This window comes from Bacillus sp. CCNWLW194 (assembly GCF_037120585.1).
In the GTDB taxonomy this organism is placed as follows: domain Bacteria; phylum Bacillota; class Bacilli; order Bacillales; family Bacillaceae_G; genus Bacillus_A; species Bacillus_A basilensis.
In genome coordinates this window covers 1-115,343 of record NZ_JBBBBL010000017.1, presented here as the reverse complement: position 1 = coordinate 115,343, position 115,343 = coordinate 1, and the positions used below count along the sequence as shown (strand labels likewise).

Annotated in this window: 105 protein-coding genes, 4 pseudogenes, 3 riboswitches and 1 other annotated feature (1 of these 113 running past the window's edge); of the genes and pseudogenes, 35 read left to right on the top strand and 74 right to left on the bottom strand. The window is 35.5% G+C overall.

What is annotated here, in order from left to right; all coding sequences use genetic code 11:
* Both V7S50_RS28235 and V7S50_RS28230 read left to right on the top strand, forming a co-directional pair.
* Positions 1 to 3,526 carry the 3' portion of a glutamate synthase-related protein gene (locus V7S50_RS28235; RefSeq protein WP_242256163.1) on the top strand. It extends 911 nt beyond the left edge of the window, so the window shows 3,526 of its 4,437 coding nt (coding positions 912-4,437); the start codon falls outside the window, past its left edge; the stop codon is at positions 3,524 to 3,526.
* 259 nt (positions 3,527 to 3,785) lie between these two features.
* Positions 3,786 to 4,874: an aromatic acid exporter family protein gene (locus tag V7S50_RS28230; protein WP_063221693.1), complete on the top strand. Its 1,089-nt coding sequence runs from the start codon at positions 3,786 to 3,788 to the stop codon at positions 4,872 to 4,874.
* A 13-nt stretch (positions 4,875 to 4,887) separates the two neighbouring features.
* Here the strand turns inward: V7S50_RS28230 and V7S50_RS28225 are convergent, their stop codons facing one another.
* From V7S50_RS28225 to V7S50_RS28210, 4 genes are all read right to left on the bottom strand, one after another.
* Entirely contained in the window at positions 4,888 to 6,648 is a 1,761-nt protein-coding gene (locus tag V7S50_RS28225; RefSeq protein ID WP_242256165.1) for an ABC transporter ATP-binding protein, read from the bottom strand.
* A gap of 54 nt (positions 6,649 to 6,702) precedes the next feature.
* Entirely contained in the window at positions 6,703 to 7,233 is a 531-nt protein-coding gene (gene ntdP / locus V7S50_RS28220) for a nucleoside tri-diphosphate phosphatase (protein ID WP_063221691.1), read from the bottom strand.
* A gap of 233 nt (positions 7,234 to 7,466) precedes the next feature.
* A complete protein-coding gene (locus V7S50_RS28215; protein ID WP_000997584.1) occupies positions 7,467 to 7,727 on the bottom strand; it encodes a YgaB family protein in 261 nt (86 codons plus the stop codon).
* Positions 7,728 to 7,915: 188 nt separating this feature from the next.
* Entirely contained in the window at positions 7,916 to 8,197 is a 282-nt protein-coding gene (locus V7S50_RS28210) for a gamma-type small acid-soluble spore protein (RefSeq protein WP_000039039.1), read from the bottom strand.
* A gap of 125 nt (positions 8,198 to 8,322) precedes the next feature.
* Here V7S50_RS28210 and V7S50_RS28205 point away from each other — a divergent pair, with 125 nt between their 5' ends.
* Entirely contained in the window at positions 8,323 to 8,547 is a 225-nt protein-coding gene (locus tag V7S50_RS28205; protein WP_000275444.1) for a hypothetical protein, read from the top strand.
* A 34-nt stretch (positions 8,548 to 8,581) separates the two neighbouring features.
* Here the strand turns inward: V7S50_RS28205 and mutY are convergent, their stop codons facing one another.
* Positions 8,582 to 9,679, bottom strand: a complete 1,098-nt coding sequence (gene mutY / locus V7S50_RS28200; RefSeq protein ID WP_242256167.1) for an A/G-specific adenine glycosylase — start codon at positions 9,677 to 9,679, stop codon at positions 8,582 to 8,584.
* A 149-nt stretch (positions 9,680 to 9,828) separates the two neighbouring features.
* On the opposite strand from mutY, the gene V7S50_RS28195 reads away from it, so the two are divergent.
* Positions 9,829 to 10,809 carry a metal-dependent hydrolase gene (locus V7S50_RS28195; protein ID WP_063221688.1) on the top strand — a complete coding sequence of 327 codons (981 nt, stop codon included), beginning with the start codon at positions 9,829 to 9,831 and terminating at the stop codon, positions 10,807 to 10,809.
* 24 nt (positions 10,810 to 10,833) lie between these two features.
* On the opposite strand, the gene V7S50_RS28190 is transcribed toward V7S50_RS28195, so the two are convergent.
* Entirely contained in the window at positions 10,834 to 11,100 is a 267-nt protein-coding gene (locus V7S50_RS28190; RefSeq protein ID WP_063221687.1) for a YfhJ family protein, read from the bottom strand.
* 122 nt (positions 11,101 to 11,222) lie between these two features.
* Here V7S50_RS28190 and V7S50_RS28185 point away from each other — a divergent pair, with 122 nt between their 5' ends.
* Positions 11,223 to 11,381, top strand: a complete 159-nt coding sequence (locus tag V7S50_RS28185) for a small, acid-soluble spore protein K (RefSeq protein WP_000517891.1) — start codon at positions 11,223 to 11,225, stop codon at positions 11,379 to 11,381.
* A gap of 42 nt (positions 11,382 to 11,423) precedes the next feature.
* Positions 11,424 to 11,576 carry a YpzG family protein gene (locus tag V7S50_RS28180; protein WP_000122093.1) on the top strand — a complete coding sequence of 51 codons (153 nt, stop codon included), beginning with the start codon at positions 11,424 to 11,426 and terminating at the stop codon, positions 11,574 to 11,576.
* Positions 11,577 to 11,640: 64 nt separating this feature from the next.
* Here the strand turns inward: V7S50_RS28180 and V7S50_RS28175 are convergent, their stop codons facing one another.
* Positions 11,641 to 11,958: a YfhH family protein gene (locus V7S50_RS28175; protein WP_242256169.1), complete on the bottom strand. Its 318-nt coding sequence runs from the start codon at positions 11,956 to 11,958 to the stop codon at positions 11,641 to 11,643.
* Positions 11,959 to 11,968: 10 nt separating this feature from the next.
* Positions 11,969 to 12,781 (bottom strand): recombination regulator RecX, encoded by an 813-nt coding sequence (recX, locus tag V7S50_RS28170; protein ID WP_063221686.1) that lies wholly within the window; start codon positions 12,779 to 12,781, stop codon positions 11,969 to 11,971.
* 81 nt (positions 12,782 to 12,862) lie between these two features.
* Here recX and V7S50_RS28165 point away from each other — a divergent pair, with 81 nt between their 5' ends.
* The 4 genes from V7S50_RS28165 to V7S50_RS28150 all read left to right on the top strand — a co-directional run bounded on the left by V7S50_RS28165 (position 12,863) and on the right by V7S50_RS28150 (position 16,068).
* A complete protein-coding gene (locus V7S50_RS28165) occupies positions 12,863 to 13,768 on the top strand; it encodes a TIGR01777 family oxidoreductase (protein WP_242256170.1) in 906 nt (301 codons plus the stop codon).
* A gap of 140 nt (positions 13,769 to 13,908) precedes the next feature.
* A complete protein-coding gene (locus tag V7S50_RS28160; protein ID WP_242256171.1) occupies positions 13,909 to 15,039 on the top strand; it encodes an amidohydrolase in 1,131 nt (376 codons plus the stop codon).
* Positions 15,040 to 15,280: 241 nt separating this feature from the next.
* Entirely contained in the window at positions 15,281 to 15,838 is a 558-nt protein-coding gene (locus tag V7S50_RS28155; protein ID WP_000914737.1) for a GNAT family N-acetyltransferase, read from the top strand.
* Between the two features lie 110 nt (positions 15,839 to 15,948).
* The gene (locus tag V7S50_RS28150) at positions 15,949 to 16,068 is read left to right on the top strand and encodes a YfhE family protein (RefSeq protein ID WP_000358484.1); all 120 of its coding nucleotides are present in this window, start codon (positions 15,949 to 15,951) and stop codon (positions 16,066 to 16,068) included.
* Positions 16,069 to 16,436: 368 nt separating this feature from the next.
* On the opposite strand, the gene V7S50_RS28145 is transcribed toward V7S50_RS28150, so the two are convergent.
* From V7S50_RS28145 to V7S50_RS28080, 14 genes and pseudogenes are all read right to left on the bottom strand, one after another.
* Positions 16,437 to 17,603, bottom strand: coding sequence for a diglucosyl diacylglycerol synthase (locus V7S50_RS28145; protein ID WP_060629433.1), 1,167 nt, complete (start codon positions 17,601 to 17,603; stop codon positions 16,437 to 16,439).
* A 412-nt stretch (positions 17,604 to 18,015) separates the two neighbouring features.
* Positions 18,016 to 18,747, bottom strand: a complete 732-nt coding sequence (gene pflA / locus V7S50_RS28140; RefSeq protein WP_242256173.1) for a pyruvate formate-lyase-activating protein — start codon at positions 18,745 to 18,747, stop codon at positions 18,016 to 18,018.
* Positions 18,748 to 18,815: 68 nt separating this feature from the next.
* A complete protein-coding gene (pflB, locus tag V7S50_RS28135; RefSeq protein WP_063221681.1) occupies positions 18,816 to 21,065 on the bottom strand; it encodes a formate C-acetyltransferase in 2,250 nt (749 codons plus the stop codon).
* A 152-nt stretch (positions 21,066 to 21,217) separates the two neighbouring features.
* Positions 21,218 to 21,437 (bottom strand): annotated as a pseudogene (locus V7S50_RS28130) (hypothetical protein).
* Complete coding sequence (locus V7S50_RS28125; RefSeq protein ID WP_242256220.1) at positions 21,406 to 22,950, bottom strand: glycosyltransferase family 2 protein; 1,545 nt, start codon at positions 22,948 to 22,950, stop codon at positions 21,406 to 21,408. The pseudogene V7S50_RS28130 and the gene V7S50_RS28125 overlap by 32 nt, the downstream one beginning before the upstream one ends.
* Positions 22,943 to 23,908, bottom strand: coding sequence for an NAD-dependent epimerase/dehydratase family protein (locus V7S50_RS28120; protein WP_242256175.1), 966 nt, complete (start codon positions 23,906 to 23,908; stop codon positions 22,943 to 22,945). Before V7S50_RS28120 ends, V7S50_RS28125 begins: the two co-directional genes overlap by 8 nt.
* Positions 23,905 to 25,149 (bottom strand): nucleotide sugar dehydrogenase, encoded by a 1,245-nt coding sequence (locus tag V7S50_RS28115; protein WP_242256176.1) that lies wholly within the window; start codon positions 25,147 to 25,149, stop codon positions 23,905 to 23,907. The genes V7S50_RS28120 and V7S50_RS28115 overlap by 4 nt, the downstream gene beginning before the upstream one ends.
* Complete coding sequence (locus tag V7S50_RS28110) at positions 25,139 to 26,719, bottom strand: glycosyltransferase family 2 protein (RefSeq protein ID WP_242256178.1); 1,581 nt, start codon at positions 26,717 to 26,719, stop codon at positions 25,139 to 25,141. The genes V7S50_RS28115 and V7S50_RS28110 overlap by 11 nt, the downstream gene beginning before the upstream one ends.
* The gene (locus V7S50_RS28105; RefSeq protein WP_000899473.1) at positions 26,700 to 26,894 is read right to left on the bottom strand and encodes a hypothetical protein; all 195 of its coding nucleotides are present in this window, start codon (positions 26,892 to 26,894) and stop codon (positions 26,700 to 26,702) included. Before V7S50_RS28105 ends, V7S50_RS28110 begins: the two co-directional genes overlap by 20 nt.
* A gap of 16 nt (positions 26,895 to 26,910) precedes the next feature.
* Positions 26,911 to 27,312, bottom strand: coding sequence for a hypothetical protein (locus tag V7S50_RS28100; RefSeq protein WP_063221676.1), 402 nt, complete (start codon positions 27,310 to 27,312; stop codon positions 26,911 to 26,913).
* A 166-nt stretch (positions 27,313 to 27,478) separates the two neighbouring features.
* Positions 27,479 to 28,294: a sugar ABC transporter ATP-binding protein gene (locus V7S50_RS28095; RefSeq protein WP_336376673.1), complete on the bottom strand. Its 816-nt coding sequence runs from the start codon at positions 28,292 to 28,294 to the stop codon at positions 27,479 to 27,481.
* 237 nt (positions 28,295 to 28,531) lie between these two features.
* Entirely contained in the window at positions 28,532 to 29,773 is a 1,242-nt protein-coding gene (locus V7S50_RS28090; protein ID WP_242256180.1) for a serine hydrolase domain-containing protein, read from the bottom strand.
* 255 nt (positions 29,774 to 30,028) lie between these two features.
* Positions 30,029 to 31,531, bottom strand: a complete 1,503-nt coding sequence (gene nagE, locus V7S50_RS28085; protein ID WP_242256182.1) for an N-acetylglucosamine-specific PTS transporter subunit IIBC — start codon at positions 31,529 to 31,531, stop codon at positions 30,029 to 30,031.
* 141 nt (positions 31,532 to 31,672) lie between these two features.
* Complete coding sequence (locus V7S50_RS28080) at positions 31,673 to 31,786, bottom strand: transcriptional regulator (RefSeq protein WP_080468325.1); 114 nt, start codon at positions 31,784 to 31,786, stop codon at positions 31,673 to 31,675.
* A gap of 69 nt (positions 31,787 to 31,855) precedes the next feature.
* On the opposite strand from V7S50_RS28080, the gene glsA reads away from it, so the two are divergent.
* Both glsA and V7S50_RS28070 read left to right on the top strand, forming a co-directional pair.
* Positions 31,856 to 32,785 (top strand): glutaminase A, encoded by a 930-nt coding sequence (glsA, locus tag V7S50_RS28075; protein WP_063221674.1) that lies wholly within the window; start codon positions 31,856 to 31,858, stop codon positions 32,783 to 32,785.
* 175 nt (positions 32,786 to 32,960) lie between these two features.
* Positions 32,961 to 33,302, top strand: a complete 342-nt coding sequence (locus tag V7S50_RS28070) for a DUF3969 family protein (RefSeq protein ID WP_000766603.1) — start codon at positions 32,961 to 32,963, stop codon at positions 33,300 to 33,302.
* Positions 33,303 to 33,324: 22 nt separating this feature from the next.
* Here the strand turns inward: V7S50_RS28070 and V7S50_RS28065 are convergent, their stop codons facing one another.
* The gene (locus tag V7S50_RS28065) at positions 33,325 to 33,483 is read right to left on the bottom strand and encodes a hypothetical protein (RefSeq protein WP_000532409.1); all 159 of its coding nucleotides are present in this window, start codon (positions 33,481 to 33,483) and stop codon (positions 33,325 to 33,327) included.
* Between the two features lie 114 nt (positions 33,484 to 33,597).
* The gene (gene ytaF, locus V7S50_RS28060) at positions 33,598 to 34,209 is read right to left on the bottom strand and encodes a sporulation membrane protein YtaF (protein ID WP_242256184.1); all 612 of its coding nucleotides are present in this window, start codon (positions 34,207 to 34,209) and stop codon (positions 33,598 to 33,600) included.
* A 129-nt stretch (positions 34,210 to 34,338) separates the two neighbouring features.
* Here ytaF and V7S50_RS28055 point away from each other — a divergent pair, with 129 nt between their 5' ends.
* Positions 34,339 to 34,992, top strand: coding sequence for a helix-turn-helix domain-containing protein (locus tag V7S50_RS28055; RefSeq protein WP_061685937.1), 654 nt, complete (start codon positions 34,339 to 34,341; stop codon positions 34,990 to 34,992).
* Between the two features lie 99 nt (positions 34,993 to 35,091).
* On the opposite strand, the gene V7S50_RS28050 is transcribed toward V7S50_RS28055, so the two are convergent.
* From V7S50_RS28050 to V7S50_RS28040, 3 genes are all read right to left on the bottom strand, one after another.
* Positions 35,092 to 36,366, bottom strand: a complete 1,275-nt coding sequence (locus V7S50_RS28050; protein ID WP_242256187.1) for an acetylornithine deacetylase — start codon at positions 36,364 to 36,366, stop codon at positions 35,092 to 35,094.
* Between the two features lie 107 nt (positions 36,367 to 36,473).
* The gene (locus V7S50_RS28045; protein WP_242256190.1) at positions 36,474 to 37,895 is read right to left on the bottom strand and encodes an amino acid permease; all 1,422 of its coding nucleotides are present in this window, start codon (positions 37,893 to 37,895) and stop codon (positions 36,474 to 36,476) included.
* Positions 37,896 to 38,000: 105 nt separating this feature from the next.
* Complete coding sequence (locus V7S50_RS28040) at positions 38,001 to 38,255, bottom strand: biotin/lipoyl-containing protein (RefSeq protein ID WP_242256192.1); 255 nt, start codon at positions 38,253 to 38,255, stop codon at positions 38,001 to 38,003.
* 274 nt (positions 38,256 to 38,529) lie between these two features.
* Here V7S50_RS28040 and V7S50_RS28035 point away from each other — a divergent pair, with 274 nt between their 5' ends.
* Together V7S50_RS28035 and V7S50_RS28030 are read left to right on the top strand one after the other, a co-directional pair.
* On the top strand, positions 38,530 to 39,939 hold the full coding sequence (locus V7S50_RS28035; RefSeq protein ID WP_242256193.1) for a sigma-54 interaction domain-containing protein: 1,410 nt from the start codon (positions 38,530 to 38,532) through the stop codon (positions 39,937 to 39,939).
* Positions 39,940 to 40,018: 79 nt separating this feature from the next.
* Positions 40,019 to 40,216, top strand: coding sequence for a hypothetical protein (locus V7S50_RS28030; RefSeq protein ID WP_063221668.1), 198 nt, complete (start codon positions 40,019 to 40,021; stop codon positions 40,214 to 40,216).
* A gap of 52 nt (positions 40,217 to 40,268) precedes the next feature.
* Here the strand turns inward: V7S50_RS28030 and truA are convergent, their stop codons facing one another.
* The 6 genes from truA to V7S50_RS28000 all read right to left on the bottom strand — a co-directional run bounded on the left by truA (position 40,269) and on the right by V7S50_RS28000 (position 46,194).
* Positions 40,269 to 41,006 carry a tRNA pseudouridine(38-40) synthase TruA gene (gene truA, locus V7S50_RS28025; RefSeq protein WP_242256195.1) on the bottom strand — a complete coding sequence of 246 codons (738 nt, stop codon included), beginning with the start codon at positions 41,004 to 41,006 and terminating at the stop codon, positions 40,269 to 40,271.
* A gap of 56 nt (positions 41,007 to 41,062) precedes the next feature.
* The gene (gene rlmD / locus V7S50_RS28020) at positions 41,063 to 42,442 is read right to left on the bottom strand and encodes a 23S rRNA (uracil(1939)-C(5))-methyltransferase RlmD (protein ID WP_046199050.1); all 1,380 of its coding nucleotides are present in this window, start codon (positions 42,440 to 42,442) and stop codon (positions 41,063 to 41,065) included.
* A 10-nt stretch (positions 42,443 to 42,452) separates the two neighbouring features.
* Entirely contained in the window at positions 42,453 to 43,316 is an 864-nt protein-coding gene (locus tag V7S50_RS28015; RefSeq protein WP_242256197.1) for a DNA-3-methyladenine glycosylase family protein, read from the bottom strand.
* A 59-nt stretch (positions 43,317 to 43,375) separates the two neighbouring features.
* Positions 43,376 to 44,158: a delta-lactam-biosynthetic de-N-acetylase gene (gene pdaA, locus V7S50_RS28010; RefSeq protein WP_242256199.1), complete on the bottom strand. Its 783-nt coding sequence runs from the start codon at positions 44,156 to 44,158 to the stop codon at positions 43,376 to 43,378.
* A 126-nt stretch (positions 44,159 to 44,284) separates the two neighbouring features.
* Entirely contained in the window at positions 44,285 to 45,805 is a 1,521-nt protein-coding gene (gene fumA, locus V7S50_RS28005; RefSeq protein WP_242256201.1) for a class I fumarate hydratase, read from the bottom strand.
* 206 nt (positions 45,806 to 46,011) lie between these two features.
* Entirely contained in the window at positions 46,012 to 46,194 is a 183-nt protein-coding gene (locus V7S50_RS28000) for an SE1561 family protein (RefSeq protein WP_000513558.1), read from the bottom strand.
* Positions 46,195 to 46,407: 213 nt separating this feature from the next.
* Between V7S50_RS28000 and yfkAB the strand changes: the two genes are divergently transcribed.
* Positions 46,408 to 47,535: a radical SAM/CxCxxxxC motif protein YfkAB gene (gene yfkAB, locus V7S50_RS27995; RefSeq protein WP_063221662.1), complete on the top strand. Its 1,128-nt coding sequence runs from the start codon at positions 46,408 to 46,410 to the stop codon at positions 47,533 to 47,535.
* Positions 47,536 to 47,571: 36 nt separating this feature from the next.
* Here the strand turns inward: yfkAB and V7S50_RS27990 are convergent, their stop codons facing one another.
* Together V7S50_RS27990 and cax are read right to left on the bottom strand one after the other, a co-directional pair.
* Positions 47,572 to 48,369, bottom strand: a complete 798-nt coding sequence (locus V7S50_RS27990) for a YfkD famly protein (RefSeq protein WP_060629413.1) — start codon at positions 48,367 to 48,369, stop codon at positions 47,572 to 47,574.
* 79 nt (positions 48,370 to 48,448) lie between these two features.
* Positions 48,449 to 49,504, bottom strand: coding sequence for a calcium/proton exchanger (cax, locus tag V7S50_RS27985; protein WP_063221661.1), 1,056 nt, complete (start codon positions 49,502 to 49,504; stop codon positions 48,449 to 48,451).
* A 178-nt stretch (positions 49,505 to 49,682) separates the two neighbouring features.
* Here cax and V7S50_RS27980 point away from each other — a divergent pair, with 178 nt between their 5' ends.
* The 3 genes from V7S50_RS27980 to V7S50_RS27970 all read left to right on the top strand — a co-directional run bounded on the left by V7S50_RS27980 (position 49,683) and on the right by V7S50_RS27970 (position 50,934).
* Entirely contained in the window at positions 49,683 to 50,099 is a 417-nt protein-coding gene (locus V7S50_RS27980) for a pyridoxamine 5'-phosphate oxidase family protein (protein WP_000550210.1), read from the top strand.
* 153 nt (positions 50,100 to 50,252) lie between these two features.
* On the top strand, positions 50,253 to 50,399 hold the full coding sequence (locus tag V7S50_RS27975; protein ID WP_000817786.1) for a BH0509 family protein: 147 nt from the start codon (positions 50,253 to 50,255) through the stop codon (positions 50,397 to 50,399).
* A 106-nt stretch (positions 50,400 to 50,505) separates the two neighbouring features.
* Positions 50,506 to 50,934, top strand: a complete 429-nt coding sequence (locus V7S50_RS27970; RefSeq protein ID WP_000100306.1) for an EamA family transporter — start codon at positions 50,506 to 50,508, stop codon at positions 50,932 to 50,934.
* Positions 50,935 to 50,942: 8 nt separating this feature from the next.
* On the opposite strand, the gene V7S50_RS27965 is transcribed toward V7S50_RS27970, so the two are convergent.
* Positions 50,943 to 51,539 (bottom strand): DedA family protein, encoded by a 597-nt coding sequence (locus tag V7S50_RS27965; protein WP_063221660.1) that lies wholly within the window; start codon positions 51,537 to 51,539, stop codon positions 50,943 to 50,945.
* Between the two features lie 474 nt (positions 51,540 to 52,013).
* On the opposite strand from V7S50_RS27965, the gene V7S50_RS27960 reads away from it, so the two are divergent.
* Positions 52,014 to 54,776, top strand: a complete 2,763-nt coding sequence (locus tag V7S50_RS27960) for a tetratricopeptide repeat protein (RefSeq protein WP_242256203.1) — start codon at positions 52,014 to 52,016, stop codon at positions 54,774 to 54,776.
* 81 nt (positions 54,777 to 54,857) lie between these two features.
* Here the strand turns inward: V7S50_RS27960 and lepB are convergent.
* From lepB to V7S50_RS27945, 3 genes and pseudogenes are all read right to left on the bottom strand, one after another.
* Positions 54,858 to 55,393, bottom strand: a pseudogene (gene lepB / locus V7S50_RS27955) (signal peptidase I).
* 220 nt (positions 55,394 to 55,613) lie between these two features.
* The gene (locus V7S50_RS27950; RefSeq protein WP_242256204.1) at positions 55,614 to 56,294 is read right to left on the bottom strand and encodes a lysoplasmalogenase; all 681 of its coding nucleotides are present in this window, start codon (positions 56,292 to 56,294) and stop codon (positions 55,614 to 55,616) included.
* Between the two features lie 122 nt (positions 56,295 to 56,416).
* A complete protein-coding gene (locus V7S50_RS27945; RefSeq protein WP_242256206.1) occupies positions 56,417 to 57,367 on the bottom strand; it encodes a DMT family transporter in 951 nt (316 codons plus the stop codon).
* Between the two features lie 270 nt (positions 57,368 to 57,637).
* Between V7S50_RS27945 and V7S50_RS27940 the strand changes: the two genes are divergently transcribed.
* Entirely contained in the window at positions 57,638 to 59,563 is a 1,926-nt protein-coding gene (locus V7S50_RS27940) for a heavy metal translocating P-type ATPase (protein WP_242256208.1), read from the top strand.
* 184 nt (positions 59,564 to 59,747) lie between these two features.
* On the opposite strand, the gene V7S50_RS27935 is transcribed toward V7S50_RS27940, so the two are convergent.
* The 3 genes from V7S50_RS27935 to V7S50_RS27925 are packed head-to-tail and all read right to left on the bottom strand — an operon-like array spanning position 59,748 to position 61,648.
* A complete protein-coding gene (locus V7S50_RS27935) occupies positions 59,748 to 60,608 on the bottom strand; it encodes a YihY/virulence factor BrkB family protein (RefSeq protein ID WP_212955407.1) in 861 nt (286 codons plus the stop codon).
* Between the two features lie 6 nt (positions 60,609 to 60,614).
* Positions 60,615 to 61,130, bottom strand: coding sequence for a DUF4075 domain-containing protein (locus tag V7S50_RS27930; RefSeq protein WP_242256210.1), 516 nt, complete (start codon positions 61,128 to 61,130; stop codon positions 60,615 to 60,617).
* 53 nt (positions 61,131 to 61,183) lie between these two features.
* Positions 61,184 to 61,648: a low molecular weight protein-tyrosine-phosphatase gene (locus tag V7S50_RS27925; protein ID WP_060629402.1), complete on the bottom strand. Its 465-nt coding sequence runs from the start codon at positions 61,646 to 61,648 to the stop codon at positions 61,184 to 61,186.
* Between the two features lie 174 nt (positions 61,649 to 61,822).
* Here V7S50_RS27925 and V7S50_RS27920 point away from each other — a divergent pair, with 174 nt between their 5' ends.
* Together V7S50_RS27920 and V7S50_RS27915 are read left to right on the top strand one after the other, a co-directional pair.
* Positions 61,823 to 62,047: a DUF1128 domain-containing protein gene (locus V7S50_RS27920; protein WP_000366197.1), complete on the top strand. Its 225-nt coding sequence runs from the start codon at positions 61,823 to 61,825 to the stop codon at positions 62,045 to 62,047.
* 192 nt (positions 62,048 to 62,239) lie between these two features.
* The gene (locus V7S50_RS27915; RefSeq protein ID WP_242256212.1) at positions 62,240 to 64,906 is read left to right on the top strand and encodes a cation-translocating P-type ATPase; all 2,667 of its coding nucleotides are present in this window, start codon (positions 62,240 to 62,242) and stop codon (positions 64,904 to 64,906) included.
* Positions 64,907 to 64,966: 60 nt separating this feature from the next.
* Here V7S50_RS27915 and V7S50_RS27910 read toward each other — a convergent pair whose 3' ends face one another.
* The 7 genes from V7S50_RS27910 to V7S50_RS27880 form a co-directional block, all read right to left on the bottom strand.
* Positions 64,967 to 66,049, bottom strand: a complete 1,083-nt coding sequence (locus V7S50_RS27910; RefSeq protein WP_060629400.1) for a toxic anion resistance protein — start codon at positions 66,047 to 66,049, stop codon at positions 64,967 to 64,969.
* Between the two features lie 18 nt (positions 66,050 to 66,067).
* A complete protein-coding gene (locus V7S50_RS27905) occupies positions 66,068 to 67,699 on the bottom strand; it encodes a YceG family protein (RefSeq protein WP_242256214.1) in 1,632 nt (543 codons plus the stop codon).
* Between the two features lie 109 nt (positions 67,700 to 67,808).
* Entirely contained in the window at positions 67,809 to 68,600 is a 792-nt protein-coding gene (locus tag V7S50_RS27900) for a TerC family protein (RefSeq protein WP_000025707.1), read from the bottom strand.
* Between the two features lie 73 nt (positions 68,601 to 68,673).
* The gene (locus V7S50_RS27895) at positions 68,674 to 69,252 is read right to left on the bottom strand and encodes a TerD family protein (protein WP_242256216.1); all 579 of its coding nucleotides are present in this window, start codon (positions 69,250 to 69,252) and stop codon (positions 68,674 to 68,676) included.
* 80 nt (positions 69,253 to 69,332) lie between these two features.
* Complete coding sequence (locus tag V7S50_RS27890; RefSeq protein ID WP_000146724.1) at positions 69,333 to 69,917, bottom strand: TerD family protein; 585 nt, start codon at positions 69,915 to 69,917, stop codon at positions 69,333 to 69,335.
* Between the two features lie 23 nt (positions 69,918 to 69,940).
* Positions 69,941 to 70,537, bottom strand: coding sequence for a TerD family protein (locus tag V7S50_RS27885; protein ID WP_001974780.1), 597 nt, complete (start codon positions 70,535 to 70,537; stop codon positions 69,941 to 69,943).
* Between the two features lie 128 nt (positions 70,538 to 70,665).
* On the bottom strand, positions 70,666 to 71,544 hold the full coding sequence (locus tag V7S50_RS27880; protein ID WP_242256218.1) for an ROK family protein: 879 nt from the start codon (positions 71,542 to 71,544) through the stop codon (positions 70,666 to 70,668).
* A gap of 357 nt (positions 71,545 to 71,901) precedes the next feature.
* Here V7S50_RS27880 and V7S50_RS27875 point away from each other — a divergent pair, with 357 nt between their 5' ends.
* Positions 71,902 to 72,774 (top strand): LPXTG cell wall anchor domain-containing protein, encoded by an 873-nt coding sequence (locus V7S50_RS27875; RefSeq protein WP_336376672.1) that lies wholly within the window; start codon positions 71,902 to 71,904, stop codon positions 72,772 to 72,774.
* 115 nt (positions 72,775 to 72,889) lie between these two features.
* Here V7S50_RS27875 and proS read toward each other — a convergent pair whose 3' ends face one another.
* Positions 72,890 to 74,320 carry a proline--tRNA ligase gene (gene proS / locus V7S50_RS27870; RefSeq protein ID WP_242256562.1) on the bottom strand — a complete coding sequence of 477 codons (1,431 nt, stop codon included), beginning with the start codon at positions 74,318 to 74,320 and terminating at the stop codon, positions 72,890 to 72,892.
* Between the two features lie 47 nt (positions 74,321 to 74,367).
* Positions 74,368 to 74,574, bottom strand: a binding site (T-box leader).
* Positions 74,575 to 74,667: 93 nt separating this feature from the next.
* The gene (locus tag V7S50_RS27865; RefSeq protein ID WP_063221644.1) at positions 74,668 to 74,961 is read right to left on the bottom strand and encodes a YesK-like family protein; all 294 of its coding nucleotides are present in this window, start codon (positions 74,959 to 74,961) and stop codon (positions 74,668 to 74,670) included.
* Positions 74,962 to 75,117: 156 nt separating this feature from the next.
* On the opposite strand from V7S50_RS27865, the gene V7S50_RS27860 reads away from it, so the two are divergent.
* The gene (locus V7S50_RS27860; protein WP_242256563.1) at positions 75,118 to 76,431 is read left to right on the top strand and encodes an alkaline phosphatase family protein; all 1,314 of its coding nucleotides are present in this window, start codon (positions 75,118 to 75,120) and stop codon (positions 76,429 to 76,431) included.
* Between the two features lie 108 nt (positions 76,432 to 76,539).
* The gene (locus tag V7S50_RS27855) at positions 76,540 to 77,823 is read left to right on the top strand and encodes an MFS transporter (RefSeq protein WP_242256564.1); all 1,284 of its coding nucleotides are present in this window, start codon (positions 76,540 to 76,542) and stop codon (positions 77,821 to 77,823) included.
* A 36-nt stretch (positions 77,824 to 77,859) separates the two neighbouring features.
* Here V7S50_RS27855 and V7S50_RS27850 read toward each other — a convergent pair whose 3' ends face one another.
* The 8 genes from V7S50_RS27850 to V7S50_RS27815 all read right to left on the bottom strand — a co-directional run bounded on the left by V7S50_RS27850 (position 77,860) and on the right by V7S50_RS27815 (position 81,754).
* Positions 77,860 to 78,252, bottom strand: a complete 393-nt coding sequence (locus V7S50_RS27850; protein ID WP_242256565.1) for a hypothetical protein — start codon at positions 78,250 to 78,252, stop codon at positions 77,860 to 77,862.
* Positions 78,253 to 78,264: 12 nt separating this feature from the next.
* Positions 78,265 to 78,516, bottom strand: coding sequence for a helix-turn-helix transcriptional regulator (locus tag V7S50_RS27845; protein WP_080468319.1), 252 nt, complete (start codon positions 78,514 to 78,516; stop codon positions 78,265 to 78,267).
* Between the two features lie 56 nt (positions 78,517 to 78,572).
* Positions 78,573 to 79,805: an MFS transporter gene (locus V7S50_RS27840; RefSeq protein WP_242256566.1), complete on the bottom strand. Its 1,233-nt coding sequence runs from the start codon at positions 79,803 to 79,805 to the stop codon at positions 78,573 to 78,575.
* A 66-nt stretch (positions 79,806 to 79,871) separates the two neighbouring features.
* Positions 79,872 to 80,453, bottom strand: coding sequence for a TetR/AcrR family transcriptional regulator (locus V7S50_RS27835; RefSeq protein ID WP_063221639.1), 582 nt, complete (start codon positions 80,451 to 80,453; stop codon positions 79,872 to 79,874).
* Positions 80,454 to 80,533: 80 nt separating this feature from the next.
* Complete coding sequence (locus tag V7S50_RS27830; RefSeq protein ID WP_063221638.1) at positions 80,534 to 80,677, bottom strand: hypothetical protein; 144 nt, start codon at positions 80,675 to 80,677, stop codon at positions 80,534 to 80,536.
* A gap of 127 nt (positions 80,678 to 80,804) precedes the next feature.
* Positions 80,805 to 81,044, bottom strand: a complete 240-nt coding sequence (locus V7S50_RS27825) for a hypothetical protein (protein ID WP_098555136.1) — start codon at positions 81,042 to 81,044, stop codon at positions 80,805 to 80,807.
* A 13-nt stretch (positions 81,045 to 81,057) separates the two neighbouring features.
* Complete coding sequence (locus tag V7S50_RS27820; RefSeq protein WP_242256567.1) at positions 81,058 to 81,372, bottom strand: thioredoxin family protein; 315 nt, start codon at positions 81,370 to 81,372, stop codon at positions 81,058 to 81,060.
* A gap of 10 nt (positions 81,373 to 81,382) precedes the next feature.
* Complete coding sequence (locus tag V7S50_RS27815) at positions 81,383 to 81,754, bottom strand: J-domain-containing protein (protein ID WP_242256568.1); 372 nt, start codon at positions 81,752 to 81,754, stop codon at positions 81,383 to 81,385.
* 371 nt (positions 81,755 to 82,125) lie between these two features.
* Between V7S50_RS27815 and V7S50_RS27810 the strand changes: the two genes are divergently transcribed.
* A complete protein-coding gene (locus tag V7S50_RS27810) occupies positions 82,126 to 84,150 on the top strand; it encodes a glycosyl hydrolase family 18 protein (protein WP_242256570.1) in 2,025 nt (674 codons plus the stop codon).
* A gap of 469 nt (positions 84,151 to 84,619) precedes the next feature.
* On the opposite strand, the gene V7S50_RS27805 is transcribed toward V7S50_RS27810, so the two are convergent.
* The 6 genes from V7S50_RS27805 to V7S50_RS27780 all read right to left on the bottom strand — a co-directional run bounded on the left by V7S50_RS27805 (position 84,620) and on the right by V7S50_RS27780 (position 91,350).
* A complete protein-coding gene (locus V7S50_RS27805; protein WP_242256572.1) occupies positions 84,620 to 86,152 on the bottom strand; it encodes an ABC-F family ATP-binding cassette domain-containing protein in 1,533 nt (510 codons plus the stop codon).
* A gap of 388 nt (positions 86,153 to 86,540) precedes the next feature.
* Complete coding sequence (locus V7S50_RS27800; RefSeq protein ID WP_242256574.1) at positions 86,541 to 87,290, bottom strand: ABC transporter ATP-binding protein; 750 nt, start codon at positions 87,288 to 87,290, stop codon at positions 86,541 to 86,543.
* Positions 87,287 to 88,285, bottom strand: coding sequence for an ABC transporter substrate-binding protein (locus V7S50_RS27795; protein ID WP_242256576.1), 999 nt, complete (start codon positions 88,283 to 88,285; stop codon positions 87,287 to 87,289). The genes V7S50_RS27800 and V7S50_RS27795 overlap by 4 nt, the downstream gene beginning before the upstream one ends.
* Complete coding sequence (locus tag V7S50_RS27790; RefSeq protein WP_001057157.1) at positions 88,282 to 89,055, bottom strand: ABC transporter permease; 774 nt, start codon at positions 89,053 to 89,055, stop codon at positions 88,282 to 88,284. The genes V7S50_RS27795 and V7S50_RS27790 overlap by 4 nt, the downstream gene beginning before the upstream one ends.
* Positions 89,027 to 89,347, bottom strand: coding sequence for an MTH1187 family thiamine-binding protein (locus tag V7S50_RS27785; RefSeq protein ID WP_000082906.1), 321 nt, complete (start codon positions 89,345 to 89,347; stop codon positions 89,027 to 89,029). The genes V7S50_RS27790 and V7S50_RS27785 overlap by 29 nt, the downstream gene beginning before the upstream one ends.
* 100 nt (positions 89,348 to 89,447) lie before the next feature.
* A riboswitch (TPP riboswitch) is annotated at positions 89,448 to 89,549 on the bottom strand.
* A gap of 61 nt (positions 89,550 to 89,610) precedes the next feature.
* A complete protein-coding gene (locus V7S50_RS27780) occupies positions 89,611 to 91,350 on the bottom strand; it encodes a methyl-accepting chemotaxis protein (RefSeq protein ID WP_336376671.1) in 1,740 nt (579 codons plus the stop codon).
* A gap of 140 nt (positions 91,351 to 91,490) precedes the next feature.
* Positions 91,491 to 91,575, bottom strand: a riboswitch (cyclic di-GMP riboswitch).
* A 283-nt stretch (positions 91,576 to 91,858) separates the two neighbouring features.
* Between V7S50_RS27780 and V7S50_RS27775 the strand changes: the two genes are divergently transcribed.
* Positions 91,859 to 93,172 (top strand): anaerobic C4-dicarboxylate transporter family protein, encoded by a 1,314-nt coding sequence (locus V7S50_RS27775; protein WP_242256580.1) that lies wholly within the window; start codon positions 91,859 to 91,861, stop codon positions 93,170 to 93,172.
* 114 nt (positions 93,173 to 93,286) lie between these two features.
* Here V7S50_RS27775 and thiE read toward each other — a convergent pair whose 3' ends face one another.
* Both thiE and thiM read right to left on the bottom strand, forming a co-directional pair.
* Entirely contained in the window at positions 93,287 to 93,946 is a 660-nt protein-coding gene (gene thiE / locus V7S50_RS27770) for a thiamine phosphate synthase (protein ID WP_242256581.1), read from the bottom strand.
* A 13-nt stretch (positions 93,947 to 93,959) separates the two neighbouring features.
* Positions 93,960 to 94,769: a hydroxyethylthiazole kinase gene (gene thiM / locus V7S50_RS27765; protein WP_242256582.1), complete on the bottom strand. Its 810-nt coding sequence runs from the start codon at positions 94,767 to 94,769 to the stop codon at positions 93,960 to 93,962.
* A gap of 72 nt (positions 94,770 to 94,841) precedes the next feature.
* Positions 94,842 to 94,951, bottom strand: a riboswitch (TPP riboswitch).
* A gap of 226 nt (positions 94,952 to 95,177) precedes the next feature.
* Here thiM and topB point away from each other — a divergent pair.
* Positions 95,178 to 97,367, top strand: coding sequence for a DNA topoisomerase III (gene topB, locus V7S50_RS27760; protein WP_242256585.1), 2,190 nt, complete (start codon positions 95,178 to 95,180; stop codon positions 97,365 to 97,367).
* A 40-nt stretch (positions 97,368 to 97,407) separates the two neighbouring features.
* Here the strand turns inward: topB and V7S50_RS27755 are convergent, their stop codons facing one another.
* The 4 genes from V7S50_RS27755 to V7S50_RS27740 all read right to left on the bottom strand — a co-directional run bounded on the left by V7S50_RS27755 (position 97,408) and on the right by V7S50_RS27740 (position 104,972).
* The gene (locus tag V7S50_RS27755) at positions 97,408 to 100,353 is read right to left on the bottom strand and encodes a YhgE/Pip domain-containing protein (RefSeq protein ID WP_242256587.1); all 2,946 of its coding nucleotides are present in this window, start codon (positions 100,351 to 100,353) and stop codon (positions 97,408 to 97,410) included.
* A gap of 306 nt (positions 100,354 to 100,659) precedes the next feature.
* Entirely contained in the window at positions 100,660 to 101,460 is an 801-nt protein-coding gene (locus V7S50_RS27750; RefSeq protein WP_242256589.1) for an endonuclease/exonuclease/phosphatase family protein, read from the bottom strand.
* A gap of 4 nt (positions 101,461 to 101,464) precedes the next feature.
* Complete coding sequence (locus tag V7S50_RS27745; RefSeq protein WP_309259648.1) at positions 101,465 to 103,102, bottom strand: PTS transporter subunit IIBC; 1,638 nt, start codon at positions 103,100 to 103,102, stop codon at positions 101,465 to 101,467.
* Between the two features lie 205 nt (positions 103,103 to 103,307).
* On the bottom strand, positions 103,308 to 104,972 hold the full coding sequence (locus V7S50_RS27740; RefSeq protein WP_242256594.1) for a glycoside hydrolase family 13 protein: 1,665 nt from the start codon (positions 104,970 to 104,972) through the stop codon (positions 103,308 to 103,310).
* A gap of 246 nt (positions 104,973 to 105,218) precedes the next feature.
* Here V7S50_RS27740 and V7S50_RS27735 point away from each other — a divergent pair, with 246 nt between their 5' ends.
* Positions 105,219 to 106,553 (top strand): FAD-binding oxidoreductase, encoded by a 1,335-nt coding sequence (locus V7S50_RS27735; RefSeq protein WP_242256596.1) that lies wholly within the window; start codon positions 105,219 to 105,221, stop codon positions 106,551 to 106,553.
* Positions 106,554 to 106,585: 32 nt separating this feature from the next.
* On the opposite strand, the pseudogene V7S50_RS34160 reads toward V7S50_RS27735, so the two are convergent.
* Together V7S50_RS34160 and V7S50_RS34155 are read right to left on the bottom strand one after the other, a co-directional pair.
* A pseudogene (locus V7S50_RS34160) lies at positions 106,586 to 107,158 on the bottom strand (methyl-accepting chemotaxis protein); the annotation flags it as partial.
* A 369-nt stretch (positions 107,159 to 107,527) separates the two neighbouring features.
* Positions 107,528 to 107,713 (bottom strand): annotated as a pseudogene (locus tag V7S50_RS34155) (HAMP domain-containing protein); the annotation flags it as partial.
* Between the two features lie 375 nt (positions 107,714 to 108,088).
* Between V7S50_RS34155 and V7S50_RS27725 the strand changes: the two are divergent.
* The 3 genes from V7S50_RS27725 (at position 108,089) to V7S50_RS27715 (ending at position 110,563) form a co-directional block, all read left to right on the top strand.
* Complete coding sequence (locus V7S50_RS27725; protein ID WP_242256600.1) at positions 108,089 to 108,811, top strand: amino acid ABC transporter ATP-binding protein; 723 nt, start codon at positions 108,089 to 108,091, stop codon at positions 108,809 to 108,811.
* A gap of 121 nt (positions 108,812 to 108,932) precedes the next feature.
* Entirely contained in the window at positions 108,933 to 109,727 is a 795-nt protein-coding gene (locus tag V7S50_RS27720; protein WP_101167856.1) for an ABC transporter substrate-binding protein, read from the top strand.
* A 143-nt stretch (positions 109,728 to 109,870) separates the two neighbouring features.
* On the top strand, positions 109,871 to 110,563 hold the full coding sequence (locus V7S50_RS27715) for an amino acid ABC transporter permease (RefSeq protein ID WP_063221612.1): 693 nt from the start codon (positions 109,871 to 109,873) through the stop codon (positions 110,561 to 110,563).
* Between the two features lie 53 nt (positions 110,564 to 110,616).
* On the opposite strand, the gene V7S50_RS27710 is transcribed toward V7S50_RS27715, so the two are convergent.
* Positions 110,617 to 111,702: a fatty acid desaturase family protein gene (locus V7S50_RS27710; protein ID WP_063221611.1), complete on the bottom strand. Its 1,086-nt coding sequence runs from the start codon at positions 111,700 to 111,702 to the stop codon at positions 110,617 to 110,619.
* 582 nt (positions 111,703 to 112,284) lie between these two features.
* On the opposite strand from V7S50_RS27710, the gene V7S50_RS27705 reads away from it, so the two are divergent.
* Both V7S50_RS27705 and V7S50_RS27700 read left to right on the top strand, forming a co-directional pair.
* Positions 112,285 to 113,811 carry an FAD-dependent oxidoreductase gene (locus V7S50_RS27705; RefSeq protein ID WP_242256601.1) on the top strand — a complete coding sequence of 509 codons (1,527 nt, stop codon included), beginning with the start codon at positions 112,285 to 112,287 and terminating at the stop codon, positions 113,809 to 113,811.
* Between the two features lie 138 nt (positions 113,812 to 113,949).
* Positions 113,950 to 115,251 carry an MFS transporter gene (locus tag V7S50_RS27700; RefSeq protein ID WP_242256603.1) on the top strand — a complete coding sequence of 434 codons (1,302 nt, stop codon included), beginning with the start codon at positions 113,950 to 113,952 and terminating at the stop codon, positions 115,249 to 115,251.
* The last annotated feature ends 92 nt before the right edge of the window (positions 115,252 to 115,343 follow it).

The following is a 115,343-nucleotide window of genomic DNA, read 5'->3' as shown; positions in this document are numbered from 1 at the left end:
AATTAAACTTTATGAACCGCATTTACAAGATTTATATACGTATATACGTGAAGCATGGGGCCATTTTGCACAAGGTCCAGCTGGCATTATTTCACGTTACAAAGATGAAGCTGTTTTCAGCGTTGATTCCCTTGGACTGCGACCAGTATGGAAAGTGGAAACAGAAAGCTCTTATATTTTCTCTTCTGAACCTGGAGTTGTATCACCAACTGAATATGTAGCAGAACCAAAACCACTCGCTCCTGGAGAAAAGGTCGGCCTAAAGTGGAACGAACAAGATGAGCTTGTACTCTACGAATACGATGACTACCAAACTCAAGTATATAACCATTTAAAAAAACGAGTGGATGTTACCGACTATCATTTGAATTTATCTATCCCTGAAACGAAAGAAATCCAAGGTTTATGTGATTCTATGCAAGTTGAAACGAAGCAATATGTTGCTTTTGGATGGGATCGAGAACATATTCAACTTCTTGAACAGATGGCAACAAAAGGAGTTGAGCCAATTCGCTCACTTGGGCATGACTCACCACTTGCCGCACTCGATACTGATAGACGAAATATCGCTGACTTCATTAAAGAAAGTGTAGCCGTTGTTACAAATCCAGCGATTGATCGTGATCGAGAGGTCGAACACTTCTCTACTCGAACAATACTTGGAGAGCGCCCAAGTTTATTAAGCGGTGCTAAACAGCCATTTTTAGTTGAGATGCTTTCCCCAATTATTTTAGAGGGAAGTGTAGCACAGTCTATTACAGAGGAATTACAGACAATTACGTATGAACAACTTATACAGCTATTCAATACTCATAGCTCTATCGCTACAATCTCTGCTACATTCGCTCCTACCGAAACTTTACAATGCGCCTTAAATCGAATTGGTTCTGAAGCGATAACAGCGGTGAACGATGGAGCTTCCCTATTATTAATAGACGATGCCAATGCCCATCTAAATGGACGGTTATGGATTGATCCGCATTTAGTTACCGCTAAAGTACATCAAATATTAAGCGAAAATAAATTACGCCGAAACTGCTCTCTCGTAATACGTTCTGGTGCCCTTCGCTCCCTACACGATATCGTCACACTGTATGGATTAGGAGCAGATAGTATTAATCCATATTTATTATTTGCAACCGTAAATGACGGGACAAAAACACCCATTACGAATTTATATCATGCACTTAATAAAGGACTGGAAAAAGTCATTTCAACAATTGGAATTCATGAATTACGTGGTTACGGTCGCCTCTATTCTTCTATCGGATTACATGAGGAAATCGCAAATATATTACAAATCACGAATTTCTTCGGTTCAAATAATTTAGCTTTCTCGCTTGAGTCACTTGCTGAAGATGCACAAATGAGAGCGAATGATTATAACGATCCTAAAGTTAGAATACGAAAATCTTTTCATATATTCCCGCGAATTTGGAAAGCAATCGGCGATGTTGCAAAAGGAAATTCTTATGATGATTACCGTGACAAGTTAAGTGAATTAGAAGAAAATAACCCAATCGCAATTAGACACCTTATTCAAACGAAACAAACAAAACATATCATTCCAACTGAAGAAGTGTCCGTCGGCATTCAAAATCATGATTTACCATTTATTATTAGTTCCATGTCATTTGGCTCTCAAAATGAAATTGCCTTTCGTGCATATGCAGAAGCGGCCGACCAGCTAAATATGATTAGCTTGAACGGTGAAGGCGGCGAAATTAAAGATATGATTGGAAAATATCCACATACACGTGGACAACAAATTGCATCTGGGCGATTTGGCGTAAACGCCGAACTACTAAATTCATCAAACTTAATTGAAATAAAAATTGGGCAAGGCGCAAAGCCTGGTGAAGGTGGACATTTGCCAGGTTCAAAAGTAACAGCCAAAATTGCTGAAGCACGTAATGCGACAATTGGCTCTGATTTAATTTCACCTTCTAACAACCATGATATTTATTCCATTGAAGATTTAGCTCAAATGATTACAGAAATTAAAACGGCTAATCAACTTGCAAAGGTAGCTGTAAAAGTCCCTGTCGTTCCTAACATCGGAACAATTGCTGTCGGTATTGCAAAAGCTGGTGCTGATTTTATTAACATTAGCGGATTTGATGGTGGTACAGGTGCTGCACGTATTCACGCATTGCAACATGTAGGTCTTCCTGTAGAAATTGGTGTGAAAGCCGCTCACAATGCTTTATTAGAAGCAAATATGAGACATAAAGTAGAAATTTGGGCTGATGGCGGTATCCGAAGCGTTAATGATGCCTTGAAAATCATGCTCCTCGGAGCAAACCGCATTGGATTTGGTACATTATCTATGATTGCAATCGGCTGTACAACTTGCCGCGGGTGTCATCTAGATACTTGTCATGTTGGAATTGCAACACAAATTGAATCTGAAGCTCAGGCGAAAGAACACGGATTACGCCGCTTCGTCCCGCGCCAATTAGAAAGCGCCGTTGCTGGATTATTACATTTATTCACCACTTTTGGAATAGAACTAAAACGATTAACAGGAAATCTTGGTTATACAAATTTACAAGACATTGTCGGACGTTCCGATTTACTAGAACAAGTTCGAGGCGAAAATTTATTAAACTTATGTAATTTACTACAAACGATAGAACACCCAGCTGTTACAAAAACGGAACACATGCCGGAAAAACAATTTGAAACAGTTCATTCACCTCATTCAAAAGAACTAGTAGGCGTTGGTGTAGAGCAACGTGTTATGGGTGGTCTAGAATCTTGCTATCGCGTTCGTAGTAAATTATATGAAGACACGAAGCTTGAACCACTTACATTAAAGTATACGAATGGCTCTATTCCCGGAAATGGATTAGGTGCTTACAATAGTGAAAACTTATTTATACACGTAAATGGTGGTGCACAAGATGGTATTGGTAAAACCTCCTTTGGTGGTGGTATTTATATAACGAAAGCAAAAGGGAAAGACGACATATATTATAACGGCTCTGTCGGAAAAGGTTTTGGATACGGGGCACAAAAAGGAGCGTTATACGTTCAAGGTAACGCTGATGCTCGCGCTGGTATCCGCCTCTCTGGAGCAGACATGATAATTGGAGGGCGAATGACAAAGCCACTCCGCGAAAAAGAGCAAGGGAATATAGGATCATACTCTAATATTAAAGGTTTCGCTTTTGAATATATGACAAATGGGCGAGCGCTTGTTTTAGGGGATCCTGGCCCATGGATTTGTGCTGGTATGACTGGCGGTGTTGTTTATTTACGTCATGATTCAAGCTTAGGTTTAACAGAACAGGCCTTAAAAAGAAGAATCGCAAAAGGAGCAAATGTTACGTTACAACCAATTAGTAAAAATGGTGTGCAAGATGTGACTGAGTTATTGCTAGACTATATTCGTGTATTAAATGAGCATGAGCAATACGAGGAAGTTGCTTTATTAACACCGTTACTCGATGATATGCAGTACCAGTTTTTTGAAATTATCCCGAAAAAAGAGCAGGCTGACCCATCTATCTCAACAGAATGATATAGCTAACTTTCATTTTCAAGAATAAATTGACGAAGTACACTTCTCATAGTAATCTATAGTAACAATTTGAAACCTGCTGGCATTCAGCAGGTTTTTTTACTAAAAATTGATGTTTAAAAAGAATTAGGAAAAAGTATAAAATGAATCTCAATTTCTTATTAACGTCACTAAAATATCACTTGCTAACATATTGTAATGAATGTATAGTATCATGTTGTACATTCATTATGACAAGAGAAAGGATCTTATTAAGGGTATGAAACTTGGTGCTCGCATTTTAAAAACGGGTATTGCCATCACATTAGCTTTATTTGCTTGTATTTTACTTCACTTACCGAGTCCGGTATTTGCAGGAATCTCAGCTATATTCGCTGTTCAACCGTCTGTATACCGCTCGTATTTAACTGCTCTTGAGCAAATTCAAGCAAACGTCATTGGCGCGGTATTCGCTATCGTATTTGCTACTGCTTTTGGACATAATCCTTTTATTATTGGATTAACATGTATATTAGTAATTGCGCTTACGTTACAATTACGATTAGAAAACACAATATCAATTGCTTTAGTAACAGTTATCGCCATTATGGAGTATCAGGGCGAAGATTTCTTTAGTTTTGCCTTACTTCGCTTTGCGACGATTATGATTGGAATTATTGCGGCCTCACTTGTAAATTTAGTGTTTATGCCGCCAAAATACGAAACAAAACTATATCATCGTATCGTTGATAATACAGAAGAAATTGTAAAATGGATTCGAATGAATAGCAGGCAAGCTTCTGATTTTACAACGCTAAAAACTGATATTGATCGTATGAAAGAAAAAATGATCAAACTAAACCATTACTATTTGCTGTATAAAGAAGAAAGAAGCTACACGAAAAAAGTACAGTTCGCAAAAATTCGTAAGCTCGTTTTATTCAGACAAATGTTAGCGACGACAAGCCGTGCTTTAAGTACGTTAAAATCATTACATCGTACTGAAAACGAACTGCGCTATATGCCAGAAGAATTTCAGGAATCTATCCAAAACGAACTTGATTCATTAACGCATTATCATGAACAAGTTTTATTAAAATTTATTGGTAAAGCAAAAAAACAACAATCTGTTGAAATGCTGGATGAAGTTGAAACAGGTAAACAAGAATTAATTGATATCTTTATGGATTATCAAAACAAAGACGATGAAGAAGCGTATAAAACATGGCTACATCTCTTCCCTCTTATTTCTGCCATTATTAACTATAGTGAAGAAGTAGAGCATTTAGATTTACTTGTGGATAGCTTCTACACATACCATAAACCAGAAGCAGAACTCAAAATCGACGATAAAAAAGAAGACGAATAAAAAACAGCTCCTTTTACGCTAAAGGAGCTGTTTCTGTTATATGTTGAAGTTGATATAAATTGTAATAAAACCCTCTTTTTTTCATTAATTCTTCATGAGAACCTGTCTCTTTAATTTCACCATCTTCAATGTAAATAATCGTATCCACATGCGTGATCGTCGCCAATCGGTGCGCGATTATAATCGTCGTCCGATCAGCAGCTAACGTCTGAAGCGCCTGTTGAATATATCGTTCATTTTCTAAATCTAAAGCAGACGTTGCCTCATCTAATATAAGTAACGATGGATTCTTTAGAAACACTCGTGCAATCGCTACACGTTGCCTTTGTCCACCAGATAACTTCACACCACGTTCCCCAACTACAGTATCGTAACCATCAGGTAACTCTATAATAAAATCGTGAATTTGCGCAGCTTTAGCAGCTGAAATCACTTCTTCCTCTGAAGCTTTCGGATTTCCATATAAAATATTTGCCCCGATTGTACCGCTAAATAACAAATTATCTTGCAGCACAATTCCAATATGACTACGTAAATTTCTCATATCATACTTCCTGACATCTATCCCATCTACATAAACTGCACCTGAAGAAACATCATAGAAACGAGGGATTAAACTAGCAAGAGATGACTTTCCTCCTCCACTCGCTCCTACAAGTGCTACCTTCTCTCCTGGCACCATAGTTAACGAAAGGTTATGTAATATCTCCTTTTCATCCGAATTGTAACGAAAAGATACATTATCAAATATCACTTCACCACTTAATTTTTTCGTTTGTACCGCACTTGGCACATTGACAATATCATATTTTTCATCTAACAATTCAAACACTCGATCCATCGATGCGAAAGACTGCGTTAATGTTGTAGATGAATTAACAAGGCGACGAAGTGGACTATATAAACTATCCATATATCCGACAAAGGCAACCATAGTCCCTAATGTTAACTGCCCCTGAATCACTTCATATGCTGCAAAGCCAATTACAAGTAACGGGCCTAAATCTGTTAACGTATTTACTGCCGAAAATGTTCTCGCCGTCCAACTCGTATGAGTTAATGCTTTCGTCAAAAATTCATTATTTCTTTTTTCAAACTGCTTCCCCTCATACTCTTCTAACGCAAAGCTACGTGTCACTTGCATCCCTTGAATACGTTCATGTAAATACCCTTGCATCGTTGCTAATGCTTGTGAACGCTCCTTCGTCAATTTACGAAGACGCCCGAAAAAATATTTCACTGCCAATACATAAATAGGTAAAATTAATAGCGCAACAAATGTCAATTTTACATTCATAGAAAACATAACAATAATAGCGATAGCAATTGTTGCCGTATCTAACCAAACATTCATCAAACCAGTAATTACAAAGTCCTTCGTTTGTTCTACATCATGGATGACACGTGAAATAATCTCCCCCGTTTTTGTATTCGAATAATAGCGTAAACTCAACTTTTGCAAATGACTAAAAATATGCTTCCGCAAATCATACAGTATTGTATTTGCGATACGCTGCGCGAAATATTGACGATAATATTCAATCGGCGGTCTTAATACTGCAAAAATAAAAAAAGCAATCCCAATCGCTGTTACTAGTTGGGACGTTTTATCTTGAAGTGAGCCCGCGCCTTGAATTACATCATCGATAATATATTTTAATAACCACGGCATAATAAGCGGGATACCAAACTTTACTAGGCCAATAATAATTGTAATAGCAATAAGCCATCGATATGGTTTAACAAATTGCAAATATCTTTTTATACCTTGCACATAATCCCCCCTCTAATAGGACAAACCTGCCGGGAAATCCCCTGCAGGTTTGTTTTAATTTCTGTACATTAAATATCTTTCATACCACATATCTACGAAATCAGGCGCGAATGGCCCTTTTCTCTGATGAATCCATTGTGTTAATTGTGCTACATTTCGTTTTAAAATAGTATCAATAACAGGTGGATACTGCATAATTTGGCTATGCTTTTCATACTCATCTTCATCTAAAAGCGTATATGTCATATCTGGATACACTTTAATATCTAAATCATAATCAATGTACTTCAATGCTTCGGAATCATATGCAAAAGGTGAGCTTAAATTACAATAATAATATACTCCCTCTTCCCTTAACATTCCAATCACATTAAACCAATAGTTTGCATGAAAATAACAAATTGCTGGTTCACGAGTAATCCATGTTCGGCCATCTGATTCCGTCACTATTGTACGATCATTTGCTCCGATCACAAGACTCTGTGTCCCTTTTAAAATTGTTGTCTCTTCCCACATTCTATGAATGGAGCCATTATGTTTATAACTATGTATTTGTACTTTTTCTCCTTCTTTGGGAAATCCCATATATGCTCCCTTCTTTCAACTGCAAATGCCCTTTGAACTGCATCCACTTTTTTTCTATTATAACTTTTTTGTCGAAATTTTAAAACTAAAGCGACAAGACTCTATTTTTCACACTGAATACCATATCCTTAACCTTCTTAGGAAATGGAGCCAAACGAGGAAATGAGAATAAAAAAAGCCCTTCCTTATTTCCATGTAAAGAAGGACCTTTCATCTGAAGGCAACGGTATATCTTATCCTAAATTTGAAATCATTTTTTCAGTTTCAAAAGATTGAATCACACTATTTGTTTGCTCTTCAAATTTCTCATGTAATAGCTTAAGTGCTACTTCTGTTCTATATATTTCTTGGCGGATAAAATGTAATTCCTTTTTATCGCACGTATCCTTTTCACTCATTTCAATTTGCTGATACTTCTCTAGATGAGCTTGTAACTTTAACAACTCATCCATCGTTTCCAATTGCTCTCCTACCAACTTATCAAAATCGTTCATTACTTACCCCCTTTTAGACTTATTTATCAGTTATTATTCCTCATTACATATTTCTAATCTTTTACTTCCTTCTCCTTTGACTACATTTGTTGACTTATTAGAAGTTATGTCGTTCACTTTCTATTCATTACAATGACCTAAGCACAAAGAAAACACTTCTCTCGAATTAGAGAAGTGTTTTTCTTTCATTACTGATTTGAACTAGAAGATTGTGATTGTTTTGCAGCTGATTGTGCATTTTGTTTTTTCACGGCATGCACGTCTGTTTCAGTTGCAAATTCTGTACCATAACTAGCGTTTGCACTTTGTGCACCAGAAGCTTGTGCTTTCTTTGCTTCTGATTGTGCGTTTGCTTGTTTTACTGCTTGTACATTTGTTTCAGTCGCAAACTCTGTACCATAACTAGCATTTGTACTTTGAATGCTAGCACCAGAAGTTGCCTTGTTATAACCTTGTTGTTTTTTACTCATCTTTCTCACCTCCACAATCAATAATGTAACCAATTCAACTAGAAGCTATCCGTAATTTTCTTTTAAAAAAATTCCGCATATATCTCTTGTTACTCATTCAAACTATAGAAAATGGAGGTGGAAATATGTATATAGGACGCGATATGACTGAACTAACGATGGTTTCAAAAAACGAATGGAAAGAAGATGAATTAGCTTATTTTCATCATTCATTACAACAGATTTTGCCCTATTTAAATGCGGAAGGGCAAAGTATTTATAAAGAAATTGTAATAGAAATCGAATCAAGGGGTGGCTTACAAGAAGGTGATGCTAGTTGGACTCATGGGACAAAAATTTCTTACGATTAAAAAAGTGTTCCCAATCTAGGGAACACTTTTTTGTTTATTGCATTGTAATTTTCTCAACACAACTCTCATAAATCGTACGATGTGATTTCGAGAAAGGTAACTGCTCAAATGCTTCTTTCGATACAAATTTTAATGTATCTGTTTCAACAATATCACCAGTTACTTTTCCGTAAAATACGAATATATCCCAGGTGCGATGTGTAAACGTATGTTGTACATTCATTGCGTATTCTTCAATAGAAATCGAAAGCTCAAATTTTTCTTTCATATAATCTGTAAGCTGCTCTTTCTGACTTCGAATCCCTTCGCCAAGTTCAATATTCGGAAACTCCCACATATTAGCTAACAAACCGGTACTTGGACGTTTATTAATGACGTAACGACCATCTTCCGTTTGAAGTACTCCTGCAACAATCGGTACCATTGTAGGAGCCTTCGCTTTACTTTTTACTGGCAATTCCTTTTGAACGCCTTCAGCATATCCTCTGCAATGCTCACGTACCGGACAAAGTAAGCATGCTGGATTTTTCGGAATACAAATCAGTGCACCTAATTCCATCAAGCCTTGATTAAAATAAGATGGATTTTCAGCCGAAATAATTTCACGTACAATCTCTTCGAACACTTTTCTGGTTTTCGGTTTTGCAATGTCATCCCATACTGATAAAATGCGAGATAATACACGCATAACATTTCCATCAACTGCCGGCTCTGGTATACCATATGCGATACTTAAAATAGCACCTTTTGTATATGGTCCGACTCCTTTTAATTTTTCAATTTTCTTTACATCACTCGGTACTATCCCGCCATATGCTTCTTTTACTTCTTTTACAGCCGCATGTAAATTTCGCGCTCTAGAATAATACCCTAAACCTTCCCATGCTTTTAATACTTCTTCATCATCAGCATTTGCCAAAGCTTCTAGAGTAGGAAACTTCCCCATAAAATTCGCGTAATATGGTTTTACAGCTTCTACCCTTGTTTGCTGCAACATAATTTCCGAAACCCAAACACGGTATGGATCTTTATTTTTACGCCACGGTAAGTCGCGTTGCTCTTTTTCAAACCAACCAATTAAATCATTTTGAAACTGCTCTATGTTAAAGTTATTTAATATTTCAAGTGTCAAACTTGATCCTCCTCATTTTTTTGCATATAAGTACTATTATAAAGATTTTAGGAAAAAATTTAAGTAAGATGACATAGGAAATAGAAGGCAAAGGACTTGAGGTATCGAATAAAAAGAGTTACATTAATAAAAAACGGAGGTGGATTTCTATGGACACAGCCACTCACCTTGTTATGGGCGTTACTCTAGGCAGTTTGGCCACGTTAGATCCAGCCATAGCTCAAAGTGATATTGGGCCACAAGCAGTTATGCTTGCTACAATTGCCGGTTCCAATATTCCTGACATCGATACAGTTTTAAAATTGCGTAATAACGCTAAATATATAAGAAATCATCGCGGGATTACTCATTCCATTCCTGCAGTAATTCTTTGGTCATTCCTTATAAGTGGTATCTCTTTCGCCTTCTTTTCAGACGCTCCATATTTGCATCTACTACTTTGGTCATTTATTGCCGTCTTTCTTCATGTCTTTGTAGATATTTTCAATGCCTACGGTACACAAGCATTACGGCCCTTCACAAAAAAATGGGTAGCGCTCGGCATCATTAATACATTTGATACCGTCATTTTCTTTATCCATATACTTGCGATTGCTTGTATGCTCGTCGGTTCCCATAAAGGGTATACTGCCTTAGCAGCGTATATATTGATGATTGTTTACTATATCGGGCGGATTATGATGCACAGAAATATACGTAGCGTCGTATATAAACGTTTCAATAACGTTGAGAAGATAATCATTTCTCCTTCTTATCGATTTTATCATTACCATTTAGCAATCGTTACAACTGATTATTACTACGTGGCTAGATGGCATCGTGGTAATATTATGGTATATGATAAGTTCGATCGGGTACCGTTCCCAGATAATGCTATTATGCGCGCTGCTAAACAAGACGAAAACATCTCAGCATTTCTATCTTTCTCCCCTGTGTATCGCTGGGACATTTTCGATTATGATCATTATTACGAAGTTCGATTCATTGATTTGCGATATCGCAGTAAAGATTATTATCCATTCGTTGCAATCGTTCAACTCGATCACAATTTAAATATTATTAGTTCCTATACAGGATGGATTTTTAGTGAAGAAAAACTCCGAAAAAAACTGGAATTACTTCCACATTAAAAAAAGCGACTTAAGTCGCTTTTTTTAATGTTTCAAATGATCTTCTTGATTGATTAAATGGCTATATTTCGGATTATTTGTACGCATTTCATGAAGACGCGCTCCATGATTATTAATCCATGTTCTTACAACTTGTTCAGTCATTTCTTCTCCTTGATAACGACCTGATTTTGCATAAGTTGTTTGAAAATCTTCCCACAGTAATTCAACCCACGCACGAGCTTGTGCGTAAGAAAGCTTGTCATTTTTGTCTAATAGTTCTTTTGTTAATGCTTCATAAATATCATTCATGTTCTAGTCTCCTTTTACCTTTTTATCCCTTCATTTCTAAAGGATAGTTTCTTCAATTTTGCACATTCTATAATTGATACTTCTTAAAGAGGTATCAACTGATGATGAGGAGGGCGTTCGCAATGGGTAAACAAGCCGAATTTTGGTCTGAATCAAAAAACAACAGCAAAATCGACGGTCAACCGAAAGCGAAATCACGCTTCGCTTCGAAACGACCTAACGGCACAATTAACACGCACCCACAAGAACGTATGCGTGCTGCAAATCAGCAGGAAGAATAATACAAATTAAAGTAAATTAACTTCCTACACGAGGTGATAAAGATGAGCTACCGTGATCGCTTAGATAGTCGTTCTGAATTATTTAACCATACGTGGACTCGTCCGAAACATGCAAAAGCGCAAGTTAACGGACAGACGCAACAAACCCAGTCTCTCATTATATTGGCGAATGAATGTAAAAAACGCCAATTTTAGAATCTCCTATCTCCTGTAACGCCTACCAAAGATGAAAACCAGAGAGATATTCGCTCTCTGGTTTTTATTTTTCTTGCAATAAAGAAATTGGTATTCCAATTTCTTCATTATCATTTTGCTTATGTCCCCAAGCAAATACCCCGTTGAAATACGTAATTTCAAATAATATACCAGGTTCTTCTACCAATTCATATGTCTCACCAATATGAAATTTGTTTATATCAGTCATATAAGCACGAGCCATTGCCATCTTTCTCATTAATACATCGAACTCATTTACAATACCAAGCTGCTCTGCCTTTATTGCTTGCTCTTTCAAACCCCCAATTTCTTCTCTTAGCTCATGTGGTGTCATTTCACTGTAGCGCTTTGGCATATTCATCTTATTCCCCTCATCCCTCTTCGCGTTTCATTTGCAAAAATATCTCTATCTCATCGATAGAGAATCCTTTGCGATATAACGCTTGTTTCATCTTATTTTCAAATGTCCAGCCATCATACTTCTTATATTTCTCATAATATTTATTCCCATGATAGTGTAACGCTTCTTGTTGCTGTTCGTCATCTTTTTCGTCTTTCAATTCTTCCAAACAAATTTGAATCACATCTCTAGAATATCCTTTACGAACAAGCATTTCGTCTAACTTTAGCTTCATTTGTAAAAAGGAATGTTTTTGATAAGATCTTTTCTTCTTTTCTATAAGAAGTAAAGCATTCTCAATTTGCTTTTCCTTCGGATACTCTTGTAAACTATGCGTAATAATTAGATCCTGAACACCTTTATTTAACAACTCTCTTTTAATAACAGTGGGACCTTTTCGATTCACATTACTTTGCGTTCTCGTATATAAAACAGCGTACTCTTTATCATTAATATATCGGTCATGTAATAATTTCGAAACGACTTCAGAGATGATGGCCTGTCCCACTTCTTTTTTTCGTAAAAAATCTTCTATTTCTTGTTTCGTTCTCATTTGATAGGATAAATAGGAGATCGCTTGTAAATATGCTTTTTGTACCTCTTCATTGTACAAAATATTTCCTAACGCTATTTCATCAATTTCTAAGCCCTTTTGTAATCCGTGTTTTATTAAGATTACTTCATTCACACTAAACCCGTACTCTTCACCTTGACCTTTATCAATATAAATATTAAACCGTTCTTTCAATCGTTTTTGCACTTCTATTTTTGTAATGACAGCCATACTCTCACCTCTCTATTATTTTAACATAGTCAAGGAACGTTTTTGCTTTTCAAGAATATATATAATGAGGAGGAAATAATTGTGAAAATCGCAATTTCTGGTGGTACCGGCTTTATCGGTACATACCTTTCTACTTTTTTTATTCAAAAAGGATATAATGTTTACATTCTTACTCGAAACAAAACTACTGAAACTTCACATCCTAACCTTCAATACGTACAATGGACACCAGATTTACAAACCTTCCCCCTCTCCTCTATTGATGTAGTTATTAATCTAGCTGGAGAGTCTATTAATAGTAGATGGACAAAGAAACAAAAGGAATCCATTTTAAACAGTAGAATCCAAACAACAAAAGGACTCATTAAACAATTACAAAAACTAAATACAAAACCAAACACATTTATTAACGCAAGTGCTATTGGATACTATGGAACGTCTGAAACTGAGTCTTTTACAGAACAGCATGAGATTCCTGGAGATGACTTCTTAGCAAATACAGTATATTCATGGGAACAAGAAGCATCTAAAGCTCGTTCTCTTGGAATACGAACAATCTACGCAAGACTTGGAGTTGTATTAGGCACAGACGGAGGAGCTCTTCCAAAAATGCTACTCCCCTATCAATTCTATATCGGAGGTACAGTTGGATCTGGAAACCAATGGTTATCATGGATTCATATAGACGATGTCGTTCGCATGATTGATTTCATCATACACAAAGAAGAAATTGATGGACCTCTTAACATTACAGCTCCCCAACCTATAAGAATGAAGGAGTTTGGAGAAACCATTGCAACTATAATGAAAAAACCTCATTGGTTACCCGTCCCTTCATTTTTGCTTCATGCTTTATTAGGTGAGATGAGCATACTTGTACTAGAAGGGCAACATGTATTACCTAGTAAAGCAATTAAACATGGGTATCAATACACATTTCCAGCAATAGACCATGCATTACAAAATATACTTTCGCATACAATGTAGTACTTCTAAAACACTGTGTTACAGAGGGCCCTTTCCAAACTTTCATTTTCTAGAATCCGGAGCATTATTACACAAATAATCTTTCAGTTACTTTCCCTTAAATTCCATTAACATTGTAAAGTAACAGAAATGAGGTATCTATGAAAATATTGCTCAAACAAGCCATTGTCTATCCTATTACATCCCAAAAATTTCAAGGGGATGTACTCGTTATAGGAGAAAGAATTGCTGAGGTCAAGCCTTCCATTCAACCTACTCAAGATATGACAGTTATAGACGCTCGTGCTCTTCATCTCTTACCTGGATTTATTGATGTCCATACTCATCTTGGTCTCTATGATGAAGGTACTGGTTGGGCTGGCAATGATGCAAATGAAACATCTGAAGTTTCAACACCACATATCCGTTCTTTAGACGGAATCCACCCTTTAGATATTGCATTTCAAGATGCTGTACAAAATGGAATTACAACTGTTCACGTTATGCCAGGAAGTCAAAACATTATCGGTGGTACTACTTGTGTAATAAAAACAGCTGGAACTTGTATTGATCATATGATTATTCAAGAACCTGCTGGCTTAAAGATTGCCTTTGGAGAAAATCCTAAAAAGGTCCATAGTAATGGAACAAAAGAGTCTATTACACGTATGGGAATTATGGGATTACTTCGGGAATCATTTTATGAAGCACAGCACTATGGGCATGAAGCTGATTTTCGAATGCTTCCTATTTTAAAAGCATTACGCCGCGAAATACCCGTACGTATCCACGCTCACCGAGCAGATGATATTAGTTCTGCTCTACGCTTTGCAAAAGAGTTCAATCTCGATTTACGTCTTGAACATTGTACAGAAGGACATTTTATTGTTGAAGAGCTTTCGAAACACAATTTGAAGGTTTCAGTTGGCCCCACTCTTACACGTCGTTCTAAAATCGAACTTAAAAACAAAACATGGGATACTTACCATATATTATCGAAAAATGGAGTGGAAGTTTCTATAACAACGGATCACCCTTATACACCAATTCAATATTTAAATGTTTGTGCTGCTGTCGCAGTAAGGGAAGGATTAGACGAAAAAACTGCACTAGAAGGAATCACTATATTTCCAGCACGAAATTTACGTTTAGAGGATAGAATTGGAAGCATTGAGGTTGGAAAAGACGCTGATCTCGTGTTATGGACTCATCATCCTTTCCATTATTTAGCCAAGCCTGTACTAACCATGATTGATGGAAAAATAATTTACAAAAAAAATAAAAAAAACTAGTTTATTTTTTTGACTAGATAAAGTATTATACGATTATAAACTGAATGAAACCATAATCAATTTGTGTCGTGATTATCATTTTCAAATTGATGAATGGGGAAGGCAAATGGTGCGCCACCAGCGTTAGAAACTGGTTCTAGTGGGTTCGATTCCCACCCCGAAATTTTTTAAAGATTGATATAAAAATTTCGAGGGTGGGGTGTTTTTTCGTCATGCTACCCTCGTGTGAGGAGGAGTTAGTGTGTTGAAAAAACGCGACTTACACGACAGCCACGTTCTATACGAGTTAATGGTGGATCCAGCTGTCTTCCCTTTTGTGCGTCAAAAGGCTTATTCTTATGAGGAATATTTATTTCTAACAAAACAAACGATTGAAGCTGAAGAGCGTGGGGAATTAATTTCACGCACAATTTTAGATGAATGGGGTAACCCTATCGGAACAATTACTTTATTTGATGTGCAAGAAAAAGCCGGATTTCTCGGAACATGGCTTGGCAAACCTTATCATGGAAAAGGCTATAATAAGTTGGCGAAAGATTCATTTTTCAGCGAACTTTTCTATGAATTAGATATTGAAACAATCTTTATGCGTATTCGTAAAATAAATATTCGTTCTATTAAAGCTGCCGAAAAACTACAATATGTAAATCTAGCAAACGAAACAAGAAAAGCCGTTTATGATGAAATTAACGCAAATGAAGAAGTATATAACTTATATGAAATTCCAAAAGATCAATATACACTTGCTACAATGCGAGATACAACGTTCCAAGATGCTCACCAATTAAAAGAAGCATAATCTAAATTTTTAGAAAAAATAATTAATCATTAACATTTTGCAATATACGTATATCACTCCATGTCTTTGGAAACGATAGATAGTGACTTTAGGACACGAGGTGATTTGTAATGGATAAAAAGAAACGTGACAAAGCAAAAAACACATTATCTAGTACACAAGAAGTTCTCTACCAACGAGAATTTCGCAAAGCAGATCGCGCAGCGGGTTATCGCTCGAAAAGTATTTAAAGTGAGAATGAATAATTAGAAGTTTCCCCCCTAATTATTCATTCTCATTACATATTTTTTCTACGTGATAGAATAGACAAAAAGGTTCCTTATAAATAAGGAACCTTTTTTATGTGGATAACGTTATCCACATAATTTATAGAATTGTGAATAAATTCTATAAACCCTTCACAAATTTATATGCTGTAACGCATAGTAAATGTTAGAATTGTGGATATTTTTCTAAAAATTGTGGACAATGTGGATATAGTTGTTAATATTTCGACTTTACTGTTTAATGAAAGCGCAATCTTCATGTGGATAAGTTACTAATTTATCTTATAAAACAATAAAGAACCCTCTTTAAACATATAAAAGAGGGTTTCATATTAAGTAAATAATTGTGCAAGAGCAGGTGATTTAATAGGTATATGATTCGGTTCTACATGATTTTCTGCCAAAATTGTATCCACAATATGACCCGCTGGCTCTGGACGATAAATGCTTTTCATCGCTTCTTTCATTTGAAGAAGCTTCATATCATCTTGTAATAACGCCTCTGTTTTTGCAAAAACCTCACTATCATCACGAATGACAACTGCAGCTCCTTTTCTTTCAAAGTACATCGCATTTTCATTTTCTTGTCCTGGAACAGGCTTATATAAAATGACAGGTACTTGCAATGCTGCCGCTTCGCTTAACGTAATACCGCCTGGCTTTGTAATCATACAAGAAGTAACACGGAATAGTTCATCAATATTTTCAACATAACCAAATACTTTTAATGCATCAGAATTTTTTTCCTGTAACCCTAATAAATCCTGTTTTAACGCTTCATTTTTCCCACAAACGACAACTACTTGTAAATCAGGTACTGACATAAATGATTGGCATAGTTCTTTTACACTTCCTAATACCCCATGAGCACCTGCTACAATTAGTAAAATCTTTTTATTCTTACATAACTGATATTTATTATATATAATGTCTGGATTGATCTTTAGCTCAAAACTACTACGAATCGGAATTCCGGTTTCAACAATTTGCTCCGCAGGCACACCAATATCAATCATAACTTTTTTCACGTGATCAGTTGCTACAAAATAACGATCTACTTCCCGATGAATCCATATTTTGTGCACACAAAAATCCGTTAATACGTTATAAACAGGGATTGAAATACCTGTTTGCTTTTTTAACTCTGGTACAGCTATGATTGGAAAGGTATTAATAACAATATCCGGTTTCTCTGCTTGTAAAAGTAATTTCAAACGTTTTCTTCCAAAATTCGCATACCAAGATGCTATTTTTTTATCATAAATTTTTTCTACGCCATAATAAAACAAGCGGTATAATTCTTTTCCTATTGTATAACTTTTTAAATATAAATATTTTGTAATATCGGTTATAACTGGATGTGATTCTCCGAACAGATCGCATACAATTACATCTTTAATTCCTTTTTGGCGAAATGTTTGTTCTAATGTTTTCGCTACTTGCACATGACCATTACCGTAATGTGCAGTTAATATTAAAACCTTGGGGTTTTTTATCAAACAAATCCACTCCTAGCTTATTGTTTCTCCATATTGCATATACGACAATAGGAAAAACATTTTCCTTAAAAATTACATAAACAGATTCTAATACTTCTCTTTCAGCTATGTACCTGTCGTGGATATGCAAAGCATATAAGATTGACCCCTTAATCCTATCTGTGCTCATATCTTTACATTATACTTTCCTATAAGAGCTTTCGCAATAACTTACAAATGTTCTCTATTCCATGATACTCACTCTTTTACTTCTTAATTCTTTTTACTATTTTGATTTCCCTTTACAATTATGTAAATTTCTCCACTTATTCCTTACAAAAATATGGATATTCTATTTTCAGTATACTCTTTTCTATATATATACTCTAGGGTTTATTGTCAAGAAAGCAAAAAGCCTAATCCAATATTTGGATTAGACTGCTTGTAAAATATGTCTTGCTTGTTCTACATTTTTTTCAGTAGGCGGTTCTACATTCGCGAGTGGATACTTATGCCCAAGTGCTTCCCATTTATATACACCAAGCTTATGGTAGGGTAGCACTTCAACTTTCTGAACATTAGACAGGCTTTGAATAAAGCTAGATAATTTTTGTAGATCCTCTTCATTATCAGTAATACCAGGAACTAATACGTGTCGTACCCAAATCGGTTTATTTTTATCTGATAAATAACGAGCAAATTGTAAAATATGTTCATTTGGTTTTCCTGTTAATTTACGATGTTTCTTTGAATCAATATGTTTCAAATCCAATAAAACTAAATCTGTGTAATTCATTAAAATATCTAGCTTATTTTGGAATTCTGGTTCTTCAGAATAACAACCACCCGAAGAATCAATTGTTGTATGAATTCCAACTTCTTTACATTTCTTAAATAACTCAATTAAGAAATCTAGCTGTAATAATGGTTCCCCACCACTAACTGTTATACCGCCTCCGGAAGCTTCAATAAAAGGAAGGTAACATGTCACATCCTGCATTACTTCTTCGACTGTTATTTCTTTTCCTTTACCGATCTCCCACGTATCAGCATTATGACAATATTGACAACGTAATAAACACCCTTGTGTAAATATGACATAACGAATTCCTGGGCCATCAACAGTACCACAAGACTCTACAGAATGAATTCTTCCTTTTACCATTTTACTTCCTCCTTTATTGAAACAGCCTCCCTCTGCTATTTATAAAATGCAGAGGGACACTTTTTCACTTACATGCTTTCATGCATTGTACGGTTAATTACATCAATTTGTTGTTCACGAGTTAATTTAATAAAGTTTACAGCGTAACCAGATACGCGAATTGTTAATTGTGGATATTTCTCAGGGTGTTCCATTGCATCCATTAATGTTTCACGGTTAAATACGTTAATATTTAAGTGATGACCTTCTTTTACTGCATAACCATCAAGCATTGATACTAAGTTACGTACTTGTACATCATCTTCTTTACCAAGTGCTTTTGGAATAATAGAGAATGTATTAGAAATACCATCTTGTGCATCTTCATATGGTAATTTAGCTACAGATAATAATGAAGCTAATGCACCTTTTGTATCACGTCCATGCATAGGATTCGCACCTGGTGCAAATGGTTCTCCAGTACGGCGACCATCTGGAGTGTTACCAGTTTTCTTACCATATACAACGTTAGATGTGATTGTTAAGATTGACATTGTATGAACAGAATTTCTATATGTTTTATGTTTACGAAGTTTATTCATAAATGTTTTCACCAGATTTACAGCGATTTCATCTACACGGTCATCATTGTTACCGTATTTAGGGAAATCTCCTTCGATTTCAAAGTCAACTGCAATTCCATTTTCATCACGAATTGGTTTTACTTTTGCGTGTTTAATTGCACTTAAAGAGTCTGCTACTACAGATAGACCCGCGATACCTGTTGCCATTGTACGCAGAACATTTGTATCATGAAGTGCCATTTCAATACGCTCATAGCTATATTTATCGTGCATGTAGTGAATAACATTTAATGTGTTTAAATATAGACCCGCTAACCATTCCATTGTCATATCAAACTTATGCATAACTTCTTCATAATCTAATACTTCAGAAGTAATCGGTGCGTACTCAGGACCAACTTGTGCTTTAGATTTTTCATCTTTACCGCCGTTAATCGCATATAATAATGCTTTTGCTAAGTTTGCACGTGCGCCGAAGAACTGCATTTGTTTACCGATTCTCATTGCAGATACACAACAAGCAATTCCGTAATCATCGCCGTAGTCAGCACGCATAATATCATCATTTTCATATTGAATTGCTGATGTTTTAATAGACATTTTCGCACAGTAGTTTTTAAAGTTCTGTGGTAATTGTTTAGACCAAAGAACTGTTAAGTTTGGTTCTGGAGCTGGTCCTAAATTATCTAATGTATGCAAGAAACGGAATGAGTTCTTTGTTACTAATGGACGACCATCTAATGCCATACCACCGATAGACTCTGTTACCCAAGTTGGGTCACCAGAGAATAATTCATTATAATCAGGTGTTCTTGCAAATTTCACAAGACGTAATTTCATAATGAAGTGATCCACAATTTCTTGTACGTCTTCTTCTGTTAAAGTACCATTTGCTAAATCTCTTTCAATATAAATATCTAAGAATGTAGAAGTACGTCCAAGACTCATTGCAGCTCCGTTTTGCTCTTTAATTGCTGCAAGATATGCGAAGTATAACCATTGAAATGCTTCTTGTGCAGTTGTTGCTGGCTTAGAAATATCAAAGCCATGAGAAGCAGCCATTTGTTTTAATTCTTGAAGTGCACGCATTTGCTCAGATAACTCTTCACGTAAACGCATTGTATCTTCGCTCATTACACCGCCAGTTAAATCTAAATCAGCTTTTTTCGCTTCAATTAAATGATCAATACCATATAACGCTACGCGGCGGTAGTCACCGATAATACGTCCACGTCCGTATGCATCTGGAAGACCAGTAATAACGCCTGATTTACGTGCATTTCTCATTTCTGGTGTGTATGCATCGAATACACCTTGGTTATGAGTTTTTCTCCAATCTCTAAAAATACGACTAAGTTCTTTATCCATTTCGTATCCATAAGATTCACAAGCTTGTTCCGCCATACGAATACCACCATATGGTTGTAAAGAACGTTTAAATGGTTTTTCAGTTTGGAAACCGACTACTTTTTCAATATCTTTATTTAAATATCCTGGTTCATGTGATGTGATAGAAGAAACAATTTTTGTATCCATATCAAGAACGCCACCGTTTTCACGTTCTTTTGTTGTTAAATCCATTACTTGATCCCAAAGTTGTTTCGTTGCTTCAGTTGCCCCCGCTAAGAAAGATTCATCTCCTTCGAAAACGTTTACATTATTTAAAATGAAATCGCGAACATCAATCTCTGCTTTCCATTTTTCACCTTTAAAGTTTTCCCATGCGTTTTTAACATTTTCTAATACTTGAGTCATCCTAATCTCCTCCATTTTTGATTAGTACAGGACTAAGATTTTTTATATAACAGCTTACACACTTAGAATACTACTTTTTGGTGAAAGTGAACGAAATAGTTGTGACATGTTTGTGAAATATTGAGCAAACTACTATATGTATAGTGTTAACTTCATTTGAAAGTCTTTAAAATTAACCCTTTCCTTAATTGTATTTTTTTGGTATTCTTATATACGAGTCCTATTTTGTAATATAAGAACAATACCCATTGTAGAGCTGTAATACTCTTATCTCCTAATCTGTTATAGTTTTTATAACAGAGCAAAAAAGTGTACATATGTTGTACACTTTTTTTGTTACCTATAAAATATCCCTTTTTCTATTTCCATCATGGAATCCCCCACGACTGCCTGTTAATACAATTAATTGCTCTAACCCTTCTATATGATCACCAATAATTCGGAGTACAGCTGGCGGATGACCTATTTTTGCAAAATGTTCACTGGGACGAATACGGTTCATCTTATCGACCTCAACACGACTTACACATGCAACTTCAAATCCTGAAAGAATAGCTTTCACTTGGGCTACACACGGTGCCAGTAAAGACCGATACCCAATTCCTTTCAAACATTTCTGGCTAAACGCATTAGGCACAGCAATAAGAGAGCCTACGCCTAAATCTTTTCTATCACAAGCTAAATTTAATGCGTATTTAAATGCAGTTACAAGATGAAGCGGTACTCTTAAATCTAAATAATGATTTAGATCATTTAATGCGACATCCATTCCATCTGCAATAGCTTTGGCAAAAGGATATAGCTCATTCGCTGGAATAACAAAATCGCCGTCTATAAATAACACAATTTCTCCTTTTGCAAAATACGTTCCAAGTGAGCGCCCCACATCATTTCCGAGCGCTTCTTTATATACAATTGTCGTTGCTCCCTTGTCTTTTGCAATCGTTGCAGTCTTATCAGACGAACCATTTACAACAACGATGATTTCAAAAGGTTCAATTTTGCGAAGCTCTTCTATAACGTTTCCAATTGTTTTCTCTTCATCTTGTACAGGAATAATGACCGATAATTGCTTTTCTTTATACAACTTAGATGTAACGCCCCACCCTTGATAAAAATCTTCAAAATCTAAAGTATGATAAACACTTTCTCTTTTCCTATTTCCATCATGATATCCTCCGCGCCCATCGCTGTCTACTATTTGCTCTGCTACAGCTTCTATATGATCACCTATCATTCGTTTTTCGGATTGAGAAAGGCTTGTGCCGTATGCAGCATGCTCGGTCGGCCGGAATTTATTCGGCGTAATAACATCAATTGCGCAATGACGACTAATTCTCCATTCGCTTTGTACTAGGCGTAAATGAGCTACAATAGGATTAACAAAACATTCATATCCAATGCTTTGTACAACTTCTTTCGTTAACGCATGCGGTACAGCTAATAAAGAATCAACTTTTAATTCTTCGCGCTCTAATATTGCATTTAATATTTGGCGCCATACTGTAATAGAATTAGGTTTTTGCCTTTTTAAAAATACTGCGTCCAAATTATTTAAAACTACATCTGCCTGATTGTATAAAATCGGATTAAGAAATAACTGTAATTTTGAAGTTTGAATAGCAAAATCACCATCTATAAATAGTAGTACATCACCTATAGCTTCTTTGACACCAGCTGCACGTCCAACATCATTTCCAAGCTTCTCTGTATACCGCAGTACTTTACATCCTAAATGCTCAGCAACTGTTTCTGTACCATCAGTACAACCATTTGCTACTACAATAATCTCTAATGGATTTAATCCTTTTACCGATTGAATAACGTCTGAAATCGTATCGATTTCATTACATGCAGGAATAATAACAGATAATGACTTAGCCATTGTCTTCTTCACGAAACCACTTAATTGTTTCCTTCAATCCGTTTTCCCACGTTACTTTCGCCTGAAATTGAACAAGCTCTTTTAATTTTGTTACGTCTGGTCTTCTATTTGGAATTTCTTCAAAACCATGTGGATATACTTCTTCAAAAGGTACTTGTACAATCTTTGAAGAAGAATCCGTTAATTTTTTAATGACCTCTGCTACTTCTTTTATACTTTTTTCATTCTCAGAACCTATATTAATAATCTCACCATTTACCTTTTCATCCATAGCTCGAATCGTTGCCTCTACCGCATCACTTACATACGTAAAGCAACGTGTCTGCTTTCCATCTCCATATACGAGAATGTCTTCACCTTGCAGGGCCGCACTAATAAATCGCGGGATTACCCCTGCATATGGACCATCTTTCGCTCTTGGACCATAAATATTAAAATAACGAACAATCGTTACAGGTAAACCTTCTAATGCGTATCCTAAACATAATGTTTCTTCTAATGTTTTACACACTGCATAACTCCAACGTATTTTAGAAGTTGCCCCGTATAATCGATCCCCCTCTTCAGAAAAGGGTGGCTTTGCCTTACCATATACTTCTGAAGTAGAAGCAAAGACTACTTTCTTCTTTCCTTTTAGCGCTGCTTGTAAAATGTTTCTCGTTCCATCAAAATTCGTTTCAACGAGCTCTATACTCTTTTCCATTGTCGTTTTCACACCTAAAATTGCTGCTAAATGAAACACGACATCATGTTGGTTTACTAGTTCATAAATAGAATTTTTGTCTAAGACACTTATTGGAATAACCCGAATTTCTTTCATTAACTCATCATGATATTTATTTTTCCCTTTATAGAAGTTATCCACAATCGTGACATTATAACCTCTTCTCACCAACTCTTCACCTAAATGGGATCCAATAAATCCTGCTCCCCCTGTAATTAAACATTTCTTACTCATTTACTCACCTTCTTTACAATCCCACGCGTATCTACTACTCGCTTTATTCCTTTAAAAAGCTTCCAATCGATATTAGAATGATCCGTTAAAATTAAAATACAACCCGCTTGGTTAACGGCTTGTTCATTCAAAGAAACAGATTGGTACACCTTATCTCCAAGTTTTGCCGAAGATATATATGGATCGTGATATTCTATCTCGTATCCTTCTTTTATTAACAATTCAATAATTGGCAACGCTGGTGATTCTCTTAAGTCATTTACATCTTTCTTATATGCAATCCCTACAATTAAAACCGTTGTAGGTGGTTGCACCACATCTTTTACTTTCTTGACCATTCTCTCTGGCATTTCTTCATTAATTACATGCGCTGCTTCAATTAATTGACTCATTGCACCATTCTTTTTTATTCTCCATTGAAAATATAAAGGGTCTACTGGAATACAGTGTCCTCCTATCCCTGGACCTGGCCAATATGGAGTAAATCCAAATGGTTTTGTAGATGCCGCTTCAAGTGCCTCATAAAAATCAATTCCTAAACTTTCACATAATGTGTTTAGTTCATTGACTAATGAAATATTAACTAGGCGCTGAATGTTTTCGAATAGCTTACACATCTCCGCTACTTTCGGTGAACTAACTGGAACAACTACATCAAAAATAGTGCTATACAAAGCCTGTACTTTTTGTTTACACTTTTCTGTTTGTCCACTAATAACTTTTGGAATAGATTGAACTGAATATTGACTATTTGCTGGATCAATTCTCTCAGGGGAATATCCGATATAGAAATCTTCTCCTGCCTTTTTACCTGTTTGAGAAATAATAGGAATGATAACTTCCTCGAGTGTACCTGGATATGTGGAGCTTTCAAAAATGAAGGTTTGTCCTTTTTGAAGGTTTTGTTGTATATAATGTGAAGCTGAAATGAGAGCACTTAAGTCTGGTTCTCTTTGTTCATTAATTGGAGTCGGGACAGTGACAATAACATAATCACTATTTTGAAAATCAGCAATACCTTGATCCGGTGTATTTACTATTAATTTTTTTTTCGTCAATAAACTTTGTAACTCTTTAGAAGAAACATCCGGAATATAACTTTCTCCTTTTATAATTGATTCTATTTTTCTAGTATCTTTATCTAATCCAAGTACAGTATGGCCCCTTTCTGCAAGATGGACCGCTAAAGGAAGACCAACATACCCTAATCCAATGATAGCTACTTTACGACTAGTATTCATTTGTATTCTCTTCTTCCCTTCTCAATTGTTGAATTATTTCTCTATCTCTATCTCCATCTGTAAAACCTCCGCGTTCGTCTGTATATTGTAATAAATACGCAATCGCCTCAAGTTGGTCACCGAAAATACGGTCAAATGCTGAAATGCGCCCATTTACAAATTCATGTTGCTCTGGACGTACTCGATTTGTTTTTATAACATCTACAAACTCAACGGTTGTAATAGAGAATCCTTCTAAAATAGCTTTCATTTGTGCTAATGGCGGAATGATAAGAGAGTCATATCCTATTTTCTCTATTACCTTCTTATGGATGGCATGTGGTACTGCTGTTAGTGAGTTATTCCATAAATCTGGTCGTTTCGCTACCAAATTCACAAAGTATTTTCCCATACTAATTGGATCTGCTGGATGAAATATATCTAATAAACACTGCAAATCATTTAATGCCATATCACTTCCATCTTCAATAGCACGCAAAAATGGAACTAGTTTTTTTGCCGGAATAGCAAAATCTCCATCAACGAATAAACAAATCTCTGCTGTAGCATGCATGGCACCTATCGCTCGTGCTACATTGTGTCCAAGCGCCTTCGTAACTTCAACAACAATAACATTCTCTAGCTCTACTTGTTTAATAGTCTCCATATCTGCTCCATTCGCAACAATAATAATTTCATCTACTCCTGCTTTTTTTACTTCTTGTATAACAGATCTTATAGTCATTTTTTCTTCTGACACTGGTATAATCGCACTATATTTCGCTTTTTCCTTCTTTAATACAGCTGGTTTATATTGCCCTATAAACTCTCTATCTCTATTTCCCTCCGAAAAACCACCGCGTTTACCATATGTTTCGGTTATATATTGCAAAGCACGTAAATGATCCCCCATAATACGACTAGTCGCTTTCGGATAAGGAGAATCAGGTGATGTGCCCGTATGAACAGGACGAACTTTATTTGTGTATATTACATCAACTGAAGCCATATCTGAAATATCTACTCCTCTAGACATCGCCATCGCTTGAAATAATGCTGGATCTGCTAAATTCCACCACCCCAGTTTTTCAATCACTTCACGACTGATTGCATGTGGTATTGCAATTAAAGACCCTACAACAAATTCTTTCTTGTTCAAATAACGATTTAACATATATTTTCCAACCGTCGTATAATGTGGTCGCATTTTTAAATAAACAGACCATGTTAAGTTATTCAAAACAATTTGATGTCCTTGCTGTATTCCTTTAATAAAAGCGTATAATTCTTCACTTTTCATGACGATATCACCGTCTAAAAATAAGACAATTTCACCTTTTGCTTCTCTAGCGCCAATTGCCCGTCCCACATCATTACCAAGAGAATGATTATAATACACCACACGGCAATGATGTTGTAATGCTATTTCTTTTGTCCCATCGGTCGACCCATTATCTACTATGATAATTTCATATGGTTCTAACTTTTTTACTTCTGCTAAAACCTTTGATAAGGTACTTGCTTCATTATGCACTGGAATAACAACTGATACTTTCATACTTTTATCACTCTTACCCTTCCAAGCGAACATAGGCAATAACAGGAATACGTACAATTACATCTTCCGGTGGTCCATAGGAAGGAGAAGTACGAACGCTTACTGCTCCATCTGTCACAGATAAAAGCACCCCTGCAACGATTTCAACAGCAGTCACCACTTGCACCAGCTCGCCAACATGGTTACGCAATTCATCAGTAAATAACATATATAAGTCTCCTTTCTTACGCTTCTTTAATTGATACAATACTTGCAAACGGTAATAAAACTTCTGTCCCTATTCCTTCTTGTAGTATTAAGAAATCATCACCAACTGCTACAATAACACCGGTTAACTGTCCAACTGTCACTGTAATTTCTACGTTTTTACCCAAATACTGCTCTGCAATTTCTTTAAAAGGCGATGTATTACATTCTTTTAATATGTTGCAAATAATAGATTGAAATCTACTTGATTCAATAAATTCTTCCGTAGCTTGCTTAGAGTTTCTTTGAATAAATCTCGCGAAGTTTTGTGAAAATAAAAGTCTTTCCACAGCAGGCAATAACTTATTATCTAAAAAATAATCTAATTGCCTATTAAACAATCTCGATAACCTTTTCCAATACTTACCGAACAGACACATACACTTCTCCTCCTATTATTTTTAAATTATAAAAATACATCCATACATCTTAATGTATACAAAACAAACCTTTTTGTGATAGGTAAGACATACATTTTTCAACAAAACAATATGTTCTAATCACACAAAAAAGATAGATGGTATCCCATCTATCTTTATAAATATTTTAATTTTTAATTGTAATTATGGCAGAGATACTATAATAAACCGCTCGTGGTAATTCTGCTTGTTCACTTATAGAAGCTGTAACAAGTGAACCACCACTTGCCGAGAAATACTTAACAGCTTCTAACGGAATACCATCTTCTTTCACATCAATATGCGTCCCATCTCGCCAATCTATTTTCTGCATTGTTGCTGAAAGGTCCCCAGTCACTTTACCAACTTCTTTACCATCCCCCCCTAAAAAGATCCATTCCCACTTTGTTAAACTTAGTACTTGTTTCAACTCTCCAATTTCCTTTCCATCTACATTAGAAAAAATATAGAAATTACGTACTCCCATCTTCTTTTGAACACGCAACAACCTTTCTCCCGAGTGATTATATAAATAAAATTGTTGCTTATGTAGTCCCTTAAAAAGAAAAGAAAGTACAGCTTGCCATATACGTTGAATAACAAAATCATACTCTTCTTTTAAAAAACCTACTGTATTTCCATCCAATCCAAAGTACGTTATTACTTGAAATACCCCTACCTCTTTGCGAACAACAAATTTTTGCTGATCAAATAATTCAGAAGTCTCCATATTATAATTTTCCTGTTTAAGCATTTTTGCTCTTCGTTTTTCCATAAAGCTATATATTAATAATCCAAATGCTGGTATTACAACACCTATTAATTTTAGATTTTCTTTCTCCGAAGTGAATAGCATCCCTTTTTTATATTCCATCACTAATACAATTGCGACGATAATCCATACAATGACAGATACAAAGAAAATTCGTTTCGCATTACGTGCGTGATGCTTATGTATACTCATATCCCTCCCCCTTTTCCATTTATCCCGCAGTAACGGGCAGTAAGACCCACACTTCAAAATTCGGCGAAAGCAAAGAAGTTAGGTGGGTGATCGACTGCCCGTAAAAGCCCGATTGGTTCAACTAATAATCAGTGGGGGATGAAGAAAACCCCCACTGATTAAAGTTTCACTTTATTTCATTATCCCATTGCACATACACTTCCTCCATAAAAAAAGACTATCCAAAAGGATAGCCTCTTACACTTCAATATTTCGCAACATCGTATAAATGTCGTTATTCACTTTACCAAACGATTTAATGTTGTTTTGAATGTTAGATAATAAAACGACATACACACTTCCGTTTTTACTAAATCCATTTAAGCAATTCCATCCTGGCATTACACCGTGATTTGAATAACTGCCCGGGTCTACATACCAACCAAATCCGTAATCTTTTTTTCCGCCTGTAAACATTTGATCATAGCTCTCTTTTGAAATTAACTTTCCAGAGAAGAGTGCTTCATTAAATAAATATAAATCATGTGCACTTGTATATATATCACCACAACCATATAGTTGTGACATACTTGGAATATTAGGTGTTGTCATATTGTTATTTACTATTTTATAACCTGTTGATGGGAACCTTGTTTGCTCTAACGCTTTACCGAAACCAGAATGTTTCATACCAGCAGTAGCAAAAATATGTTGTTTAATATACTCTTCTAACGGTTGTCCACTTACCTTCTCAGCGATGTAGGCAAGTATCGAATAGTTCGAATCGGAATATTTCCATTTCTCTCCTGGACTCCCAACACGCTTTTGCTTTCCTATTCGTTTTATCAATTCTTCATGAGAAATATCCTCTGTTCCCTGCTCATACTCTGGAATTCCTGATGTATGTGTTAGTAAATGTTTTAACTGAATACCATTACCTTGAGGGAAATCTGGAATATACTTTGCAACCGTATCCTCTACGTTTAATTTATTTTGATCTTTTAATTGCATAATAGCAGTCGCTACAAAAGCCTTTGAAATAGAACCAATATAAAAAGTTGTCTCTGAATTATTCGGTACTTGTTTCTCTTTGTTCGCCATACCATATCCTTTATTCAAAAGAACTTTTCCGTTCTTCACAATAACAGCTGTTCCACTAAATCCTGCGTTTTGTAAATATTGATCTAATTGAGCGTTTTCATTAATTTCTTGAGGTGGTCCCTCAGCAGGCTTTTCCACAGCTTGTGCTTGCTTCACCTGTTCTTCCTGCTCTTTTTGTTTTTGTGCTTCTTGCTTCTTTTTTTCTTCTTTCTTTTTTAGCTCTTCTTGTTTCTTCATTTCTGCTGCTGCTTTTAAAGTTTCTTCTTTCTTATTATGCACAACAATTTTTGTATACATGAAATATACAAGTGAAAATAGTAAGACGAGAATGATTGTTCTTTTTATGTATACAATCGGCCGACGTGATTTCCCATTCGCATTATTTTTTTCGTGATCCATGATTGCTTTTTTCCCCTTATTCACCAATAATTCACTTCCTCTACTAAAGATTTATTTTAGTAGATTTTGGATAATCTATTCTATAACATCACTACTTTATCACGCACTGAACATATTACCAACCTATATGTACAAAAAAAGAAAAAGAAAATTTACAAAAGTAAGATTCCCCTTAAATTTTTAACATAAAAAAAGAGGATACCCTCTAAAAAACTGATATTATCAATCTTTTCGGATATCCTCTTATCTAATTATTTATACGTGTTTTTTCATATCATCGGCAACAGATTCAACATTTGTACCTACGATAACTTGGACACTCGTGTTACTTAATTTCATAACACCTTTTGCACCAGCACGTTTTAATGCTGCTTCGTTTACTTGACCAGCATCTTTCACTTGTAAGCGTAGACGTGTTGCACAGTTATCAATAACTGTTAAGTTTTCTTTTCCACCTAAAGCTGCTACGTAAGTTTCACCAATTGAACCTGCAACTGGCACATCATCCTCTTCAGCTAACTCATCGTCATCTTCACGACCAGGAGTTTTCAAGTCAAACTTCTTAATTAAGAAGTAGAATACTACAAAGTAAATTACTGCGTAAATTAAACCGATTCCCGCTAGCAATACTGGTTTTGTTGCAATACCAAAATTTAAGAAGTAATCAATTGCACCGGCACTAAATGTGAAACCATCGTGAATGCCAAGTGCTGTTGTTACAAATAAAGAAATACCTGTTAACACGGCATGAATACCATATAATACTGGTGATAAGAACATGAATGAGAATTCAATTGGTTCTGTAATACCAGTTAAGAATGAAGTTAATGCTAGACCACCTAACATACCTGTAACCATTTTACGTTTTTCTGGTTTAGCAGCTGCAATCATTGCGAAACATGCTGCTGGTAAACCGAACATCATAACTGGGAAGAAACCAGTCATAAACATACCTGCTGTTTTATCTCCTGCAAGGAAGCGAGCAATATCACCATTTACAACATTACCTGCTGCATTTGTAAAGTCACCAAATACGAACCAGAAGTATGTGTTCATTACATGGTGTAAACCAATTGGAATTAATAGACGGTTTAATAAACCAAATAGACCTGAACCAACTGCACCTAAATTAACAATTCCATGAGCTAATGCATCAATGCCATTTTGAATTGCTGGCCAAATTTGTGCGAATAAAATTCCTAATATTAGCATCACAACCGATGTAACAATCGGAACGAAACGTTTTCCAGCAAAGAAACCCAACCATTCTGGAAGTTTAATCTTATGGAATTTATTATAAAGGAATCCTGCTATAACACCGACAATAATACCACCTAAAACTTTCATATCCACTTTAGTCGATAATTCGGCGGCCTTAGATACTTGTGTCATTGTATCTGCCAGCTTAGATGGATCTACATTTGCGCTATTGCCTATTAAATCTTGAACTTTACCTAATTTATCTTGTAATTCTACAGTAGAATATCCCTTACTAAGTGCATCAATACTGTTTTTCATAACCAGATAACCAATTGCACCTGCAAGACCTGCTGCACCACTACCATCAACTGAAAGACCGATTGCAATACCAATTGCAAAAATAAGTGCTAAATTATCAAAAACCGCTGCGCCGGCCTGTGCCATAACAGGAATATCAAATACATCCGGTTGCCCTAAACGAAGCAATAATCCTGCTGCTGGTAGTACGGCGATTGGAAGCATTAACGCTTTACCAATACGTTGTAAAAACTGCAACATTTTAATTCCCCCTATCAAATTTATGAAATCGTTATCATTATAAGTACGCTTTAGAAAACGCTTTCTATTTACATAACCATAATAACATATAGTTGTATAGATGTGTAGTTTTTATTTTTGAATTTTTTATGGATAAATCTCCTATTTCCAAACTGTTATATAAAAGGAAAATTCTCCTTTTGGAATACAGAATACTTGAAACGAAAGACCCACTATAGAACATGCAACTTTCGTTTTATCATTCCACTTTTTCATGTTATTATTTATTTCCGAGCATATCGGGAAAAGTAAACTTAGTTAATTCGAAATAGGAGCGTTGGTACTATGCAGTGCATTGAAACAAACAACTTACAACAGTTGTTAGAACAAGTAAAACCATATACGAAAAAAGGAAAGCTTGCTACTTATATCCCCGAACTAGGAAATGCAAATCCAGATGATTTAGGGATTGCCATTTTCCATAAAGAAACAGAATACATTCATGCTGGCAACTCACAAACACTATTTACTCTTCAAAGTATTTCAAAAGTAATTACACTTGCGCTTGCCCTTTTAGATCGTGGTGAAGAATATGTATTTTCTAAAGTTGGAATGGAACCAACTGGTGATCCATTTAATTCTATTATTAAGTTAGAAACGACAAGCCCTTCTAAACCACTTAATCCAATGATTAATGCAGGGGCACTAGCTATTACAAGCATGTTAACAGGAAAAGATAATGAAGAAAAGATGGAGCGCATCCTTCATTTTGTACGTGAAATAACAGATAATCCTACTATTAATTATTCTTCTAAAGTTGCCAATTCAGAATTAGAGACAGCTTACTTAAACCGTTCACTTTGTTACTATATGAAACAAAACGGAATTATCGATTGTGACATCGAAGAACTGATGGATTTATACACTCGTCAATGCGCAGTTGAAGTAAACTGTATCGATTTAGCACGTATCGGTTTAATTTTTGCGATGGATGGATATGACCCATACAAGAAAAAACAAATTATCCCTAAGCATATTACAAAGATTTGTAAAACATTTATGGTTACATGCGGTATGTATAACGAGTCTGGTGAATTTGCGATTCGTGTTGGTATCCCCGCAAAAAGCGGTGTAGCTGGTGGCATTTTCGGCTGCGTAAAAGGAGAAATGGGAATTGGTATTTTCGGACCAGCTTTAGATGCAAACGGAAATAGTATCGCTGGTTTTAAAATTCTTGAACTTCTTTCTGCTCAAGAAGGTTGGAGCATTTTTTAATCACGAGTTATCCTGCTATACTAGCAGGATTTTTTCATTTCATAAAAACCTCAACTTTATCAGCTATCAATCTCCTTACAAAAACCATACTGAAAGTTTCTCTATATCATGCATATTTGCTCCCCCCTCCTGAATAATATAGTACAACCTAGCGCTACATGTGGAGGTGTGAAAGATGAAACTAATATTTCAAATGGGAAAACAACCTGTTCTTGAGAAAACAATTCTTCTTTTTATATTGAGTATTGTAGAAAGCTTAAAGCTAAAAGTTGTTTCACTCGATGAAGCTCACCGATACATATTCAATTTAGAAGTACTTGAACTATTAATGGATCGGAATATCGATGATCAAGTACTTGAACTTATTCATTTCGGAATGGGACTTGAAGACATTCATCATGTGCTTCCTGAAGAACTTGAACATACGATCGAAGAATTAAAATGGCTTTGCATCCAAGTATTAAGCGAGTACAGTATGCATGAAGAATCGGAACAATTAATTGAGGATATACGCTAAAAAAGCACCTATATAGGTGCTTTTAATGTTTTTTCAAACTATTTTTATACGCCTCAATATTTACTGGTAACTCTTCCTCTTCCAAAGTATGTTCATTTACATCTTTATGAATGAACGCACCTTTAGGTGGTTGATGATCATGCCCTTTTTTCTTATGATCAAATGCTTTCCCGCGTCCCATACAAATCCCCCTTTCTTAAAAGAAATCCGTATTAGTATGGAGAAAAGTACGTCGATATATGCAATCCCTTGCTGTATTTCCAAGGAAATACTCGAACCTTGTTTTCTAGTCTCCTTACAACAACTGATCGATCCCAATAAGAATTAATAACACACCTGCAATAAACGTCGCCCATTTCCCTAAGTATTCTGCTAAAAATCGTTTCCCTACATATGCAAAGCCACTAATACAAATAAAACTAAACACCCCAGAAATAGTTGCTGTAAGCCACAGATTCAAGTTTGTTACCCCAGCATCAAACCCACCTGCAATATTATTAATAGACAACGCAATTCCTAAAACAATTGCTTCTGAAAAACTAATTGTTTTCGAACCATCAAAATCTGCTTTTTCTGGATCGCGTAAAATTCCCATAAGTACATTACCATCTTTAGAGCCTCCGGTATTTCTTTTCCCCAAAAAAGGCTGACATAAAATAAACACACCGATTATCCCTAAAATGATTGCTCCAATCAAGTTTGCAGTAAACTCTGAAATAAATAACGCAATCCAGTTCCCAAAAAAGCCAGCTAATAAAGTAAATAAAAAACCAAAAAATGCGATGATAAAATTGTTGAACCACGAAATTCGGATTTTACGAATGCCATATGCAATCCCAACACCTGCATTATCTAAATTAGAAGCAATCCCGATTAAAAAAATTGAAAATAGACCTGCCGTACTCATAAACAGCCACCCCTTTTTCTCACTTTTCAATGCATCTTATGAAAATGTTGAGCAACTGTGCCTGTCTGTTTCATATACATGTAATAAATACTCAACATTTTTTCAACAATAAAAAGGAGTGCCTTCACTATGCCTAAAGAAAATCCAAATGAGCGGCTTAGTAAATTAATAAAAAAACTTTTAAAAGAACGTGCCTTATCTATGCGCCAACTAGGAATGCTTACAAATATCGATCCCGCAACAATCTCAAGAATTATGAATGGTAAACAACCGCCAAAGCAAAAACATCTACAAAAATTCGCAGAATGTCTGCAAGTTCCACCCCAATTATTATTTGATGAAATGTATCCGGATTTCCCTCACATTAATAAAGAAAAGACGGATATGTATACATCTCTTGATACAATTCAGCAAACTCTGCAATCCTCTAACTTATTCGATTTCGACTACACAACAACTCGCGTGAAACAAGAACTTGAAAACTATGAACGTTATGCTCAAACAGCAGAAGGTGAAAAACGGATTCATGAAAGTTTTGCAAGCAAATTAGAACAAATTGATAGTGCTGGTCCTTTCATTGAACAATTAACGGATATGTATCAACAATTTTGCAATGCAACTATTCCGAAAGAAGAGCGTGCAGTTCTTGGGGGCGCATTACTGTATTTCATTTTATCGACAGATATTATTCCCGACTATCTCTTTCCAATTGGCTATTTAGATGATGCAATTGCTGTTGAATTAGCAAAAGAGAAATTAATCGAATTAAAACGAAAGACATAGAAAAATAACGAACTATTTCAGTTGTTTCTATTCAACTCTGAAATAGTTCACTAAAAAATCGTACAAGTATACATACCTGTACGATTTCAACATACTAATCTATTTTTTTGTATGACACCATTCATATATAAATGCTGTTGTTACTTTTGTAAATTCAATTAACTGTTCTACTTCAACTTTCTCATTTATTGAATGAGCTTCTTCTAATGTACCTGGTCCGTAAATAACAGCTGGAATACGAAATTCACTAAACCACCCACCATCCGTTACCGTTGCCGACATATCTAAAATTGCATTTTTAAAGAGAATTGATTCGTGTACTGAGCTAAGCGTTTTTACAGCTGCATGTTCACTATCTACTTCTAAAGAAGGGAAAATTTCGCCCCGATCTACAATCATTGATTCTCCACCCCACTTAAATTGTGGTGGATGTTCACTTAACCATGGATCAGCAGCCGCTACTTTCCCAATATACGCTTCAATTTCTTGTGCGATTTGTTCATGCGTTTCATTTGGGTAAAAATGTACGGTTATCCACAAACGGCACTCATCCGCAATAAATGCTGCATGTCTTCCGCCCTCAATAACAGCTGGATTAATTGTTGTTGTTCCATATGGATAGCCTTCATATGTTTTCATAACTGCCCAGTGACGCTCTAATTCTTGTAAACTTTGCACAATTTTCATCATTTTTTCAATCGCACTCGCTCCGAATAAACGCCCTCCAGCATGGATCATTTGCCTGCGTGTTGCATCATGAAATGTTTGGGGGCTTTTCACAGTAATCCATCCAGTAATTACACCGCCCTGCCCTTGCATATGTAAATCACTCGTATCCACTACGACTGCAAAATCAACATCATAACCTCTTTTACAGCATTGAAGTGTTCCTGCCTCTCCAACTTCTTCCCCAATTACGGATTGAAAGATTAAATCTCCAGGTAATTCAATGCCAGCTTCTTGTAAAAGCTGAATGGCAAATAGTGCTCCAGCCAATCCCCCTTTCATATCTGCCGCACCACGTCCAACTAACCAACCATCTTTTATAAATGGCTCAAATGGATTCGTTTCCCACGCCTCATCTGCTGTCACTTCAGCTACATCCATATGCCCATTAATAATAAGACTTTTATGTGTGTCACTTTCTATCCCTTTTTTCACCCCAACAACGTTTGGATCATTCGGATATACATCCCATTTATCAACACTAAAATTTCGTTTTCTTAGAAAATCTGCAACAAATTCTTGCGCCTCCTTTGTGTTTCTCGCCGGCGGTGCTGGTGTTTCAAAACGAATTAAAGTTTTTGTAAGCTCTAGTAACTCATCTTTTCGTAAATCAATCTGTTCTAATAGCTGTGAAACTTCTTGATTCATCGCTAATTCCCCTTTGCATACATAGTATGTTTCCAGCTTTATTTTCACAAAAAAAGAGACTGTTTACAATTTTACAGTCTCTTTTTTTGCATTAGTTTCTAATATATTTATAAACTTTCTACTTCTGTTGTATCTACTTTTTCAACATGTTCCATTTTGCTTCCCTTATTTTTTGTCGCACGGTAAAACAGTAAGCAAACAATCATAAATGGAATTCCACAATATAACGCCATTCTTTGTTCTGGAATAAAGGCCATACCAACAATTACTGTTACATTTAATACTAATGCAAGCAGTGGTACGAATGGATACAGCGGTGTTTTAAATTTCAAATCCTTCACATCCCCGCCCTGCTTTATGTATGACCTTCTAGCTAATAAGTTAGATAGAGCAATAGATGCCCAAACTAATATCGCTCCAAATCCTGCAATTGAAAGCAACCATAAATAAACTGTATCTTCCGCATAAATACCTGATAGTAGTGAGAGACACCCTACAAATGTACTTACAATTAATGCGTAAATAGGAACACCATTTTTAGATAACTTACCAAAAATCGGACTAATCATTCCTTGATTAGACATAGACCATAGCATACGGGAAGTTGCATATAATCCTGAATTCGCAACAGATAGAACCGCTGTAATAATAACAAAATTAATAATATCAGCTGCATAAGGAATACCAATTTTATCAAATACAACTACGAATGGACTCTCTATTACTCCTGCTTGCTGCCAAGGGAATAATCCCGCAAGAATGAAAATAGATAATACAAAGAACACAAGTATACGCCAAACTGTATTATTAATTGCCTTCGGGATTGTTTTCTCTGGATTTTCACTCTCACCTGCTGCAATACCGACTAGTTCTGTTCCTTGGAAGGAAAAATTAACAGCAATCATCGTAATTAAAATAGCTGATAATCCATTTGGGAACAATCCACCATAATCAGTAAAGCTAGAAAACATTGGTGCTGGGTCATTTCCTTTCATATCTAAAAAACCAAACATTGCTGCCCCGCCCAAAATAATAAATGCAATGATTGTAATTACTTTAATACTTGCAAACCAGAATTCAACTTCTGCAAAACTTTTTGAAGATAACGCATTGATAGCAAAGAGGAGTACCGCAAACACTACACACCAAATCCATGACGATACATCAGGAAACCATCGTTTCATTAAAATACTAACTGCAATCAGTTCAATACCTATCGTAGCAGACCAGTTTAGCCACGACATCCATCCCACTACATAACCCGCTGCAGGGGAAATGTGCTTTGTGGCATACGTTTGATAAGAACCTGCGTCAGGCATCGCAACAGCTAACTCTCCGAGACAGAGCATTGTTAAATACATAACAAATCCTCCGACAAGATATGCTACAATCGCTCCTCCAGGTCCAGCTTCATGAATTGTATACCCAGATCCTAAAAAAAGACCGGTACCAATAACTCCTCCAAGTGCAATCATAAATATGTGCCTGCTTTTCAATTCTCTTTTTAATCCTTGGTTTTGATTCATCATATAAATCCCCCCTTTTCACTTTGTAAACCCATTAAATGTAAGCGTTTTTAAAATCATTCATAATGAAAATAATTATTAAAAAGAGCAAAATACATAGCACTTATATTAATCACTACCTGTTATTAAAAGATCATCCCTCACTGTTATTAATAACTTTTGATCAGCGATAGCTTGTCCTTCTACTACTTCTAATGATTCGATATACCCACTGATTCCTACCTTAATTTCTATTTTCTGTTTATCTATTGTTTCAATTAACGCTAATTTCTCCCACTCGTATACGTAAGAACTTTCCGCAACAAATAACTTCTCTACTTTCCCGTAACAAGGACTATACACGCCTTCTATAACCGTCTTCACTTTATAAACTCCTCCTTCTTATTAATTGGTACTGAAACGTTGCATATCCCTCCTTTAAAGATTTCAACTATTATTTATGCAAAAAGCGTACCAATCTCCAATTCCTATTTAAAATGAGAGTTCTTCACAAAAAAATCTTCATAACCGCAAAATTTTTCTAACATTTAAGAAGTTTTAAAAAGAAAATAGCAAAAAAATTTTGCGATTTTATAAGAATTTTAATAAAATTATAAAAAGTCAGTCTTCATAGGGTGAAATGAGGAGAAGATAATCTATGCGTACAGAAGACATTAATTTTAAACAGATCATTGAAATGAATATGCTATATGAAACTTTACTCAATGAACTCGATATCGGGATTCATATTATTAATGAGGAAAGTAAAACGATTATCTATAACCGCAAAATGATGGAAATTGAATCAATGGAGCGCTCAGATGTGCTATATAAAAGTCCTTTAGAAGTATTCGCATTTGAAGAAAATAAAAATAGTACTCTTATAGAAGCATTAAAATTAGGAAAAACAAACAAAAATATAAAACAAACGTATTTTAACAATAAAGGGCAAGAAATTACGACGATTAACGATACTTTCCCTATAATAGAAAATGGAAAAATTAAAGGCGCTATTGAAATTTCAAAAGAGATGAATAACTTAAAGCAAACAATAAAAACGGACTCTTCTCGAAAACAAAACACTAAATTTACCTTTGATCACATAATTGGTGATTCTGAAGCCATTCAATCAACCATTACGGAAGGAAAAAGGGTAATTCGTACATCCTCCTCCATACTTCTCGTAGGAGAAACAGGAACTGGAAAAGAACTATTTGCACAAAGTATCCATAATGAAAGTCAACGTTCAACAAAACCGTTCATTTCACAAAACTGTGCCGCTATTCCTGATACGCTAATGGAAAGCTTATTATTTGGTACGAACCGAGGTGCATTTACAGGAGCTATCGATAAAGCTGGTTTATTTGAAGAAGCAAACGGAGGAACTTTGTTATTAGATGAGATCAATTCGTTAAGTCCAGCACTTCAAGCGAAGTTACTGCGAGCTATACAAGAAAAAACAATACGAAGAATCGGAGGCACACAAGAAAAAGAAATTGATGTTCGTATTATAGCAACTATTAATGAAGACCCTCTTGAAGCTATTACATACAATCGATTACGGGAAGACTTATATTACCGATTAAGCGTCGTTACTTTATGTCTCCCGCCTTTACGTGAACGAAAAGAAGATATTCCCGCTCTTGTTCAACACTTTATCGAAAAGTACAACATTCAATTTGGACTCGCCGTAACGGATGTAGATGTACATGTAAGAGAATTCTTGTATGCATATGAATGGCCTGGAAATGTACGAGAATTGGAACATATCATTGAAGGTTCAATGAATTTAGTTGAAGATGAACATATCATTACAGCATTTCATCTTCCCACCCGCTTTCGCGAACGAATAAAAACAGAATTCAATATGCAACCTCTCCTAACTAATAACGATACTGATACTGATACGCCGAAAACGTTAAAGCACACAATAGCAGAAATGGAAAAGAACTACATCAATCAAATTCTTAAAGAGTATCACGGTAATATTTCACAAGCTGCAAAGTTTTTAGGATTAAGTAGGCAAAACTTACAATATCGAATTAAAAAACTGCATTTACACATATGAAATGAATGTTTCTCCAAGTGCTAAAAATGGAAAAATATGTTACAATAAACATATAACATACTAGAAAGGAACGATATATATGAGTAATGATAACAAATTAAAGTTATTACAATACTTAGCCTTCTTCCCTACCATTGTATGTATGATGTTACTCATTGATATGAATGCCTATCCTTATGCGAAGCTATTCGCAGCAATTAGCGGCTCTTTTGCAGCTATTATGCTTGCTGCTTTTTGGAATTTGAAGATACGTATGAAGAGAGAGAAATCTTCTTAATTGTAAAGTATAAAAAAATCGAGCCTACACAGCTCGATTTTTTTACTGATTATTAAAATTCAACATTCTCCAAATACAAACCACTCGCCTCAGCAAGGCAATTAATTTGATTACGTTGTTTCGCCTCTAGAATTTGCGGAATTGCTTCTGCATCTAATTGTCCTAATCCAACTTCAATTAATGCTCCAACAATTTTTCGTACCATGTTATGAAGGAATCCGTTGCCACTTACTCTAATTTGTACAAATCCTGCCTCTTCCATCACTTCAAGTGAATATACTTCTCGAACCATAGACTTTTTCTTTGATTTCGCATTTGAAAAAGCAGTAAAGTCATGTGAACCAACTAAATGTTTCGCAGCTTCTTTCATGCTTTTCACATTTAATTTTTTATTCACATGCATGCTGTATTTACGCATAAATGGATTCGTATGCTCTTCATTCCAAATTTTATAAAGATATGTTTTTGCTTTAGAATTGTAACGAGCGTGGAATCGATCTTGTACTTCTTCTACATTCGTAATGCTAATATCATTGGGTAAATATTGATTTAAATATTTTTTCACTTTATGTTCCACTAACTTCTCATCACTTTGAAAGTTAGCAACTTGATTTAAAGCATGTACACCAGCGTCTGTTCTACTACAACCGATAATTTCAATTTCTTTTCCGACCATTTCAGATATGACACTTTCGATTTTCCCTTGAATCGTATTATCGTTATTACCAAGGCGTTGCCAGCCTTTAAAACGTGCACCATCGTACTGAATCGTTAATTTATAATTGTTCATCTTATCCTCCTTCACAGAAAATATTCCCTCATATTATGAGGGAATATGAATAAACTTTACTTTCTAACAAGCTTCACTACATTTTCTACATGAGCTGTATGCGGGAACATATCAACTGGTTGCACATACTCCACTTCATAACTCTTCATTAATGCTTGTACATCACGTGCTAATGAAGAAGGATTACAAGATACGTAAACAACTTGTTTCGGCTTCACTTTTAAAATTGTTTCCAATAATTTATCATCGCAACCTGTACGAGGTGGATCGACAACAATTACATCTGGACGCCATCCTTCTTTTACCCATTTCGGTAACCATTGTTCAGCTTTACCGGCTTCATATTTCGTATTTGTAAACCCGTGACGCTTCGCATTTTTTCTTGCGTCTGCAATCGCTTCTGGAATGACATCCATACCGCGAACTTCCGCTGCATCATTTGCAAGCCAAAGACCGATTGTACCAACACCACAATACGCATCTACAATTTTCTCATTGCCTGTTAAAGCAGCTGCTTTTTTCGCTTCATTGTATAAAACAACCGTTTGTTCTGGATTCAACTGGAAGAATGCACGTGCTGATAATTCAAATGATAAATCACCCAGTGTTTCTTGAATTACTTCTTTTCCAGCTAATTTAAATGTTTTATCACCGAAAATAACAGATGTTTTACGCCAATTCACGTTTTGCATAATTGATTTAACAGCTGGCATCTGTTTTTGTACTTCTGCGATAAACTGCTCTTTATTTGGTAATTCTTCTTTTGTTGTAATAAGTGTAACTTGTACTTCCCCTGTTTGAACTGCAGTACGTGTCACAATTGTGCGTACTAAACCTTTTTGTTTTTTCTCATTGTAAATAGAAACATTTAATTTTTCTAAAATACGTCTTACAACTTTTGTCGCTTCATTCGTTGCTTTATGTTGAATCATACAATGAGCAATATCAATTAACTGATGTGAGTTTTGCTTATACAGCCCTGTAATAACCTTTTCGTCTTTACGTCCTACTTGTAATTGACTCTTATTACGATAATGCCATGGATTTTCCATGCCAAGTGTTGGACGAATCTTCTCTTCCAAACTGTTGTTCATATACTTCTCAAACGCTTGTACAACGATATCACGTTTTTGATTTAATTGTTCTTTATAATCTAAATGTTGTAGCTGACAGCCACCACATTCTTCATATACTGGACATGGTGCTTTCACACGATGTGGTGAAGCTTTACGAACTTTTTTCACTTTCGCTTCAGCGAAGCCACGCTGAATTTTCGTTGTTTCAGCAACAACTTCTTCTCCTGGTAATGCCCCTGGAATGAAAACAACTTGTCTCTTAAAATAACCAACGCCTTCTCCATTAATCCCAAGACGTTTAATTGTCACAGGAAATGTTTGACCAACTTCCAACTTACTCTCATGTTGTTTTTGTATCATTATTACACCTCTACTCTATACTTTTCCATAAATATAACGCTGCATAACTGCAGTATGGTTCACACTCTTGTTTCACGTTTTCTAAAAACGCATCACCCGGTTTATCATCTAATTGAAATACACCTTGTACTGCACGCTGAATCCCGATGTCTGCTTTCGGAAACATATTTTTCCGTCCAAGCCCAAACATTAAAAAGTTTTGCACTGTCCATGCACCAATCCCCCTAATTGGTAACAATTGTGCTGCAATCCCTTCTTCTGTTTCGTTTTCTATTCTAGTTAAATCTAACTTACCACCTATAATATACTTTGCTAATCCTACCATATATTCAGCTTTTCGCTGACTAAATTTCTGCTCTCTCAATTCTTCAATTGAAATATTTGCTACTATTTCTGGAGTAGGGAAAAAGAATACACCGTTCTTCTCTGTTCCATATCGTTTTACAAATTGCTCTGTCAGCACAGTAGCAAATTTCAAATTTATTTGTTGATGAATAATACAGCGAAGTAAACATGCAAAATAATCGAATTCTAAAATAATTGGAGTATAAGCATATGTTTCAAATAGTGGACGTAATGATGTGTTTAAAAAATGATTTTGTATATCTTGAAACGGTTCATTCCAATGAAAAATGGCCCTCATTCGTTTCATGACTTTCTCCGGATTTCCTGTCTGACTAGAAATCCAAAACTGTGGATTTTGAACAGTACCAATCCCTTGTAAGCGAACAACAACCTGTTCCTTGTCTATAGAAAGCGGGACATAAATAACTTTCTCATCTAATTGAATGACGTTAAGAGGATCAAAAGATAAACGTTTTAATACTTCTTCAAAATGATACGGATACTCTAACGTAACATGTTCGCTCCACATACGTTTCCCCATCCTTTTTACACATCATTATAGCATGAGAAAACCGCAAGCATACATGCTTACGGTTGATTGCTTTTTACTAACTCATCTAGACTTTTAAAATGATACCCTTTCTCGCGCAAATCATCAATGATTTTCGCAAGTGCTTCTGCATTATCTTTTGATATTGCATGAAGTAATAAAATAGATCCTGGATGAATCATCGTCATAACATTATTATGCGCATATTGCCATCCTCTTTGCTCATCCACTTTCCAATCCAAAAATGCAAGTGACCAAAATACATTATAGTAGCCCATTTCTTTCGTAAGGGCTAACGTTCTTTCACTAAATACACCGCGCGGAGGACGCACATATTTCACTTCTTTTTGCCCGGTCACTTTTTTAATTTCTTCCGTTACACTCGTTAATTCTTCACGAAGTTTTTCATCATTTACTGCTGTAAAATCAGGATGACTCCACGAATGGTTTCCAATAATATGTCCTTCATCCTTCATTCTTAACAATAAATCTTTTTGTGTTTTAATATAATGCCCTGTTACAAAGAAGGTTGCTGGTACTTTTTTCTCTTTTAATACGTCTAAAATCTGGCCTGTATATCCATTTTCATACCCATTATCAAATGTTAAATAAATATCTTTTTTCTTCGTATCCCCTAAATAAAATCCGCCATTTTTTTGTAGCAATTCTGTATACAGTTTCCCTGCATCTGGTACTGTTTCATTTTTAGGACGCGGAATTCCCCAGTTATGTGGAGTATTTGTATAAGCCAATGTTGAAACTGGAACAAGTGCCATCATAATTGAAAAAATGAGACCGATATATAACCATTTATGTTTCATAAATAGTCTCCTTTCCATATATAATCGTACTTGTAGTTTCTGTTGCCGTGCATTCTTTCATGCTGAACATGTTTTTCTATATATACCAAAAAAATGCATCTCGAATCATTCGAGATGCATTTTTGTTTACTTAAATACTGGCTCTTTAAAGCTCGCTAATTTTTCAAGTGATGTTTTATCAACATCTGCATGTAAGCTATTACCATGAGAATCCATCGTTACAACTGCTTTAAATCCTTCAATACGTAAATGCCACATTGCCTCTGGAATACCAAATTGTAAGAAATCAACATCTTTCACTTCTTTAATACATTCAGCATAATATTGCGCTGCACCACCGATTGCGTTTAAATATACACCGCCGTGTTCTTCTAAAGCCGCTAATGTTTTCGCACCCATACCGCCTTTTCCAATGACAGCGCGAATACCAAATTTCTTCATAATATCACCTTGGTATGGTTCTTCACGAATACTTGTCGTTGGACCTGCCGCTTTAATTTGCCAATTGTCATTTTCATCTTTCACGACAACTGGACCACAGTGATAAATAACTTGTCCATTTAAATCTACTGGACAATCGTTATCCATTAAATGCTTATGGATTGCGTCACGACCTGTATACATCATGCCATTAATTGTTACAACATCACCAACGCGAAGTTCACGAATTTGCTCTTCTGTAATTGGTGCTTGTAATACAATCTCACGTTGTTCTGTTTTTTCTTGCGCTTCTTGCTGAAGTGTATCTTCACCTTCTTGATATAGCCAATCCATAATTTCACCTGTTTCAGGATGGATTGTTACTCCAAGACGGCGATATGCCCAGCAATTATACGCAACAGATACGTAGAAACTAGCTGGCAGACGATTATAGACACCAATTTTACAACCAAGTAAAGTTGTTTCTCCGCCAAATCCCATCGTACCAATGCCAAGCTTATTTGCATTTTCTAATACGTACTCTTCAAGTTTTTGTAACTCTGGGATTGGATTGACATCATCTAATGTACGGAATAATTGATTTTTTGCTAATTCGTAACCTGATGTGCGGTCTCCCCCGATACCAACACCAATTACACCTGCACTACACCCTTGACCTTGCGCTTGATATACTGCATGAAGAAGGCATTTACGAATCCCTTCTAAATCACGGCCAGCTCGTCCAAGTCCTTCTAATTCACATGGTAAGCTATACTGAATATTTTTATTCTCACAGCCACCACCCTTTAGGATTAAACGTGCATCAATATAATCTTTTTCCCATTGTTCAAACTTAATAACCGGTGTACCTGGTCCTAAATTATTTCCACTATTGTCTCCGAAAAGAGAATCAACAGAATTGGGACGAAGTTTACCATCTTTTGTCGCCCGCTCAAGCGCATTATAGATAGCTTCCTTCAACTTTAATTGATTCACACCAACTGGTGTATAAATTTTAAACGTTGGCATCCCTGTATCTTGGCAAATTGGCGATATGTTATCATCAGCCATTTTAATATTATTTGTAATTGTGCCAAGTGCCATCGCAGAACGAGTCCCTGCATTTTCTCGCTCTTTCGCTTGTTGAATCGCACGACGAACATCTTTCGGTAAGTTCGTTGACGTTTCAACAATTAGTTGATACATGCTTTCTTGAAGCTTTTCCATTGTTACTTCCCCCTCAATTGTGAACGCTACCAAAACGTTATGAGATGAAAATCTCATTGTTATACTCTTCAGCTTTTTATTTGTTTCACGCTATTAAAGCATAAATGAAATTTTTCACAACTTGATTATACCTCTTTTTCTATCGTCCTTCTATTATCCGCACAGAAAAAGGCTACCAAATTGAAGTTGGCAGCCTTTTTAATATATTATTCGTCTTTTTTAAATTGCTCACATTTTAATTCTAATTCATCTAGCATTGCAAGAAGACGATCTACATCTTCTAACTCTACTTCTTCAGGTTCAATTGTATCAATTACTTCAATGAACATATTTAAACGTTCTTTTAAATATACTAATTGTGTATCTTTATCTTGAATTGCTTTTCCCATGAAGGCACTCTCCTTTTAATTCGAGTTGCTTTTATTATACCGCAAAAATGATTGCTATGGGTATGTAATTTCATGAATTTTGTCACAGTAATTCATTCGAATGTAAGCCCTCTCTCTTTTTCCACAAAAAAGTTTCACTTTATAAAAAGCACATATTCTTCTATTATAGAGAATGGACAAATTGTTATTTCAATAGTCAAAGGAGTATTTCATATGACGATATCACAAAAAATGAAGCCGATTACTCCTTCTTACGATCCATGGGAAGCGTATATGGACCTTGAAGAGTACGGCAAACTACTATTAACAAATGTTGAGTTTACAACGACGACGTTATGCAATATGCGCTGTGAGCATTGCGCTGTTGGTTACACGTTACAGCCGAAAGACCCGAATCCGCTTCCGATGGATCTTTTATTAAAACGATTAGATGAGATTCCTCATTTACGTTCTTTAAGTATTACTGGCGGAGAACCTATGCTTTCAAAAAAATCCGTCGACAACTATGTAACACCACTCTTAAAATATGCCCATGAACGAGGCGTTCGCACTCAAATCAACTCAAACTTAACTATAGATTTAGCACGTTACGAACAAATTATTCCTTATTTAGACGTATTGCATATATCTCATAACTGGGGAACAATTGATGACTTCGTTGAAGGTGGATTTGCAATGATGGAGCGTAAACCTACGTATGAACAACGTGCAAAGTTATTTGAACGAATGATTACAAATAGTAAAGCTCTATCAGATGCAGGTGTACTCGTATCAGCCGAAACGATGCTGAATAAACGAACTCTACCACACATTGAACATATTCATCGTCAAATCGTTGACGAAATGGGCTGTAAACGTCATGAAGTACATCCGATGTATCCGAGTGATTTTGCAAGCAATCTAGAAATTTTAACAAAAGCTGAAATTCGTGATGCAATTGAGCATTTACTAGAAATTCGCGATGAAAATGTTTGGATGTTATTTGGAACTTTACCTTTCTATGCTTGCAGTGATGACGAGCGAGACATCGTCACATTTAAGAAATTACAAGAGAGCAAAAATGTAACTGTTCGTAACGATCCGGATGGTCGTTCACGCTTAAATGTAAACATTTTTGATGGTAATATTATCGTAACTGATTTCGGTGACGTTCCCCTTCTAGGAAACATACAAACAAACACATTACAAGAAGCTTATGATAAATGGAGTGCTTCAAAAACAGCAAAATCATTAAGCTGTCACTGTCCTGCAGTAAAATGCCTTGGACCGAATGTTCTTGTAAAAAACAGCTACTATCCGACAGAAGATTTCTTATCAAAAACAGCAAACATTACATTATAAAAAAACGTCAGCTTATAAGCTGACGTTTTTTTTATATTATTGCGAGTGAGAAGAAGAAATGAATTTAAAGAATAAATGATCATGAATTGGAATTGCCGCTCCAATTCCTTGAGAGGTAATATTTTTCACAACAAGTCTTTTTTGATTTCCCTTTAATACAAGGTATACTTCTCCAAATGTCACTTTTCCTTTTTCATTTACCGCTGGTGTATAAGCGTATAAATATCCGAGTTGACTCGGACTAATATTATATACTCGCTCATGCCCAGTACCATAACCAATGGTCGTTTTAAATGAAAGTGGTAATTGTACTTTTTCAAGTGCTTTGAGAAGCATCATTTTCTTCACATCTGTAGCATCTTTCATATCCGCTGTTAAATCGCCTTCAACTGTCTTCTGCGTTTCTTGTTTATAGCGTAGCGGATATAGGCGATCTCCTCCGCGATTATCGTATACGTTACGATTTACTTGTTTATATTCCCAATTAATCGATGTATCAACCGATTCATAATTCAAAGCCCATTGACCTAAATAAATCTTCGCTCGGTACCCTACCGCAAGCGGCGCATTCGAAATGGTCGTTTCGTTAAACATTCGAATTAAGTCCGGATTTTCAATTTTAATATTTGCTGTTTTCAATAGTTCTTGAGCAAACTTACTCGGCTGTAAACGCGGCAAATCTTGCGCATCATTTGGAAACGTATTGTCTTTAGAAATATTTAAAACAGATGAAGGCATTTTTGTTTCTACCGTTGTCTTTGCAAAACTCATGTTAGGAAATAATAGAATAAACGAGACCATAGTTGAAAGACATATGCTGTATACTCGTTTCACCTGTCTGGCTCCTTCCTACGTAAAGGTATATACTACTTTGTTTATTGTTTTCTCTCAGCACAATTGTTATCCCTATTTTTCATAATAAATAAAAACCAATTCCCATAATGACATACGCCGCTAATAAAGTGCCTCCTTCAAACCAGTTTGTATCACCATCATTTGAAATCGCAATCGTTAAGAAAACAGCTGTAATCATAGAAACAAGTTCTGGTATGGTAAATACTAAAGGCATCCTATTTGCAAAAAACATGGATAACAGTACTAATACAGGAGCAACAAACATGGCAATTTGTAATGTAGAACCTACTGCGATTTCGACTGCAATATTTACTTTATTTTTATAAGCCATAATAATTGCAGATGCATGTTCCGCTGCATTTCCAACAATCGCAACGATAATAACCCCTATAAATAGTTCTGACCAGCCAAATGATTTCGCGACTGTTTCAAATGTATGCACAAGCGCCTCTGACACATAAGCTACCGCAATTGTCGCTATCGCTAAAATGAGTAACGCTTTTCCTTTTGACCACTCTGGCTCTTCTTCATGAGCGACTTCATCACTTTTATGTTGATATACACCGCGGTGCGTAACTAACTTAAATAGCAAGGCAGCAAGGTACATAATGATCATAATAATAGAAACACCTATACTTAATTGATATGTCTTTCCAGCGTCCATCTTCATTGAAAAGATCTCTGGAATAACAAAGGCTACAACAACAGCAAATATTAATAAAGCTGAATTATGCCTTGCATCATACACATTAAAACTTTGTCTTTTGTATTTAAGACCTCCTACAAAGAAAGATAGTCCCCCTACTAATAGTAAATTTCCAAGTACAGATCCTGTTAAAGAGGCTAATACCACTTCAATTAATCCCGCTTGAAGTGCGAAAATCGAAATGATTAGTTCAACAGCATTACCGAAAGTAGCATTTAATAATCCGCCTATTCTAGGTCCAGAGACAATTGCCAAACTTTCTGTCGCTCTCCCCATAAAACCCGCTAACGCGATAATCGTAATACAATACACAGCGAACATAATTGTTTGGGGCCAATGAAATGTTTTTCCAAGTACAGACAGTGGTACACCTATAAGCGCTACTATAAGAAATATTTTATTAAACATGCTTTTCATCCTTCCATCGTATGTATTTCTCCTCAGTATTATTATTATTCTTCTCCTAACTTGTCCGATTTCATCACAATTACGTTTAAAAAATCGGATTGAAGAAAACAGTATGAAAGATATTTAAATTATCTTGTTTAAACAAAGAAAATATAAATTAGGAAAAGAGGTAAAAAATATGCACTTAAAAGAAAAAATCGCAACAATTATTCAAGGACAAAGAACTGGTGTATTATCAACTGTACGTAACGATAAGCCGCACAGTGCCTTTATGATGTTTTTCCACGAAGATTTTGTACTATATGTTGCAACAGATCGACAATCAAAAAAGATAACAGATATCGAAAACAACCCAAATGTCCATGTACTACTTGGACGAGAAGGAAAAAAATTAGATGAAGATTATATTGAAGTTGAAGGCTTAGCTTCAATCGAGGAAGACTCCACATTAAAAAATAAGTTTTGGAATAATAGCTTAAAACGTTGGTTACTCGGTCCTGAAGACCCTAATTACGTATTAATAAAAATCAATCCTGACACAATTTATTACATCGATGGTGCCGGTACGACGGAGCCCGAGTTTTTACGACTATAAAATAAAACAAGCCCCCTTTAGGTGGGCTTGTTTTGTCGAAAAGTTCTTCTAAAAAAACAATAAAATAGGTGGAACTTTCTAAAGATTCTGTTATATAATAGCAGTAACTTAAATAAACTGTATTAAAACAGATTGAGAGGAGAAATAAAATTGATGAAAAGAGAAGAACGCAAAAATATGATTGAGTTTATCGAAAAGAAAAAAGGGATTGAGCGTGACGAATTATTGTTTATGACAGACGATGAAGTAGAACATATTTATAATGTAACGTACTTTTTATATGAGGAAATTGCAGAGTAGTATAATAATCCCCACCTTATTAAAAATATAAGGTGGGGATTATTTCATTATTAATACATGAGAATGGTTTTCATGTATAATAATGTAAGATTGGAGGAATTTTACTATGAGTTCATGGCTCTTATTCGCACTATTATCAGCAATTGCTGCTGCCCTTGTATCTATTTTCGGTAAGATTGGTTTAGATGGAATCGATGCCAATGTTGCTACGACGGTTCGTTCTATTATTATGGCATTATTTATGGTAGGCGTTATTATTATACAAGGTAAATTTCAAAATATTGGCGACGTACTACTAAATAAAAAAGCACTGCTCTTTATCACATTAAGCGGGGTTGCTGGTGCTTCGTCATGGCTATTTTATTTTCTTGCCCTCAAAACAGGGAAAGTTTCACAAGTGGCTCCTGTCGATAAACTAAGCGTCGTATTTTCTATCATTCTCGCTATGATTATACTCGGCGAAAAGTTAAACTTTATGACTGGTATTGGTGTTGTCTTTATTACAGCTGGTGTACTATTTATTGCTTTCAGCTAAAAAAACCGCTACTCGCGGTTTTTCTTTTTCTTTATGTAAAACCATACAATACATGTAACAACTACTGAAATGGATATAATCCATATGCCATAATGATGTAAACTATACTCAACGAAACGCCACTTCTCTCCCAACTTCCAGCCAAGTCCAATAAAAACACTTATCCAAATAAGCGCACCACCGTAAGCGTACAAACAAAAACGCCAAAGCGTTAAATTCGACATCCCAGCAAAATATGCTGTTAAATGACGCACTCCCGGGATAAAGTAACCAATCATTAAAAGAAATGGGCCATATTTTTCAAATAAAATATGTGTTTTTTCAATGTGATGTTCCTTAATTCTAATTTTCGGCCCATATTTTTTTAAAACAGGGAGTCCAAGTTTCAAACCTAATATATAGCTTAATGTAATGCCTAACATTGCACCAGCCATCCCACTTAAAAACGCAGCAGTTCCTGACATAACTCCTTTTGAAACGTTATAACCAACAAAGGTCAATAAAAACTCATCTGGTATCGGTAATCCAACAATCCCACCGGCCAAAGCTATTATAATTCCAAAATACCCATAATGTGCGATTAACTCGCCAATATGTTGTTCCATTCGGAAGACACATCCTATGTACGATCGTTATTCCACATTGTGCCCTTTCTATCTTTCAGACAAACATGGTATACATATTCACTATACATTGTTTTTATAATGAACTCTACTTCTATCCATTTCTTTAGCAGGAAGAATGTGAACCATTAATCGGTGAGGATTTGTTCATCCTCGCTCATTCTTAGTACACATCAATCGTGCGCCAGACTCCCGCCTCCTTCCCTTATATTCACCGCTTTTCGAAGCGCCAGTCTTACTATCCACAAATAACAGGATTAAAAAATAAAAATTCATATGCTTGTTTTTTTGTTACAATAAAGGAAAGTTACTTTTCGCAACGGTTTAACTCTCAGGAAAAATGATATACCTAGCAAATACATAGTTTGGTCGATATAATGCAACTTCTACCTATTAAAAGAACATGCACCCTTTACATACAACATCATTTTTCTAAATTATACAGGGGGAACGAACATGACCATTGAAAATCAATTTATCCAAAAGGTTTACTATAAAACATTTTTAACAGAAGAAACTTCTACTCCAGTATCGGAAGTACTCGGTGAAGCATATATAAATGAATCTACAAATGAATTCTCCAATATTTCTAATATCCGCTTTGCTCAAGGTGAATTTTATTACCAAAATAAAGACTTTGAAGCAGCGATATTTAAATGGGAGAAAGTAAATAACGAACTTTCACTTTGGGCAACCAAAAATATTGCAGATTCTTATTTTGAACTAGGCTTCTTACCAAAAGCAGAAGAAATTTATCAATCTATCCAAACTGAAGATACAACTCTTACAATGGAAGTTTCCTTACAACTTCTTTCTCTTTACATCGAACAAGATCGTTTAGGTCTCGCCTTTAAGACAATTAGTGAGGCTGTTGCATTTCAACCTGACTATCCAAACATTACTACAATTGCTCGCTCATTCTATGAAAAACAAGAAGATTGGAATAACGCTATTGAACTTGCCGTTCAAGAAGGAATTCGAACAAAATCATTACACTGGTTCGATACTCTAATCAATTATGTGAATCAAGGATTTACGAAACAAAGTAAACCAGAATATTTCTATGAATCTTTAAAAGCTTTATATGCAATTGATCAAGTCCAATTTAAAGAACTTGTTATTGCTCTTTGGAACAGCTATCAAAATGAAAAATTACATCTACCTTGGATTCAAACAATAAATCATTTATTCTTGCATATTGAGACAGACAACAATGACGATTGGCATGAAATTGTTGAACGCTATCAAGATACGTACTTTGAATTAATTACTGGTGAGCATTTCATGCATGAAATGCAGGGACTTGTACCCGATCTATTAACAAATTGGTTTAGTTTAACGAAAGCAAAAGATGCCCTATTTGTATCTGCTGCAGTATTAGCGTGGAATGAAGTTTCACCTACAACTTTAGAGTCATTACTCGTAAAAAGTGCGGGAGCCCTACTCTCTAATTCAACAGCTGAAACAAATGTAAATATGGAAACCGTTTCTCATTTATTCGAAACAATTGCTGTATGGGCTGAAAAAAACGATGTGGATTTAAGTCATCAATTTACGTTACTCGTTCATGAACTATGTGATTTAAATGTTACACAATTACTAATAGCGGGAACTAGTGACCATGATAAATCATCATTCATCAATTCAATATTAGGAGAGAACATCTTAACTGAGACTGTAACAACTCCTATTCTATTTAAAGATGATAGCCAAACTGAAATAACAGAATTCACTGCGTTAGATGTACACAAGATACCGAACTTTGATGAATTCCATCAAATAATGGCTACACCTTCGGAGTCAGAACTTGAGAAAAAATGCATAGAAATTAAGTTACCAAGTAGATTTTTAAGAAAAAATAAATTTGCATTTCTTGTTACGCCATCTGTTCAAGGGCAAGTGGATAAAAACAGCCCATATTTTGAATACTTACAAGCAGCAGATAGCCTTATTTACGTATTAAATTCTGCTTCACCATTACATCGGGAAGAGCTTGATACATTACTTTATTTACGTGAACAAGTGCCAAATTTACAAATTCATTTCGTATTACACACAAATAATACGACCAATAATGAAAAGTTAATAAGTAAGATTAAAGTCCATTTCCCAAATGCACAGTTCTTCCCATACTCTCCTTCACAAGAGAGTAGCCAGCAACTTGGGGACGTGACAGAGTCTATTCTTTCTAATCTAGCTGGACGCGATATGGAACAAGAACGTATAGAAAAACTAATATGGTTTACTCAAAAGACAATCGCATACCTTGTAAGTGAACGTGTGGAATTAGAAAATACATTAGTGAAATCAGTACGATGGAATAAACATATCTCAGTGAAACTAAATGGATTTATTAACAATCTAACTGCTCTTGAAAAAGATAAAATTCGTTCTATTACAGAATCTTATCTTTTAACAAAAGAAGAAATTACACGAGATATCCATTCTCAAATTCCCGAATTATTACAGAGCTGTTCTGACCTTGTTCAAGAAGATAGTGATTTCAAATTAGTTCATGAAGAATTAAATACTGCAATGAACGAACGAATTCAAAAACATGTACAGCAAGTGCTTCTTCCTAAATTTACTGGGTTTATTCAAGAGTGGATTGAAACAGCACATAATGAATTTATTCAAGCTCAATCTTATTTAGATGAAATGAGTGAAACGTTTAATAAATTATATAAAGAAGAACGCATGAAACTTCCTTGCGATTTCAAATTATTAGATGATTGGCATCGAGATGTTGTACGCATGACAAATAGAATTACAGTATCGAACATCAATATTTTATTACGCTTTACACCGACACAATTTTTCTTAAAGAGTGCGGGAAAACTATTTGGTAACATGCAAAAAAATCAATCTATGCTCGCAAACAAATATAAACAATATATTGAAACGGAAGATTATACGGAAATTGCTCAAATGATTTCAAAACAATTCTTCCTTCAATTTGAAGTATTTGAAGGCGCATTAGAACGAGATATCATGATGTTCTTTAAAGATCCACTTAGCATATTGAAACAAAATGTAGAAGCAGCTCAACTTGAAATAGAGGAAGACGAACAAACGTTAGCAACGTTAAGAAGCAACCCAGAAACTTATCACGATCCGTTAGCATTCTTTAAACTGCAACTATTGCAGCACAAATTCGTTTTAAGTACGAACAGAAACAATGAAGACGTCTATGAATTTAATGAATCTCCTACGATTTAACATGAAAAACCAAGCAAACTAAAATCTCCTACGATTTAACATGAAAAACCAAGCAAACTAAAATTTGCTTGGTTTTTTAATTTAATTCATTATTTTCATATGTTCAAATGGATAATAAATTGCTGCTAATTCTCCTAATACATCCGCTTTATCAATAAGTCCTAAACCATTTCTACTATCTCTGCTTATTAAGCGATTATCTCCCATAACAAAAATCTTATTTTTAGGAACTGTAATTGGTCCAAAGTCCTCTGTTAAATTCATAAGTTTTTTTCAGCTTGTTTTTTATTACTATACAAATACGCTTCCTCTATCACTTCATGATTCACATATAATTGATCATTTCTCACCTCAATGACATCGCCAGGCAAACCAATAACCCTTTTTACATAAAAATTATCCGTCTTCACAACAATAATGTCTTCTCTCTCATAGCTTTCAAATTGCTTTGCCAACTTATTAACAATCACCTTATCCCCATCTTGTAGCGTTGGCCTCATAGATGCTCCTTTTACAGTCGTAGGAAAAAACACAAAAATTTTCGCCAAAAATACCAATAAACATGCAATTGCAATTGTTCCAAAGAATTCGCGCCAACGTTTTTTCTTTTGCATCATTCCACCATCTCATCATCTTTTTACTTTTATTATAAGTATTTCAACCGATTATTTTCTATAAAATTCTGAATTATATAATCATGATATCACAAACTTGAGAATAAAATTCTCATAAAGTGAAACTTTAATCAACCCGACTCCCATCTCAAACTCTACTAGAGCAAAATAGTAAAAAAGATACTCTCAAAATAGTCTATCCACCATTTTTGAGAGCATCTTTTTATAATCCCACATATACAATACACATTTGAGCCGCTACATATGTAAACCAAATCCAAAGTGGTTCATACTTTAATTTGCGCCCTCCAATATCTGTCACGCCTATAATAAAATCAGAAATCACAAATAGTAAACCACCAAAAGCTGGTATCCACCAAATTCCTGTATTCTCGTAGTATAAGGCGAATGCAAAGCAAGCCATTCCTCCAACCCACAATCCGTAAATTAGAGCTCCTATCGTAAACAATTTATCTTGTTTATCATTTCGGATAAAAAAGAACCACCCTATAATGAGAAAGAGTCCGTATACGAGTAAACCAATCCAAAAACCATTCCATGAAATGCCGGTTTGCAAAAATGCTTTTACATAAAAACAATGCGCAAGAGCGAAAGTAATCATCCCTCCAATTAATCTGTGACCAATTGGAATCAAACCTGCCATAAATAAATCTCCTACAGTTGATAACGTCATACCTAGTGCAACCCACGTACTATACTCTACTGATGGATCTTGTAACCATATCCAAATTGCACTTGCTGTTAAAGAAAAACTAAGAATAAGACGCACCGCTAAAGGTAACGGCATATTATTTGTTGTTTTTTTTGTCTGTCCTATTGCGTATATTGCACCAATTAAAAAAAGAATGATTTGTCCAATTAACACCATATAAAGTAGATTCATAACATGTTCTCCTCAATAAATGCTTTTTGTATCTTTTTTCGTTGCACCTAGTCTATTATCCTTTTTCTATATAAAAAAAGAAGAACAGTACTGTTCTTCCATTGTAATCGTTTTCCTATTATCTATGCTACTTGTTTTTCTTGCTCCACTTTCTGCTTAGCTGGCGTCCGATTCACCACAATAATTCCCGCGGCTACACATGCTAAACCGAATAATACAAACGAATGAATTGCTTCTCCTAAAATCATGCTCGATAATAACACACCAAATACAGGTATAAAGAACATATACATTGATACTTTTCCAACCTTGTTGTATTTCATAATTGTATTCCAAATGCAAAAGCCTGCTGCGGATAAGAAAGATAAGTAGATAAGCATAAGTATTGCATGTACACTAAATGTAAATGGCATGACTCCAACTTGCAGCGCCCCTATACATAATAGCCCGATAGAACCAAATATCATTTGGTATGCCGTCATATAGCCAATATCTAATGTTTTACTACCTTCTTTCGCCAATATGTTTCCATATGAATACAACATTGCTGCACTAAGAAGTAATAAGCTACCGATTCCGAAATGGAATGACAAACTACCATCACTCGGTACATTTACTAAAATGACACCACAGAAGCCGATAGAAACCCCAATTACTTTTCTCATATTAAGAGCATCATCTTTATATAAAAAATGGGCGAGTAAAATTTGAAAGAATGATGATGTTCCTGAAATGATAGCTCCTTCAATACCAGAACTATAGCTCATTCCAATATAAAAACATATATATTGAAGAAATGTTTGAAATAAACCAATCTGTACTAACTGCTTCCCCGTTCCCTTTTTGAAGCTCATATCTTTTCCTAACGCTTTAAAGAAGAATAAGAGCATTACTCCAGATAAAAAAAAACGATAGCCAGCAAATAATATTTGCTCCCCAACTTCTTGTGGCTGAATTCCAAGTTCAGCATAACTTAATTTAATAAAAGGGAATGCGCTCCCCCATAAAAAAGTCGCTACTATTGCAGCAATAAACACGCCAATCGGATGGGTAAAAAATTTCTCTGTCTTCACTCGTTGTCTTCCTTTCCGATCTTTTTATGAACAATATTCATATATACCAAAGGAAATGTGAAAACACAAGTTTTCAGTTTATATGCAAACAAAAACATATCATCTAAAGAAAACATATGCTATACTATAGAATAATTACAACATAATAACTATTAAAATCAGATTCAACAGAAATGCTGCTATCCATTATGGATGGCAGCTTTCGTCGTTTTATAGGGCTTTCGATTTTGATTCTTTTTCTCAATAAGAATTTGGAAGGAGCGAGTAGTAATGAACTCAGAAGTAAGAACATTACAAGTACAAAAGTCTATTTCTCATCCCTCTTTATGGGATACATTAAAGAAACATTATGAACTTATATTTGCAATCGCATCTGGTATTTTCATTTTAGCTGGTTGGTTATTCACAAAGAACGATGCAATGAATGTAGGCATTACTTGCTATATCCTTGCTTATATAGTTGGTGGATATGCAAAAGCGAAAGAAGGTATTGAAGATACAATTGAAGAGAAAGAGCTAAATGTCGAAATGCTCATGCTCTTTGCTGCTATCGGTGCTGCAATCATTGGCTACTGGGCAGAAGGCGCAATTTTAATCTTTATCTTCGCACTAAGCGGTGCAATGGAATCTTATACATTAAGTAAAAGCCAAAAAGAAATTTCGGCGCTTCTTGATTTACAACCTGAAGAAGCATTACGTATTTCAAATGGAACCGAAGAACGTGTTCCTGTTGGCCGATTACAAATTAACGACATTATTTTAATTAAGCCAGGTGAACGCGTTCCTGCTGACGGTACAATTCATAACGGTGAAACAAATATCGATGAGGCAGCGATTACTGGAGAACCTATTCCAAATGAAAAAAAACATGGCGATGAAGTATTTGCCGGCACTGTAAATTTACGCGGTGCTATCGAAGTTAAAATTACGAAGCCGAGCGATCAAACATTATTCCAAAAAATTATCCGTCTCGTCCAAAGTGCACAAAGTGAAAAATCACCATCGCAACTATTCATCGAAAAGTTTGAAGGAACATATGTAAAAGGGGTACTACTCGTTGTTGCGCTTATGATGTTCGTCCCTCATTTCTTACTTGACTGGAGCTGGAATGAAACATTTTATCGTGCAATGATCTTACTTGTAGTCGCATCTCCTTGTGCACTCGTTGCTGCCATTACACCAGCAACGTTATCTGCAATTTCTAACGGAGCAAGAAACGGCATTCTCTTTAAAGGTGGCATACATTTAGAACGCCTCGCTTCAGTAAAAGCCATCGCCTTTGATAAAACAGGGACATTAACACAAGGTAAACCTACCGTAACGGATGTATATGTTCGAGAAAATATAACAGAAAAAGAAGTACTTTCTATTACAGCAGCAATTGAAAGTCACTCTACACATCCTTTAGCTGAATCTATTGTGAAATATGCACAACATACGTATGACATTGCATTAAAAAAACCAGAAAATGTTGAAGATGTAACTGGTTTTGGACTAAAAGGAATATTCGAAAACAAAGCTTATAAAATAGGTAAAGCTGATTTTATTGGTGAAGAAACAAAAGCTTTTCATAATGGTATTTCTGCCTCACTTGAAAAAGAAGGTAAAACTGTCGTTTATATTAGTGATGAAGATGGTATCCTTGGACTTATCGCTTTAAAAGATACGCTTCGCCAAGAAACAATAGCTGCTATTCTCGAATTACAAAGCATTGGTGTCAAAGCAATTATGATTACTGGAGATAATGAAGAAACAGCAAAAGCAATTGCCTCCGAAAGTAATATAAAGGAATATTACGCATCATGCTTACCAGAAACAAAAGTTGAAACAATTAAAAAGCTAAAAGAAAAATACGGGACAGTAGCAATGGTCGGCGATGGTATAAATGATGCTCCTGCACTTGCTACTGCTAGCATTGGTGTCGCAATGGGTGAAGGAACAGACGTTGCTTTAGAAACTGCAGACGTTGTACTTATGAAAAACGAATTATCTCGACTTTCCCAAGCAATCCGTTTATCAAAACGAATGAACCGTATTGTAAAGCAAAACGTAATCTTTTCACTAGCTGTAATTGCAATGCTGATTTGTTCAAACTTCTTGCAATTTTTAGCTCTGCCATTCGGTGTTATTGGACATGAGGGAAGTACGATTCTTGTTATTTTAAACGGGTTACGATTATTAAAAGGAAACAATTAAAACGGGTCCCTCATAAAGGACCCGCTTTTTTTAATGGTAGCTATTATGCCCGTTCGCACTACCACTCGTTTTATGCTTTGGATGCGAACTGCTCTTTTGTTTATTGTTATTTTTATTGTTGTGATTCTTTTTATTATTACTCATGAAATATCCCCCCTGTTCCTTATTATTATGGAACAAGAAGTCATTTTTCATTACGGGAATTATTGTCACCCGTCCTATAATGATGGAGTAAACCATTAATTTCGCCGCCAAGTAAAATTACCCATCCAGTTAAGTAGAACCATAACATTAAAACAATGATACCACCGAGACCACCATATGTATTCGCGTAATTCGCAAACTTATCTACATAATAAGCAAATGAGTACGATACCACAATCCATCCGATAGTAGCAAATAAAGCCCCTGATACAACTTCTCTTCTCTTTAATTTTCGATCAGGCGCAAACGTATATAAAAAGCTAAATAATGCAAACAAAACAAAGAAACTTGACACTAAACGCGTAATACTCCACGCATAAGAATAAGTATCTGATAAGCCAATTATTTCTGCCCCAATTACTTGTCCAAATACTGGGACAAGTAATGCAAACACAATCATAAAAATGATTGCTAATGTAAACAAAATAGATAAAGCTCTAGTTTTAATAAAAGAGCGAGTTTCTGTTACATCATACGCACGGTTAAAAGCGTTCATAACCGCATTCACTCCATTTGAAGCAAACCATAGCATCGATAGTAAACCAAATGATAATAAACCACCATTTTGCTCATTTACAACTTTATCTACGTTTACTTCAATTAAGTTCATTGCATCTTCCGGTACGTACGGTTCTAATAAATCGAGCACACTTTCTGTTTGAAGGTCAATGAATCCAAGAAGCGTAATTAAGAAAACAAGCCCAGGAAAAATCGCAAGCAAGAAGAAATAAGCGAGCTGTGCTGCCAAGCCCGCTACATCATCGCGCATCGTCCGGTCATACAAATCTTTACCAAACGAATAAGTACGATTTCTTCTCACCTTTTCTAAAATTTTTCTCATATATGTTTAAACGCTTTTCTTCTCTTCTTTATCTTGCTTCAACTCAATGTACGCTTCAGTTTTTTTTTCCTCTACATTAGAGTCTTTCATAAATAATTCACGCGCTTCTTTCATACCGCCATCTTCAGCAACTACTGGCTCTTCTTCTACTTTCAGCTCATCTACTTTTGAAGATACAGCTTGAATTTCAATCGTTTCTGGCTTCTCTGCTGTCTCAACTTTTTTCTTACTAAAAATTTCTTTCGTTTCTTTTAACGTTTCTACAACAGACGGCGTCAATTTTTTAATTTCCGCTACTTTCGCTTTCACTACGTTTAAATCAGCAAGTTCGCGTCCTTTATCTGTAACAGTTTGCACTTTTTCTTTGATTTTTGCGTTTTCACCAATTTCAATCATCTTTGTTTTTGCTTTTTCTGCTGTATTTTTTACTTTTTCACGGTTTTCTTTCTTTAACATAGATACAGCTACACCTGCAGCTACACCAATCGCAATGTTTCGAGCAATATTATTTTTCTTTGCCATATTCCTTCACCCTTTCATTTCTTATGTTAGAAAGTATTTCTTTCTAAGCTTCCTCATATTCCTTGTTCATTTCGAATGAAAGCTAATAGCTTTACACACCCTTCTGTTACAAGGTCATATACTTCTTGGAAATTCCCTGTATAGTAAGGGTCGGGAACGTCTGTCCAGCCACCGTCTGGAACAAAATCGGACAGCCTACCAATATAGCCTCCAGTTTTACCTAAACTTTTTAAATCTGCTATATTCTTGTTGTCCATGGCAATAATATAATCAAACTTTGTTAAGTCTTCTTTTTCTACTTGCCTTGCTTTAATTCCTTCAAAAGTGACTGCATTTTCTTTTAAAATTTTTTGTGTTCCTTTATGTGGCGGATGACCAATATGCCAATCTCCAGTTCCCGCAGAATCAATGACAATTTTCTCTTCGAGTCCCTCTTTTACGACAAGATCTCGAAAAATCGCTTCTGCCATTGGAGAACGGCAAATGTTCCCAAGACAAACAAACAATACTTGAACCATATTTTTGTTTCTTCCCTTCTTGGTGCATTTCTTAATATATACTTATAGTATAAACAACCAATTATTAAATATAAAGGAAATCCCTACTAATTTAATAGGATTGAAAAGATTCATTAACGAAAATGATAAAAAATGTTAAGATATCCTTATGTTATTTTAAAGGGGGACACTTCGGTGGATTTATCCGTAAAGTCAGAAGAAAACGTTGAATATATGGTCGAAGCTATTAAAGAAAAATTACGTATGGTTAATGCTGGAGCGATGAGAGCTGCTAGCTTTAATGAAGAAATGTACGAAGACTTACGTGACATTTATGAGCATGTTATGAAACGTGAAACATTCAGTATTAGTGAAATGCAAGCTATTACAGAAGAATTAGGTACATTAATTAAAAAGTAAAAAAAGCCTCGCTTATATGAGGCTTTTTTTATTTCTAACAAATTCATGACAACTCTTCTCTTTCCCTCACCCAACTGTAAAATACTGTACAATGGAAGTAGAACCTCACCTTAGATTTTTTCTCCATACATACTACTCACAAATAATAGCAACACTACCATTGCTAACTGTTTTTACTGGAGGTGCTTACTTATGAGCAATTGGTACAGTAAGACGAAAGATCAAATATTAACAGATTTTAAAACACATGAACAAAATGGCTTAACAACCGAAAGCGTAAATGAACGCTTAAAGCAGTTTGGTCCAAATGAATTAACAGCAAAACAAAAGCGCACTTTATGGCAGCGGATTTTTTCTCAAATTAATGATGTCCTCGTATATGTCCTTATTATTGCTGCCCTTATTTCTGCCTTTGTAGGTGAATGGGCTGATGCCAGTATTATTGCGCTCGTCGTAGTTTTAAATGCTGTTATCGGTGTCGTCCAAGAATCGAAAGCAGAACAAGCTTTAGAAGCACTAAAAAAAATGGCAACACCTAAAGCCATCGTAAAACGAAACGGTGAGCTAAAAGAAATTCCATCCGAACAAGTCGTTCCAGGTGATATTGTCATGCTAGATGCGGGACGTTATATCCCATGTGATTTGCGACTTATCGAGACCGCAAATTTAAAGGTTGAAGAATCTGCTCTAACTGGTGAGTCTGTCCCTGTTGATAAAGATGCAATCTACCACCCTTCCATGCAAAGTGATGAGCAAGTACCATTAGGCGATCAAAAAAATATGGCCTTTATGTCTACTCTTGTTACATACGGACGAGGTGTCGGTGTTGCTGTTGAAACTGGAATGAACTCACAAATTGGTAAGATTGCTACCCTGTTACATGAAGCAGACGATGATATGACACCACTTCAAAAAAGCTTAGCACAAGTCGGAAAATATTTAGGATTTGTCGCTGTAGCTATTTGTATCGTTATGTTTCTCATCGGCTTTTTACAGGGACGGGATACGTTAGAAATGTTTATGACTGCTATTAGTTTAGCCGTTGCAGCTATCCCAGAAGGCTTGCCAGCTATCGTTTCCATCGTTCTTGCAATTGGTGTACAACGTATGATTAAACAAAATGTTATCATTCGGAAACTACCAGCTGTTGAAGCCCTCGGTTCTGTCACAATTATTTGTTCAGATAAAACAGGTACGTTAACGCAAAATAAAATGACCGTTACTCACTTTTATAGTGATAACACATATGATCGCTTAGAAAGTTTAAATGTCAATAATGATGCGCAGCGTCTATTGTTAGAAAATATGGTGCTATGTAATGATGCGTCTTACAATAACGAATCACAAACCGGAGATCCGACTGAAATTGCTCTTCTCGTTGCGGGAAGCTCTTTTAACATTCAAAAAGACGATTTAGAAAATAAACATAAACGTGTTAACGAAGTACCTTTCGATTCAGATCGTAAAATGATGTCAACAGTGCATACATACGATGAAAGCTACTACAGCATGACAAAAGGCGCCATTGATAAACTTTTACCTCACTGTACCCATATTTTTAAAAACGGCAAAATCGAGGTTTTAACTGATTCTGATACAAATCAAATATTAGAAGCTGCCGGGTCAATGTCTCAAGAAGCTTTAAGAGTACTTTCATTCGCATTTAAACAATACAACTCAAGCGATGTGGATACAGAGCATCTTGAAGAAAACCTCATCTTTATTGGTCTTGTCGGTATGATTGATCCACCGCGTATAGAAGTAAAAGATTCAATTACAGAATGTAAAAAAGCCGGTATTCGCACAGTTATGATTACTGGAGACCATAAAGACACCGCCTTTGCCATTGCCAAAGAACTTGGCATTGCTGAAGAAATATCTGAAATTATGATTGGAACTGATTTAGATAACATTTCAGATACAGAATTAGCAAATAAAATTAATCATTTAAATGTCTTTGCTAGAGTCTCTCCAGAACATAAAGTGAAGATTGTAAAAGCTTTACGTGCGAAAGGAAATATCGTTTCTATGACTGGTGATGGTGTTAATGATGCTCCATCTTTAAAGCAAGCAGATGTTGGCGTAGCGATGGGCATTACAGGAACAGATGTTGCAAAAGGAGCAGCCGATGTGGTGTTAACAGATGATAATTTCTCATCTATCGTGAAAGCTGTTGAGGAAGGTAGAAATATTTATCGTAACATAAAAAAATCAATTCTCTTCCTACTCTCTTGTAACTTTGGAGAAATTATCGCTTTATTTTTAGCGATTTTACTTGGCTGGGCAACACCATTACGCCCAATCCATATTTTGTGGGTCAATTTAATTACCGACACACTTCCTGCACTATCACTTGGCGTTGATCCTGAAGATTCAGATGTGATGAAAGAAAAGCCACGCCGTGCGAAAGAAAGCCTATTTAGCGGTAGCGTCCCTTTTCTTATTTTCAATGGCGCTCTAATTGGACTTTTAACGCTAGCAGCCTTTATCGTCGGGGCAAAATTCTATACTGGAGATACAAATTTATTCCCTCTTTTCCCAGAACGAATTGATGAAGATGCTCTATTACATGCTCAAACAATGGCATTTGTTGTTCTTAGTTTTTCTCAGCTCGTTCATTCATTTAACTTGCGCTCAAGAACGAAATCGATTTTTTCAATTGGGATCTTTACAAATAAATATTTAGTCTTCTCCCTTCTTATCGGTGTTCTTATGCAAGTTTGTATCATCTCCATCCCGCCCCTTGCAAATATATTCGGTGTGCATGCATTAACGATGCGAGATTGGGGATTTGTTCTTTTATTAAGTATCATTCCACTTGTTGTGAATGAAATCATTAAATTAGTGAAGAAAAACTAAAAGGCAATGAGGACTATTCCTCATTGCCTTTTCATTTATCCCACTGATTAAAGTTTCACTTTATCCTTGTAATTCTTTTTTGATGTTCTCTGTTAATGTAGCCATACGTTTGCGGCTTTCTTCACGCTCACGTTTATTTTGTTCTTCAATTTGTTGTGTTTCTTGCATGCCTCTTGAAATAATGTTCCAAGTTTCCTCAAGTGTTTCCATTTTAATACTAGAAGAACCTGATAATCTCGCTACTTCCACACTTTGCGTTGCGATGTTCTGTGCATTTTTCTTAAGTAATTCATTTGTACGGCGATCCAGTTCAGCCATAGAATCTGCAACAAGCTTTTGACGCTTTGCATTTACCGCCTGAATGATACCATTTTTAAAGATAGGAATCGTTGTAATAAATGCGGTATTGATTTTACCAATTAATTTATTATTACCACGTTGAATCATACGAATTTGTGGTGCTGTAAGTAGTGCAACCATACGCGCTTTTTCTAAATCATCAATACGCTGTTCTAAAATTTCAACAGAGTTTTTAAGTGATTCTAATTCAATACCTGCTATTTGATCATTATTACGTACGCGCTCTTCATACATCGGAACTAACTCTGTATTTAAACGCTCTAATAACATTTCTCCTGCTACTACGTACTTTTCTAAGTCTAAGTAATATTTTAAGTTTTGCTCATATAAACCATCTAACGTACCAATTGATTTTTTCATTTCATCTTGATACTTCGTAATTTCTACATACACTTTATCAATTTCACGGCCCATCGTTTGATACTTACTAAAGATTTGTTCAATCATTTTATCCGCTTTTTTGAACATACGTGAGAAGAAACCACTTTTCTCTTCCGCAAAGTCTTTGCTATCAAACCTATCCATAATTTTGCCAAGTTGTTTTAATAATTCACCTGAATCTTCTATTTTTGATAATGACATTGTATGTAAAATTTGATCAGCAAAACGTGAAATCTCCATAGAAGGTTCTTTTCCAAGTTCAATTAATTCTAACTGATCTTTAATATCTACCGCATTATAAATACGTTGTACATCCGCATCTTGTCTAAGTTGTAAGCGAACATCTTGTGCTGTTTGCTCATTTAATTCTGTTTTCGAATCTAGTACGACTGGGTTATTCATATGGTATTCTCCCTTTCCTTATAAAAATGGACGAAATAGTCCTTTTATTGTTTGTGATAAATTTTTATAGGCTGATGAACCATGAAACTCAAGATCGAAATTAACTTCTTCAAGCCAATGTGAATCAAATGCCCCTGCTTCAATATACGGTTCAATATCGTTTCTTCCCGTTGGATTGAAATGGAATACATCTACTCCAATTTGATTTAAAAATAGTAATAAAACAGCATCAGAACGAGTTAATTCTCCACTCTTCTCATTATTAAATATAACAATTTTCGGTACATCTTGTGAATAATCAAATTTCTCAAGCTGTTCTAACATATTCGGTGGTATTTGAGAGAGTTGTGCGAAAACATATAGCGCTACATCTTGTTTCGTTTCTTTTGCAATTGGTTTACACATTTCACTTTCACACGTATGGATAATCGCCTCTGCAATCCCATGTTGTAAACCTTCCGGTAAACGCTTATGCGGCCACCAATGGCTATTCATAATTAAATCTGGATGTAATTTCCCCCCGCGGTCTAATGCATCTCGATAATGATATTGGAAATTGGCTTTTTGTTCTTTTGTAAACGGGAATGTATTAATTAATAAACTGTTATCAAATGATGTAACAGCCTTTAATCGCTGAAAATATTCTTTATCATTCTTTGAAACACCTGATATTTTCGCAAATAAAGAAGGGATATAAATGTGTTTATTCTCAACAAAGAATGTCGGGCGCACAAATGCCTTTTCTTTCGTAATTAAAAAGAGTTCATCGTATGTCGTTTTTAATGTACGGGCTACAGGCGTATAGGAACGGAATTGCCACGGCTTGTATAATAGTGAATTATCGTGGTGAAGTACTTGTTCAATTTCCTTTGAAGCTTGATACGCTACTGTTGCAACACGCTCACGACGGCGATCTGGAAATGGTTCAAGAGAAATCCGGCTTGGATGAGACACAACAAAACTTCTTCCTTCCTCATCAACATTCTCAAATCCATCTTTTCCTTCTGGGTGATAATAAAGCACATCACAACCGAGCATAATAAGAAAGTATAAGAAATATATACGGCTTTCCTGTGCATCACCGTACCAAATAATACGTGGCATTTGTTTCTTATAATTAATCGTAGAGAACCACTTTGCGACGTAATTTTCGCTTAATTTAATCATGTCGATTAAGAAACGACGAAAGCCTTCTGTCTTTAAAGATTGATTATGTTGTTTCTCATATAATTTCAATACTGAAATAAACGTCGTATGTATATAATGCTGTAAATCAGGATTGTCTACTTTCGGTAAAAGTTGTTTCCCAGATAAGTGTGCCACTAACCTATTTACTGTCAAACCATTTGGTGCTTCTTGATGTAATCCGAACACTTCTTGAATATGACGAAGTTTTTCCGAATCGATTACTTTGTTTAAATTTTGTTCGTGTAAAACTTCGATTCCTTTCGCTTCACTATAATCAAATAGGTCATTAAAATATTCATCTACATCATTAGGAACGCCGAGGATTCGACATGCTATATAACTAAATTTCATCTCATTCTCTGTCAGCTCATATTGTGGACGTTTTTCTAAAAGTGTTTCAAATTGCTTTAAATCTGATTCATCTTTTAATGCATATGGTTGAAGTGTAAAACGTGAAAACACAACAGTTCACCTCCAAAAACATTTACGTTTTTTCTAAGTCCTTCTTCTATTATAAACTATTTTTGGTTATAAAAAATGGGCGCTCGCAAAACGAGCAAACCCATTTCAATTATTTATGATTATTTTTAGTAGCTGCAACTTCTTCTTTAGCTTGTCCAGAATTCTTCATGTAGTGAAGTATAAATGTTGCTCCAAATGCTACAACTAAAATAATAAAGAACAGTGTATGACTAATATGAATATCAATTAGAGACAATAGCATTTTCGATGCGATAATTAAGATTAAAATATATGCTGTCGTTTCAAGCTCTGGAATACGCTCTAACAATTTTAAGAATACACCAGCGATACCACGCATCATTAAAATACCAAGCATTCCACCTAATAATAGAATCCAAACTTCATTTGATACACCAAACGCAGCAAGTACGCTATCTACAGAGAACGCGATATCCATTAATTCGACCATCGCAACCGTTCCCCAGAAGACACCGAACATTCTAAAGAGAATACTATTTTGATTCATACCATGAGCTTCTTCTTCTTCACTTGCACCTTTACGCTTATCAATAAAGTATTTCACTGATAACCAAGCAAGGTAAAGTGCACCAAGAAGTTTTACCCACCATAATTTAATTAAGAACATTCCGATTCCAATTGCAATAAATCGGAATACATAAGCTCCAATAAGTCCATAGAATAATGCTTTTTTACGTTTTTCTTCCGGAAGGTGTTTTACCATTACTGCTAATACAAGTGCGTTATCAGCAGATAATAATCCTTCAAGTACAACAAGTGTACCAATTAATCCCCAAGATACTGGATCCTGCAACACTTTAATCCACATGTCCAAGTCGAAAAACTGAGCATACGTATCAAGGATTCCTTGCAAAATACTCATCTTACCTTTATCCCCTATTCTTTGCTAGATTTATAGAAAGGTCAAAAAAAGGAAACGAATATCGTTTCCCTTCTTATGCATCCAAGCCATACGCTCTTACAAGCGCACCTAAACCACCTTGGAATCCACTTCCTACTGCATTAAACTTCCACTGTCCATTATGACGGTATAATTCACAAAAGACAACTGCTGTTTCGATGGAGAAATCTTCCCCTAAATCAAAACGAAGAACTTCTTCGTTTGTTTCTTCATTTGCTAAACGAACAAATGCGTTTCCGACTTGTCCAAAGTTTTGATTACGGCCTTCTCCATCATAAATTGTAACTGTAATAGCAATTTTATGAACATCTGCTGGAACCTTTTTCAAATCTACAACAAGTTGCTCATCATCCCCGTCGCCTTCACCTGTACGGTTATCTCCTGTATGTAAAACAGATCCACAAGGAGACTGTAAATTGTTATAGAAGATAAAATCAGTTTCCTTCGTACATTTTCCGTTCGCATATAATAAAAAAGCAGATGCATCTAAATCGAAATCTGATCCACCATCATAAGATTTAATATCCCAACCAAGACCAATTACTGCTTTTGTTAAACCAGGGCTTGTCTTACCTAAATCAATCTTCTGTCCTTTTTGCAATTGAATTACCATTTATATTCACCTCTATATTTTAATCTTAAAAAATATATCCATCAGTAAACATCTGTTTCACCGATGGATATATCAATCTATTACTCTACATCTAAACCGAAATTATTACATAGAGACGCTAATCCACCTTGGAATCCACTTCCGATTGCATTGAACTTCCAGTCACCTGCATGACGGTATAATTCACCTACTACAACAGCTGTTTCAATAGAGAAATCTTCTCCTAAATCGTAACGAATTAATTCTGCATTCTTTTCTTCATCTAAAATACGTACGAAAGAGTTAGAAACTTGTCCGAAGTTTTGGCTACGGCCTTCTCCGTCATAAATTGTAATTGTGAAGCAAATACGTTCGATATGTGCAGGTACATTTTTCAAATCTACTTTAATCGCTTCGTCATCACCTTCACCGTCACCAGTTCGGTTATCTCCCAAATGCTCTACAGCACCATTCGCACCTTTAGGGTTATTATAGAAAACGAAATCCTCTGCACCTGAAACTTTACCGTTAGCACCTACTAAGAAAATACTAACATCTAAATCGAAATCGTTTTGTCCGTCATAACGATTCGTATCCCAACCAAGTCCTACAAGAACTTTTGAAAGACCTGGATTCGTTTTTGTTAAGTCTACCTTTTGTCCTTTTTTCAATGAAATTGATGCCATATTCAATTCCTCCTCGGTTTATTTTATTGATAACGTGATACAATCTCACTTAAGTTTTTATCTTGTGTGCCTTCTCCAACAGCTGAAAACTTCCATTCACTTCCGTGGCGATACATTTCACCTGCGATTAGAGTCGTTTTTCCAGCATAATTATCCGATAAATTATAGCGCGCTAATTCTTCGCCAGTTTGCGGGTTTTGAATACGAATATATGCATTACGAATCATCCCGAAATCTTGACGACGATTTACACAGTCATAAATATTTACAACGAATACTAAACGATTAATACGGCTCGGAACTTTATGTAATTCTACGAAAATTGTTTCGTCATCACCAGCGCCTTCACCTGTTAAATTATCTCCTGAATGAATAATACTACCACAAGTAGAAAGCTTGTTTCCGAAGTAAACTAAATCGTTTTTGTTTACAAAACGATCCCCTTCTAACATAACAACAGATGCATCACAATCTACATTTGGTTTACTTCCAAATAATGAAGACAGAAACCCACCTGATTGCCCAATTGGATCCCAGCCTAAGCCAACCTGTAGTTTTGCTACTTTTGGTTGTCCTTTCGTTAAATCGATCTTTTGACCTTTTTCTAAAATAATAGGCATGAAGTTTCTTCCTTTCTACAAAGCATTTTCCAAGGCGGAAAATATTGTATTCTTCCCTTATATTGTAGCATTATTTACCTAGTGATAAAAAGGATAAATTCTCAGTTATATGAAAACATTCATATAATTTACTTATGATGATGTAAGAAGTGGTAAATAGAACCAATCATTCCTGCGCAATTACCGTTTTGCGCAAGCTCAATCTCACAATTACTATAAATCTCTTTGTGTAAATATTTTTCTACCTCTTCTTTTACTTCTTTTAAGAACTTATTTCCTCTATCAGTAATTCCGCCACCTATAACAATCATTTCTGGATTAAAAATATAAGCAAGATTACTAATCCCAATAGCTAAATGTTTAAAGAAAACTTCAACCGCTTGCGTAACTTCCCTATCCCCTTTATCATACAATTCGAAAATCGTTTTTCCATTCCACTCACTTTCACCTTTATATTTTCGTACAAGATGAATTAACCCTGAAATGGAAGCAACCTCTTCAAACGTTTTCCCTTCTATTAACATATTTCCCCATTCACCAGCACTAAATGAATGTCCTCGGTACAATTCTCCATCTATAAAAATCGCTCCCCCAATCCCAGTTCCAAGGGTAAGCATAATAAAGTTTCTTTTATCTCTTCCAATACCGTTCCACTTTTCTCCAAACGCTGCACAATTCACATCATTGTCAATGGATACAGAAACTTTTAATATCGCTTGCAATCTATCAATAATAGGAATTGTACTATAGCCTGGAATATGATCCGCACCTCCCGTCACAATCCCTTTATTAACGTCAACAATTCCCGCAGTACTAATACCAATTCCCGAAATCGTATGTTCACTCATTAATTTTTTTGATAAAAGAATGAGTTTTTGAATGATTTGTTCCCCACCCAAATGAATTTCTGTTGGAACTGTTTTATGCTTTAGTACTGTTCCTGTTTCTGAAACAATTCCATATTTAATTTGTGTACCACCAATATCAAATGCAATATATGCTTTCATCTGCTGTCACTTCCTCTACTGTAATGCATGTAAAATTCTCACTGCTCTACTATTTATAAAGTGAAACTTTAATCAGTGGGGGTTTTGTTCATCCCCCACTGATTATTAGCCCTCACCAATCGGGCTTTTACGGACAGCCCGCCCCCACCTAACTTCTTTGCTTTCGCTGAATTTTCAGGTGGGCATCTTACTGCCCGGCGAATAGCGGGGTAAAGAGTTTACACTAACTCTTTTCTCTCTTTAGAAATACACCACCTTTTTCTATATATAGTTTTTTTTGCATAAAACCCTTTTTCCTATGAAATATTACAAAGGGATGTATTTTAGATGGAATATTAATTTCTTAGGAGGTAAACAATGACGAAAATCTTCATTTTAGCATCAACACTCTCTTTATCTTTTTTTAGTGGTTTAAATATCGGTAATGCAGCAACAGAAAATTTCTCTCCAGCAACAAACGCAATTGTACAAAATAACGATCATTTCGCAGAAGGTAACTTAAAAGATAATAATAAACCACCAGGAAACGGTGGTTCTCAGGACGATAGTGGCTCTGATGGCAACGGTTCTGGTGGCAATGGCTCTGGTGGCAACGGTTCTGGCGGCAACGGTTCTGGTGGCAGCGGTTCTGGTGGCAACGGTTCTGGCGGCAACGGTTCTGGTGGCAACGGTTCTGATGGCAGCGGTTCTGGTGGCAGTGGTTCTGGCGGCAACGGTTCTGGCGGCAATGGTTCTGGTGGCAGTGGTTCTGGCGGCAACGGTTCTGGTGGCAACGGTTCTGATGGCAGCGGTTCTGGCGGCAATGGTTCTGGTGGCAGTGGTTCTGGTGGCAGCGGTTCTGGCGGCAATGGTTCTGGTGGCAGTGGTTCTAGTGGCAATGGTTCTAGTGGCAATGGTTCTGGCGGCAACGGCTCTGGTGGCAGCGGTTCTGGCAGCAATGGTTCTGGCGGCAATGGTTCTGGCAGCAATGGTTCTCAGGGGGGCGGCCGTGTTAAAAGCGATAGCAGTTCTCAAGGTGGCAATGGCTCTCAAGGCGGTAACCGTGTTAAAAGCGATAGCAGTTCTCAAGGTGGCAACGGTTCCCAAGGTGGTAATGTAAAAGATAATGCGAAAAAACAAGGCGATAAGTTACCTAATACTGCAACACATTATCCTGCATCTATTTTAATGGGACTTTCAACATTCCTAATTGGTATGCTACTATTTATTCGCCGTAAAAACGCAAAATAAAAACACATCCTCCATCTAAAAAATACATGAAACAAATTGTAAAACTAAAAAGGACTTTGGATTGCATTTTATTATGCAGCCCAAAGTCCTTTTCATCATTTCTATCAAAAGATTATTAATACGCTTTTCCCCAATACACCATTTGCTTAGCTTCTTTACCACAACAAATACATTCGTCAGCTACATGCTCTTGCTCAAAAGGCATACAGCGAGAAGATACTCCAACTTCTTCTTTTAGTTTCTCTTCACAAGCTAATTCTCCGCACCACATCGCTTTAATAAACCCTTGCTTTTCATCAGCTACTTTTTTCATCTCTTCGAAATTCGTCACACTATACGTATTCTCATCGCGAAATACTTTTGCTTTATTAAATAAAGAAATATGAATTTCTTCAAGTAGTGCTGGAATACGTTCTTCTAATTGATCCATTGATATAAATTCTTTTTCTTTCGTATCTCTTCTTACAAGTACTACTTGATTCTTTTCAATATCTTTAGGACCAACTTCTAATCGAATTGGAATGCCCTTCATTTCATACTCATTAAATTTCCAGCCTGGCGTTTTATTGCTAGCATCTATTTTTACTCGTGCAACCTTTTGAATATGTCCTTGTAGCTCTGTCGCTTTCGCTATAACTCCTTCTTTATGCTGAGCAATCGGCACAATAACAACTTGCACTGGAGCAACTTTTGGTGGCATTACAAGTCCATTATTATCACTATGAACCATAATCAGTCCACCTATCATTCTTGTTGATACGCCCCAAGATGTTTGGTGTACATATTGCCATTTACCGTTACGATCTAAAAATTTAATATCAAATGCTTCTGAGAAATTCGTTCCAAAGTTATGAGATGTTCCTGTTTGAAGTGCTTTTCCATCATGCATTAAACTTTCAATCGTATAAGTTGCCTTTGCTCCCGCAAACTTTTCTTTGTCTGTTTTTTGTCCTTTAATTACTGGTATCGCTAAGTAGTCTTCACAGAAAGAAGCATATAGATTTAAAATATTTAACGTTTCAGTTTGAGATTCTTCTGCTGTTTCATGAATTGTATGACCCTCTTGCCATAAGAATTCCGTTGTACGAAGGAATGGTCGCGTTGTTTTCTCCCATCGAACTACTGAACACCACTGATTATATAACTTTGGCAAATCATTATAGGATTGCACAATTTTTGAAAAATGTTCACAGAATAAAGTTTCAGATGTAGGGCGTATACAAAGTCTTTCCGCTAATTTTTCATCCCCGCCATGTGTCACCCATGCTACTTCAGGAGCAAATCCTTCTACATGATCCTTCTCTTTTTGCAATAAGCTCTCTGGGATAAACATTGGCATATACACATTTTCATGACCCGTTGCTTTTAACTTCTCATCCATCACTTTTTGCATATTTTCCCACAATGCATAACCATATGGACGTAAAATCATACACCCTTTTACACTTGAATAATCAACAAGTTCTGCTTTTTTTACAATATCTGTGTACCACTGTGCAAAGTCCTCTTCCATCTTCGTAATTGCTTGTACTTGTTCTTTTGCCATAGTTAGTCTTCCTCCTTCTAGAAAATACAAAAAAGCCCGCGTCCCTAAATAGGGACCGAGCTTTGCCGGCGTTACCACCCTGATTCATGCACAAAAATTGCGCATGCTCTCTTTTTGATAACGGGAAATTCCCGCTGCATATGCAGAACTCAAAGGTAGGTTCCATATCGCCCTTTTAAGAATCTTCCAGCCTGACGGATTCTCTCTCTGCTAAAAAGGTTGTACATGTACTAGTCCTTTTTCATCGTTATAACGAAATAAATTTGTTGAATATCATAATATAAATTTCACTTCAAAACAAGAGCGAATTTTCTTATTTTTATATATTCTTTTCATTTTTTACAGTTTTATACGTAGCTTTTTCGCGAGATTTTTAAAAGTTGATGTGCAATCATACCGATAAGTGTGCCCAGTAGGACGAAGAAACCAATAAATCCATATCCCATTCCTTCCCATCCACCAATAACCATCATTGTAATGGGAAAGGATGCTAAGCAAAGAAGTATTAAACTAAGTGCAAATATAATATCAAACTGCTTGTCTGGAAACCGTTTCTTTAGTAAATACGAAATAGCAAATACAAGGATAATCGTAATTCCGCCAATGATGTAAAAGATACCAAATCCATCTAGCCAATCCATAGTATTCCCTCCTTCCATTCATTCCCTTATACTTAATTATATGTTTAATTTTTCTGAAAATAAACATATAAATTTTATTCAAAAAATATATTTTTATTACTAGGTATTAATAGTAATATATAATAATAGGTTTTATATAATTAGGAGGATTACTTTATGGATAAAGCATTAACGAATCGTGTCATTATTTTATCATTCGACTGTTTATCAGCTTTAGATTTTCCTATACTACAAAAATTACCTCATTTCCAATCTCTAATAAAAAATGGCACGGTTGTCGAAAAAGTAGAACCAATTTATCCTTCTGTAACATATCCAAGCCACTCAACAATCGTAACCGGTAATTACCCTAACAAGCACGGTGTTGTTAGCAATACATTACTTCAACCTGGACGCGAATCACCAGATTGGCATTGGTACCGAAAATCCATTAAAGGAACAACGTTATACGATGAAGCACGTAAAGCAAATTTAACGACAGCTGCCCTTCTATGGCCTGTTACTGGCAAAGCAAATATTGATTACAATTTACCAGAAATCTTTCCAAATAGACCGTGGCAAAATCAAGTTTTAGTTTCCTTATTTAGCGGTAGCCCGCTATATCAATTAGATTTAAATCGTCGTTTCGGCCATATACGAAATGGATTATCACAACCTGAACTCGATGATTTCGTACTTGCTTCTGCTGTGCATACAATCCAGACGAAAAAGCCTAATATTATGTTTGTACATTTCACCGATTTAGACACCCAAAGACACTATTATGGATTTGAATCTAACGAAACAGTAGCTGCCATCCATAGGCACGATGAACGTCTAGGAAAAATTATTCAAGCATTAAAAGATAGTGACCTATACGAAGAAAGTACAATTATCGCCCTTGGTGATCATAGCGCTTTAAGTGAAAACAAATCCATCCAATTAAATGTGCTATTCCACCAAAGAGGACTTATATCTCTAAATAAAAAAGGTAAATTAATAGACTGGAAGGTCTATTGCCAAAGTTGTGACGGCTCTGCCTATGTATATGTGAAGGACAAAAATGATACGGATACAATTCGAGAAGTACAACTACTCCTTGAAGAACTACTTAAACATAAACAAAACGGAATTGAATTTATACTTCACGATGAAGATGCAAAGGAATGCGGTGCAGATGGTAACTGTTTATTTATGTTAGAAGCGCGAGAAGGGTATTATTTCACTGAAAACTATACAGGAGATTTTATAAAAGAAATTACTAAAAAAGATGTTACGCCTAGTAAAAAATATACATTTGGTACGCATGGATACTCTCCAACAAAACCTAACTATGAAACAATTTTTATCGCTGCTGGGAAAGGGATAAAAAGCGGTGTTACCGTCCCGTATATAAGACTTATTGATGAAGGTCCAACTATCGCTAGACTACTCGGTTTACACTTAGGTGAAACAGACGGGTCAATTGTAGAGGATTTACTTCAATTGTAAAGAACTGTGTATATATGTAAAAGTTATGTAAAATTCATCACTGTTTCTCTTTTTATAATTTTTATTTTTGTACACTGTTAGTAGAACAAATTTAAGGGGGAACATTATATGAAAAAAATGTCCAGACAAGAAAAAAGCTGGATATTATACGATTGGGCGAACTCGGTATATTCGCTCGTCATTACAACCGCATTATTTCCAATTTACTTTAAAGCAGCTGCAAAAGAAGCTGGATTATCCGGTGCAACTTCAACAGCATATTGGGGATATGCAAACTCATTCGCAACACTTTTAATTTCTATACTTGCTCCTATTCTCGGCACAGTTGCTGATTATAAAGGATTTAAAAAGCGATTTTTCACATTCTTCTTTGGACTCGGCATCGTATTTACAAGTATGCTAGCAGTTGTTCCAACATCTCAGTGGTACTTATTATTAGGATGCTATATGCTCGCATTAGTCGGTTTTGCTGGGGCAAACATTTTTTATGATGCATTTTTAGTAGATGTCACTACTGAAGATAGAATGGACCGAATTTCTACGAGAGGTTTCGCTTTAGGCTATATTGGGAGTACTATTCCTTTTATCGGTTGTATCGCTCTTATTATTCTTGCTCAAAAAGGAACTATCCCTTTATCAGTTGGCATTGCTAGTCAAATTTCATTCGCGATAACTGCTCTTTGGTGGGGACTATTTACAATTCCAATGCTGAAAAACGTAGAACAAACACATTATATTGAACGTCATCCAAGACCAATTACAATGAGCTTCAAACGCCTTACTGAGACTTTTAAAAATATTAAAGAATATAAAACGGTCTTTATGTTTCTAATCGCTTACTTTTTCTATATTGATGGGGTCGATACAATTATTACTATGTCTACCGCTTACGGAACAGATCTTGGTATTAGTGCAACGAATCTATTAATCATCTTATTTGTCACACAAATTGTAGCTTGTCCATTCGCTTTACTATATGGAAAATTATCAGAAACCTTTACAGGTAAAAAAATGCTATATGTCGGTATTATTATTTATATCATTATCTGCACATATGCTTATTTCTTAAAAACAACACTCGATTTCTGGATCTTAGCAATGTTAGTTGCCACTTCTCAAGGTGGTATTCAAGCGCTTAGTCGGTCCTATTTTGCAAAACTAGTACCTAAAGAATCTGCAAATGAATTCTTCGGATTTTATAATATATTTGGCAAGTTTGCCGCGATTATGGGTCCAGTATTAGTCGGTGTTACAACGCAATTAACTGGAAAAACGAACGCTGGTGTTCTTAGTATTATTGTATTGTTTATTATCGGTGGATTCCTATTAACTAGAGTCCCTGAAAATAATACATCCGTTACACCACCTAATCCCAAAACTAAAACGCTATAAGAAAAAGATCCTCTTCTTGCGAGAAGTGGATCTTTTTTATCGATAACGTCTTACAATTAAAAACTCAACAGCTGGCTTTACAACTATCGCAGCACATAACGCAAACAATAGCGGTATGTTATGAAAATCAATCCATTTATTAAAACCTACTGATGCGAAAAACAAACCAAAAATGAATACAACGAGTACATAATACGTAACATTTGCACTCCTTTTTAATACATGTTTTTCTAAATCTTCGTTTTCCTCAGTTTCCCCTTCAACGCTATATGATGCCAAACTTTTAAATAGATAATGTAACGCGATGCTACAAATAAATAGTGCATACCAATTTACTTGAAGTTCAGTTAACCAATAATAAAGTGCAAACACTAACGTACCTATAGCTACTAATACAGTAACGAAAAAGCTTATTTTCTCTTTCCCCAACAACTACTCCCCCTACTGCTTGTACAAAAATAGTTTATCAACAGTTGTTCCTAATACTTCCGCTAAACGGAACGCTAATGCTAAGCTTGGATCATATTTATTATTCTCAATTGCATTTATCGTCTGTCTAGAAACCTTACATTTATCAGCTAATGCGCCTTGTGAAATATTATTTTCAGTGCGTAATTCATGGATTTGATTTTTCACACCATTTCTCCTAACCTGTAAAATCGTTTTTACATCATCAGTATATAATTGGCTCATATAGTTGTCAAAAGTTCCCCAAAGAAAAAGGGAGCAATTCTGCTCCCTTACAATAGTTATTTCGAAGCTAACGAATTTGTTAGTTCCTCTTTATTAACGACATCTTCATTCTTTATTTGCATGCGTAGAACTGGTCCTATTGCCAATAATATAAGTGCCATTGCTATACAAAATACAATAACTAGTGAAGTCATTTCCTTTAATCCTCCAGCTAAAGCAGTACCAATTAGCATAGCTCCCATAAACAGCGGTAAAATTGTTCCATTTACTCTTCCAACCATATTTTCTGGTACAAGTTGAATCATAAGCGTACCGACAACGATATTAACACAAGCTAAACAAATACCTGTTCCAAATCTCATGAAACTAGTAATCCAAAATGATGTAGATAGCCCTTCTACTAAAAATGACATCGCTAATATGCTCATACCGAATACAAACATCTTTTTCGGATTCACTTTTGAAGCGAAAACTGCAGCAATAATACCACCAATTAACATACCTATTCCATCAGCTGCAGCTAAATATTGAACTGCTTCCTTTTCCATTCCAAGGCGTTCTATTACAAGAAACACCTCTAATGGATTCGTTAGTCCAACAGCTAAGCCCATAATAGTAAAAGTAATCGTAATCATACGTAAATTTTTCGTATGAAGAACATATTTCCAACCTTCTTTTATATCATTTTTCAATGAATCTCTCACCACTTGCTCTTGTTCAATCCATTTCGGTAAAAAAGAAAGAGCGATAGCAGATAACAAAAATAAAATGATTAAGCTATATAGTGACGTAAATAAACCAAGTTGTGTATACACAAGCGATCCTACCACTGGTCCAAAAATCATAAATAATGACTGTAATGTTTGGTTAAATGCAATCGCATTCGCTACCTGTTCTTCCTTTACGTAGCGCTTAAATATACGCGAGGATGATGGCTGAGAAAACTGGCCTACAATCGCGGAAATGAGTGTTGCAAAAAATATAGCCTGCCAATAATCTAGCTTTAACAACAAGACAATACCTATGATAGATAGTACACTTAACACATCTCCAGCAACCATCGTTCTTTTCGGATTCCAGCGATCAGCTAGTGCACCACCAATAAACGAGAAAATAAAGATAGGTGCATATTCCATAACCGATAACAACGAAACTGAAACTGGATCATTATTCGTTCTCTCCATTATGAAATACAAAAGAGCCATATTTCTGATCCAAATTGCAAATTGTTGTAAAATATCAGATGCCATAACGAGCATAAATGCTCGATTTTTAAATAAAGCGTTCATTTTCATTCCCCTTTCACAAACCGACCGTTCGGTCTAATATATTTTGTAAGAAAAGCAACTGACTTATTATTCAGCTGCCATTCCTTTTAACAATACATCTATCGCCTTTTTATAAATACGTTTCAGCTCTTTATAATCTAACTCGTAGTAAAGTACTCCAAGCCCTGATAATAATCCATTCACAATATACATAAGATCGCGCGTATTATCTTCACGAAACTCTCCAGACTGTATGCCTGCTTCAATTAATTTCTCAAACATAACGTATGATTCTCTAGTTAAAGCTAACATTTCATCCAAAGTTTCTTTGCTTACAACTTGGCTCATAGAAAATTCTTCTATTGCATTAGAAATAGGTTGCTGTATGTCCTCTACATAATATTCCGCGAGACCATATAGTTTTTCAGTACTCGTACTATACAACTTCTCTTTTTCATTCCATTTCTCAAGCCAATCATACGTATACTGCTTCACTACAAATAAAAATAATTCTTCTTTACTTTTAAAGTGATAATAAATGCTTCCTTTACTCCGCTCTGTAATTTCACAAATATCTTCCATAGATGTAGCTGCATAGCCTTTTTGTGAAAACAGACTTTCTGCTTTATATGCAATTTCTTTTTTGATCTCTTCTGCGCTTCTTCTCATATTTACACCTCTTTAAACCGACCGTTCAGTCTAATAATAACAAATAAAAAACCTCTATCGCAAGAGGCTATATTCTTTATTTAAGAAAACGTACTTTCAAACCAAGTTCGAATCATATGTATTATTCCAAATTTAAATCCTAATTTAACAAGAAATACGCTTCCCGCAGCTATTAAAAATAACGCTACTTTTCCCTTGTTTTTCACTTTCGGCTCCCTCTTCATTTTCATTCCCCTTAGTATATTAAAAATATTTAATCAAACGTTTGTTTAACTGTTTTTATGCATATGTAAGCCATCTAATCAAACGTTTGTTTAAAAAAGAAATACGCCTATATAAGGCGTATTCTCATCAATCGCCACCGCCGCCGCCATCGCAGCTACCTCCACTATCTCCACCAGAAGATCCTCCACAATCATGTGAACCGCCATCATTATCCGATCCAGCAAAGAAAAATAATGGTGATGAGCTATTAGACGAATTATGTATATTATTTTGTTTCGCAAGATTTACCTTCTTTTTGTTTGAACGAACCGCTATTACGATTATTCCAATTACAACAAATAATAGTATGAAAATAATAAATTCCATATAGATCCCTCCCTTAATCTTCGAATAATTGAATGCTTCTCTCTAGATTTTCAAGTGAAATGAAACGCGATTCACGAAGAATCTCTTTTCCATTATGAAATAATAAAATTGTTGGACCTGTAAATACTGCATATCGCCCCGCAACCTCTTGCATGTCTTGCAGTAATATCTCTATTTTCTCCACGTAATCATAATTCTCTAATACGTAATTTACTTTCCTTAACATAACATCACAAACACCACAATTTTCCGTTTTAATAAACAGAAGTACTAATGGTTGTTCTTCAATGTATGTTGCTAATTCTTCTATCGTTTCAAATTTATTCATCTTATCCCTCTTAACGTAGTTTACGAAATACTTTACCTTGATACATACGAAATGCTGAACTGTCTTTAATCTTTCTTTTTTCCATTACCTGCTGAAAGCGTAGTGTTTTTGCTGTTAACTCTTCTTGTAATTTTTTTCTCTCTTCTTCATCATAACAGCAAGCGATTAAATCCTCTATTTTTAATATATCTTTTTGTAGTTCCATTTCTCGGGGAATCATTCCCGCATTTTTTAAAACTTTATAACTCATTCTAAGTTCTGGAGGTACCATCGAAAGATCTTCTAATTGTAGTGGCTTTCCTTTTCCCGGAATATTATCAAGGTCACCATTCCGTATTGCTTGACGAATTTTTTCTTCAGCAATATTCAAAAACACATCCACACTATTCCCTCCTTTACATATTTTTACTATTATTTTACATGATATTTTCTCATCTTGCTACGTCATAAGAAATCGACTTCATACAATTTTTTCTCAATTTTATTTATAAGGCGCTATTTTCTACCTCACAAATATTTCATTTTCATATACAGTTTGTATTCAAGCCTTTTTATATTGAGAAAATCCTTCCGAATCGAATAAAGCGTTTACACTAAATCTTACATTTGTTACGATTTAATCATCCCTAGCTTCTTGTATAGACTTCGTGATGTCTGATCATTTTCATCTAGATGATTTATACATCTAGATTCATTTTGATTTATTGGCGCATGCCTTTAAATATATCTTTTATTTTGAAAGGAGAAATGGCTATGAAATCAAAAAAATTCACACTGCTATTACTATCCCTACTACTCTTCTTACCTCTTTTTCTCACAAACTTTATTACTCCAAACTTCGCATTAGCAGATTCACCAAAGCAAGGTCAAAAAATTGTTGGGTATTTTCCTTCATGGGGCATTTACGGACGTAATTATCAAGTTGCAGAAATTGATGCATCAAAACTCACTCATCTAAACTATGCATTTGCTGATATTTGCTGGAATGGAAAACATGGAAATCCTTCTACACACCCTGATAATCCAAATAAACAAACGTGGAACTGTAAAGAATCTGGTGTACCACTGCAAAATAAAGAAGTTCCTAATGGTACTCTCGTATTAGGTGAACCATGGGCTGACGTCACAAAATCTTATCCAGGATCAGGGGCAACTTGGGAAGATTGTGATAAATACGCCCGCTGCGGAAATTTCGGAGAACTGAAACGATTAAAAGCTAAGTATCCACACTTAAAAACAATTATTTCCGTTGGTGGCTGGACTTGGTCTAACCGCTTTTCTGATATGGCCGCTGATGAAAAAACAAGAAAAGTATTTGCTGAATCTACAGTCGATTTCCTACGCGAATATGGATTTGACGGTGTTGATTTAGATTGGGAATATCCTGGCGTTGAAACGATTCCTGGTGGTAGTTATCGTCCTGAAGATAAGCAAAACTTCACTCTACTTCTTCAAGATGTTCGAAATGCACTAACTAAAGCTGGTGCAGAAGATGGTAAACAATATTTACTAACAATCGCTTCAGGTGCAAGCCAACGTTATGCTGATCATACAGAGCTAAAGAAAATCTCTCAAATACTTGATTGGATTAATATTATGACATATGACTTCCATGGTGGATGGGAACCTACTTCTAACCATAATGCAGCTCTATACAAAGATCCAAATGACCCAGCAGCGGATACGAAATTTTACGTAGATGGTGCTATAGACATTTATACAAATGAAGGTGTTCCAGCGGATAAACTCGTATTAGGTGTACCTTTTTACGGACGTGGATGGAAGAGTTGCGGAAAAGAAAATAACGGACAATACCAACCTTGTAAACCAGGTAGTGATGGAAAGCTAGCCTCTAAAGGTACTTGGGATGATTATTCTACCGGTGACACAGGTGTGTACGATTATGGTGATTTAGCAGCTAATTATGTTAATAAAAATGGGTTTGTTCGCTACTGGAACGATGTAGCGAAAGTACCTTATTTATATAACGCGACTACAGGCTCATTTATTAGCTACGATGACAATGAATCTATGAAATATAAAACAGACTATATAAAAACGAAAGGTTTAAGTGGAGCAATGTTTTGGGAATTAAGTGGGGATTGCCGTACAAGTCCAAAATATAGTTGTAGTGGACCTAAATTACTTGATACGTTAGTAAAAGAATTACTGGGTGGACCTATTACTCAAAAAGATACTGAGCCACCAACAAACGCAAAAAATATTGCTGTTACAAATAAAAATTCAAACTCAGTTCAATTGAACTGGACTGCATCTACTGATAACGTAGGAGTTACTGAATATGAAATTACTGCCGGAGAAGAAAAATGGAGTACAACAATAAATAGCATTACAATTAAAAACTTGAAACCTAATACAGAATACACATTTTCAGTAATTGCCAAAGATGCTGCTGGAAATAAGTCGCAACCTACCGCTATTACAGTTAAAACAGATGATGCTAATACGACACCTCCTGGTGGAAATGGCAATGCTACCTTTTCTGTCACTTCCAATTGGGGAAGTGGTTACAACTTCTCGATTATAATTAAAAATACCGGGACGATCCCTATTAAAAACTGGAAATTAGAATTTGATTATAAAGGCAATTTAACGCAAGTTTGGGATTCTAAAATTAGTAGTAAAATAAATAATCATTACGTAATTACGAATGCAGGATGGAATGGTGAAATTCCTCCTGGTGGATCGGTTACAATCGGAGGGGCAGGAACAGGTAATCCCGCCGAACTTGTAAATGCATCCATTAGCGAAAACTAAAGGTAACATCCCTTAATTATTTCACTAAAGTTTGAATTTAGGTTTGAGTGCTCTATCCTAAATTCAAACTTTTAATTTTATGAAAAATCATAAATTAGTATTACAATAACCTATTATATTTATATTTAGTTTCTAATATGAAGTTCATGTGAAGTTCATCTGAATTTTACATGAATTTCCTTTAAGTTCTATTGTCTTCCTATAGTAATCACATTATCCTTTACATATAGGAATTATTTTCATTCCATTCCAAACTATCTATATATATAAAAGAAGATAGTCGCCTATTAGGGAAAGGCATCTAGTATTATTATAAATATAAACATAACAAAAGAAAAAGCACGCTTATAAGCGCACCATAAGAGTGCTTCTTCATACAATTCTCATGTAAGAGTTCTCGAAAATCATGTTAATCACAAAGAAAAGGCATTAGCTTATATAAGCTAATGCCTTTTCTTTATTCATACTGTTAAACGTTCCATTCTTCTATATTCCATACTTTTGTTATCCATGCTTCATAGAAAGAAGGCTCATGTGAGACAAGTAAAACTGTTCCTTTATATTGTTGTAACGCTTCCTGCAAGGACTTCTTTGTTTCTATATCCAAATGATTAGTTGGTTCATCTAAAATTAAAACATTGCTTTTCGTTACGATAAGTTCACATAAACGTACTTTCGTTTGTTCTCCGCCGCTTAATAAACGAATAGGTTTTAATACGTGTTCTTCTTTCAATCCACACTTTGCTAATGCTTGGCGCACTTCTTTCTTTGTCATATCTGGTCGTTCTGCCCAAACTTTCTCTAATGGTGTTGTTTCTGAAGCAAACTCCTCCTGTGCAAAATAAGCAGGATTTACTCGTTCTCCAACAGAAATTGAACCACTTAGCGGTTTTATTTGACCTAATAACGTTTTTAACATCGTCGTTTTTCCAATTCCATTATGACCAACAATCGCTATCTTTTCTCCCTTTTTCACTTGTAAATTCAACTCTGGACATAACGGATCACTATATCCTATCCTTAGTTTCTCAGCTTGCAATATACGACTCACTGGCTCCTCATAAACATTGAAATCAAAACGAGTTTGAGTTACATGATTAACCTTTTCAACCCTTTGCATTTTCTCTAACACTTTCTCTCGACTTTTAGCCTGTTTCGCTTTTCGAATTTTATTTTTTTGAATAAATGTTTCTAACTGAGCAATTTCTTTTTGTTGTTTCGTATACGCCGATTGTAATTGTTTCGTTTGCACTTGATAACTTTGCACAAACTTTTCATAATTTCCTGCGTATCGCTTCACTTTCCCTCCTTCTAGATGATAAATAACATTCGTAATACTGTTCAAAAATACTTCGTCATGTGAAATGATTACATAAGCTTTTTCATACAGTCTCAAATATGATCGCAACCATTCTATATGAGCTGTATCTAAATAGTTTGTTGGCTCATCTAGCAATAAAACATCAGCTTTTTCTAAAAGGAGCTTCCCAAGTAATAACTTTGTTCGTTGTCCTCCACTTAACTTTGAAACATCCTTTTCCAAACCTACCTCAAACAACCCTAAACCAATTGCTACTTCTTCAATTTCTGTATGAATTTGATAGAAATTAGAACTTTCCAATATAGTTTGTAATTCTCCATACTTTACTAACAGTTTTTCTACTTCTCCTGCTCCATTCATTTCTTCAGCAATTTTTAACATCTCACATTCAATCGCATACAAATCAGAAAATGCACTTTGTAAATATCTTTCAATCGTTATCCCCTCTTGTAAATCCATATGCTGCTGTAAAAAACCTACCTTCACATGCGGAAACCATTCAATGTTCCCATCATCATGTATAAGTTCTCCTGTTAAAATCCTTAACAATGTTGATTTTCCAATTCCATTTTTCCCTACTAACCCAACATGCTCGCCCTTTAATAATCGAAAGCACGTATTATATAAAATGGTTTTCTCACCATACGAATGACTTAAATTTTCTACTGTTAATATACTCATTTTTTTCTCTCCTTTACTTATCATCCATAAGCTAAATAAGAGAGAGCGACAGTATAAAGCCTTATTTAATTGTGCATATAAAAAATGGGTAAGGTGAATACACCTTACCCATTACATATTATCGTAAAAAAGGATTAAGGTTCTTTACCTGCTGTCTTCAATTTAGCTTAATCGTTAAAAATGGGCAGACTTCTCCCACATCAAGCTAAAACCATTTGAAGAACAGTTGATAAAGTCATTTTATCCTTTCACTCCTTTAGCATTTGTTATATTAAGAGTATAAACTACTCTGTTATATTCTATTCTCTATTTTTTCCTTTGTTCCTTCTTCTCCTATAGAAAAAGCCTCTTAACAGTAATTATACAAAAAACTGTTAAAAGACTTTTTCTATTTTTTCATATAAGGAGCTAATACTCTCAAAATTTCTTCCTTATCCTTCTTTAACTCAAGCGATGTTAACATATCCATCGTTCGTGGCCTAGGTAATTTCACTTTTACCTCACCAACTATTGACGCTGGTCTTTGAGATAAAATAAATACGCGATCCGATAGCAAGATTGCCTCATCTAAGTCATGTGTAACCATAACGATTGTTTGCTTCTCTTGGTGCCAAGAGTTTAAAAGCCAGCTGTGTACTTCCATTTTTGTAAAGGCATCTAATTTTCCAAAAGGCTCATCAAGTAGCATAATTGGCTTTTCACATAAATATGTGCGAAGGAAGCTAATTCTTTGACGCATTCCACCTGATAATTCATCTGGATAATGATCTGCATATTCATCTAGTTCAAACTGCTTCAACGCTTCCATTCCTTCTGCCAGCCTTTGTTTTTTCAGCTTCCCTTCGATTTCTAACGGAAGAACGATATTTTGCAAAGCTGATCGCCATGGCAGCAATAAATCTTGTTGCGGCATATAACTTACAGCATCTTGCTCTTGTACTTGCTTATCCTTATACGTTACGTTCCCACTTGTTGGATTTTCAACATTTGCAATCATATTTAATAATGTGCTTTTCCCGCAACCACTGGGTCCTACAAAGGAAACGAATTCTCCCTCTCGTATAGAAGCACTAATATTTGCTAATACATTCTTTCCATCGAAAGATTTCACAATATCTTTTATTTGTAATCCACTCATTTTTCACTTGGAAGGAACTCATTTGTAAAGGCATCTTTCACATCAATTTTCTTCTTAATAACTTTGTTATCATATAAGAAATTCATGTAATTCGTCCAAACTTCTTCCTTCTGTACTCCCCATGCTTTTGCATCATCTTGATACTTCGTACTTAACCACTTTTGACTCTCTTGCACTAACTCTTTATTCACATCCGGAACAGCTTTAATTAAAATATCCGCTGCTTCTTTTGGTTCTTTAATTGCAAAATTATACCCTTCTGTCGTTGCATTCATAAACTTTTTCACAAAGTCTTTATCTTGCTTCGTATGTTTTTCACTTGTAATAATAACAGGGCTATAGAAATCGAGCGCTGGATCTAAGTCTTTCACCATAATTGTATTTAACTCTTTTCCTTGACGCTTCGCTTCAATACCATCCCAACCGTAATAAATCCATTCGAAATCAGCATCACGGCCAATTGATTTAAAGAAGTCTGTTTGTCCTAAAATGATTTTTTCGACTTTATTAAAATCAGCTTGATGTTTCTCCATAATTGTCTTTAACGTTGCTTCTTCTGCTGGTCCTCCCCAGCCTCCGTAACGTTTGCCTTCAAAATTTTTCGGTGAAGTCATGTTATCTTTCTTAAGTGACGCAAAAGCTGAAGTGTTATGCTGAATAATCGCCCCTACAGATACAACAGGAATACCTTCCACCCGAGCCAACGTTACATTTTCTTGTGCGCTTATTGCGAAGTCAGCTTTTCCTGAAGCTATCATTTGCTCTGCTGTTACATTGTCACCAGGCTGAATAATTTCTACATCTAAGCCTTGCTTTTTATAATAATCTTTCGCTTGTGCTACATATAAACCAGTATGATTCGTATTCGGAAACCAATCTAATACTACTTTTACTTTTTGATCTTTACTTGCACTTTCTTCTTTCTTCGCCGGATTACATCCAACCACACCTACTGCTAATAAGGCAGCCAACATAACTTTTAAACCTTTTTTCATTTTCTGCCGTCCTTTCTATATATCCATGGTGCTGTTATTCTTGCCATAAACTCCACGATAAAATACAGACATAATGTCACCATGACAATAATTGCTGCAACACCAAATACCCGGGCAGTTAAAAAGGATTTTGTAGCCCTCGTAAGCATAACTCCTAACCCTTCGCTGGCACCGAGCCATTCTCCAATAATCGCTCCCATGACGCTATATGTAACTGCAATTTTCAAACCAGAGAAAAAGTATGGAAGCACTGCCGGAAACTTTACTTTCTGGTAAACTTGCCATTTCGTTGCCTTCATCGTTTGCAACAACTTCAACATATTTTTATCTACCGTTTGAAAACCTTCTAAAATACTAAGCGCAATCGGGAAGAAACAAACGAGTATTACTACCATTACTTTCGGTAGCATTCCATATCCAAACCAAATAATAAATAACGGTGCAAGTACAACGATTGGAATCGTTTGCGAAATAACAAGCAACGGATTTATTAAAATACGAAATAAAGGGATAACGTCCATAAGAATTGCAATACTTGTCCCAATTAAAATCGCAAAAAATAGTCCAATTATAACCTCTTGTAACGTTTGCATCGTATTCGGTAATAGTAAATCCTTCATTCCAATTAATTCTTGAACAATGGCAGAAGGCTTTGGTAAAATCCAAGGTTCAATTTTAAATAATGAAACAGATCCTTCCCATATTGCAATGAGAAGGATAAGCCAAATTGTTGTAATTATTTTAGATTGCTTCTGGTTTTGCATATTCATCACGGTACTTCCAAACCTTTTCATCTATCGTTACACCAGTGCTTGGACGATAATGGATTTTAATAGAAGTAATCACTTCTTCAGCTCCAGCATCCACGCAAGCTTGTTGCGCACGTTTAACGACATCAAGAAGTACATCTAATTCTCCTTCCAGCGTTGTTTCCATTGCTCCTACTTCATAACGAACTCCCGATTGTTGTACAACTTCAATTGCTTTATCAACAACAGAATATACATCTTTTGTTTTTGCTTGTGGTACTACTGAAAATGACATTGTAACTTGTTGTGACATAATAATATCCCCCTTCTGAAATTAAATTTTAAAACAAGAAAAGGCTTTCCTACTACGTAGGAAAGCCTTGTATGCAAGTTATTATAGAATAACATATGCTACATCACTTTAAGTAACTCCCTACGCTGGCATTATCCAGATCAGGTTGAGGGTCGATGTTTGCTTACATCCTCTCAGCCAATTGGCTCCCCGGTCCTTAATTCGTTTTCATTGTAGCATGATTTATTTTATTGAACAAACAAAAGCATGTATAATCATTTCAGTTAACTTTTAAATTCTCCAATTAACTCTTGTAACTCCTGTGAAAGCCAGCTTAAAGAACTCGCTAATTCAGCAATATCCTGTACAGACATTTCCTGTTCTTTCATACTCGCTTCAATATTACTACTACTATTCGCATACATATTTGCGATATGTGATAGTTCATTTACAACACGAACAATATTTTCGCTATTTTGCAATATATCACTTGAATTGCTAGAAACAACTCTAACTTGATTTGTAACAGATTGTGCTGATTTTGAATTTTTTTCAAAGAAGGCACCACTACTTCGAACAAGTTTAATTCCAAATTCTACTTCTTTTGAAGCCTTTTGCATTGAAACAACAGCTTCTTCCGTTTCAGCTTGTGTTTCCCCTATTAATTTTGCTATATCTTTTGCTGATGCTTCCGTTTGCTCTGCTAATTTACGCACTTCATCAGCAACAACGGCAAATCCCCTTCTAGTTTCCTCAGCACGTGAGGATTCAATAGAAGCATTTAAAGCTAACGAATTAGTTTGGTTTGAAATACCTGTAATTACAGTTACAATATCATTAATTTCTTTTGATCTTGTTTCCAAAGAATAAATGATAGAAGATACATCCTGTACTGTATTTTGTATTATGTTCATTTGATTAATCGCCTGTTCAATAACACCATTTCCTTTTACTGAATGATGCTCCATACCTTCAGACTCTTCCGTCATTTGTTCTGCAGCATTTGTTATCTCTTCTATCCTATCTTCCATTTCATATACAATACCTAAATACTTTGGTACTGAAGTTTCTTGTGACTGATTGCCCGCTCTTACCCCAACCATAGAACTTACGATTTCTTGAACTGCCATACTATTCTCTTTCGTACTCACTGACAATTCTTTTGAAGATGAGGAAACCTGTTCGGCTGTCTGCTTCACTTTATCTACAATTCCTTTAAACTTCTCGATGGTATTATTAAAATACGCATTAATAATACCAATATCATCTGGTCTTTCCTCTAATTTAATACTCAAATCACCTTCACCGACTTTGCGCAACCCTTCACGTAAATCTCGCAATGGAGCAAGTGCGTTACGTACAATTAAGAATTGAATAACAGTTGCAATTAAAACAGAAATACAAATAAACATTAAACCTTGTATAATGAATTTTTCCTTTGTACTAGGAACAATAGACGCATCTACATCGGCTGCAACAATTGCCACAATATTTCCGTCTCCATCTTTAATTGGCTCTAATATCGTTACCCATGATCCTAATAGATCTTCATATACTACTGTCATGTTTGCTTTTTTCGTGCTCATTACCTTATCGTATGCTTTCATCCAAAGATCTGGTTGTTTATAATATTCTCCCGGTCTTACTTCAACAACATTTGCTAAGTCTGTAGACAAGTCGACGATTAGTAACTCACCTTTTTCATTTTTTTTTGCTCCAACAATATACGTTTGTCCAACACTATTCAATTCTTCCGTTGCTTCATCTAATTTCTCTGTTAACTTCTCTCTCTTTTCTCTTTGTGCCACTGGGTCTTTTGTAACATCTCTCACTATTTCTTCGTCTAATTTATGTAATACCGTATCTCCTGTTTCAAAAGAATGCCTTTCAAATATAGACATCATACTATTTTGAAACATGTTAAAACTTAACGCTCCCATAGTACCAACAAGCGTCAAAATAACTAACACAGTTAATAATACATTTTTTTGAAGAAACGACAACTTATGCCAATGCTTTTTCATTAACATCACCCTTCTTAATTAACTTAATAGAAAGTAAAACTATTAAAATATAAACCTCAATAAATGATAAAGGTTCTCATTTGTTTGCAAATAAAAAAAAGACCAATGAAAAGAGCATTGGTCAAGACCAACCCTATCCGTCCGGTAACTGGCTAGCATAGCCTTTCGGCCTTAGCTCCTGTAGTTTTGCGTCCTAATGTTTCCATCAGTTTGCCTTTCTCGCTGAACGAGTTGAACGATATGGGAGTTCTATGAGAATTAAATTATTCTCTACAAAAGATTACAACATTAAAATTAAAATGTCTACCTATTTAGAGATACAAATGTAAAATTTTAACGTATTATTTTTTCGAAATAATTTAACAAAGTACGTGAATGTTACATTTCTTGTGTTATATAATAAAAAATGTATATAACACAAGGATTATTTTGAGTATTTATTTTAATTTTCATTCAAATTAAATTATTCAAATATACCTTAACTAATGAATTTCGGAGGTAGTTTATCATGTTTTGGCTACAATTTCTTACGTTACTACTCTGCATTTTTATTGGCGCACGTCTAGGCGGAGTTGGTCTAGGAGTAATGGGTGGCGTTGGTATGGCAATACTTGTTTTCGTCTTCCACTTACAACCTACAGCTCCTCCTATTGATGTCATGCTTATGATTTTAGCAGTAATTACAGCTGCTGGTGCACTCCAAGCCGCTGGAGGAATGGACTACCTTGTTCATCTGGCCGAGAAAGCATTACGAAAAAATCCAAAACGCATTACATTCTTTGCTCCAATTGTTACTTATTTATTTACACTTTGTGCAGGAACTGGTCACGTTGCTTATTCTGTACTTCCTGTCATCGCAGAAGTCTCTCGCGAATCCGGGATTAGACCGGAACGACCAATGTCAATTGCCGTAATCGCTTCCCAACAAGCAATTACAGCTAGTCCTATATCAGCTGCAACAGTTGCACTTCTAGCAATGTTAGCTGACTATAAAATCACCTTATTAGATATTTTAAAAGTAAGTATCCCTTCTACTTTCATCGCTTGTATGGTAGCTGCATTTGTTGCTAGCAAAATGGGGAAAGAATTAAATGAAGACCCTGAATACTTGAAACGATTAAAAGAAGGAATGATTCCTAAGATTGAAGAGAAAAAAGAATTTGTCGGTGTAAAAGGCGCTAAATTATCAGTTATCCTTTTCCTATTAGGAACTTTCCTTGTCGTACTTCTCGGTTCATTTGAAGCACTTCGTCCAGGATGGATAGTTGATGGGAAGTTAGCCCGTCTTTCCATGCCAAACACAATTGAAATGGTTATGTTAACGATCGCAGCTCTTATTATTATTTTCTGTAAACCAAATGTAGAAAGCATCGTGTCTGGTAACGTCTTTAAAGCGGGTGCAACAGCAGTTGTTGCTATTTTCGGGATTGCTTGGATGGGAGATACTTTCTTTAACGGAAACTTAAATATGATTCAAGGATCAATTCAGCACCTAGTAACAAGTGCACCATGGCTATTTGCCATCGCATTATTCATTCTATCTATTTTACTATATAGCCAAGCAGCAACAGTACGTGCTTTAATGCCTCTTGGATTATCACTCGGTATTCCACCAGCACTACTAATCGCTATGTTCCCTGCAGTAAATGGATACTTCTTCATTCCAAACTATGGAACAATCGTTGCTGCGATTAACTTTGATCGCACTGGTACAACAGGTATTGGTAAATATGTTTTAAATCACAGCTTTATGATTCCCGGCCTAATCGCAACATTCACTTCTATCGGAATTGGAATGCTCTTAATATCAATTATGTCTTAAAGAAAAAGCACAAACCCGCAATTTTAAAGGGTTTGTGCTTTTTTAATCAAACGTTTGTTTAAATATTTTTAACTGTCCATTCTGTTCTTTACTATGTGTGTACAGTTCCCTTTTCTACAAACCCTTACTTACTTCCTCTACTAATTTCTTCGTACTTTCATACGCAGATTCCGCTAAACTAATAGCTGAAATAACTGAAACGCCGTCCGCACCCGCTTCTATAACGGAAGCTGTATTTTCAATTGTAATCCCACCAATACCAACAATCGGTATCCTAATTCCTTGTTCTCTAAAATGAGCTAAACCTTTCGTTCCTTGAACTGCTTTCGTATCTTTTTTTGTACTCGTTGGAAAAATCGGACCGACGCCTAAATAATCAGCTCCGTTTTCAATTGCCCAGCTCGCTTCTTCAATTGTATGTGTAGATACACCGATAATTTTATCCCCCATTTTTTCACGAACAGTAGTAATTCCTTCATCATCTTGTCCAACATGCACGCCATCTGCATCTAATTCAATGGCTAATTCTACATCATCATTTACAATGAAAGGAACACCATATTCCTTACAAAGCGCCTGCAATTCCTTTGCAAAGCGCACTCTATCTTCTCCGATTAAAGCTCCTTCACCCTTCTCACGAAACTGAAAAAGTGTCACTCCACCATCTAACGCTTCTTTCAATACAGCTAACGGATCCTTCGTACAGTTATTACTTCCCATAATAAAATACACTTGTAATAACTTAGACATTCTCTTTGCTTCAATGCGCATCATGTTTTTCATCCCCTTACTTTAACTCCTCAATCTTCCCATACTTCTCAATATCACCCGAAGTGGTATTCGCTAACTGATTTAAAAATTCAATTTGGAAACTACCAGGTCCCTTTTCCACCGTCTTAGCAGCTGCCAGTTCTGCAGCTACACCATAAAATGTTAATGCTGCTACAGCTGCCTTTACATAATCCTTTTCTACCGCTACAAATGCTCCTATTACAGAAGTTAGTAAACACCCTGTTCCTGTAACCTTTGTTAAAATAGGATGGCCATTTCGAATAACAATAGTTCGCTCTCCATCTGTAACAACATCTTCTTCTCCAGTAATTACCGCAACGGTATTCAATTCATCCGCTGCCTGCCTTGCAATACTTACGACATTGCCATTTCCAGTAACAGCGTCTACCCCTTTAATTTCCCATTTCTCATTAATAACGTTCGCTATTTCAGCTGCATTTCCGCGGATAATCGCTAACTCGATTTCAGCCGGAATATGTCTCGCAACTTCTGTTCGATACGATGTTGCTCCTGCACCAACTGGATCAAACAGTACTGGTACATTGTTTACATTTGCTGATTTACCCGCAAGTAACATCGCTTCTACTTCTTCAGGACGTAGTGTCCCCATGTTTAATACTAACGCTCCAGCAATACTCGCCATTTCTGCCACTTCTTCTTTTGCATACGCCATTACAGGCGATGCTCCTAGCGCTAACAAACCGTTAGCTGTAAAATTTGTGACAACAACATTTGTAATATTATGAACGAGCGGATTAGATTCTCTCACCAAATCCACTACTTTACTAATTTCTTTCATATTCATCCTTTTCATCTCCTAACTATAGTGATGGGAGATACACAAAAAGGCACTTTGCGCGTACGCAAAGTGCCTGAACATGTGCTTTTACACTCTCCCTACGCTGGCATTATCCAACAGGTTCAAATGGTCAATGACGGATTAGTCATACTCTCAGTTTGCATCCACAAACTCCCATGTGTTTATTATTCATCTACTTCAAAGTCTACTCTTATTCTAATAAAATAACAAGTTCTTTACTTTTCTATTTAGTATAGAAGCAACCTATAAAACAATAAGCATAATCAAGTGAAACTTTAATCAGTGGGTGTTTTGTTCATTCCACTAAAAACCGCTCAAATATGGAGCGAAACTGAATCTCAAGAAGATGTATGCTATAGTTAACGTATGGAATTTTGAAAGGATGTTTTAAATATGTCAAAAAGCGTTGTAATCGCTGAAAAACCTTCCGTTGCACGAGATATTGCGCGTGTACTGAAGTGTGATAAAAAAGGAAATGGCTACCTTGAAGGTAGTAAATATATTGTAACTTGGGCTTTAGGTCATCTTGTTACATTAGCAGATCCAGAAAACTATGATGTGAAATATAAAAAGTGGAATTTAGAAGATTTACCGATGCTACCTGAGCGTTTGAAATTAACGGTTATTAAACAAACAGGAAAACAATTTAATGCTGTAAAAAGTCAGCTTCTTAGAAAAGATGTAAATGAAATTATTGTAGCAACAGACGCTGGGCGTGAAGGAGAATTGGTCGCTCGTTGGATTATTGATAAGGTTCGAGTTAACATACCAATCAAACGTCTATGGATTTCATCCGTTACTGACAAAGCAATTAAAGATGGTTTTGCAAATTTAAAACCAGGTAAGGCATATGACAATTTATATGCTTCAGCAGTTGCGCGTTCAGAAGCTGACTGGTATATCGGTCTTAATGCGACTCGAGCTTTAACGACTCGCTTTAATGCCCAGCTGAATTGCGGCCGTGTACAAACACCTACTGTCGCTATGATCGCTAATCGTGAAGATGAAATAAAGAACTTCAAAGCTCAAACTTATTACGGCATTGAAGCTCAAACAACAAATCAACTAAAACTAACGTGGCAAGATGCAAATGGCAATAGCCGTAGTTTTAATAAAGAAAAAATTGATAGCATCGTAAAAGTTTTAGATAAACAAAATGCCACTGTTATAGACATTGATAAAAAACAAAAGAAGTCATTCTCTCCTGGTCTTTACGATTTAACTGAATTACAACGTGATGCAAATAAAAAGTTCGGTTACTCTGCGAAAGAAACATTAAACATTATGCAGAAATTGTATGAGCAACATAAAGTGTTAACGTACCCTCGTACAGATTCACGCTATATTTCATCTGATATCGTTGGAACACTTCCAGAACGTCTAAAAGCATGTGGTGTCGGAGAATACCGTCCTTTAGCACATAAAGTATTACAAAAGCCTATCAAGGCTAATAAATCATTTGTTGATGATAGTAAAGTAAGCGATCATCACGCAATTATTCCAACAGAAGGATACGTTAACTTCTCAGCCTTCACAGATAAAGAACGCAAAATTTATGATTTAGTTGTAAAACGTTTCTTAGCTGTTTTATTCCCAGCATTCGAATACGAACAACTAACATTACGCACAAAAGTCGGCAATGAAACGTTCATTGCACGCGGAAAAACTATTCTACATGCCGGTTGGAAAGAAGTATACGAAAATCGCTTTGAAGATGATGATGTGACTGATGACGTAAAAGAGCAACTTTTACCTCGCATTGAAAAAGGCGATACATTAACTGTAAAGTTAATTATGCAAACATCCGGTCAAACGAAAGCACCTGCACGTTTTAACGAGGCGACTTTACTTTCAGCAATGGAAAATCCTACAAAATATATGGATACGCAAAATAAACAACTTGCTGATACGTTAAAATCAACTGGTGGATTAGGTACTGTAGCAACACGAGCTGATATTATCGACAAGCTATTCAATTCGTTTTTAATTGAAAAACGTGGTAAAGATATTCACATTACTTCAAAAGGCCGTCAGTTACTTGATTTAGTGCCAGAAGAGTTAAAATCACCTACACTAACTGGTGAGTGGGAACAAAAGCTAGAGGCAATTGCAAAGGGTAAACTGAAAAAAGAAGTATTCATTTCAGAAATGAAGAACTATACGAAAGAAATTGTTTCTGAAATTAAATCGAGTGATAAAAAATATAAACATGACAACATTTCAACAAAGTCTTGTCCAGACTGTGGTAAACCAATGCTAGAGGTAAACGGCAAAAAAGGAAAAATGCTCGTTTGCCAAGACCGTGAATGTGGTCATCGTAAAAATGTATCTCGTACAACAAACGCTCGTTGTCCTCAGTGTAAGAAAAAATTAGAATTACGTGGTGAAGGTGCTGGACAAATCTTCGCATGTAAATGTGGCTATCGTGAGAAATTATCGACATTCCAAGAGAGACGTAAAAAGGAATCTGGAAACAAAGCTGATAAGCGCGACGTTCAAAAATATATGAAACAACAGAACAAAGAAGAAGAACCATTAAACAATCCATTTGCAGAAGCATTAAAGAAATTAAAATTTGATTAAACAAAAAGGTTCCTACCTCTATCGGTAGGAACCTTTTATTTTAGTGAATGATTTTACTTCCTTTTGCGTTCTCAACAAACTTTTCACTCGATTTGTTAATTGGTGTTTTCAGTAATAACGCAGCAACAATCATAACTACTACGAAAGCACTTAATACAAGTAAATCTCGTGTTACGATATCCCAAAGCATCCCGCCTACTGTTTCACGAATTGCACTAATTGCGTATGTGAACGGTAAGAATGGATAAATTGCTTGGAAGAACGCTGGTGTCATTTGAATCGGGAATGTTCCGCCCGATCCTGCTACTTGCAGTACAAGTAAAATGATCGCCATCGATTTCCCAACGTTTCCGAAAATAGAAACGAGTGAGTATACGATACAAACGAAGACTCCACCAATAAATAAACTAAATAATACAAACCAGAACTTATCGACTACGTACGTACCAAGTAAGAATATATCTCCCATTGATACGATAAACGCTTGTGAAAGACCTATCGTTAAGAATGTTAATAAACGTCCGAAGTAAATTTCATGGCTCTTATAATTCGCGCCTTCTTCGTGCACTTCTACCGTTAATAATGAAACCATTAATAATGCGCCTACCCATAATGCAAGCACTGTATAGAATGGTGACATTGCTGAGCCGTAGTTCGGCATCGCAAATAATTTATTCTCTTTTAAATTTACTGGATTCGCAAAGTAATCACTTTGCTTCTCAACATCATTTTTCAATAAACGGATGATGTCTTTTAAATCCTCTTCAGATTCAAAATCACGAATTTTATCTGCTAATTCTTTAATCTTTTTCTCAGTAGCTGGCATTTCAGCTTTAATATCTGCTAATTTCTTTTTACCGTCTACTAAGCCTTTTGATGAATCTTCTAGTAACTTTTTAACATCTGGAAGCTTTTTATCTGCTTCTTTTAAAATTTGAGATGTGTTTTTAGACATCTCTTTTGTACGAGCAATTGCTTCATTAAAGTTTGGAACGATTTCTGAATCGTATTTAGCTAAGATGTCACCTATTTGACCCGAAACATTTTTAGATACTTCATTAATGCTCTCAATAACATCTGCCGCTGGTTTTTGACCTTTATTAATAGCGTCAATTCCTTTATCAGTTAAATCGATTCCTTTTTGGAAACCATCTTTTGCTTTATTCAATTTAGCAATCGTGTTATTCATGTTTTTATCACTATTTACATCTGCTAAAACTTTATTCGCATTTTCCATAACAGGGATCATATCATTAACTAAATTCTTTCCAGCTTGTAACTCTCCTCTTATATCATTTAAAGCTACTTTTGTAGAATCTAATCCGTTGATTCCTTTATTATTTAAGTCTTCTCTCGCTTTTCCAAGCTCCGTTTTTAATCTGCTGTAATCATTTACAGCCTTATCATATTTTTCTCTACCATTGTCTAATATCTCATTAGTTTTGTTTATTCCTTGATTTAAATTTCCTCTTAGTTGCTGAGCATCTTCTTTTACATTTTCAGCCTTGTTTTTCAATTGCTCAGCTGTGCTTACTGCTTTTTCAAAATCGGCTACGAACGTTGCATTATAGTCCTTTTCAGCTTGAGTTACTAAATTATTTACTGAATCTAATTTTTGATTTACTGCATCTCGTACATCTTGTTTAACCTCTTGTCCAGAACTAATTAAATCCCCTACATGCTTAACTCTATCGTTCGCATCCACCATAGAATTTTTAAGAACCGTTAAACTCTCTACTCTGTTCCCAAAGAACTGTTTACCGAAGTCCGTTGAAGCTGCTTCCTTAAAAGCTGTAAAGAAATCAATCAAATATGAAACACTATCGATACGCTCTTGGAGAAGTTTTGAAGCATCCTGTACATTTTTCTGCGCTACAGCTGGATCAACACCATTATTTTGAAGACCATCCATAACACTTTTTACATATGCCGTTCCAACACGAGTAGAACTAAAAACATTATTTACAGTTTGATTAATATTTTTAGCGATATTTTTATACCCCTCACCATTCACCTGCGGTAACTCTGGTATTTGTGGTATCTGTGGAATAGTTATATCAGGCAACACCGGGAGTGTAGCCGGATCTGGAAGTGCCAGATTGAAATCAACAGATGGATTTTTTAAGAAATCTGTAATCGCCGCCGCACCATTCAAACCTGTTTGTATTGCAATTAAATTATTCTTAATAGTTCCTGGCGCACGATTCAATGTTTCATCGTTTCTCGCAAAGAATGCATCTAAGCTCTTAAGTGTATCCTGACCATCATTAATAACACTTTCTACAACCGGTAACTCTTTTTGTGCTACCTTCACAACATCCTCTGCTCGAGTCGCATCATCTAACGCCTTATCCATCAATGTATTCATTTCTGGGAACTGCGCTTCTAACTTAAATACAAGGTCTTTTACTTTCTCGATACTTGGTAAGTTTGTTTCTAAATCGATTCCAAGGTCATTGAAGATTTTAAAAATCTCACCGTTCGCTGTTTTAACGAAGTTTTTACTAATCTCTTCCGTAATACCTGATGCACCTTTTGCTGTAATTTTCGGTGCAATCGCATTTACTTTTTCATTTACATAGTAATCAAGTTCTGGCTTTTGTGGATTTTCATCCAGAACAGTTGCAATTTTTTCAGAGAAGTCTTTTGGGATTGTAATACTTGCATAATAATCCCCACGTTCAACTCCGTAAATTGCCTGCTTTTCGTCTACAAATTTCCAACCAAGATTTTTGTTTTTCTTCAGAGAATCTACAATCTCGTCCCCGATATTGATATCTTTCCCTCTTAAATTAGAGCCTGCATCTTGGTTAGAAACTGCAATGGGAACCTCTTTTGTATTTCCATATGGATCCCAAGAAGCTTTAATGTTAAACCATGCATATAACGATGGTAAAATCATTAATCCTAAAACAATAACAATTGCAGCCCAATGTTTGGCTACATTCCGTAAATCTGTCTTATAAATACGCCAAATTTGTTTCATAAAAGTTATCACCTAATTATATATTTTTCCTTCTTTAGAAAATGATACATACATTTTGCAATTATATCACTTTCTACATCGTGGATTAACCAAAAACGAACTATTTTTTCCCATTAACTTTGACTTATTACATTATATAACGAAGTAAGTCAAAGTATGAATACAAAATGACCAAATCGGTTTTACATTCAATAATAACAAATATATAGGAAATGTCATAAAAAATACAAGTATTTTCTCTTGGAAATACTTGTATTCCTCAAAAAAATCCTCACAGCTTTTCATCATCTGTGAGGATTTCTTCTATTATATATCTACTTGTACTTCTACACCGAAATGATCTGAAATTACTTTTCGGTTTGTACCATTAAAAATGACTTTTGAAGAACGAACTTTTTCACTTTGGTTACACAATATTAAATCGATTCGCAAATTATGTTTATTTTCATCCCAACCCGCAATCTCACCTTGGACAGTTGTTCCTTCATCCTTCTCTATTGCTAGTTTATATGTGTCGTACAAACCTTTTTGCATCATATATTCATAACCTTCACCTTGCAAACGAGCGTTATTATTAAAATCACCCATTAAGAAGGAAAGTTCATTGCTATCTACACGCTCCATCAAACGATTCACTTGATCTTTGAATGATTCTTCTTCGTCATTCCACCAACCGAGGTGGCAAGAGTAAAACGTGATGTTCTTATCATTATAAGCAATTGTTGCACTTACAATTTTGCGTGTTTTCCAATACGTCGTATCCTTATTTTCTGATATAAAGAACGTATTTTCTTTTATAATACTATGCTTCGTTATAATCGCTAATCCTTCTTCATACACATCATAACCAATATGAGAGAAATCCCAAGTAATATTGTAATCTTTTACATGTAACGCTTTTAACGCTTTTAACTCTTCTAATAGTAAAAGTCCAAAATTATCTTCTTTCTTGTTACCGCATACATTTTCAGCCCCTATCGACTGACTTACTTCTTGCAATGCGATGACATCGTACTCTTCTTCTTGAATGACTTTAGCAAGATATTTTATCTTTTCTATTTGATTTTCTTCTTGCCAAGAGTGACAGTTTAAAGTTAGCAATTTCATATTATTACGCACCTAACATATCTTGAATGTCTGACTTTAATACGTCAGCTTTCGGACCATATACTGCTTGTACACCTTTATCTTTTACGATAAGTCCTAAAGCACCATTTTGTTTCCACTGTGCTTCTGGTGCAACAACATCTAAATCTTTTACTGTTACACGTAAACGTGTCATACAAGCATCTACGTCAGCAATATTTTCTTTTCCACCTAATAAATCAATAACTTTTGTTGCTAATGAACCATCTTGTACATTTCCTGTTCCTTCTGATGACTCATCTTCATTATCAATATAGTTACCTGCACGTCCTGGTGTTGGTAAGTTGAACTTTTTAATTAAGAAATTGAATAATGTAAAGTTCAGACCGAAGAATACTAATGAAACGATAACGAAATTGATTAAATCTCTAGTTAGTCCTGCATTAATCATCATCGGTGTACGAGTAATTAACTCAATAAATCCGAATGCATGAACACGTAAGTTAATTAAATCTGCTAACGCGAATGCAAGTCCTGTTGTAATTGCATATACAACATATAATACTGGAGCGATAAACATGAACATAAATTCAATTGGTTCTGTTACACCTGTTAAGAATACCGCTAATGCTGCTGATAAGAACATTGGTTTATATTTTGCACGTTTTTCTTTATCAACATTACGGAACATCGCGAATGCAATACCCATTAATGCTGCTGTTGAGCCGATAACTTGTCCTGCTTTGAAACGAGCTGGTACAACATTATTTAATAGATCGTTATATGCTTTCGTATCTCCATTTGCTAATAAGTTATTTAAATCTGTAATCCATGCAAGCCATAATGGATCTTGTCCTGCTACAATTTGTCCAACTTTTGAGCCAGTTAACATCGTATATGTTCCGCCTAGCTCTGTGTAGTTCATCGGAATCGTTAACATATGGTGTAAACCAAATGGTAATAGTAAACGCTCTAACGTTCCATATACAAACGGTGCAACAACTGGTGCGCTATCTTTAGATGCTGCAATCCAACGACCAAATTCATTTAATCCACTTTGGATGAATGGCCATAAAAGTGATAATACAATTGCAGTGACTGTAGACCAAACAATTACAACGAATGGTACGAAGCGTTTTCCGTTAAAGAACGCTAATGCCTGTGGCAGTTTATTATAGTTATAGTATTTGTTATATAAAGTAGCTCCTAAGAACCCTGTGATAATCCCTACGAAAACTCCCATGTTTAATGCTGGTGCACCAAGTACAGAAGTGAAGTAATCTTTTACAACTAAATCTCCTGCTAATACTGAAGAAACTGTCGCTTTTGAATCCGTTAACATTTCAGCGTTTACGCCAAATATAGCTCCTGTAATTCTGTTTGTTAAGACGAATGCTAGTAGCGCTGCAAATGCACCACCTGCACGATCTTTCGCCCAAGATCCCCCAATTGCTACCGCGAATAAGATGTGTAGATTTGTAATAATTGCCCAACCTATGTCTTCCATTACGCGAGCGATTGTATGAACTGCGTTAATATCCCCAGCAGACATCCCAATTAACTTACCGATAGAAATCATTAAACCAGCTGCTGGCATTACAGCTACAACAACTAATAACGCTTTCCCAAACTTTTGCCAAAAATCAAAAGACGTAATTTTCATCTGTTCTTCCTCCCCTTTATTTATAAAAACATAATGATTTAAATTATAATTTCTGTTTCTCTTATGAAAACGATTCCTTATGTTACTTTATTTTTATCTTTACGCAACCGTTTTCATAAATCTATTTTAATAAAAGCGTTTTCACTTTGCAATAGAAATTTATTTTTTTTCATAAAAAAAGATGCTCTAAGAGCATCCTTTTTTATTATGAAATGCGATAAACCCTTGTTTCATAAGGCTTTAACGTGATTGTAGTTACTTGTTCATGTTCCGCAACTTCATGGTTATTTAAAAGCAAACGTTTGCGTTCTAGTGCAAATAATTCCTCATTATACACAGCTTCCTCTTTTGAAATATTGCTAATTACGACGATTTTTTCATCGTTTAATGTACGAGTATATGCATAAATTTGCGGATCATCTTCTAAAAGTAAATCGTACGTACCGTAATTCAGTACATCGTGTTCTTTTTTCAAGGCAATCATTTTCTTATAGAAATTGAAAATAGAGTTTTCTTCATTTTTCTGCTTTTCAACATTAACCTCTTTATAGTTTGGATTCATACTAAACCAAGGTGCACCTGTTGTGAAGCCAGCATTCATCTCATCGTTCCACTGCATAGGTGTACGTGAATTATCGCGGCAAGAAGCCCATATAACTTCCATCATATCTTGATGTGATACGCCCTCTGCAATTTTCTCACGATATAAATTTTTAGTTGCTACATCATCGTAATCCTCAACATTTGGTAACTGAACATTTGTCATCCCAATTTCTTGCCCTTGATAAATAAAAGGTGTACCGTGCATAAAGAAGTACATTGCGCCTAGAGCCGTTGCACTTTCACGCCAATATTGTTTATCATTTCCCCAAGTCGAAACGATACGTGGTTTATCGTGATTCTCAATATATAAGGCATTCCATCCTTTATTTTCTAGTCCTTTTTGCCATTTCGTTAATACTTTTTTCAATCCTACAACATCAAGATCTTTCTTCTTTTCTGCATCCCATAAACTTAAATGTTCAAATTGGAATACCATATTGAACTTACCTCGCTCTTCTCCAACCCAAAGCTCAGCATCTTCAATCTTAACGCCATTCGCTTCACCAACAGTCATAATATCGTACTTAGAAAACGTATTTTCTTTTAACTCTTCTAATAAAGGTTGAATACCATCCACATTCATATGTTTATCAAAAGATGGTACATACTTTAGTTCTTTTGGATTTGGCATATCTTTGAAACCATCTTCTTTTTTAATATGGCTGATTGCATCCACTCGGAAACCATCAATTCCTTTATCAAGCCACCAGTTAACTGTATCGTATAGCACTTCGCGGACTTCTTTATTCTCCCAGTTTAAATCTGGTTGTTTACGCGAGAATAAATGTAAATAATATTGTCCTGTTACTTCATCATATTCCCATGCCGAACCATTAAAAATACTTTCCCAGTTGTTTGGTTCCGCACCATCTTTACCATCATGCCAAATATACCAATCACGCTTTGGATTGTCTTTAGACGAACGTGATTCAATAAACCACGGATGTTCATCACTCGTATGATTAATAACTAAATCAATAATAAGCTTCATATCACGTTTATGAACTTCATCTAGTAAAGCATCAAAGTCTGCCATTGTACCGAACTCATCCATGATATCTTGATAATCACTAATGTCATAACCATTATCATCATTAGGTGACTTATACATTGGACAAATCCAAATTACATCTATACCTAAATCTTTTAAATAATCCAGTTTCGCAATAATACCTTGTAAATCTCCAATACCATCACCATTTGAATCCATAAAGCTACGTGGATAAATTTGATAAGCAACTGCTTCTTTCCACCATGTCTTATTCATAGTCCTTCTCTCCTTTTGCATCCCATCGGAAATTTTTTATGCAAACGTTTTCGTAACACTATCATAACAAAATATGAATAGTTTGCAACTGTTTTCATTGAACTCTATGTAGATTCCTCATTCTTATGCTTTATTTATTTCTCACAAAGGCAAATCTCATTCCTCACCTGCTTTTGTCCACGCACGTTACATACGCTTTTCATATATTAATAAAAAGCACTGCTTATTTTAGAAAGAAGTGATAAATTGAAACAAACAAAATTAACAGGTCGTATCGTTGTTCCTTCAGATCCTGACTATGACGTAGCCCGAATTAATTTAAACTTAAGTATTCCAAAACTCCCTTGTATTATTGTTTTTTGCCAAAATAAAAATGATGTGAGTAACGCCTTAAAATGGGCACGTGAACGTCATGTACCATTTCGCTTAAGAAGCGGACGTCATAGCTATGAAAATTTTTCTCTTTTAAATAGAGGACTTATTATTGATGTAAGTGAAATGCATCGTATTACTGTTAATACAGATAAATTAACAGCAACAATTGAAGCTGGTGCAAACCTTGGCACTGTTTATAAAGAGCTTTGGAATTATGGTGTGACAATACCAGCTGGTACAAGCGCAAGCGTTGGAATTGTTGGATTAGCACTTGGCGGTGGCATAGGTATGCTTTCACGCTTATTTGGATTAACATGTGATCAATTAATAGAAGTTGAAATGGTACAAGCCTGTGGTAAATTTGGTGCAAAAATCATTCGTGCAAGCGAACATGAAAACCATAACTTGTTTTGGGCGTGCCGCGGTGGTGGTGGTGGAAACTTCGGAATTATTACTTCTTTGACTTTTCGAGTACACCCTATAAAAAATGTATCAATCTTCTCGATTACATGGGAATGGGAGGACTTTATTGCTGCATTTCAAGCTTGGCAAAACTGGGCGCCTTATATAGACGAACGTCTCACTTCATCAATTGAATTATTCACAAAGCAACAAAACAAAATTGAAGCACAAGGTGAGTTTGTTGGCTCTGCCTCTGAACTCCATTCCTTATTATCTCCTCTTCTTGAAACTGGTACCCCCTCTCTCTTTATAGATGAAGTTCCTTATATAAAGGCTGTTGAATTTTTTAACAGTGGTAACATCCCTGAAAACTTCAAGCGCTCCGGTTCCTACGTATATAAACCTATCCCTCTTAAAGGAATTCAAATCATGCAGTATTTTCTTTCTCATGCACCAAATAAAGATGCGAGTATTTGGCACCAATCACTCGTTGGTGCTGTTGAAAATATTCCACCTACTGAAACAGCTTATTTCCATCGTAAAGCAATTATTGCGCAAGAATACATTACCTCTTGGAAATGTGATGATGAAGAAAATCGAAATATACGCTGGGTTAAAGATTTACGAGAAAGCTTAGATCCTTATACACTAGGTGACTATGTCAATTGGCCCGATATCGACATTAAAAATTGGCAAACTAGTTATTATGGTCCTAACTTTCAAAAATTACGTAAAGTGAAAACCATATATGATCCTTGCAATGTTTTTCGTTTTCAACAAAGTATCCCACCCTTTCATACGTAAAAAAAGGAAGAACAAAATACTGTTCTTCCTTTTTACATTGAAAATCGTTCAATTGTTTGTTTTAAGTCCGCTGCTTGCTTCTCTAAATCCTTTAACAATTGATCGATTACCACCATATTTTTAGACTGTTGCAACGTCACACGTGCTACTTCTTGTGAACCAGCTGACGTTTCTTCAGCAATTGCTGCTACGGCCTTCGTCTGTGCCCCTGTTTGATGAATGTGACTCACTTGTTCGTTCATATAGCCACTAATTTGCTTAGTTGCATCGGCTACTTCCATAACACTTGATGACATTTCTTTTAAAATTAATTCCGTAGCTTCCCCACGTTTCGCCTCTTCTTTAGCTATTTTCACTTGTTCTGTCATTTTCATTGCAACTTGTTGTACTTCCTCTTGCATGTTTCGTAATAACTGCGATATGTTTCTTGCAGAATGATCGCTTTCATCAGCAAGTTTCCGTACTTCTTCCGCAACAACCGCAAAGCCTCTTCCGTGCTCTCCTGCACGAGCAGCCTCAATAGAAGCGTTTAGTGCTAATAAATTAGTTTGGCTAGCAATCTCACTCACAACAGATACAATGTGTTCTACTTGTTTCATTCTTTCCTCTAACTTCTGTACATTTTGCATTGAATCTTCATTTTCTTTCGCCAATGTTTGAATACCTTGAATTAAAGACGTAAAGACACGAGTACTATGTCCTAAAGCTTGCACCATTTCTGAAGACAACTCATCAGACTGTTTTGCTTTCTCTTCTACTTCACTTGCAATAGAAGTTGTTGTATCAACAGCAGAAACAATCGCTTGAATTGATGCCGCTGATTGCTCAGCGCCAGAAGAAATCTCTGCAAGTGTTTCAGAAACACCTTGTGCTTGTTTCGTTGCTTCACCTGTTTGTTTTCTAATTTGCTGTACTTGATTGTTTGTATACGAAAATGTTGTATCAATATTTTTTACCATGCCCCTTAAGTTCCCAAGCATCATATTAAAAGCAACACTTAAAGATTTAATTTCATCATCAGTCTTCGGTAACGGAACATCTTCACGAATGTCTCCTTCAGCCGCTTTTCTCGCCGCCTCCTCTAACTTTCGAAGCGGTTTAATTAAAAATACGGCTGCTCCATATGCTAAAATTCCAGACCATACTACCCCTAATAACATAACGATAATATTATAAACAGTTTGACTTACATAACTTTGAAAATAATCATATACCACATAAATAAAAAATATGCTTGTTGAATATGTAATTAAAGCTAAAACTGTAGTGAATAGCATAAGTTGTGTACGTAAGCCAAAGGAAAATGTCTTCCTTTCTTTTCCCATCTCTTCTTTCCCCCTTTTTATAAGCAATATAAGTACTACCTATATATTATTATCCATATTTTCGTTATAGAAAGATATAGAGATTTTAAAAATCATTACTCCCTTGAATATCAAATCACCCAAAAAAAATAAAGGATTCTGACAATTTATGACTAATAACAGAAATAAGGGGCAACATTTGTAAAATATATTTTTGACTGGGGGTTTTGTATGATTCAGGTTCGAAATCTAGTAAAATCATTCGGGTCACTTGATGTTTTAAAAGGAATTGATTTAAAAGTAAATGAAAAAGAAGTTGTTGTTTTAATTGGTGCCAGTGGTTCCGGTAAAAGTACATTACTTCGCTGTCTTAACTTTTTAGAAATGTACGATGAAGGTGAAATTCACTTACAAGGTGAACAAATTGATCCAAAGCATTCAAATTTAAACAAAGTCCGTGAAAATGTCGGTATGGTTTTTCAGCACTTTAACCTCTTTCCCCATATGACCTCACTAGAAAATATCATAGAAGCACCTATTCATGTAAAAAAATTAGAAGCAGCAAATGCAAAGGAAATCGGAAATCAACTTTTACAAAAAGTCGGTCTACAAGATAAAGCAGATGTAACTCCCCACCTCCTGTCAGGTGGCCAAAAACAGCGTATTGCTATTGCACGAGCTCTTGCTATGAATCCTAAAATTATGCTATTTGATGAACCTACCTCAGCCTTAGACCCTGAACTTGTTGGAGAAGTATTGCAAGTTATGAAAGAACTTGCTGAAGAAGGAATGACCATGGTTATTGTTACTCATGAAATGAATTTTGCAAGAGATGTAGCTGATCGCGTAATTTTTATGGATGATGGAAAAATTGTAGAGGATGCTCCGCCAGCACAATTCTTTTCAGCTCCATCACATGAACGAGCGAAACAATTTTTACGCAACGTTTTATAATGTAACTTCTGTTTCAAGCGAAAAGAAATACATTCATACGGTGCACAACTAATCATCTAAATAAAATATCTCAATAACATACTTAAAACCATCCGTATGATTAATATATAGGAGGGGTTTTATGAAAAGAAAACTATTAACCATTGTTGCGAGTATTACATTATGTACATCCTTTATACTCGGGGCCTGTAGTAAGGAAAGTGCCACTACTTCTTCAAATGGTGAAAAAGAATTTCGTTATGCGATGAGTGGCTTATATAAACCTTTTAACTATAAAGAAAATGACGGAAAACTTGTCGGTTTTGATGTGGAAATAGGTGAGGCACTTGCGAAAAAAATGAATATGAAACCGACTCCTATTACAAATCCATGGGAAACGCTAATCCAAGGTCTCAAAGCGAAAAAGTATGATGTAATACTGGGCAGTATGGCAATTACAGAAGAACGCTTAAAAGCTGTTAATTTCTCAAATCCTTATTATCGTTCTGGTGCCCAAATTTTTGTAGCTAAAAAGAATACATCTATCTCTTCTCCAGAAGATTTGAAAGGTAAGAAAATTGGTGTTGTAAAAGCTAGTACCTTTAAAGACCTTGTTGCAAAACATACAGATCAAATTACAGAATACGATAGCGATATTACTGCACTTATGGACTTAGAGCCTGGACGTATTGACGCAGTAATCACAGATCAAATGGTTGGTTTGCGCATGATCAAAGAAGGTAAATCAAATATAAAAGAAGCTGGAAAACCATTAAACCTTGATGAAATGGGAATTGCTATTCGTAAAGATGATAAAGAAATGGTCGAGAAAGTAAATAAGGCTTTAGATGAAATTATTAAAGATGGTACGTATGAAAAGATCAGTAAAAAATGGTTTGGGCGTAATATTCTTGGTGAAGAGGAAAAAACAAAGTAAATTAGCTAGTTAAATGTTTCATAAATTATGCCCCACTTTTTATCCCGCTATTTATGGGCAATAAAACTCCCAATTGGTGTGGGCTAATAATCAGTGGGGTATTTCATTCCCTACCAAAATCCATACAATATGAGGTGACACATATGTTTGAAATTTTTATGTCTACTTATCCCACACTCTTAAAGGCTACTATTGTCACACTACAATTAACACTAACATCCCTATTACTCGGTTCACTAATTGGATTACTATTCGCTTTTTTTCGAATCTCTAACAATAAAGTTTTAAATAGTATTGCTCATGTATATATCGCTATTATTCGTGGTACACCTTTAATTGTTCAAATCGCCATTCTCTATTTCGGTATTACATCTATTATTGTTTTCACCCCTTTTTGGGCAGGAGCAATTGCTTTAGCAATCCATAACGGTGCATATATTACTGAAATTTTCCGCGGATCCATCCAATCTGTTGACCGTGGACAATTAGAAGCTGCTCGCTCTCTAGGTATGCCGTATCCTTTAGCGATGCGCCGCATCGTATTACCGCAAGCATTTCGTCAATCTCTTCCTCCTTTAGGAAATCAGTTTATTATTGGATTAAAAGATTCTTCACTTGTTGCTTACGTAGGAATGTCCGAATTATGGGGATCAGGTTTATCTATTGCTGCAGGTAACTTCCAACAATTAGATACATATATAATCGTTGGTTTATATTATCTCGTGCTTGTTCTCCTATTCACTTACCTTGTTAACCTTTTGGAAAAACGACTACAACGAAAAGAAACAAATTCAGTTCAAGTTAGTGCAAAGAATAAAAAAGAAGTCTCTTTATAAGAAAAAGCAAGCCAGAGATGGCTTGCTTTTTCATTGCAAAAATATATTAATTTTTATTGATTTGCTTTTTTAATGCTCTCTTCTTCCTCTATATGTTCCTCGCGATATGAAATATTATGAGGATCTAGTCCATTTCCTAAAGAACCATAGAAATGCTCTCTATGCGGATCCACTAATTCACTTCCTTGATAATACACACGTGGTGTATTCCATAGTGCTGCCAAAGCTTTTGTCATTGGCATCTCATGATAGCGTTCCGGCCACATTTCTTTAATTTTCTCTTTTACTAACGGATAGTATTTAGAACTCATAGCAGGGAACAAATGATGTTCTGTATGATATGAGAAATTGAAATGTAAAACGTCTACCCAGCGCGGCACTGTTACTGATAAACAGTTTGCTAACGGATCATTTACTGGCACAATTGGATTTAAGCGGTGATTTGTTGCGATATATGCCATTACAATAAAGTTAGCAATTAACAACGGAATCACATATGCAAATAACCATTTTCCAGGTCCCATAATAAACAATAAACTAATCCAAACTGTCCAAGGCAAAAGAAGTTGAAGCCATACAGATTTTTGATTGGATGACTTAAATTCTTTTATGAAATGAAAGAACATTCGAGTCGAATGCAATGTAAATTGAATTGTTAGTGACAGAAAACTAAAGAATGAACGTACATGAAGAGGCATACGATATACCCAGCTCAAAAACTTACTCTTCTTAAGCTTCTCAAGTGTCGGCCATGCATCTGGATCATTCTCTTCATGTTGTGTATGAACGTGATGCGTTGCATTATGCCACTTTCTCCAAAGTTTAGGACCTGTTGATAACGGCATAAATGCAATCGCTCCTAAGAAATCACGAAGCCACGCCTTTCTCACAACAGTTCCATGTAAAATTTCATGCCCTAAAAACCCAAGTGAAGCAAAACATAATCCAAGAACAATCGCAATTCCTAGATTTGCCCACACATTCAATTCAAATACACCAATCGCTATTAACCCCGCCAATGCCACAAGCAAATAAGCCAGTCCACCAAACAAACGAGTAGGAACTGGTTTAAATGCTTTTTTCGGCAAATGTGGTGATACACGTGCTGCATACCACCCAAACGTATGAAGCTCCTTCATCCTTTTGCCCCTTTCTTATGCCGCGCCTTGCGCAACTTACATATATCAATTCTTGCTTCCAGATTGATTTTACTAGGTGATTAAAAAAAGCATCTATTATAAGGAAAATATACTCACTCTATCGTCACTTATTTTTCGCTTTTATTATCAATGAAAAACATTTCTCTTTTTACTCTCTATCAACCTTTCCACATGATGAATCATATCAATAGAATTTCTATATTGTCAACAACTTTTATGACCTAGTAATAAAAGTTGGTTATACTTTTATAATTATACTTTATTTCACTAAAGAAAAAACATAGATTTTATAAGGTTTTATCCATTATGCATATACATACGCGGACATACTACAGACTCTATCTTATTCAAGAACTCTCGGTGTAAACAACAAATACACTCACCTAAACCTAGCTTTACACAACTTCTACCTCTTCATACCGACAACACTTAATAATTATATTAAAATAATTTTATCTTTCTTTTAATAAAAATAGGCTCCTTCTAAAAAAGCACACATGAATTTCATATAATATGGAAATATTAAAAGGAAAATTGTTCTAAAATCAGGAGGTTTCCACAATGACAAGTGATACATTTCCACAATTGCCACTATCTTATTGGATTGAATCTACTCAGTTCCCTACTTTCCCTCGTTTATCCGAAAATATAAAGACGAAAGTTGCTGTTATCGGTGCTGGTATTACAGGTATTACTACTGCCTATTTACTTGCAAAAGAAGGCATCGATGTTGTGTTAATTGATTCTGGCCTTATTTTAAATGGAACAACTGGGCATACAACAGCAAAGGTAACAGCACAACATGATCTTATTTATGATGAATTAATAAATCATTTCGGTGTGGAAAAGGCCGGGCTTTACTATGAATCAAATAATCATGCTCTACAATTCATAAATGAAACTGTGCAAACATATAAAATCGACTGTAATTTCTCAAATGAAGATTCATATTTATATACAACTACCGATAATGGATTAAGAAATTTATCGAAAGAATATGAAGCCTATCAAAAATTAAATATACCTTGTGACTATGTTCAATCTCTATCGATTCCGATTCCAGTGCAATCTGCACTTGTCATGAAAAATCAAGCACAATTCCATCCCCTTCTTTATTTGAAAACACTTCTAGAAAAGTTTGTGGAGATGGGCGGAAAAGTTTACGAACAAACAACAGCTATGGATGTGGAAAAAGGAGATTCTCCACAAGTCATTACAAAGGAGGGGCATCGTATCACTTGTGAATATGTTGTCTCTTGTTCACATTTTCCTTTTTATGATGCTAATAGCTTTTTCTTTACGCGCATGTATGCTGAACGCTCTTATGCTCTTGCAATTAAAGCAAAAACGGATTATCCAGGTGGCATGTACTTAAGTATTGATGATCCAAAACGTTCCCTACGCTATACAACAAACAATGGAGAACAATTAATTTTAATTGGCGGAGAAAGTCATAAAACAGGACAAGGAATAAACACAATGCTTCATTACGAAGCACTGTATTCTTTTGCGGAAGCAACTTTTGGAGTAGACGAAGTTCCTTATAGATGGTCAGCACAAGATTTAATCACGCTAGATAAGCTTCCTTATATCGGGCATATTAACGAAAGAAATCCAAATATATTTGTTGCAACTGGATATCGTAAATGGGGAATGACAACCGGGACTGCTGCCGCTCATTTACTAAAGGATTCCATTCTAAAAGTCCACAGTCCCTATAAAGAGCTGTATGCACCATCACGCTTCCATGCAAATCCAGATATAAAAACGTTCCTTTCTCAGAACATTGATGTTGCGAAACATTTAATTGAAGGAAAGATTGAAACCGCATTACGTAAGCCAGAAGATCTCGAAGTTGGTGAAGGATCTGTTGTACATGTTAACGGGAAACGAGCAGGTGCTTATAAGGACAAAGATGGAAAATTACATATTGTTGATACAACTTGTACACATCTCGGCTGCGAAGTTGAATGGAATAATGGTGATTGCACTTGGGACTGTCCTTGCCACGGTTCCCGATTTTCAATTGAGGGAGATGTTATTGAAGGGCCAGCAGATCAACCGTTAAAGCGAGTTGATAACGAGTAAATAAAGAAGTTCAACAGAGTTCCTGTTGAACTTCTTTATTTGTTATAAAACCTTTTCAGATAAATTCCGACACAAGAAGGAAAATATTAACACAAAATAAAATAATATATTCATCTACAAATAAAAGGGGTGAATACTATGCAACCTTCTGCTCCACCTCATCCAGAATCCACAGCAACTATCTTTTCAAGCTCTATCACAAAACTTGTTGTTTTTATTTGTTGGTTAGCCATTCTAGCTGATGGATATGATTTAGGTATTTACGGCGCCGTTCTGCCAAAGCTCCTGGAAGACAAGAGCTGGGCACTTTCACCGGCACACGCTGGTACAATCGCCAGCTACGCTTTGTTTGGGATGTTTATTGGCGCTATTCTAGTTGGAACCATTACAGATCTAATTGGACGAAAATGGACACTCATATGCTGTTTAGCACTTTTTTCTATCACAATGGGCCTAGCTGCTATTGCTCCTTCTCCTGAATTATTTGGGCTATGGCGATTTATCGGTGGAATTGGATTAGGCGGTGTTATTCCAACAGCTTCAGCACTTACTGTTGAATATTCACCAAAAAAGCGACAATCTTTTATTTATGCTCTTATGTTTACTGGCTATCCTTTAGGTATCGTGTTAGGTGCTATTTTGTCTATGTTTATGTTAGAAGATTTCGGATGGAGGATTATGTTTGGCATCGGAATGATTCCACTACTCCTCATTCCATTCATTGTTCGTTATTTACCCGAATCCATTCAATTTTTATTATCACGTAATCGCCAAGAAGAAGTGGACCAAATTCTTAATCGCTTTAAAATTGAATTCTATGCAAAAGATGAAACTCATGAAGCCCCATCTAATATACGAAAGAAAAATGGATTTCTTACCTTATTCTCAAAAGAATACATAAAAGCAACGCTGCTTTTTTGGATTACTTATATAATGGGAATGTTTTTGATATATGGTTTAAATACTTGGTTACCGCAGATGATGCGCCAAGCAGGATACCCTCTTGGATCTAGTTTATCATTTCTACTTATGCTAAATATTACTGCCGCTATCGGTGCATTGTTTGCTGGAGCAATCGCGGATCGTATAGGAGCCAAAATTGTTATTAGCATCTCCTATCTTATGGCAGCTATCTGTATCGGACTATTAACAATTCAACCATCTGTTACAATCATTTATCTTTTAATTGGTCTTGCTGGCATTGGATCAGTCGGTATTACTCAAATATTAAATGCATATGTAACACAATACTTCCCATCCCATATCCGAGCTACTTCCTTAGGCTGGGGACTTGGACTTGGCCGAGTTGGTGCGATTGCTGGTCCTATCCTTGTCGGTATTATTATGACAATGCAATATGACTTAGCATGGAATTTTTACTTATTCTCATTCGCAGGTCTTCTCGCAGCTATATCTGTTTTCTTTATTCCTTCAAAATAAAAAAGAGCACAAATTTATGGAGTGACCCCTGTCAAGTAGACAGTATTTAAAAAGCGCAACTAAGCAACCTGAGTTCTATATTTATATGGACT

Coding starts and splice junctions, on each gene's coding strand:
- V7S50_RS27830 (WP_063221638.1), bottom strand. CDS start 80,677: ATGAAGAGGGAGCCGAAAGTGAAAAACAAGGGAAAAGTAGCGTTATTT.
- V7S50_RS27845 (WP_080468319.1), bottom strand. CDS start 78,516: ATGAGCCAATTATATACTGATGATGTAAAAACGATTTTACAGGTTAGG.
- V7S50_RS27865 (WP_063221644.1), bottom strand. CDS start 74,961: ATGGATTGGCTAGATGGATTTGGTATCTTTTACATCATTGGCGGAATT.
- V7S50_RS28150 (WP_000358484.1), top strand. CDS start 15,949: ATGGATAAAAAGAAACGTGACAAAGCAAAAAACACATTATCTAGTACA.
- V7S50_RS27790 (WP_001057157.1), bottom strand. CDS start 89,055: ATGAATATGCAAAACCAGAAGCAATCTAAAATAATTACAACAATTTGG.
- V7S50_RS27935 (WP_212955407.1), bottom strand. CDS start 60,608: ATGAGAAAAATTTTAGAAAAGGTGAGAAGAAATCGTACTTATTCGTTT.
- V7S50_RS28160 (WP_242256171.1), top strand. CDS start 13,909: ATGAAAATATTGCTCAAACAAGCCATTGTCTATCCTATTACATCCCAA.
- V7S50_RS28050 (WP_242256187.1), bottom strand. CDS start 36,366: ATGAATCAAGAAGTTTCACAGCTATTAGAACAGATTGATTTACGAAAA.
- V7S50_RS27840 (WP_242256566.1), bottom strand. CDS start 79,805: ATGAACGCTTTATTTAAAAATCGAGCATTTATGCTCGTTATGGCATCT.
- V7S50_RS28015 (WP_242256197.1), bottom strand. CDS start 43,316: ATGTGGAGCGAACATGTTACGTTAGAGTATCCGTATCATTTTGAAGAA.
- V7S50_RS27785 (WP_000082906.1), bottom strand. CDS start 89,347: ATGTCACAACAAGTTACAATGTCATTTTCAGTAGTACCACAAGCAAAA.
- V7S50_RS27975 (WP_000817786.1), top strand. CDS start 50,253: ATGAAAAGAGAAGAACGCAAAAATATGATTGAGTTTATCGAAAAGAAA.
- proS (WP_242256562.1), bottom strand. CDS start 74,320: ATGGCAAAAGAACAAGTACAAGCAATTACGAAGATGGAAGAGGACTTT.
- V7S50_RS28120 (WP_242256175.1), bottom strand. CDS start 23,908: ATGAGTAAGAAATGTTTAATTACAGGGGGAGCAGGATTTATTGGATCC.
- thiM (WP_242256582.1), bottom strand. CDS start 94,769: ATGAATATGAAAGAAATTAGTAAAGTAGTGGATTTGGTGAGAGAATCT.
- pflA (WP_242256173.1), bottom strand. CDS start 18,747: ATGGTAAAAGGAAGAATTCATTCTGTAGAGTCTTGTGGTACTGTTGAT.
- V7S50_RS28110 (WP_242256178.1), bottom strand. CDS start 26,719: ATGTTCGCTTGGAAGGGTAAGAGTGATAAAAGTATGAAAGTATCAGTT.
- nagE (WP_242256182.1), bottom strand. CDS start 31,531: ATGTTGCAGTTTTTACAACGTATTGGTAAAGCGTTAATGCTTCCAATC.
- V7S50_RS28175 (WP_242256169.1), bottom strand. CDS start 11,958: ATGAATATGCCAAAGCGCTACAGTGAAATGACACCACATGAGCTAAGA.
- V7S50_RS28115 (WP_242256176.1), bottom strand. CDS start 25,149: ATGAATACTAGTCGTAAAGTAGCTATCATTGGATTAGGGTATGTTGGT.
- V7S50_RS28105 (WP_000899473.1), bottom strand. CDS start 26,894: ATGTTATTTACTGATGAATTGCGTAACCATGTTGGCGAGCTGGTGCAA.
- V7S50_RS27855 (WP_242256564.1), top strand. CDS start 76,540: ATGAAAAAAATGTCCAGACAAGAAAAAAGCTGGATATTATACGATTGG.
- V7S50_RS27720 (WP_101167856.1), top strand. CDS start 108,933: ATGAAAAGAAAACTATTAACCATTGTTGCGAGTATTACATTATGTACA.
- V7S50_RS27805 (WP_242256572.1), bottom strand. CDS start 86,152: ATGAGTATATTAACAGTAGAAAATTTAAGTCATTCGTATGGTGAGAAA.
- ntdP (WP_063221691.1), bottom strand. CDS start 7,233: ATGGGATTTCCCAAAGAAGGAGAAAAAGTACAAATACATAGTTATAAA.
- V7S50_RS27740 (WP_242256594.1), bottom strand. CDS start 104,972: ATGAATAAGACATGGTGGAAAGAAGCAGTTGCTTATCAAATTTATCCA.
- V7S50_RS27705 (WP_242256601.1), top strand. CDS start 112,285: ATGACAAGTGATACATTTCCACAATTGCCACTATCTTATTGGATTGAA.
- fumA (WP_242256201.1), bottom strand. CDS start 45,805: ATGGAAAAGCTTCAAGAAAGCATGTATCAACTAATTGTTGAAACGTCA.
- V7S50_RS27970 (WP_000100306.1), top strand. CDS start 50,506: ATGAGTTCATGGCTCTTATTCGCACTATTATCAGCAATTGCTGCTGCC.
- V7S50_RS27960 (WP_242256203.1), top strand. CDS start 52,014: ATGACCATTGAAAATCAATTTATCCAAAAGGTTTACTATAAAACATTT.
- V7S50_RS28080 (WP_080468325.1), bottom strand. CDS start 31,786: ATGAAAAAGTGGAATGATAAAACGAAAGTTGCATGTTCTATAGTGGGT.
- V7S50_RS27825 (WP_098555136.1), bottom strand. CDS start 81,044: ATGGAATTTATTATTTTCATACTATTATTTGTTGTAATTGGAATAATC.
- V7S50_RS27810 (WP_242256570.1), top strand. CDS start 82,126: ATGAAATCAAAAAAATTCACACTGCTATTACTATCCCTACTACTCTTC.
- pflB (WP_063221681.1), bottom strand. CDS start 21,065: ATGACTCAAGTATTAGAAAATGTTAAAAACGCATGGGAAAACTTTAAA.
- V7S50_RS27750 (WP_242256589.1), bottom strand. CDS start 101,460: ATGAAATTGCTAACTTTAAACTGTCACTCTTGGCAAGAAGAAAATCAA.
- V7S50_RS27895 (WP_242256216.1), bottom strand. CDS start 69,252: ATGGTAATTCAATTGCAAAAAGGACAGAAGATTGATTTAGGTAAGACA.
- V7S50_RS27910 (WP_060629400.1), bottom strand. CDS start 66,049: ATGAATAACCCAGTCGTACTAGATTCGAAAACAGAATTAAATGAGCAA.
- V7S50_RS27885 (WP_001974780.1), bottom strand. CDS start 70,537: ATGCCTATTATTTTAGAAAAAGGTCAAAAGATCGATTTAACGAAAGGA.
- V7S50_RS28035 (WP_242256193.1), top strand. CDS start 38,530: ATGCGTACAGAAGACATTAATTTTAAACAGATCATTGAAATGAATATG.
- V7S50_RS28215 (WP_000997584.1), bottom strand. CDS start 7,727: ATGAACGATTTTGATAAGTTGGTAGGAGAGCAATTGGAAACGATGGAT.
- V7S50_RS27710 (WP_063221611.1), bottom strand. CDS start 111,702: ATGAAGGAGCTTCATACGTTTGGGTGGTATGCAGCACGTGTATCACCA.
- truA (WP_242256195.1), bottom strand. CDS start 41,006: ATGAACAATTATAAATTAACGATTCAGTACGATGGTGCACGTTTTAAA.
- V7S50_RS27795 (WP_242256576.1), bottom strand. CDS start 88,285: ATGAAAAAAGGTTTAAAAGTTATGTTGGCTGCCTTATTAGCAGTAGGT.
- topB (WP_242256585.1), top strand. CDS start 95,178: ATGTCAAAAAGCGTTGTAATCGCTGAAAAACCTTCCGTTGCACGAGAT.
- ytaF (WP_242256184.1), bottom strand. CDS start 34,209: ATGAGTACGGCAGGTCTATTTTCAATTTTTTTAATCGGGATTGCTTCT.
- V7S50_RS27890 (WP_000146724.1), bottom strand. CDS start 69,917: ATGGCATCAATTTCATTGAAAAAAGGACAAAAGGTAGACTTAACAAAA.
- V7S50_RS28095 (WP_336376673.1), bottom strand. CDS start 28,294: ATGAGTATACATAAGCATCACGCACGTAATGCGAAACGAATTTTCTTT.
- V7S50_RS27745 (WP_309259648.1), bottom strand. CDS start 103,102: ATGAAAATTACGTCTTTTGATTTTTGGCAAAAGTTTGGGAAAGCGTTA.
- V7S50_RS27875 (WP_336376672.1), top strand. CDS start 71,902: ATGACGAAAATCTTCATTTTAGCATCAACACTCTCTTTATCTTTTTTT.
- V7S50_RS28195 (WP_063221688.1), top strand. CDS start 9,829: ATGGACACAGCCACTCACCTTGTTATGGGCGTTACTCTAGGCAGTTTG.
- pdaA (WP_242256199.1), bottom strand. CDS start 44,158: ATGAAACATAAATGGTTATATATCGGTCTCATTTTTTCAATTATGATG.
- V7S50_RS28210 (WP_000039039.1), bottom strand. CDS start 8,197: ATGAGTAAAAAACAACAAGGTTATAACAAGGCAACTTCTGGTGCTAGC.
- V7S50_RS27800 (WP_242256574.1), bottom strand. CDS start 87,290: ATGAGTGGATTACAAATAAAAGATATTGTGAAATCTTTCGATGGAAAG.
- yfkAB (WP_063221662.1), top strand. CDS start 46,408: ATGACGATATCACAAAAAATGAAGCCGATTACTCCTTCTTACGATCCA.
- V7S50_RS27820 (WP_242256567.1), bottom strand. CDS start 81,372: ATGAATAAATTTGAAACGATAGAAGAATTAGCAACATACATTGAAGAA.
- V7S50_RS28180 (WP_000122093.1), top strand. CDS start 11,424: ATGAGCTACCGTGATCGCTTAGATAGTCGTTCTGAATTATTTAACCAT.
- V7S50_RS27755 (WP_242256587.1), bottom strand. CDS start 100,353: ATGAAACAAATTTGGCGTATTTATAAGACAGATTTACGGAATGTAGCC.
- thiE (WP_242256581.1), bottom strand. CDS start 93,946: ATGATGCGCATTGAAGCAAAGAGAATGTCTAAGTTATTACAAGTGTAT.
- V7S50_RS28205 (WP_000275444.1), top strand. CDS start 8,323: ATGTATATAGGACGCGATATGACTGAACTAACGATGGTTTCAAAAAAC.
- V7S50_RS28230 (WP_063221693.1), top strand. CDS start 3,786: ATGAAACTTGGTGCTCGCATTTTAAAAACGGGTATTGCCATCACATTA.
- V7S50_RS27860 (WP_242256563.1), top strand. CDS start 75,118: ATGGATAAAGCATTAACGAATCGTGTCATTATTTTATCATTCGACTGT.
- glsA (WP_063221674.1), top strand. CDS start 31,856: ATGCAGTGCATTGAAACAAACAACTTACAACAGTTGTTAGAACAAGTA.
- V7S50_RS28185 (WP_000517891.1), top strand. CDS start 11,223: ATGGGTAAACAAGCCGAATTTTGGTCTGAATCAAAAAACAACAGCAAA.
- V7S50_RS28090 (WP_242256180.1), bottom strand. CDS start 29,773: ATGGATCACGAAAAAAATAATGCGAATGGGAAATCACGTCGGCCGATT.
- V7S50_RS27900 (WP_000025707.1), bottom strand. CDS start 68,600: ATGAGTATTTTGCAAGGAATCCTTGATACGTATGCTCAGTTTTTCGAC.
- V7S50_RS28030 (WP_063221668.1), top strand. CDS start 40,019: ATGAGTAATGATAACAAATTAAAGTTATTACAATACTTAGCCTTCTTC.
- V7S50_RS27880 (WP_242256218.1), bottom strand. CDS start 71,544: ATGAAAGCATATATTGCATTTGATATTGGTGGTACACAAATTAAATAT.
- V7S50_RS28045 (WP_242256190.1), bottom strand. CDS start 37,895: ATGATGAATCAAAACCAAGGATTAAAAAGAGAATTGAAAAGCAGGCAC.
- V7S50_RS27715 (WP_063221612.1), top strand. CDS start 109,871: ATGTTTGAAATTTTTATGTCTACTTATCCCACACTCTTAAAGGCTACT.
- V7S50_RS27780 (WP_336376671.1), bottom strand. CDS start 91,350: ATGAAAAAGCATTGGCATAAGTTGTCGTTTCTTCAAAAAAATGTATTA.
- V7S50_RS27950 (WP_242256204.1), bottom strand. CDS start 56,294: ATGAATCTACTTTATATGGTGTTAATTGGACAAATCATTCTTTTTTTA.
- cax (WP_063221661.1), bottom strand. CDS start 49,504: ATGTTTAATAAAATATTTCTTATAGTAGCGCTTATAGGTGTACCACTG.
- V7S50_RS28065 (WP_000532409.1), bottom strand. CDS start 33,483: ATGGGACGCGGGAAAGCATTTGATCATAAGAAAAAAGGGCATGATCAT.
- V7S50_RS27940 (WP_242256208.1), top strand. CDS start 57,638: ATGAACTCAGAAGTAAGAACATTACAAGTACAAAAGTCTATTTCTCAT.
- V7S50_RS27965 (WP_063221660.1), bottom strand. CDS start 51,539: ATGGAACAACATATTGGCGAGTTAATCGCACATTATGGGTATTTTGGA.
- V7S50_RS27725 (WP_242256600.1), top strand. CDS start 108,089: ATGATTCAGGTTCGAAATCTAGTAAAATCATTCGGGTCACTTGATGTT.
- V7S50_RS27925 (WP_060629402.1), bottom strand. CDS start 61,648: ATGGTTCAAGTATTGTTTGTTTGTCTTGGGAACATTTGCCGTTCTCCA.
- recX (WP_063221686.1), bottom strand. CDS start 12,781: ATGGCTGTCATTACAAAAATAGAAGTGCAAAAACGATTGAAAGAACGG.
- V7S50_RS28190 (WP_063221687.1), bottom strand. CDS start 11,100: ATGAATGATATTTATGAAGCATTAACAAAAGAACTATTAGACAAAAAT.
- rlmD (WP_046199050.1), bottom strand. CDS start 42,442: ATGATACAAAAACAACATGAGAGTAAGTTGGAAGTTGGTCAAACATTT.
- V7S50_RS28055 (WP_061685937.1), top strand. CDS start 34,339: ATGCCTAAAGAAAATCCAAATGAGCGGCTTAGTAAATTAATAAAAAAA.
- V7S50_RS27930 (WP_242256210.1), bottom strand. CDS start 61,130: ATGGCAAAGAAAAATAATATTGCTCGAAACATTGCGATTGGTGTAGCT.
- V7S50_RS28070 (WP_000766603.1), top strand. CDS start 32,961: ATGAAACTAATATTTCAAATGGGAAAACAACCTGTTCTTGAGAAAACA.
- V7S50_RS27980 (WP_000550210.1), top strand. CDS start 49,683: ATGCACTTAAAAGAAAAAATCGCAACAATTATTCAAGGACAAAGAACT.
- V7S50_RS28000 (WP_000513558.1), bottom strand. CDS start 46,194: ATGGGAAAAGCAATTCAAGATAAAGATACACAATTAGTATATTTAAAA.
- V7S50_RS28125 (WP_242256220.1), bottom strand. CDS start 22,950: ATGGCTAAGTCATTATCTGTTATTATTCCTGCATGTAATGAAATCGAT.
- V7S50_RS27775 (WP_242256580.1), top strand. CDS start 91,859: ATGTTTTGGCTACAATTTCTTACGTTACTACTCTGCATTTTTATTGGC.
- V7S50_RS28100 (WP_063221676.1), bottom strand. CDS start 27,312: ATGTGTCTGTTCGGTAAGTATTGGAAAAGGTTATCGAGATTGTTTAAT.
- V7S50_RS27700 (WP_242256603.1), top strand. CDS start 113,950: ATGCAACCTTCTGCTCCACCTCATCCAGAATCCACAGCAACTATCTTT.
- V7S50_RS27835 (WP_063221639.1), bottom strand. CDS start 80,453: ATGAGAAGAAGCGCAGAAGAGATCAAAAAAGAAATTGCATATAAAGCA.
- V7S50_RS27915 (WP_242256212.1), top strand. CDS start 62,240: ATGAGCAATTGGTACAGTAAGACGAAAGATCAAATATTAACAGATTTT.